Genomic DNA, 115,343 nt, shown 5'->3' on the forward strand with positions numbered 1-115,343 from the left:
CCGGCAGACTGTTCCTTCGGCATACCTGCATCCTCGTTTCCAAGGTCAGGAGCCTCCAACATTTCCAGGGCGATTCAGACTACATCTTCCTGCTGGCCCGGACGAACCCCGACAAACCGAAGCACAAGGGGCTCACAATGTTTCTCGTGCCGACGAGCTCAGAGGGCTTCGAAGCGCAAGCGGTGTGGACGCTGTCGGGCGAGCGCACCAACATCACCTTCTACAGCGACGTGCGCATCGGCGACGAGTGGCGCATCGGTGACGTCGACGCCGGCTGGCAGGTGCTGGGGTTGTCGCTACAGGACGAGCACGCGTCAGGATGGGGACCGCACATCGCGCGTCTCCTGCACCACGCCGAGGAGTGGGCGACCACCACGCGCGCGCCCGATGGATCACCTGCGATCGCGAAAACCGATGTGCGGCGGCGGATCGCGCGGGTAGCGATGGAACTCGAAGTGGCGATGCTCCTACAGCGTCGATGTGTGTGGATGACCGAGAACGGTCGTACGCCCGTCGCCGAGGGGCCGATGGCGAAAGTGTTCTCCACCGAGGCGCTCGTGCGCGCGAGCCAAGACATCGTCGAACTCGTCGGGCCCGATGCGACGCGGTCCGTCTTTGAGCCGACGGCGCCGGAGCGCGGCCGCTTCGAACACCTCATGCGCTTCGCGCTGGGCACCACGATCTATGCCGGAACCAGCGAGGTGCAGCGCACCATCATCGCTCAGAGAGGTCTGGGTCTACCCCGTTAGGTCCTTGGGTTTACGGGTGGGGCGCTTGCGTGGCGCGGCCTTGGCGGTGACAGCCTTCCTGGGGGCGTTCGCGGGCGGAGTCAGCGCCTGCAGGCACCATGCCCACAGCTGGTCCTCGGTGAGCTCAGCGCCCTTGACGCCCAAGTGGAACACCCCGATCTGGGCCAGGGCGATGAGGGTCGAGTTCAACAGCGTGGTGAGCTGAGCGGGCGTCAGATCCTTGCGGACCAGCCCCGCGCGTGAGCATGCGGTGAGGATCCTGGTGAGCAGCTTCTGATGCGGCTCCCAGATCTTCGCGAAATCGGCAGGGCGCTCGATCTCCAGGCTCAAGTTGTAGATCGTCATCACGCGCCCGCCGATTGCCTCCGACGACTCCGCACGCGAGAGGAATCCTCGGCAGAACGCCTCGAGTTGTTCCATCGGACCGTCCGCGGCCGCCACCTCGTGGCGGATCGCCTCGATGAACTGACTGGTGGCATTCTCATACAGGGCCAGAAGCAGTTCTTCCTTGCCGGCGAAATGCTGGTAGAAGGCGCGCAGGCTGAGGTTCGAGCGATCGATGAGGGTTTGAATGGTGAAGTCGGCACGACCGGACTCCTCGACCAGTTCGAGGGCCGTCGCCAAGAACCTCGAACTACGCGCGAGTGCACGCGCGCGCGCTTGGCTGAGTCGCCGCTCGATCGTTCTTTCCTGCCAGCTACCCGGCATCTCGACGTCGGTCTCGACGAGTTCCAGATCGGCTTCCGAGTCGCGGGCACTCCGCTTCTTAGCAGTCATGATTACCTGAGAATACGCGTTCCGCCGCCGATCCACCTCGGCTACCTACACGCACACGTTGGCCAAAACAGCGTGACCCCGCCGGACTTCGCGCCCCGTCGAGCGGTCCGACGGTCCCGGCGTGCCGAGCGGGGCCTGTACGGTATTGTGGAAATATCGATTCTCGATTGCGAAAACAAGGGTTTCGCGATTGTGTCGCAAGCCGTTCCTAAGGAGTGCAGCGTTGACCGCAGACATCCTGATCGTCTCACCCGACGACCATCTGGTGGAACCGGCCGATCTGTGGACCAGCCGGTTACCCGAGCGCTATCGCGATATCGGACCGCGGATCGTCCGGCACCGGGGACGCATGGACCCGTCGGTCACCTCCGACGTCGCGTTCATCGAGGATGACGACGGCCGCGACGCCGACATCTGGCACTACGAGGATTCGATCATCCCGATTCCGCTCATCAGCGCCGCTGCCGGTTACGAACTCGACGAACTCTCCACCGACCCGATCACCTACGACGAGATGCGCCCCGGCTGCTATCGACCGGCCGACCGGCTCGCGGACATGGACCTCGCCGGCATCGAGGCCTCGGCTTGCTTCCCCAACACGCTGGTCCGGTTCTGCGGTCAGCGATTCCTCTACGCCAAGGACAAAGAGCTCGCGTTGCTCTGCGTGCAGGCCTACAACGACTTCCAGATCGACGAGTGGGGCGGCGGCTCGAACGGCAGGCTCATTCCGCTGGGCATCATCCCGCTGTGGGACGTCGATCTCGCCGTCAAGGAGGTCGAACGGGTAGCGGCCAAGGGCATGCCTGCGGTGTGCTTCTCGGAGCTGCCTGCGCGACTGGACCTGCCGTCCATCCACAGCGGTTACTGGGACCCGTTCTTCGCCGCCTGCGAGAGCAACAACGTCGGAATCATGCTGCACATCGGGTCGAGTTCGTCGCTGACGAAGTCCTCCCCCGACTCGCCGCACGTCGTCACCAGCGCACTGATGGCGGTCAACTGCACCATCGCCCTGGTCGACTGGCTGTTCTCCGGCAAGCTGCGGCAGTTCCCCAAGCTCAAGCTCGCGTTCGCCGAGGCGCAGGCCGGGTGGATCCCCTACTACCTGCAGCGCGTCGACGAGGTCTGGGAGGACCGTCGGGCGTGGGGCGGCATCCATCCGCTGCTGACCGAGCCGCCGAGCACGCAGGTCCCCGGCCGCGTGTGGTTCTCCACCTTTGGCGACCCGGTCGCGTTCCGCATCCTCGATCTGGTCGGACCTGACCAGCTGATGTTCGAGACCGACTACCCGCACAACGACACGAATTGGCCCAACAGCATGGACGTCGCCAACAAGGCGACGGAGGGCCTCGATGCGGAGACCAAGCGGAAGGTGTTGTCCACCAACGCGAAGAACTTCTTCGGTTTGGCCTAGGCTTAACCGCCGAGACTACGGTTTCTGACGTATTCCGGGCCGATTCCGTCATAAAGCGTAGTCTCGCGTAGCTTTAGCGTGCTTGCCAGTCGGGCTTGCGCTTCTCCAGGAATGCGCGCGGGCCCTCGATCGCGTCTTTGGTCAGAGCCACCTTCATCCGATAATTCTCGGCGAGCAGCTCCGCTTCGTATATCGGCAGCGTCAGCCCCTTGCGCACCGCCATCCGCGAACCGCGCACCGCGAGAGGCGCATTGGAATTCACGATCTCGGCGACCTCCCACGCCCGGTCCATGAGCGTCTCGTGGGCCACCACCTCGGTGAACACGCCGAGGTCGTAGGCGCGCTGGGCGTCGAGCTGCTCGTGCCTACCCATCAGGATCAACCGCATCGCCACGGGAAGCGGCAGGATCCGAGCCAGGCGGACCCCTTCACGCCCGGACGTGACACCGATGCTGACATGCGGGTCCATCAACGTCGCGCGTTCAGACGCAATCGTGATGTCGGCCGTCGTGACGAGATCCATGCCCGCACCACATGCAATGCCGTTGACAGCACAGATGATCGGCTTGGTCATCTGCAGCCACGGGGGTGTGGCCTCCTGCGGCGCATCCCATTGGCGCATGGAGCTGAGGATGGGCTCGCCTTGGTTGTCGATCCCGGCCGCGTTCTCCATGTCGTGGTCGGCCGCCTTGTTGACGTCGGCCCCGACGCACAGTGCGCGGCCGGCACCGGTGATGATGACGGTCCAGATGTCCTGCGACCGTTCGATTTCGGCGTACACCTCGGCAAGTTCGGCGATCATCTCGTCGTTGATCGCGTTGAGCACCTCGGGCCGGTTCAGCGTCACACACGCGGTGTGACCGGAGACCTCGAACGTGACGGTGTCGTAATTGCTCATCTCACTCCGCAGCTGCCGTGTCGCGGGCGGTCGGCCGGACCCCCAGGATTTCTTCGAACCGGTCGCAGTAACGCGGCCACACCTCCGGGTTGAGTAACCGCGGCGGTATGGCGCCCGCGAAAATCGTCTGCCACTGGCTGGCGGTGGCGACCGCGATGTCGCGAGCCGCCTCGACCGTGATGCCCGCGACATGTGGTGTCGCGACGACGTTGTCGAGCCTCAGCAGCGGGTTGTCGTGTCTCGGCGGCTCCTCGTGGAACACGTCGAGGCCCGCGCCGGCGATACTCCCGCTCACCAGGGCGTCGTAGAGCGCCTCTTCGTCGTGCACCGGGCCACGCGCGGTGGTGATGAAGTACGCGGTCGGTTTCATCGCGGCGAATTGCGCAGGCCCGAAAAGCCCCCGCGTCTCGGCGGTCAGCGGGCATGTGACCTGAACGAAGTCCGATCGCTCGACCAACTCGGAAAGCCCGACCCGGACCGCGCCCCTGCCGCGGGCGGTCGCGTCGTCGACGTAGGGATCGAAGACCAGGACCTCCATCCCGAACGGAGCGCACAACTCGACGAGTCGTCCACCGATGGCGCCCAATCCGACGACTCCGATCGTCTTTCCGAACAGCTGAGTGCCCCGCAACACCAATCGATCTCCGAGGGGACCGCTGCGCAGCGCCCGGTCGGCGGCGGTGATCTTCTTGGCCAGATCGAGCATGAGTCCGAGTGCATGTTCGGCGACGGCTTCGGCGCCGGGACCGGAGTTGTTGCACACCGCCACCCCCGCTCGGGTACACGCCGCGACGTCGATCACGTCATAACCCGCTCCCGCCGAACACACGGCAAGCAACTGTGGGCAACGATCCACCAGCTCCGGCCCCGCCAGCCACTGCACGCCATCCTCGATCGAGGCGACGTCAGTTCTGGTGGCGACCTGATATCCGTGCGCCGATTCCAATGCTGCCCAACCCCGTTCGACGGAAGCTCGCAGGTCGAGCTTGACGAGCTCGATGTCGGCCCCCGCCAGTATGTCTCCTGCGACCTGATCGGTCCATCTCTCGTAGACCAGTCGCGGACGGGTTGTCATCGCTTGATTTTGGGCTTCGCTTGAGCCGCCTTGAACATGTCGGCCAGTGCGGGGTCGACGTTCTTGTAGTCATTGCGTGCGATCGCGCCGTCGCGTCCGGCAACGGGGTCATAGCCCAGGCGCAGATCCTTGTTCTCCATGTGGAAGTACTCCCGCCCGAGGGGGAGGCGGCGATCCTCGCGCGGAACTTCCATCCACGCCCGCAGGAAGCAGCGTGCCTTCTTCGGGTCGGTGCTGCTGACGAAGTCCGAGCGCGAGTGGCACATTGCGAAGTTGTTGGCCACGGCGGCTTCACCGGACTCCAACCGGAACTCGACCTGCTGTTCGACCAGGACGGTGCGCAAGAACTCGATGGCGTCGTTCTGTTCGGCGGTGAACTCGCGGCCAAGGGTGTGCATGGCAGGCAGGATGCTGCTGTAGGTGAAGTTGATGCAGATACGACCGCCGATCTGGGAGAAGACCGGAACGTCGTATGGGGTCACGTCCGGTTGATCGTCGGGTTGCTCGCTGCGCCGATGGTGCGGAAACCCCTGGTACAGCGCGGGGAGCAGGTCGGGCCGTTCGTTGAGAATCCGGTTGTGCGCGGCGGGGCCGCTGGCGAACTGGCTCTCGCCACCTTCTGCGGCCGGGTACACGCAGAGCAGCGAAAGGATGTCCGCCGCATCGTTGTGCATCGCGAGCTCGGCCCTCGACTTGGTGCCGCGTGCCGGTTGTACGCCGTTGGGCAGCACCTCTTCCTGCACGCGCACCATCCGGTGACCGAAGGAGTTGTTCGACACCAGGTAGCCGAGGTGGGTACAGAATGCCCAGTAGATGCGTTCCAGGTCCTCGATCGAATGCTGTTCGACGGGGAAACCGCGCACACACGCCAGGCCCCTGCCGAACATCAACTCCCGGTATAGCCGCGCGAGATCCTCGTCGAGATCCGGATGCCGGGCGTCCTCCGGCGTGATGTCGTCGCGATCCTTTCGGGCGGTCTTGGCCAGTATGGATTCCAGCGCGGCCACATTGCTCGACGACAGGTCGAAGGCGAAGTCCTCCTTGCTGCTGAAGTCGGCACCGGTCCATGCCATGGGATCGGTGACTTGCTCGGTGTAGATCGCGGTGGGCATCCGTCCTCCTGTTGTCGTGACGAGGCTCTCGGCTATCGGCTCGCCGCGCGCCTCTCGAGCTCACGCAAGGCGTGCGCACGGGCAGTGGCGGCTTCGGTCATCATCCCGACGTCGGTTCCCGCCGAAATGAATCGCAGCCCCAGCCCTGCAAAGCGTTCCAGCAGGTCAACGGACTTGATCCCGGCCACTCCCAGCGCCACGCCGTGTGCACGACAGGCCGCTGCGACAGAGTCTACTGCACGGTGGAAATGCTCATTCTCATATTGCCCGTGGATCCCCATCTCGGCCGTCAGATCGCTGGGCCCAAGCAGCACCATGTCAACCCCCTCGATGGCTGCGATCTCCTCGGATCCCGCCACCGCGTCGGGCGTTTCGATCATCACCGCCACCACGGTATGGCGCTCGAGTTCCCCCGTGAGTTCGGCGGTTGGACGGGGTGCGTATCCGCTCACCGCGTTGGGTCCGGAGATGGACCGATGGCCGAAGGGCGGGAAGCGAGCGGCGTCGACGACCGCCTGTGCCTCGCGTGCCGAGTTCACGTGCGGCACAATCACTCCGACCGCGCCAGCGTCGAGTACGCGCGCGATCAAGGTGGGGTCGTGCGACGGTACCCGCACGAGACCGGAGATGCCGGCACCGAGCGCGGCCACACAGAGCATCCCCGCCGTTTCGAGCGAGCACGAGGTGTGCTCGAGGTCAACATAGACAGCGTCGTATCCGCAGGCCGCCGCGATTGCCGGGACGTCGGGCGTGCGGGCGTTGAGCAAAGCGAGGCACAACACCAGGCGGTCGCCCTTCAAGGCATCCCGCAGCGGTCCCGGCACCCACCCACGGTAACCGAGCGAGAACGATGATTCCACTACAGCGTTAATGACATTATCGCCTGTGGTAACCATTACTCATGTCCGAGAACCGGGTCGCGGTGGTCGGCGCCGCGCTGTCCGATTGCGGGCGGGTGCCCGACAAAACGGCGATGGCGCTGATGGCGCAGGCCGCGCGGCGGGCCGTCGCAGACGCCGGCCTCACCAAGGACGACATCGACGGCTTCGGCGGCCACGGGACACTGTTGCCACCCGTCGAGGTGAGCGAGTACCTGGGCCTGCGACCGACGTGGGTCGACGCCACCAACGTAGGTGGATCATCGTGGGAGGTCATGGGACGGCACGCCGCCGCGGCCATCGCGGCGGGCGAGATCGACGTGGCCCTGTTGACCTACGGTTCGACCGCACGCTCCGATGTCAAGCGCCGCGTGCGGGCATCGGCCGCGGCGTTGAGCACCGGCGGTGTGATGCAGTTCGAAGCACCATACGGCGCCACGCTGATTGCCAAGTACGCCATGGCGGCCAGGCGCCACATGATCGAGTACGGGACAACCGAGGAACAGCTGGCCGAGGTTGCCGTCGCCGCGCATGAATGGGCTGCCATGAACGAGAACGCCTTTGAGCGCGATCAAATCACCGCAGAGGATGTCGCCGCGGCGCCGATGCTCGCTGATCCGTTCACGTCCAAGCATGTGTGTTTGCGAACCGACGGAGGCGGGGCGGTCGTGCTCGCCAGCGAGCGGGTGGCGAAGGACTGCGCGAAGGAACCGATCTGGATCGTCGGCGCGGCCGACGCCGCATCGCACGTGAGCATGAGTGAATGGCCCGACTTCACGACATCGGCCGCCGCAGAATCGGGTCCGCGTGCGTTCGCGCAAGCGGGTGTCACCCCGGACGACATCGACGTCTGTCAGCTCTACGACTCGTTCACCTCGACCGTCCTGCTGACGGTCGAGGATCTCGGGTTCTGCGCCAAGGGTGAGGGTGGTCCGTTCATCGGCTCCGGCGCGCTCCGTCCGGGCGGTGCGCTGCCCACCAACACCGACGGCGGCGGGCTGGCGTCGTGTCATCCCGGGATGCGCGGGATGTTCCTGATGGTCGAAGCGGTTCGGCAACTGCGCGGCGAATGCGGCGAACGACAGGTCGAGGGTGCGCGCCTGGCGTGCGTGCACGCGATGGGCGGCTTCTTCACCCACAGCGCGACGATGATCCTCGGGAGGCAGTGATGCAGTCGCCGAGCGGTCCGAACCGCCCGACCATCGACAGCGACAGTGAAAGTTGGTGGGCGGCGGTCCAGGATCGCACGCTGCTGATCAACGAATGCGGCTCCTGCGGCCGAAATTCGTTGTACGCCCGCCCCTTCTGCCCTTACTGCTGGAGCGAGGACGTGCGCCTCGCGCCGGCGTCCGGACGGTCGCGCCTCTACACCTGGAGCGTCATCCACCAGAACGCCGCACCGTTCGACGCCGTGCCCTACGTCGTCGCGATGGTCGACCTCGAGGAGGGTCCCCGCCTCATGACTCAGATCGTCGACTGCCCGGTCGATCAACTCTGCGCCGGAATGGAGCTCGAGATCGCGTTCCGCGAGGACGACGACGGATTCGTCGTACCGGTTTTTCGGCCGTAATTTTCCGCGAAATTGCATTCCAGCAGGGAAGTTCGAGGGAGCGCCTGCTGGAATGCCATTTCGCGAAACGGGTGCTACACAAGGCGGTCGGCGAGTACCCGCGGCCGACCCTTCGAACGCGCCTCGAGCGTGTTGCGCTGCACTTTGCCATTGGGGTTAAGCGGCAGGGGCTCATCCCAGAACACCAGCTCCTCGGGCAGCTTGTACTTCGGCATTCCCTCCCCGACGAGAGCGTCCACCACGTCGACGAGCGACATCTCGACGCCGTCGTCGAGCACCATGGCCATCGCCAGCCGTTCGCCGGTGGTCGCGTCGGCAACCGAGAAAGCGGCGCACTCTCGCACACCGGCAATCCGCGCTACCGCCTCCTCGACCTCCGCCGCGGGGATCTTCATGCCGTTGCGGATGACGATGTCCTTGATCCGCCCCACGATGCGCACGCGGTTTTCGTTGACCTCGGCGACGTCACCGGTGCGGAACCACTCCCCGTCGAACGCGTTGATGTCGTCCTCGGTGTCCGTGTAACCAAGAAATGCATGCGGACCCTTGATGCAGCACTCGCGCGTGTCCGCTGCCGACCCCACCCGCACGTCGACGTCCTGCAGCGCCACGCCGTCATCCGCGTGACGCACCGCCCTGCTCTCGGTGCGCAGCCCCGACGTGCTGACCGGCACCTCCGACGATCCGTACGCCCGCATCACGACGATGCCGAAGTCGTCCTCGACCCGTTCGACGATGCGCCTGTCGAGCATGGTGCCACCGAGATAGACCGCCCGCAGCGGCACGACGCTCCCCCTGGCGACCGCTTCGTCGAGCAGCCGGTCGAGCAACCGATCCGGACCGCCGTACCACGTTGCGCCGGAGGACAACAGAAGATCACACGTCGCGGCGGGCTCCCAGCGATCCTCGAGCACCACCGGCACGGCGAGCATGGGTCCGATGAACAGCGCCTGCAGCACCCCGGTCACCGAGGCGAGCGGGCTGAGGAGGAAGATGCGGTCGTCCGCGCCAAGCCCGGCGGCGGCAACGTAGTTGGCAGATGCCTTGGCAAGCGTGCTCAGCGAATGGATGACGCCCTTGGGCCGAGACGTCGTACCGGAGGTGTAGAGGACAAAAGACGGCTCGTCGGCGGGCCGCATGGGCCCCTCGCTCACCGACATGTCCGAGGTGTGGAAGATGTCGATCCAGGCACACGCCTCACGCAAGGCTCCGTCGACGACGGGAGACCAATTCGGGGCCAGGCCGAACCCGGCCCCGGTGCGGGCCACGATGTCGGCGACCTGTGTCGCGCCCGCGCTGCGCGGCACGAGCAGTACCACCGCGTCGACACGGATGGCGGCGTGTACGGCGACGACCGAACCGATGTCGTTGCCGACCACGACCACGACAGATGTCGACGGGCCGACACCGCCGTCACGAAGCGCACCGACCGCCTGATCGACCTGTCCATCCAGTGCTGCGTAGGTGATTTCGGCACCGCGATCGATCAGCGCCGGTCGTGTCGGATACCGCAGGGCGGCCGACCGCACGACGTCGAGCGGCCGGTCCGACCAGACGCCGGCGGCACGATACTGGTTCCTGAGACCGCTCGCTCGTTCCCGCGCGTGTCGCAGCAGCTCGGTGGCCGCACTCATGGTGTCCTCCGATGCAAATACCGATTCTCGTCTACGTAAATGTAACCTCTCAGGCATGTCACCTTTGACCTTCGATGATCAGGTTGCCGTTGTCACCGGTGCGGGCGGAGGGCTCGGGCGCTGTCACGCACTCGAACTCGCCCGTCGCGGTGCCCGCGTCGTGGTCAACGATCTCGGCACCGCCGTCGACGGAGAAGGCGCCTCGATTACGGCGGCGCAGGCGGTGGTCGACGAGATCACCGCCGGGGGCGGCACCGCGATCGCCAACGGCGACTCCGTCGCGACGGAGGAGGGTGGTGCGGTGATCGTCGCAGCGGCGATGGACGCCTTCGGACGACTCGACATCCTCGTCAACAACGCGGGCATTCTCCGCGATGCAGCGTTCAAGAACATGACCGCCGAGCAGGTGGACGCGGTGATCTCGGTCCACCTGGCCGGCGCCTTCAACGTGACGCGCGCCGCGTGGCCCATCATGCGCGAGCAGAATTACGGGCGGATTGTTCAAACCACCTCTGGCACAGGTCTGTTCGGGAACTTCGGGCAAGCTAATTACGGTGCCGCGAAGATGGGGCTGGTCGGGATGATGCACGTGTTGGCGATCGAGGGCGCGCGAAACGGCATCGCCATCAATGCCATCGCGCCGATCGCTCGAACCCGGATGACCGAGGACATCATGGGCGAGGCCGGCAAGGCGATGGACCCGGAGTTGGTGACACCCGTGGTGGTCTATCTGTCGCACCGGGACTGCGATCGCACCGCTCGCATCTACTCCGTGGGTGCCGGCAAGGTGTCGCGGGTGTTCATCGGTGTCACCAAGGGAATCGAGAATCATTCACTTACAGCTGAATCGGTGGCAGAGACGATCGACGAAATCGACGACAGCACGACCTTCACCATTCGCGGCGGTCCTGCGACCGGGTAATCGTCAGCGGCCCTGAAAGTTCGGCGGGCGGCGCTCTGCGAACGACCGCAGACCCTCCTGCAGGTCGGCGGTCCACGACACCACCTCCTGCGCCCAGGCCTCCTGCTCAAAGGCCCGGTCCCGCCCCGATTCCGACGACACCGACAGCAGGCGCTTGGTCAGTGCCAACATGACGGTGGGACCCGCGGCCAGGCGGCGGGCCAGTTCCTCGGCGACCGCATCGGTCTCCTCGGGTGCCACGACACGGTTGACCAAGGTGAGCCGCTCGCAGGTCGCGGCGTCGACGGGTTCTCCGAGCATCAGGAGTTCGGTGGCCTTGCGCAGTCCGACGATCCTGGTCAGCAGATGTATCGCGCCCGCGTCCGGCAGGATTCCGCGATGCACGAATGCCTCCACCAGGCGCGCCTCGGTGGACATGACGACCAGATCGCAGGCGAGCATCAGGCTCGCGCCGGCACCCGCCGCCACACCCTTGACCGCGGCGACCACCGGCTTGTCACAATCGAGCACTGCGGAGATCAGTCGTTGATAACCCTTCTGCAGCATCAGAGCGACGTCCCCGGGCTTCTTCTCCTCGGCGGGTCGCGCCGATTGCGGGCCCAAACCCGCACCCGAGCAGAAGTGCCGATCCCCCGTCGCTCGCAATAACACGCTTCGCACCGAAGGATCGTCATCGGCCTTCTCGAATGCCTCCGTGAGAGCTTCACGTGCCAACGGGGACAACGAGTTCGCAGCATCCGCGCGGTCGATGGTGATCCGGCAGACACCATCGGATCCAACCGCGCTCTCGATGCCCGACTGCTCTTGAGTCAACTCGATCACCCCTGCGTTAACGACGTTTCCGTTTTTCGGGTATCTTAATTTCCGCCGACGTTCCCCACTGACGTTATGTGCCGAACTGAGGAGGCCCAAACTGAGGAGGCATGCGTGACCCAGTCCTCGGCAACGGGCCAAATCACGGAGGAGGGTTTGGCCAAGTTGCGCGCCCGCATCGGCGTCGCCGTCCCGCACACTCAACCCCCGCATTACCGTCGGCCCAACGAGGACACGTTCCGGATCGTGGCGGAAAGCTACGGCGACGCGAACCCACTGTGGTCGGATCCCGAATACGCGACGAAGTCGGTCTGGGGTGAACCGATCGCGCCGCCCGCGCTGGTCGGTGGCGACACCTTGATCGGCGAGGACGAGGTCTCCGAACTCACCGAGGAGGACCGGCAGCTGACCGCCGGTGACCCGTTGCGCGGCGTTCACGCGTTCTATGGCGGATCGTCGCGCGAGTGGTGGGCGCCGCTGCGCGCGAACCGCCGGGTCTTCCGGCGCAACGCCCTTGTCGCCGCGCTGGACAAGAGCAGTGAGTTCGCCGCCCGGGCTGTGCACGAATGGTCGGCGCAGGTGTTCTGCGACGAGGACGGCGTCATCCTCGGCGGCCAGTACCGGAACATGATCCGCACCGAGCGCAGCAAGGCAAGGGGACGCAAGAAGTACGAGTCCGTCGACCTCGGAACGTGGAGCTCCGACGAGATCGCCGAGATCGACGCGCGGTACACCCGCGAGGCACCCCGAGGCGCCGAACCGCGTTGGTGGGAGGACGTCGCGGAAGGAGACCAGATCGGCCCGCTCACCAAGGGTCCGCTCACCGTCACCGACATGGTGTGCTGGCACGTCGGAATGGGCATGGGCATGTACGGCGTGCGGCCCCTGAGGCTGGCCTGGCAGAACAGGCAACGTATTCCGCGCTTCTACACACTCAACGAGCGCGGTGTCCCCGACGTACAGCAGCGGGTGCACTGGGACCCGAGCGCCGCGCGCGACGCGGGCAACCCGACGACATTCGACTACGGCCGCATGCGCGAGACGTGGCTCATCCATTTGTGCACCGACTGGATGGGTGACGATGCCTGGCTGTGGAAACTGGACTGTGAATTCCGGTTGTTCAACTACGTCGGCGATCTGCACACCATCACCGGCACCGTCACCCGCAAATACCTGGCCGACGGGGCCCGTCCGGCGGTCGACCTGGACCTCGCGGCGACCAATCACCGCGGCCAGATCACCACGCCCGGACACGCCACGATCCTCTTGCCCAGCAGGCAGCGGGGCCCCGTCCGCCTGCCGGAACCGCCCGGCGGGGCGACCGACCTCGCCCGTCTGCTGGCGGTCATCTCCGACCGGTTCGCCGAACATTGAGCCAGCCGTGACCTATCCGAGCGTTCCCGGACTCCGAGCCGAACAACAGGGCCCGGTTCTGTGGCTGACCCTGGACCGGGCCGAACGCCGCAACGCGGTCGACGACACCATGCTCGACGCGATGATCGGGCACCTGTCCCGGTGCGGCACCGACGAATCGGTTCGCGTCATCCGTATCGACGCCGAAGGTCCGGACTTCTGCGCCGGGGCCGATCTGGTGGCCAACAACGCCAAGTCGGAACGCAAACCGCGCGTGGGGAGCACGCAGCGGCGACTGCCCAACAAGGCCAACAGGCTGATTCCCTTGCTGCTCGGGACTCAGGTGCCCGTCGTCACTGTGGTTCGCGGCTGGGCGGCCGGCCTGGGTTTCCACCTCGCCTTGGCGTCGGACTTCTGTCTTGCAGCCTCGGACGCGGTGTTCTGGGAACCTTTCATGGCGCGCGGCTTCACGCCCGACAGCGGTGCGGCCTGGCTGCTGCCGCGACTCGTCGGGATGGTTCGCACGCGCCAACTGTTGATGCTCGGTGAGGAACTGTCCGGGACCACCGCGGCGCAATGGGGCATCATCCACGGCGCCTGCCCCGAGGATGAACTCGAGGGTGCGGCAACGGATCTCGTCAGCCGGCTCGCCGCCGCACCCACGGTGGCCCTCGGCCTCACCAAATGGCTGCTGCACAGCGGCAACGGTCTGGATCTCGATCGCCACCTTCAGAACGAGGCGATGGCGCTCGAATTATCCAGTCGCAGCGAAGACTTCAAGGAGGGCCTGGCCGCCTTCCGGGACAAGCGGCCCGCGGAATTCAAGGGTCGTTGAGCCGAACATGACAGCGCTACCGATCACCGCCGACACCACCACCGAAGACGCCGTCGGGGTGGTGCGGCGGTGGGTCGAGGCGGAGGTGCCTGCGGAATGGCGCGTCGCGGCGGCCGAGGGCCCTGCCGCGCTGAGAGCGGCGCGGAGCCCGGCCGATTATCGGCGGTGGTATCCGACCTTCGCCCGAACCGGCCTGGTGGCGCCGACCTGGGCACCCGAACACGGTGGCCTCGGCATCGGCAACGACGTCGCCCGCACCATCGAGAGCGTGCTCGCGCCGCTGCGGCTGACCCGGCTTAATCCGCTGGGCCTCAACAACACCGCGGCGGCCCTGTTCAGCCACGGCACCGAAGAGCAACGGCGGCGCTTCCTGCCGCCCATCGTCCGAAACGAAGAGAAGTGGTGTCAGCTCTTCAGCGAGCCCGGCGCGGGCTCAGACCTCGCGTCGCTGGCGACCCGGGCGGTGCGCGACGGTGACCAATGGGTGATCTCCGGACAGAAGGTGTGGACGACCTGGGCGGATGAGGCGGACTTCGCGATCCTGCTCGCCCGCACCGATCCCGATCAGCCGAAACACAAGGGCATCACCTACTTCCTGCTCGACATGCACCAACCAGGCGTCGAGGTGCTGCCGCTGCGCCAGATCACCGGTGAGGCCGAATTCAATGAGGTCTTCATCGACGGCGCGCGGGTGCCGGACGCCCACCGGGTCGGAGAAGTCAACGACGGGTGGCGCGTCAGCGCGTCGACCTTGTCGAGTGAGCGCCAGATGGTTTCGGGCTCCGGATCCGGCGGTATGGGCAGGCTCGGTGGGTCGAGTGCTGAACGACTGATCACCCTGGCCAAGGAAACCGGCCGATGGGACGACGCGGTGATTCGCGACAAGGTCATGCGGCTCTGGGCTCAGGAACAGATCCGCGGATGGACCAATGCCCGTGTGCGCGCGGCACTCTCGGCCGGCCAATCCCCCGGTGCTGCTTCCTCGATCGGCAAGGTCCACCAGGCCACGCTCAACCAGCAGATCCAGGATCTCATGGTCGACCTGCTGGGCACCGCCGCAGTGGCGTGGCCCGCCACCGACGACCCGGACGCGATGCCCCGCGAGGTGCAGGGCATGATGCGCAGCCTCGCCAACGGCACCGAGGGCGGTACGACCGACATCAACAAGAACATCCTCGGCGAGCGCGTACTCGGGTTACCCAAGGAGCCGGATCCGTGGAAAGGGAAACCCTGGAAGGAGATTCCGCGCTCTTGACCGAATACGAGCGGTTGATCGTCGACAAATCGCATCACATCGGGTGGCTTGTGCTGAATCGGCCCGAGGCAGGCAATGCATTCGATGCGTTGATGCTGGACGAACTCGAGGCCGCGTGGGCACAGCTGGATGCCGACCCCGACGTTCACGTGATCGTCAACACCGCCAACGGCAAAGCGTTCTGCACCGGGATGGACGTCGTTCAGGTGGCCCGGGACAAACAGGCGATGCGTAAACATTCCCGGCGCACCCGCGACGCCGAGCTGAAGATCTCCTCGTGGCATTGCGGTGTGTGGAAGCCGGTGATCGCCGCGGTGAACGGGGTGTGCGCGGGAGGTGGCCTGCATCTGGTCGCCGACGCCGACATCGTCATCGCCGCAGAGGAGGCAACGTTCGTCGACCCGCATGTCTCGGTGGGCCAGGCGGTCGCGTACGAGGCCATCACCCTGCTGCGCAAGTCACCGATGGAGGGGATAACTCGAATGACGTTGAGCGGTAAGGGTGAGCGGATCTCGGCCCAACGCGCATACGAGCTGGGTATCGTCTCGCAGGTCGTGGCGGCCGGTGAGCTACGGGCGGCGGCCGGGCAGCTCGCGGCCGCGATCGCGACCAACTCGCCCACTGCCATGCGAGCGACCAAGAAGGCGTTGTGGCGTTCCCTGGAAGTAGGACTGTCGGAGGCCAAGGCGGCGGCCACAGAGACGATCTGGCGACTGCGGAACCACCCCGACCATGCCGAGGGAGTACGGGCGTGGCGGGAAAAGCGGCCGGCCGACTGGCAACCGCTGGCACCGGTGGAGGCTTCGTGAGCTATCAGAGGTTGATCGTCGATCGTCGCGGCCCCGTCGGCTGGATCATCAACAACCGGCCCGATCGCCTCAACGCGTACGACGCGCTGATGCGCACGGAATTTCCCGCTGCCTGGGCCGAGTTGGACGCCGACCCCGAGGTGCGGGTGATCGTGCACACCGGCAACGGCAGGGCCTTTCAGGTCGGCGCCGACGTCGACGATCTCGACGGTGAGGGGATCAAGCAGTACCAGGAGACCATGCAAACGCTGGACCTGAAGCTGACGGGCTGGCATTGCAATGTCGGCAAGCCCGTCATCACCGCGGTCAACGGGGTGTGCGCGGGGGGCGGACTGCACTGGGTCGCCGACGCCGACATCGTCATCGCGGCATCAGATGCCACGTTCGTCGACCCGCACGTATCCATCGGTCAGGTCAGCGCCCTCGAGACGATCGCGCTGATGCGCAAGATGCCCGCCGAGGCGGTCTTACGGATGGCACTGGTCGGCAGCCACGAACGACTCACCGCGCAGCGCGCATATGAGCTCGGCATGATCAGCCAGATCGTCGATCCCCCCGACATGCTTCGCGATGTCGCACAAGAGCTCGCCGAGAAGATCGCGAGAAACTCACCCGCCGCGATGCGGGCCACCAAACGCGCACTCTGGGGAGCGCTCGAGCACGGCCTGACCGACGCTTGCCGTGAGGGGGCCAAGCACCTGACGTCGATGTGGGGCCATCCCGACCAGGACGAAGGTCCGAAAGCGTTCGCCGACAAGCGAACACCAGCGTGGCTTCCTCTGGGGCCGGATTCGTGAGTCTCGCTGAGCTGCTGGACGATCTGCCGGAGGTCGCGGTACACACTCTGGCCGTCGACGTGTCCCGGAAAGACCTGATCGCGAGTGCAGACCGCCTCGCCGCGGTTCTCACCGAAACCGGGCTGATGACCGGTCAGGTGGTCGCGGCGATGCTGCCCAACGACGCCACCACGGTCGCGGCGCTGTTCGGTGTCTGGCGTTCCGGTGGTGTCTACACACCGCTCAACCCCAGGGCTGCCGACGCCGAGGTGGCCGCTCAGCTCAAGACCCTCGAGCCGGTCGCGGTGATCACGACGCCCGAACTGGCCCATCGCTTCTCGGGGTTCGCGTTGCCGGTCGCCACGGGGTCGAGCTTGGCGTGGTCGCTCACGCCGCACTCCAACTCGGCCGACGAGGCTCGGCGGTACGACGCCGATGTGGCGCTTCTGCAGTTCACCTCGGGGACGACGGGTCCGCCGAAGCCGGTGCCGCTGCGTCACTCCACCGTCCTGGACCTGATCGACCGGCTACTGGAGAAACTTCGCGGCTCGAGGCGGGCCACCCGGAGCGGGCCGCCGATGCCTAACCTGGTGCCGCTCTCACTGTCGTTGTGGGCCGGTATCTACCAGGTGCTGTTCGCCTTTCGCGCGGGCTCCGGCGTCGTGTTGATGGACAAGTTCTCGGCCGCGGACTTCGCAGCCTTGGTGAAGCGCCACCAACTGCGGTCCACGGTCTTGCCGCCGGCCGCGTTGACGATGGTGCTCCACGACGACTCGGTCACCGACCTGTCGCCCCTGAAGATCGTCCGTTCCATCACCGCTCCCCTGTCCCCCGTCCACGCGGCCCGGTTCCGCGACAAGTTCGGTGTGCTCGTGCTGAACTCCTACGGCCAAACGGAACTCGGCGGCGAGGTCGTCGGCTGGTCGGCCGCCGATGCCCGCGAATGGGGCGAGACGAAGCTCGGCTCTGTCGGACGCCCACTTCCCGGCATCGACGTCATGATCGCCGACGACGAGGTGATGGTTCGCACGCCGACGACGGCTGCCCGCAAGATCGACCCCGCGTTCCTGGACAGGCTCACCGACGATGGGTGGTTCCACACCGGCGACCTCGGTTGGTTCGACGAGGACGGTTTCCTGTGGCTCGACGGGCGCGTCTCGGACATGATCAACCGCGGCGGACTCAAGGTGTTCCCCGGCACCGTCGAAGAGGTGCTGCTAGCCGCGGCCCACGTGCGGGAGGCCGCGGTGGTGGGCGCCCCCGACGAGCGCCTGGGCGAGGTGCCGTGGGCTTTCGTCGTGCGCGCCGACGACAGCGTCAACGAGGATGAACTGATCACGTGGTGTCGCGACCGCCTGACCCCCTACCGGGTGCCCGTCCGGGTGGTGTTCGTCGAGCGCCTGCCGCGTAACGATGTCGGCAAGGTCGTCAAGCGCGAACTTCTCACCCTCACCGACGCATAGCCCTCCGGCGGCGACGTCGTCAATGATCCCTACGCGAGCACCAGGTTCAGTCGCTCGAGGCGGCGCACCAGCAAGCTCGGTAGCCAGCGGCCGATGTCTATGGCATCGACATTCGAGGTGCGCTGGATCAGTTGGCCGATAACAATTCTGGCCTCCAACCGCGCCAATGACGCCCCCACGCAGAAGTGGGCGCCCTTGCCGAATGCGATGTGTCCCTTGCCGCCCAGCCGATCGAGCCGGAAGGTGTCGGGTTCCTCGAAATGCGCCGGATCGCGATTGGCCGCACCCCACAACAGCAATAGCCGCGATCCGGCGGGGAGCATTACACCGCACAGCTCGGTGTCGTTCGTGACATGCCGGTAGTGGCCGCGGAATGGGGGCTCGAAGCGAAGGACTTCCTCGAGAAATGCCCCCAGCAGTTCGGGGCGGTCCCGCAGTTGTCGCTGAATGTTCTTCTGGGTGGCAAGGATCCAGGCGGCAGAGCCGATCAGTGACGCCGTTGATTCCCCGCCGGCGCTGAAGAGAGTGATCATCATGGCCAGGGCCCCGGTCTGGTCCACGATTCCTTCGGAGCACGCCGCGGCCAGATCACCGAGTAGGTTGTCCTGGCCGTCGGCTGTCGCCTGGGCGAACTGCTCTGCGACGTAGGCGCCGAGTTCCATGACGTCCTTACCCGCTGCCGCCAACTGCTCCTCGGTCACCAGTCCCTCGACGAACTGGGTGGCGGAGTAGCCCCACCGGGTGAGCATGTCCACATCAGCGTCGGGGACGCCGATGATTCGGCAGACGACCCTCATCGGCAGCCGGTTCGCCATCGCGGTCATCCACTCGATCTCGCACCCTCGGACGGAGGAGTCGAAGATCCCGTCCGACGTATCGGTGATGAAGGGCTCGAAATCGCGAATTCGTTTGGCGGCCAATTGGGGCAATAGCAACCTGCGGTGAATGGCGTGTGAGGGTTCGTCGGCGGTCGCCAGGACCTGCGTGGCCCCGCCGAGTTCACCCATCGGGAATGCCGATACCGAACCATCCTGAAACGTCATCGTGGCTGTTAGATTCGACGAGAAGTCATCGCATCGCGCAATCGCCTCATTCACCGCATCCCAGCCGCTCACGGCGAAGAACCCGCTGTCGCCAATGCGGTGCACGGGTCCGGTCTGGTGCATCCGCGCGTACAGCGGTTGAGGGTCTTGGATGAACCGATCGTCGAACAGCGCGATCCCGAGCTCGCCGTCCACAACATTCATGCCCCAACGCTGAGCGACGACCTCGCACCGCGTCAACGGATGCAACCGAAGTCGAAATGCGCTGTCGGTGATTTCGCCTGCTTATGTCTCACCGAGTCGGTGCAAGCTGCGGGAATGCTGAAACGACCCCTTTGGCTTGTCTCAGATCTGAGATCATGGTCGTTCAGGGACGAGGAGGCTGATGCCGGTGCCCGACGATTGGGTTATGGGCCGCGACCGCCGCACCGCGGCTGCGGACCGGATCTACGCCGCCGCGACCGAGCTGATCATCTCCGACGGGCTCGATGCCCTCGACATCGACAAGCTCGCCGCACGGCTGCACTGCTCGAGAGCGACTGTCTACCGGTATGCGGGGGGAAAGGCGCAGATTCGGGACGCGGTTCTGATGCGGCTCGCAGCCGGCGTGATCGAGACGGTCCGGCACGCAGTCGACGGAGCCAGCGGTGCGGACCGCGTCATCACCGCCATCGATGTCGCCCTCGAACAGATCAGAACCGACCCCATTCGCAAACTGGCCCTTCACACACCGAAGGCGCCGGGATTGACCGACCTTCACTCGTCACCGGTGCTCAGCCACCTCGCGGCCGACCTCACCGGCATCACCGGCGAGGATCCGCTGGCGGCGCAGTGGATCGTGCGCATCGTCGTGTCGTTGGCATTCTGGCCTCCCCCAGACCCTGGTACGGAACGGGAGATGCTTCGGCGGTTCGTGGCTCCGGCCTTCAGCTAGAGTCGGCGATTTCCGTAGCCGGAACCAGCCCGGCGAGAATCTCTCTTCTCCTTTTGCGATAACATCGTTCCCGTTGCTGAATGCATGGTCCGAGAGGAATCAACGATGACCGAGCCCAAGGCGTTTGAGGTGTGGGATGCCGACAACCACATGTACGAAACGATCGACGCCTACACGCGCTACCTGCCTGATAAGTATTCGGAAGCCCTGAAGTTCGTCGACGTCAAAGGCCGCAAGAAGCTGCAGATTCTCGGTGTCATCACCGAGACCATCCCCAACCCGACCTACGAGGTGATCCCCACTCCCGGCGCGTGGGCCGACTACTTTCGGGGCATAAATCCAGAAGGCAAGACACTCCGGGAGCTAGCCGAGCCCATCCGGTGTCCCGACGAGTTTCGCCGCCCCGACCTGCGTCTGGCATTGATGGACCGTCAGGGCGTCGACGGGGCGGTGATGTTCCCGACTACGGCGGGCATGCTCGAGGAGCGCACGAAGTCGGACACCGAGCTCACCCACGCGGTCACGCATGCGTTCAACCGCTGGCTGCTCGAGGACTGGACGTTCAACTACCAGAACCGGATCTTCCCCGTCCCGGCCATCTCGCTGAACGACCCCGCGCTCGGCGTGAAGGAGCTCGAGTGGTGCTTGGAGAACGGTGCCAGGACGGTGCTAATCCGTCCGGCGCCGGTCCCGCGCGAAGACGGCACTTCGCGTTCGGCGGCGCTGCCGGAATTCGACGACTTCTGGCGACTGGTCGAGTCTTCGGGCATCTCGGTGCAAATGCACAATTCGGACTCCGGCTACGAGCGCTACGTCGACGACTGGGAGGACCCGGCGGAGTTCAACGGATTTGCGCTGAGCAAGCTACGGGGCTTCATCTACGAGGAGAGCCGGAACATCTTCGACACCCTCGCCGCCTTCATCGCTCACGGCGTGTTCGAGCGCTTTCCCGGGGTACGCATCGGGGTGGTCGAGAACGGCGGCTCCTGGGCGCACCGCTTGTTGGACGTCTTCGACCGCGTGTACCACAAGCGGCCGTACGACTTCAGCGAGCATCCCAGCGACGTCTTCCGCAGGCACGTCTGGGTCAACCCGTTCCATGAGGAAGACATGTCGCGCCTCGTCGAGATCCTCGGCGCCGACCGCGTGATGTTCGGTTCGGACTACCCGCATCCAGAGGGCCTCGCCGAGCCAGCGGATTTCGTCAAGGAACTCCAGAACCTGCCCGCCGACACCACCACACGGATCATGGGCCGAAATCTCAAGGAACTGATCGGTATCTAGACCGGCCGTCGCCGCGGCGGACGCTTAACGGGTTGATGACACGCATCTGGTGCGTGCAATCAACCGGTTAATGGATGCCGATGCGGCTCGGATGCAGTCTCCCGGCGGCGAAGTGGGTCCGAGTCAACGCGGCTATCCGAAGCGTGCGCGCAACTCGTTCTTCAAGACCTTGCCGGTGAGGTTGCGCGGCAACGCCTCCACCAGCTGCACGCTCTCCGGACATTTGTGCATGCTCAGACCCTGTACCCGGCAGTGCTCGGCCAGCATGCACAGCGTCACCTCGGCGCCGGTTCGAGCCACGACGACGGCGCACACCCGTTCGCCGGTGCGCGGATCCGGCACCCCGATGACCGCGACGTCGTCGACAGCTGGGTGGCTGGCCAAGACGCCCTCAATCTCGAGCGCTGAGATGTTCTCGGCGTTGCGGATGATGGCGTCCTTGATGCGCCCAGTGATCACGACGTTCCCGTCATCGTCGATGCGGCCTCGGTCACCGCTGCGAAACCAGCCGCCGCCGTCGAAGGCATCGGCGTCCAGCGACGCATCGACGTAGCCGAGGAAGCACTGAGGCCCCTTGAGGCGCAGTTCTCCTTCCTCGCCCACACCTACCTCGCGCTCGTTCTCGTCGACCACACGTATGGAAACCCCCGGCACCGGCCGTCCAACGGTGTGGTCGAGAACGTCCGGTTCGCCGTCCGGCGGCGGCGAGGTCACCACCGGAAACTCGGTCAGACCCCACGAGTTCGCGATCCCCGCCACCGAAAGCGTCTCGCGCGCTTGGCGTCCCAACTCGGGCGTGATCGGCGCGCCTCCCCCGACACACCCGCGTAGATCGGGAAAGAGCGGTTCGGGACCATGTTCCCGCTGCGCCGCCATGTAGGCGACGAAGAACGGGGTCGCCGAACCGAGCATCGTCGGACCGTGCGCGGCGACTGCCTTCGGAGTGTGGACCGGATCGAAGGTGTCGAACAGGACCAGGCGCATACCGGTCAATAGGCTGGCGGCCAGCATCGCGGCGCCGCCGATATGCGAGACCGGAAACGCGATCGGGTTGATGTCGCTGTTCGAGGCGCCGAACATGCCCACCACCCCGGCCGACCCGGCGATCACCGAGCGGTCACAGTGCCGGATACCCTTCGGGGCCGCGGTCGTGCCCGACGAGTAGTACACCCACCGCGCCTCCTCGGCATCCGTCGGCGGCGCCGGCAGAAGCGCCGGATCACCCGACGGCAGCCGGAGTTTCCCGGTGATCGGCGCGCTGTGGTCGACCACCACGATCGTCATCGGCCGCTCGCGGATCAGCTCATCGGCGAGCGCGACGTGATCGAACCCGCGCCACACACCGGGAACGATAAAGACCTCGGAACCGAGCTGCGCAGTGACGAAACGGACTTCACTCTCGCGCCAGATCGGCAACACAGGGTTCTGGACCGCGCCGAGACGGGCCAGGGACACCATCACGACCATCGTCTCGAGGGTGGTCGGCAACTGCCACGTCACCACGGTGCCTCTGGTGACTCCACATTCGGACAGTGCGGCGGCGGTGCACTCCGCCGCATCGTGCAACTGGCTGTTCGTCAGGCTGCGACCGTAGTCGTCGACGAGTACGACGCGGTCGGGATGGTCCTGGGCCGCCGCTTGGATCAAACCCCAATAGGTTTGCGCCATCAGCGAGTCGGCAGCAGCAGGCGTCGCTTGGCCAGGATGTTGCGCATCATCTCAGAGCTGCCACCGGACACGGTGTATGCACGGGACCATAGCCAGCATTCTTTCAGACGCTCTTTGGCAAGCGCCACATCCGAATCGGCGGAGACGGTGCAGACCATTGTCGACAGCTGCGCGCCGTAGGCCGAAACACGGTGATACGTCTCTGCGAAACTGAGCTTGGCGATCGAACCGTCGCCCGTCTGCTCGGCGCCAGCCACCAGACGTTCGACATGGTCGTCGATGAAGGCTTTCGCGACCTCGACCTCGACGGCCAACTCCGCGACCTGATGCCGGATGTCGGCGTATTGCAGTGCCGGCTTTTCGTCGATGCGACCGTGACGGGCCACTGTGACCAGATCGTCGATCAGAAGTTCCAGCAGGATGACGTTGCCACCGATGCCGAACCGTTCGAAGTCCAGGCCCGCCATGATGATCGACCAGCCCTGGCCAGGCTCTCCGATCAGGCTGTCGGGAGGGATGGTCACATCATCGAGGAAGACCTCGTTGACCTCGATCGCCTCGTTGATCGTGCGGATCGGGCGGATCTCGATGCCCGGTGAGTTCAACGGCACGATGAATGCGGACAGTCCGTGATGACGCGACGACGACGGGTCGGTACGGATCAGGGCCAGGCCCATGTCGGCCCAGTGCCCGTCGGTGATCCACGTTTTCTGCCCGTCGATCACCCATGACCCGTCGGGCTGTTGCGCGCCCTTGCAGCGCACCGCGGCGATATCGCTGCCGGCATCGGGCTCGCTCAGCAGCTGGCACCAGACGTGCTCGCTTCTCCGGATCCGCGGCAGCAGAGCGGATTTCTGCTCATCGGATCCGAAATGCAGCAGCACATGAGCCGCCAGGTTGACCTGATCGACGGGGCGCGGGGCGCGGGCACGCAGGATCTCCTCGGAGACGATCCGATCGTGCAGTGGGTGGTGATCGGCACGGCCGCCGTATTCGACGGGCCAGTCCGCACCGATGAATCCAGCGTCGAACAGCGAGGCGAACCAGGTGCGCAGCAGGGCTTCCTGCTCGGCCGTCTCCGGTGCCCGGCGCCCCTCTCGGGCCTCGAACGGTGGTGCATGTTCAGCGATATGTGCCCTGACGCGGTCGCGGAACCCGGCGAATTCGGCCTCTGTGGGCCGAACCTGCGGGGCGCTCACCAGCCGGCCCTATCGGCGAACAAAGCGCGGCTGGACCGCGCGGTGCCGAGTAGACACGCATTCGTGAAAACCCGGCGCAATTCATGGTGCAGCGGGTATTCCCAGGTGAATCCGATACCCCCCGAAAGTTGCATGCACTCGTCGACCGCCGCCGTGGCGTTCGCCGCGATGAAGGAATGCGCCGCGACGGACAGGGTGACCGCCTCGCTCGTGGTGGTATCGGAGGACAGCGCGCGCGCGGCCTTGGTGAGGACCGCGCGGGCCTTGGCCTCGAACACCGACAATTCCGCCAAACGGTGTTGTACCGCTTGAAAACTCGCGATCGGTGCACCGAAGGCGATCCGGTCCTTGAGGTAGGCGACCAGCCGGTCGAAGGTGGCCGATAGTGCACCGAGCGAATCCGCGCTCAGCAGGATTCTGGCCAGTGCGAGTAGTTGCTCCGCTCGTTCGGGTCCGCCGATGGGCACGCCCTCTGCTCCGGAGAGGTCGACACGCCACACCGGTCGGTTGACGTCCAACAACTCTTCGTCGGCTTCCCGCGGCAAGGTGTTCGCCCCCTCGAACAGATGAATCCCGTTGCCACCGAATGTGACGATGATGTCCGCCGAATCGGCGCCCGAGACACGCGTGACATCAGCTGCGAGGGCGCAGGCCGCCGCACCGGTGCCGTCGAGCATGGCGGGCAACCACTGATCACGTATCTGCGGCGGCGCCGAACTCAGCGCCGCAGCGGCCGTGACGCTGCCGAGCCAGTGTGTCGAGTTTCCCGAGCGTCCGAGTTCCTCGGCGATGACCGTGGTCTCAACCGGACGCCACCCACTGCCGCCAAGATCCTCGTTGACCAGCAGCCCTGTCCAGTCCATCGCCGCGAGGTCTTTGAGGGATTCGTGCGTTCCGCACCCTGCCAGGAAGTCGCGCGCCGCGCCTCGTACCAGTTCGATGTCGGCCGCATCGTCGAGGGCGGCATCTCCCTCGGTGCCCACCGGTGGTCAGCTCCGCAGCAGCAGATGTTCGGCGTTGTCGCGCATGATGCGCCGCTTCGCCGCGTCATCGAGCGGGTCGAGGAGTTTGAGGAAGTCCGCCGGTTCGGCCAGCCCCTCGGCGTGCGGGAAGTCCGAACCCATCACCAACACATCGTCGTACCCCAGGCTGGAGACGATGCCCGGGATGTCGTCCTCGGGGTATGGCACGACGCGGACGTGCTGTCGGAAGATCCTGGACGGCCGCTCGGTCAGCTTGCCTCCGATCCATGGGCCGTTGCGGCCCATGCCGCGACTCTTGTCCATGTGCTTGAGAAAGAACGGCACCCACTCGGCGCCGTGCTCGGCGACCAACGCGTTGAGTTTCGGGAAGCGGCCGAACAGATTGTCGAAGATCAACGCTGAGAGCGTGTCTTCGATCGGGCGCTGACCGTAAATGTTCATCCACTGCCATGCCGACATGTGCCAGGACGCCGGGTCGGGGTTGTGCCCCCAGGCAGGCGAGATCGCGTTGAAGTACCAGAACGGCATGATGTGGTACACGAGCACGCAGCCGGCCTCCTGCAGCCGCGCGTAGACCGGGTCGAAATACGGATCGCCCGGCGACCGCCCGTAGGCGGGCCCGGTCGGCAGCATCACGAATTTCGCACCTTCAGCGATGATCGCCTCGGTCTCGGCGATCGCGGAGTCGAGATCCCGCAGAGACAACAGCGCGGTCGCATAGATGCGGCCCTCGAAGTCGAAGCCCCATTCGTCGTCGATCCAGCGGTTGAACGACCGCAGGTTCGCGTACAGCGCCGCTGTGTCGTCGACGTAGTGTTCGGCGGCCAGTGCCATTCCGCTCGGATAGATCACCATTCGTTCGACGTTCTGCTTGGCCATCACCGCGAGCCGCGCCGAACGTTCGACGTACTCCGGCTGCATGGGTTGCGGCTCGTAGGACTCCTCGGGGTTACCCGACCCCATCTGGCGGAGCATCTCCTTCAGCGAACCGGGGCGGTACGCCACATCCAGACCGAGGCCGCCCTCGCTGTTGAACGTCGCGACGCGGTGACCGGCGAGAATCACCTCAACGCCGTCGGCCCCCCGCACGGTCGTGATGGCACGGTCCTTGAACTCCGCGGGAAGGTACCTGGTGAAAGCATCGCGCGTCTCATAGCAGTGCGTGTCGCAGTCGAAAATGCCGTAATCAATAGTGGTCACCGCGCCGCCCCTTCGTGCGAGAATGATTATTCTCTCTTTCAGGAAAAGATACTATCCTCGATCGGTAATGCCTATCCGGGGTTGTCTCGATCTGATGTCGTCTCCGTGGGACCATTCGCCCCAGGAGAGGTTCACCGCGTCAGTGCGGAAGGAAAAGATGACTGCAGCAACGGTATTCGCCGTCGCCGCGGCGGGAGGTATCTATGTCCACCGCTGAGGTGGTCGATCACCGCGACCTGCGCGAGGCAGTCCGCGATTTCCTCACCGCCAGGTCGCCGAGCAGCGCCGTTCGAGCCGCGATGGATTCTCAGCCCGGCTACGACGAGCGGGTCTGGCGTGAGTTGACCGCCGACCTCGGCCTGGCAGCGATCGCCGTGCCCGAGGAGTTCGGGGGCGCGGGCGCGGGCCTGCCCGAACTCGCGGTCGTCTTCGAGGAGATGGGCGCGGCCCTGCTGTGCGCCCCGTTCTTCTCCACCGTCGCGCTCGCGATCCCGACGCTTCTCGCCAGCGGTGACGCGGCCGCAATGCGGGAGTATCTACCCGAACTTGTCGTCGGATCGAGGACCGCCACCGTCGTTCTGAACGGAACCCTCGATGCGTGGGAGCCGAACGCCGTCACGCTGACGGCACGCACTGACGGCGGCCACGACCGGATCGACGGAGTCGCCGAACGGGTCCTCGACGGTTACACGGCGAATACCGTTCTCGTTGCGGCAAATACGTCCGCAGGCATCTCGCTGTTCGCGGTGGACGGGAACGCCGACGGACTGGCCCGCGAACCGTTGACGACGCTCGACCGGACACGCAAGATCGCCAAGCTGAGCTTCGACGGCGTCGCCGCGCGGCTCATCCGCACCGACGGCGCCGTCGCGGCCGCCCTCGAGAGCGCACACCGGGTCGCCGTCATCGCCCTGGCCTCAGAACAACTCGGAGCGGCGCAGCGCTGCCTCGACATGGCCGTGGGCTACGCGAAAGAACGCATCCAGTTCGGCCGTGCCATCGGCAGCTTCCAGGCCGTCAAACATCGGTGCGCGGACATGCTCGTGCTGGTCGAGGGGGCGCGATCGGCCGTGCGGCACGCCGCCGGACTGCCCGAGGGTGAGGAGCAGGCGGTGGCGGCTTCGGTGGCCAAGATGGCCTGTTCGGAAGCGTTTCTTCAGGTCGCGCTGGACAACATGCGGATTCATGGCGGCATCGGATTCACCTGGGAGCACGACGCACACCTCTATGTCCGTCGCGCGAAAGCCACCCAACTGATTTTCGGTACTCCCGACTACCACGCACAACGCCTGGCGGACCTCGTCACATCATCAAGCCACTAGCCGGAAGGACGACCGTGACCGTTTCATATTCGCTTGAACTCCCCACTCAGCGGGTGGAGGAGGCATCGGAGTTCGTCAATGCCGAAGCGATCGCCGAGATTGCGCGCGCCGCCGAGTCCAGCGGATTCGCCGCTGTACACGTCACCGACCACCCGGCACCCGATGCCAAGTGGCTCGACCACGGCGGGCACCACGCCCTTGATCCGTTCGTCGCGCTTTCGTTCGCCGCCGCGGCCACCACCGATGTGAAACTGCTGACCAACGTCTACATCGCCGCCTATCGCAACCCGTTCCTGGGTGCGAAGTCGATTCAGAGCCTCGCCGTCCTGTCCGGCGGCCGCCTCATCCTCGGCACGGCCGCCGGCTATCTGAAGCCGGAGTTCAGAGCGCTCGGAATCGATTTCGACGCCCGAGGTGCGCTGCTGGATGAGGCGCTCGACGTACTGAGCCAGGTGATGACCGGCGATGACGTCGCCTACGAAGGGACATCGTTCGCCGCGCGCGGTGTCCGCCTGCGCCCGGTGCCTGCGGCCCCGCCCGTCTGGGTGGGCGGGAACAGCAAGCCTGCCGTGCGTCGCGCGGTGTCTCGCGCCCAGGGTTGGGCGCCGTTCAACACGTTCGGCTACGCGGCGGCGTCACGAACCGCGGAGATCTCCTCCATCGAGGACCTGGAAGCCGCGATCGTGTGGGCGAAGAAATACGCTGCTGAGGTCGGTCGAACCGAGCCGCTGGACATCTGTTTCTCTGCGGGCAACCTGCTCGACGACAGCAAGTCCTCCGACGAACGGCACGCCACCATCGCCAAGCTCGAAGCCATGGGCGTGACGTGGCTGACCATCGCCCCTCAGGGTGCCGATCGCGCCGAGGTGATCGATCACGCGCGGGCGTTCGCCAAGGAATTCATCGCATGAGGCTTCCCGTTGCAAACCCGTCGACACTGATGCGCCTGTGCGCGAACAGCCATCGGGCGTCGCGGGGCACCAGGACGTCTCGGTACCGGCCCCAATGGTCGAGTCCGATGTCTGTGTGCACCGCGAAATAGCTGCTCACTTCGACGCGATCGCGCGCCACCTGCCCGAACCGGATACTCGATACGTGGTGGCGGACGTGAGACACCGCTGGGCGCGCGGTATCCGGCTCCCCGGCGATGGCTGCGCCGAGACCCGCTTCGATCGCCTCTGGGCCCTTCAGCGGCTCGTCACCACCGCTGAACTCGAGGACGCCGTCGGGCTCGAAGCACTGTGCCAGCGCACGGAGATCGAACCGATCGGTGGCCGCGGTGTAGTCGGATAGCGTCTGCCGAACCGACTCTCGAACCTCGAGCTCCCAGGTGTCCATTTCTCCTCCGATGTAAACACAGTTGCCGCTGCACGATAACGTGTGTTCTCATGCCGCAACCACGCCTGCAAGACCTCCTCAATCCCGCCACGACCGCGCTGGTCACCCAGGAGTGCCAGGGCGGAGTGATCGGCCCGCAAGCCGGTCTACCGATGCTCGCAGAAGAGGCACGCCGCGAGGCGATCCCGAACATTGCGAGACTGCTCGATGCTGCCCGCGCGGCCGGGGCGACAGTGGTGCATTGCCTGATTCAGAAGCGCCCGGACAACCGCGGTTCCAACACCAACGCCAGGCTGTTCATGGCGGGTAAGTCTTTCGCTGCAGACCTGACCCCCGGAAGCCCGGGCGCCTCCGTGCTGCCCGAACTGGGTCAGGCGCCCAGTGACATCGTCCTCACCCGCCTGCATGGCGTCGGGCCCATGACCGGCACGGACCTCGACTCAGTTCTCCGGAATTTGAACATCAAAACTATTGTGGGCGTCGGCGTCTCGGTCAACATCGCCATCCCGAACTTCGTCATGGATGCGGTCAACCGCAGCTACCAGTTCGTGCTGCCCCGCGATGCGGTGAGTGGGTATCCACGCGAGTACGCGGAGTCGGTCATCGACAACACGCTGGCGCTGCTCGCGACGGTGACGACGACGGACGACGTCGTGCAGGCCTGGAAGGAGATCGGCACCTGAGCCGATATGGATGTCGCGAACGCATGGTGATAACGTCGTTCTCACTAGACGTAAATGCTCATATTCGCTGCTCTTAGGAGGTCGGCCACATGCCTACCCGGTCCCTGCCGTACCCGGTCTTCGACATCGACAACCACATGTACGAGACCACCGACGCGCTCACCAAGTACCTGCCGAAGGAGCACCGCGGCAAGGTCGGCTACGTCGAGGTCAACGGACGGTCCAAGTTGGTCGTCAAGGACCACATCAGCCACATGATCCCGAACCCGACGTTCGAGCGGGTGGCCAGGCCCGGCAGTGCAGAGGACTACTTCCTCGGCAACAACCCCGAGGGGCTGAACTTCCGCGAATTCATCGGGGAGCCAATGGATGTCATCCCAGCGTTCCAGGCGCCCGCACCTCGGCTGGAGCTGATGGACGAACTCGGCATCGACCAGTGCGTCATGTACCCCACGCTGGCGAGCCTCATCGAGGAACGCACCACCGACGACGTCGTCCTGACCCATGCGATCATCCACGCCCTCAACGAGTGGATGCACGAACACTGGACGTTCAATTACCGCGACCGGATCTTCGCCACGCCGGTGATCTGTCTGCCGCTGGTCGACGAGGCCATCAAGGAGTTCCGCTGGTGCCTCGAGCGCGGCATGAAGACCTTCCTCGTGCGGCCTGCGCCGGTCCCGAACCGGTTCGGGGGTTCGCGATCGATGGGCCTGCCGGAGTTCGACCCGTTCTGGCAGGAGGTCGTCGACGCCGGCATTCCCGTGACGTTCCACGCGGCAGACAGCGGCTACCAAAAGCACCTCATGGAATGGGAGGGCGGCGATGAGTACCTGTCGTTCAAGCCCAGCGCGCTGCGCGAGGTGGTGATGGGCTTCCGGGCGATGGAAGACACCCTGGCCGCCCTGATCTGCCACGGTGCGCTCTCGCGCTTTCCCGACCTGAAGGTACTCGTGGTAGAGAACGGCAGCGGCTGGGTGCGAAACCTTCTGCGCCTGTTGGACAAGGCCTACCGGACGATGCCCAAGGAGTTCGACGAGCATCCTGTCGAGGTGTTCAAACGCAACGTCTACATCCACCCGTTCCTCGAGGACGACATCAAGGGAATCATCGAGATCATGGGTGAGGACCACGTGATGTTCGGCTCGGACTTCCCGCATCCGGAGGGCATCGGCGACCCGCTGAGTTTCGTCGACCGCCTCGACGGCATTTCCGACACCGCCAAGGCAAAGATCATGGGCGGCAACGCTATCGAGCAATTGGGCCTCCAAACGGTCTCGGCGTGAATCAGGCCACCGGTTCGCCGACGGAGTACGACGGGATCGCCGCCTTCGAAGAGCACGTGGGCGAGCATCTGGGGTACAGCGAATGGCGCCAGGTCACCCAGAAAGAGATCGACCTGTTCGCCGAGGCGACGGGGGACCACCAGTGGATTCACGTGGACGCCGAGAGGGCGGCGAAAGGGCCCTACGGCAGGACGATTGCCCATGGCTATCTCACATTGTCGCTGGTGCCCGTTCTCGTCCAACAGATCTATAAGGTGACCGGCTTGTCGATGCAGGTCAATTACGGCGTGGACAAACTGCGATTCCCGGCACCCGTGCCGGTCGACTCACGCATCCGCGGAGGCGCCGAGTTGATCAAGGTGGAGCGCACCAACAACGGCGCCAGGGCCACGGTGCGGGTCACCGTCGAGGTCGAAGGCTCCGAACGCCCGGCCTGCGTCGTCGACACCATCGCCGCGATGGTCGACTAGGTCGTCATTGCGCCCAGCTGGGCAGCCGCGATTGTGCGGTTTCATACGGCGGGCCCGGCGCGTCGCGTATGAAACCGCACAACCGGCAGAAGCAGTTGCTCGCGCAGGGAAGTCAGGCGTTCAGGATCCGTTCGCCGATGACGCGCCGATCGCGCAGGGACGAGATCTCCTCGCCGGTAAGGCCCAGTGCGCCGAGTACCTCGTCGTTGTGTTGCCCGAGAGTCGGTGACGGGGTGCGGTGGTGGCGCGACGGCCCCGGCGTGATCCGAAAAGGCCATCCGGGGTACCGCTGCCGACCGGCGATCCGATGGTCCAGGTCTTCATAGAACCCGCGCGCGTCGAGTTGGTCGATGTCGTACATCCGGTCGGCCGTCATCAGCCGCTGCGCAGGCACGCCGCGTTGAAGCAAGGCTTCGGCGAGATCGTCGGCCTGCCGTGCGGCCGCGCACTCGGCGATCACCTCGTCGAACTCGTCGTGGTGGCGCAACCGTGCCTCCGCTGACGCGAATCTTGGATCCTCGCGCAATTCGGGGCGGCCGATCACGTCGGTCACGGCTGCCCAGTCAGCGTCGTCGCGCACCGAAATTGCGATCCAATCATCCTCTCCCGCAACGGCGTAGACGCCTTGTGTATAACGGCGGTGCCGGTTGCCCTCGCGTTCGCGCACACGCCCCGTCAACGAATACTCGATCACGGGCTCGGCCGTCACCGCCGCGCCGACCTCGATCTGCGCCACCTCGATCAGCTGGCCCTCACCGGTTCGGCGCCGGTGTTCGAGCGCTGCGAGGAGCGCCACCGTGGCATGGACACCGGCGATCGGGTCGGCCGGACCCTGCAGGTTGCACGGGGGACCGTCGGCGTAGCCGGTCACCGCCGACATCCCGGCGAGCTGTTCGATGTTCAGGGCCCAGCCGACGTAGTCCCGCCACGGGCCGTCGAGCCCGAACCCGGGCATGCGCACCATGACCACACCCGGGTTGATCTGGACCAGGGAGTTGTAGTCCAACCCGAACTGTTCGACCACCCGCGGCGAGAAGTTCTCGATCACCACGTCGGCATCGGCCGCAAGGCGCAATGCCAACTCCCGGCCGGCGTCGGTCCCGAGGTCGAGGGTGATGTCGCGCTTGTTGAGGTTCGTGCCCTGCCACAGCGGCCCGATCTCGTACCAGTCGTCGTTGTTGCGCAGTAACGAACCCGAATACCGATGCCCATCGGGCCGCTGAATCGACTCGACCTTGACGACGTCGGCGCCGAACGCGCCGAGATAGCAGGTGAGATACGCCCCGGCCCAGAACGTGCTGAGGTCAAAGACTTTCAATCCGGAGAACGGGCTTGTCGCGTCGCCGACATTCGCAGTGTCTCGTTCCCCGCGGGTCTCCCACTGCACGGTGGCCTCCGCGCCGAGACGCGGCGCGGGCCGCGACGCACCCACTGGCGTCCTCGACAACCGAAACGGCGCCCCTGGCCGTCGAAACCGTGCGTCCTCGGGTCCGCCGTCGACGAAGAAGCCGCGGTCGCGGTACTGCGGGCAGTCCTGGATCGATGAGCCGTCGTTGATGGGGGCGGCCGGAATCCGCATGGCCTGACTCAGCTCGACGAGATCGCCAACCGAGATCGAGTCCAGCCAGGGCTGCGCCTTCGCGAAGAACTCATCGCGCTCGGGCCCGCCCAACATGATCGCGAGCTGGTGTTCGCCGAATTCGGGGAGCCCCATCATCGCGCAGACGTCCAGCCAGTGCTGTCCGGTCAGACAGTTGATGCCGATCCAGCCGTCAGCCGCGCGGACGATGCCCAACATCGGTGCGGCCTTCGAGTTGGTCGGCAGCCCCATGCTTTTCAGCCGCTCGGCCAGCAGCATCGGATAGGGCAGCGTGCACAACAACGACTCGAACGCCGAGACGTCGACCTCCACGAGCCGACCCGGTTCGACGTCCGCGATGCGTAGAGCGGTCAACGCCGCGAGTGCCGCGTAGCCTCCCGCGATGTATTCGGGTATGCGCGCTCCGGCCTGCACGGGCGGTCGGCCGAACTCCCTGACGTTCACCCACCCCGACGCCGCCTGCAGGGTCAGCGATGTCGACGGCCGGTCACGCCGGGGACCGTCTTGCCCGTAGTCCGAGATCCTCACGACGGCGAGGCCGGGGTTGATCCGTTGCAACGAATCGCGATCCAGCCCCCAGTCGAAACGCTCGGCTGACCCAGCGGCCAGATCCTCGACCAGGAGGTCAGCCTGGGTGATTAGCTCGTGAGCTTGTTCGATACCCGCTGCGGTACTGAAATCCAGCGTCAGACCGTACTTTCCGGCGTTGAGGTACTCGAATAGTCCGCCGCCGGGCCCCCAGGCGCGCAGCGGATCACCCGTCGGCGGCTCGATCTTGCACACATCGGCACCGAGATCGGTCAGGAGCTTGGCGCAGTACGGCGCCGCGATGTCGCTGCCCAGTTCGACGACCCGCAGTCCGGCCAGGGCTTCGCTCACGCCGGAACCCCGATCGCCTTGGGCTCCATATACGCACGCAATCCCATGACCCCGCCCTCACGACCGATGCCGCTCTGTTTGAAACCGCCGAACGGAGCGTCGCCGGGGATCGTGCCGTTGATCGAGACCTGGCCCGTCCTGATGCGTCGTGCGATGCCGACGGCGCGTTCGATATCGGCGCCCCACACCGCACCGCCGAGCCCGTACGCCGAGTTGTTCGCCACGGCCACCGCCTCGTCGTCGCCGTCATAGCGCAGAACGGTCAGCACCGGCCCGAACACCTCCTCCTGCGCAATGTACGAATCGGGGCTGGTGTCGGTGAGAATAGTCGGCTCGAAATAGAATCCCTGCGAGTGGTTTTCGGCGCGCCCTCCGCCCGCCACCACCTTCGCGCCATCGGACTCCGCCCGTCGGACGAAACCCTCCACGCGCTCGAGATGCTCCCTGCTGATCAGTGGCCCCATGTCCACCCCGTCGTCGGCGGGATTGCCGACCGTCACCGCACGCGCCAGATCGGCAAGCCGGGTGACGACGTCGTCGTGCAGTGCAGCGGGCACCACGAGCCGGCTGGTGAGGATGCACGCCTGACCCGCATGGAGCGTGCACCCTTCGAACAACAGCCGTTCCAGGAGCTCGTCGGTGACCTCGACATCGTCGAGCAGAACCGAGGCCGACTTGCCGCCGCATTCGAGCAGGATCCGTTTCATCGTCCTCGCCGCGTCTGCCATCACGTCGCGGCCGACCGCGGAGCTGCCGGTGAAGCTCACCATGTCTACCCGCGGGTCCAGGGTCAGCGCCTTGCTCGCGTCGATGCCGGTGGGAGTGACGACGTTGACGACACCGGCCGGGATATCGGTCTCGTCGTCGATGAGCCGCGCCAGGGCCAAGCCGGCGAGCGGCGTCAGCGGTGACGGCTTCAACACGACAGTGTTGCCCGCGGCCAGCGCCGCACCCACTTTCATCACGTTGAGGGTGTGGGGAAAGTTCCACGGCGTCATGATCGCCACCACGCCGAGAGGTTCGTACCGCAACAGCGTGGTACCCGCCGCCCCCCATGCGTCCATCGGCGCCTCGGCCGGCTCGAGCGCGAGTTCCGCGGAGTGCCCCGCCATGAATGCGGGGCCGTCAACGTGGATCAGCCGTTCGTTTGCTGTGCAACCCCACTCAGCACGCGCGAGCGCGTAGATGTCGTCGCCATGGGCGAGCAGCGCGTCACTCAATTGCTGCAGGCACCGAGACCGCTCCTGCGGTGTGGTCGTCGCCCAGGGCCCGGTGTCGAATGCGGTTCGCGCGGCGGCGATCGCCTCTCCGACCTGCGCAACCCCGGCATCGGGCGCCGACGCGATGACAGCCTCCGTGGCCGGATCGACGACCGCATACCTGCCGCCTTCCGGTTTCACCCAACTGCCGTTGATGTAGAGGTCGTAGTCGTCGACGAGGGTGGATGCGGCCATCAGATCACTCGACCTTCCTGCTTACGGCTGCGGGCTGTCGAGTCGTCCCCCCGGGGGTCGAATGCCCGACATCTGCGCCTTGTGTGTACACCGGCGAGGCCTGCCGAGTCAACGTCTGGGGCGGTTGTCCTGCGGTGATGTGCATTGACACGGTGATCTTATGTGCTGTAGACACAGTTTGACCGGACATTTGCGTTTAATCTGTCCGATGACCGATGTGTTGAGGAGAGCCTGCGTGCCCACGGAATCGACGCCCCGACCCACCTCCGCTCACCCTCTGCACTCTCCGGACTTCTACGCCGGCGACCCGTACCCGGCCTACCGGGAATTGCGCGAGACGACTCCGGTGGTGTGGAACGACGTCACAAACTTCTGGGCGCTGACCAAATACGAAGACGTGCGCTTCGTCTCCGGCCATCCGATGTTGTTCTCGTCTACGCGCGGCATCACGATTCCGGATCCCAGCCAGCCCGAGCCCGTCCAAGAGGGCAACCTGATCTTCACCGATCCGCCGCGACATCGGCAGCTGCGCAAGCTCATCAACGCGGGGTTCACCCGGCGTCAAGTGTCGTTGCTGGAGCCCACGATCCGCAGCATCGTCGACGGCATAGTCGACGGCATCGACCCCTCCCGCGAGTATGAGTTCGCCGAAGAGATCGCGGCCCCCCTACCCACCCGGATGATCGCCGAAATGCTCGGCGCCGCACCGGAAGACTGGGAGAAGTTCCGCACCTGGTCCGATGCCGCCGTCGGCACCGCCGACCCCGACATCGAGCTGGACCACCTGGTGGCGCTAGGTGAGCTGTACGAATACTTCACCAAACTGATCGAGGCCCGGCGCTCCGGCGAGGTAACCGGACAGGACGATCTGTTGAGCATCCTGGCCGCCGCCGAAGTCGACGGGGAACGCCTCACCGACGCCGATCTGCTCAACTTCGCATTCCTTCTCCTGGTGGCAGGCAACGAGACCACCCGCAACCTGATTGCGCTCGGTACGGCGATGCTGCTGAATCATCCCGATCAGTTCGCACTGCTTCGTTCGGATCCGACACTGCTGACATGCGCGGTCGAGGAGATGCTGCGCTTCACCAGCCCGGTGACCCACATGGCACGCAGAGCCACCGCCGACGTCGAAATCCGAGGACAGAAGATCCGGGCCGGCGACACGGTGGTGATGCTGTACGGCGCGGCCAACCGAGATGAGGAGGTTTTCGGAGCCACGAGCGAGGAGTTCGACATCACCCGGAACCCGAACCCGCACATCGCCTTCGGCGCCGGTGAGCATGCGTGTCTCGGCGCTCAACTGGCGAGGCTCGAAGCCAGGATTATGTTCGAGGTGCTCTTCGGTACCTATCCGAGCATCGAGCTCACCGGGGACGTGACCCGCCTGCGCGCCACGATGGTGCCGGGCGTCAAACGCATGCCGGTACGCCTGAAAGCGAGCGTGTGATGGACTTCGACTACACCCCCGAACAAGAACGACTTCGCGCCGAGTTCCGGGAGCGCCTCGAGGCGGTCATGACCCCCGAGCGGCGTGCGGCGGTCTCCGGCCTGATGGAGGGCGGCGCGGGGATGACCGAGTGCAGGCGCGCGCTCGGCGAGGCCGGTCTGCTCGGTGTCGCTTGGCCGGTGGAGTACGGCGGACGAGGGCTGACCGCGCTGGAGCAGTACATCTTCAGCGAGGAGGCGCGCCGCGCGCATGCGCCGTTGCCGATGATCACGCTCAACACCGTCGGCCCCACCCTCATTCAATACGGCACCGAGGAACAGAAGCAGAAGTTCCTTCCCGCGATACTCAAGGGCACCGTTGACTTCGCGATCGGCTACTCCGAGCCAGGGGCGGGAAGCGATCTCGCCTCATTGCGAACGACCGCGGTGCGTGACGGCAATGAGTTCGTCATCAACGGTTCGAAGATGTTCACCAGTGGAGCGGAGTTCGCCGACTACATCTGGCTGGCGGCGCGAACCGATCCAGAAGCCAAGAAGCACAAGGGCATCACCGTGTTCATCGTGCCCACCGACTCGCCGGGGTTCTCGTGGAAACCCCTGCACACCATGCCGGGTGTGTCGACCTACTACACGTTCTACGACGATGTGCGGGTACCCGAGAGCGCGATCGTGCTCGGCGAGAACCAGGGCTGGAAGCTGGTGACCAACCAGCTGAACTTGGAGCGCGCCGCGCTCGGCAACCTCGGCGCGCTGGAACCGTTGTTCGCCAAGACCGTGGAATGGGCCAGGACCACGCCGCTCGACGACGGACGCGTCATCGACCAGCCGTGGGTCCAACAGGCCCTCGCGCGTGTCGAGGCGCAGGTCGCTGCCTACCGATTGTTGAACCTTCGGGTCAACAGCAACATGAGCTCCGGCGCACTCGGTATGGGAGAAGCCTCTGCGGCAAAGGTTTTCGGAACTGAACTCACTCAGCAGGTAGCCCGTGAGCTCCTCGACGTCGTCGGGCAGACCGGAACCCGGAAGGGCCCCGACGCGCCTCTGAAGGGTGAACTCGAAAGCGCTTACCGTCTCGCCGTCATCAACACCTTCGGTGGCGGCGCAAACGAACTGCAACGAGACATCATCGCCATGGCGGGTCTCGGAATGCCACGCGCACCCCGCGACATGCGAGCGTCCTGAGAAAGGAATCCTGCAGTGACCGACACAACGAAAGACGATTTGCGCGAGCGCCTCGACGCGCTCATCGGCAAGCCCACCGACGGTGTCGGCAAGCCGGTACGCGCGCCGGATCCGGTGAACGCCGCGATGATCCGGCACTGGGCGTACGCCCTGGGCGACATGAACCCGGCCTACCTCGACCCCGAGTTCGCGAAGAATTCCCGCTACGACGACATCGTGTCACCGCCGGTGATGCTGCAGACCTGGACGATGCCGCCACCAAAGCTGCAGGGCATCCACGAGCGCGGCGGTGTGCCGATCGAAATGAAGGGCGAGAATCCCCTGCAGTTTCTCGCCGACGCCGGCTACACCGGCATCATCGCGACGAACTCCGAGTTCGAGATCGAGCGCTATCCGCGAGTCGGCGATGAGATCACCTCCGAGACGGTCTTCGACTCGATCTCCGATGAGAAGAAGACGGCCATGGGCAACGGGTTCTTCGTCACATGGGTGACCACATACCGCGATCAGAACGGCGAAGTCGTCGGTCGCCAATGGTTTCGCACCCTGCGGTTCAAGACGGGCGGCGAGTGATCGATGGCCAGCAGACTCGCTCCCAGCATCAGTCCGTACACGGAATTCTTCTGGTCAGGGCTCAAGGAGCAGGAGCTCCGCATCCAGCGCTGTACCGACTGCAAGACCTTCCGTGTTCCGCCGCGACCGATGTGCGGTAGCTGCCAGTCACTCAACTGGGACTACGTCGTTTCCAGCGGACGGGGCACGGTCTACAGCTTCGTGATGCCGAAATACCCGCCGCTGCCTTTCCTCGAGTATCCCTACGTCGTCGCGCTGATCGAACTCGACGAAGGCGTTCGCATCGTGTCGAACCTGTGCGACATAGAGCCAGAGGCGATCGAGGTCGGAATGCCCGTCGAGGTCTTCTACGAGACCTTCGAGGCACTGCCAAGCGGCGAAGAGCTGGTGTTGCACCAGTTTCGACCGGCGCGCTGAACTAGAGGAAGCCACACATGGATTTCACCTTCACCGAGGAGCAGGAGACCGTCGCCAAGCTCGCCCGACAGCTCTTCGAGCACCGCGCCACACCAGAGCATTTGACCGAGCTCGAAGCGGGCGAGGTGCGGTACGACGCTGCACTGTGGGCCGAGTTGGCGTCGGCCGACCTGCTCGGAATCGCGCTGCCCGAATCCGTCGGCGGTACCGGCGGTGGTTTCCTCGAGTTGGGTGTGCTGCTCAGCGAGGTCGGGTACAGCGTTGCGCCAGTCCCGGTGTACGCGACGCTCGTCCTCGGCGCCGATACCATTGCCCGGCACGGCGATTCGGAGCTCCAACGGCGGTGGCTGTCCAGGGTGGTCGACGGCAGCGCCCTGTTGACCGCGGCGCTGGCCGAACCGGGCAGCTCGGATCCGGCCGTACCGCGAACCACCGCACGGGCTGACGGGCAGGGCTGGCGGCTCACCGGCGTCAAAGAGTTGGTGCCCGCGGCGCAGATCGCTTCGGCCATCGTCGTATCGGCCACGACGGACGACGGACCCGGCTTGTTCGTCATCGAAACCGATGGCAGCGGCGTGGATGTGACGCCTGTCTCCACGACCAACGGCGAGCCGTTCGCCGACATCGAGTTGACCGATGCCATCGGGTCGCGGCTGACTGAGAATGCCGATGCCGACATCGTCCGCGCGTTGTACAGCAGAGCCCTGGTGGGTTTGTGCGCGATGCAGGTCGGGGTCACCGAACGAGCACTGAAGCTGGCCGCGTCCTACACCAGTGAGCGTGAGCAGTTCGGCCGCCCGATCGGGTCGTTCCAGGCCGTACAACAACGTCTGGCCGACGCGTTCATCGACACCGAAGCGATCCGCTGGACCGCGTGGCACGCGGCCTGGCTGATCGCCCAAGGCAGGCCCGCCGAGCGCGAAGCGGCCATCGCCAAGTTTTGGGCCGCCGAGGCCGGCGCGCGGGTCGCCGCGTCCGCTCAGCAGGTACACGGTGGCATGGGGATCGACGTCACCTACCCCCTGTCCCGCTATTTCCTGTGGGCCAAGCAGATTGAACTCGCGCTCGGATCGGCGTCACAACAGCTGGCCCGCCTCGGCAATGCATACGCGGAAGGACCAAACCGATGACCTCTACCCTGAATCGCACCACCACGCTCGCGTGGAACGACGTCAACGTCGGCGACCAGGTGACGCCGCTGGACGTTCCCGTCACCACCACGCTGATCGTCGCCGGCGCCATCGCATCGCGTGACTACATGCCGGTACACCACGACCGTGACTTCGCCAATTCTCAAGGCTCCAAAGACATCTTCCTCAACATCCTGACGACCAACGGGCTGTGCGTGAAGTTTCTGCATGACTGGGCAGGGCCCGAAGCCATGGTCAAGAAGCTGTCCATCCGGCTCGGCGTGCCCGCCTATCCGAACGACCCGCTGCGGTTCGAGGGCAGCGTCACCGACAAGTCGTCGGCGGACGGCGAGGGGCTCATCGAGGTCACCTTCAAGGGCACCAACAGCCTGGGTGATCACGTCAAGGGCACGGCTGTGTTGAGCCTGCTCGAGGGTGTCTCGTGACCCGAAGACGACGACGAGCGAGGATCGCTGGGCCCACGCCCGAAGGGCAGGGGACGAAGCGAGGACCGGAACGAGGAGGAGTCGAGGCATGACTACAGACGGCATCGGCGGCAGCGCTGCGCTCGTCGGCATCGGACAGACCGAGTTCTCCAAGGAGTCCGGCCGGACCGAAATGCAACTGGCCTGCGAAGCGGTCAAGGCGGCCATCGAGGATGCGGGCCTGAGCCCCAAGGACATCGACGGCATGGTGACCTTCACCGTCGACGAGAACGAAGAGATCGAGGTCGCCCGCAACGTCGGCATCGAGAATCTCACCTTCTTCACCCGCGTACCGCACGGCGGGGGCGCCGCGGCGGGCACCGTGATGCAGGCCGCGATGGCGGTCGCGACGGGTGCGGCCGAGGCCGTGGTCTGTTACCGGGCTTTCAACGAGCGCTCCGGGTTTCGGTTCGGCGGCGCCGGACGTCAACCCGGCGTCACCCCGCTGTGGATGGCCCCGTATGCCCCGTTCGGATTCATGACGCCGGCGGCCTGGGTGGCCCTACACGCGCAGCGGTACATGACGACGTATGGCGTCACCAACGCCGACTTCGGCAAGATCTCCGTCATCGACCGCAAGCATGCGGCCAAGAACCCCGACGCCTGGTTCTACGAGAAACCGATCACCCTCGAACAGCACCAGGAGTCACGCTGGATCATCGAGCCGGTGTTGCGTCTGCTCGACTGCTGTCAGGAGAGCGATGGCGGGGTGGCGATGGTCGTGACCAGTGTCGAGCGGGCACGCGATCTCGCCAAGCCGCCAGCCGTGATCACGGCCGCGGCCCAGGGCGCCGCGTACGACGGCGAGGTCATGACAAGTTACTACCGTGACGACATCACCGGCCTCCCCGAGATGGGCGTGGTCGGCGACAAGCTCTGGCGCAACTCCGGATTGAAGCCCGACGACATCTCGACCGCGTTCCTCTACGACCACTTCACCCCGTTCGTGTTCACGCAGCTCGAGGAGCTCGGGTTCTGCGGACGCGGTGAGGCCAAGGACTTCGTGTCCGTCGACGAGCTTTCGCTGGGCGGCAGGATGCCCATCAACACCAACGGCGGCCTGCTGGGCGAGGCTTATATCCACGGGATGAACGGCATCACCGAGGGCGTCCGTCAGGTCCGTGGCACCTCCTACAATCAGGTCGACGATGTCGAACATGTGTTGGTGACCTCGGGCACCGGTGTACCGACCAGCGGCCTCATTCTGGCACCGGACCGCTGAGCGGTTAATGTCATGCGGTGGCGTCGGACATGACCCAATCGGTGGAGGTCGACACCCGGGATGTCATCATCTCGGCCGCCTTCTCCTGCTTCCGCACGCGGGGGTTGGCCAAGACGACCATCGTCGACATCGCCCGCACCGCCGACGTGTCGCGCAGCACCTTCTACGAGTACTTCCGGGACAAGGAGACGATCGTCGAAGCGTGCGCCGAAGCGGCGTCGCAACGGTTCTACCGCAACATGGCCAAGGCCATCGACCGGCACGGGGGCAGCACGCTGGAGGGGCGGTTGGTCCGCGCCGCGGTCTTCGTCGCCCAGGCGCGTCGGGTGGTCGAACCCGAGGCGTACTTCGACGCAGCGGAAGTCAGCCTCATGATGACCAAGAACGCCGCCACCCTCCTGAAGGAATGCGCCGATTTTCTGACCCCTTACGTGACCGCAGCCAAGCTGACCGGCGAGGTTCGTTCGGACCTTGATGTGGCATCTGCATGTGAGTGGTTCGCCCGAATGTTGTTCTCACTGTTCACGACTCCATCAGCGGTGATCGACATGCGCAGCGACGATGCCGTGGCCGAATTTGTGCGCGCATACGCCGTGAACGGATTTGTCGACAGCGGTCGACGCCGGCGCTAGCAGAATTCGCTCATGGACAAGCCGGACAGGTGCGACCCGCTGGAAATCTGTATTCTCAATTCTGAGTATTTCTGCTTCCGCCAGTACGCACCAGGAGGGTCAAGGTGAAACCCACCGTGGCGACCGCAACGCCGATGCCGACCTCGAAACGGACGGGACACCCGCCGGACCGGGACCACGCAGCGCCCTACAGGCTCGTCGTCCTCGCGCCTGATACGGCGGACGCGGTATCGGCGGCAGGCGGACTCATCGTCGACGCCCTACGCGCGGGCTGGCGCGTCGCGATCTACCTCGAGACGCAAACCCATGCACAGGCACTGCAAATCCTCGGTGCCACAGGCCATGCCCTGCCGCCCACCTTCGATATCGAATCGCATCGCCCGGACGCAGTCGTGTTTGCCGCCGCGATGTACCACCAGCATCGCGGAGTGCGCCGCTTCATCGCCGATGCCACGCGGCGGTACGGCGCCGACATGGCGTCATGGGGCGGAACCTGGCCTGCCGCACCCGCTTCCGCGGCCGACTTCAAACACCGCCTCAGCTCCGCCGCGTACGCCTTCAAGCACCATGCGCTCAAAGCGGTGGGTACAGACGCACCTTCCTCGGACAACGAAGCGTTCAGGGGTCGGCTCAACCGTCTCACCGCAGTCGAAATCGCGCTTCCGGATTGATGAACGCCTCAGCGCGTCCTGCGCACAGGGACATTCGAATAGCCGCATACGTTTGACATCGCCACCCGCCGGAGACCGTCGCGGTCAACCTCATACTCGGGGAGCAGGTCGAGCAGCGCCTCGAACGCGATCCGGCTTTCCATGCGCGCCAATGCCGCTCCCAGACAGCTGTGTATGCCGTAACCGAAGGCGAGGTTGAAGCCCATCTTGCGTTCGCGGTCGATGTCCACTCGGTCCGGATCGGCGAACATCCGCTCGTCGCGCAGGGCAGACCCCGTCACGAGCAACACGGCTGCATCTCTCGGGATCGTGGTGCCGTAATAGTCGATATCGCGTGTCGCCGTGCGAACCTGGTACTGCGATGGCGCTTCGTAACGCAGTAGTTCCTCGACCGCCGCGGGAATCCTGCTGCGGTGTACGCGAAGCTTCCGCCACTGATCGGGAAAGTCGGCGAATGCGACCATCGCATTTCCCACCAGCTTGGTGACCGTTTCCGCGCCGGCGCCGCCGAGCATCGTGGCGAATCCCGTGATGTCGACGTCGGTGAGCTTTTCGACCACTCCGTCGCGCTCGATCTCCGTCTCGATGAGACGGCTGATCATGTCGTCCTGTGGTGTTGCCCGACGCTGCTGTACGAGGTCGTAATAGTAGAGCCCGGTGTTCATCGAGGCTTCGTAGCCCTCTCTGGGAACGGCGATCTCACCGGGACGGCGTTCGAGAAGGAGATCCAGCCACCGGCGGATCTGGTCGCGGTCTTCCTTTGGCACGCCGAGCATGGTCGTGATGACCTCGTTCGGAAACAGCGCCGAGAAGTCGGCTACGACGTCGAACTGCTCCGGGTCCAGCGCTTCGATGCGTTCGTAAACCTTCTCGCGGACCATGTCTTCCAGCGCGGCGATCGCACGGGGGGTGAAGACGTTGCTGACCAGTCGCCGCATCTTTTGATGCTCCGGTGGATCCATCGAGATGATCACCTTCGGCACCGGGATGGCGTCGTCGTGAGCCTTGACCATGTCGAGCGTGGCGCCCTTGGCCGACGAAAAGGTCTCGTGGTCCTTCGTGGCGGGTGCCACGTCGTCGTAGCGCGTCAGCGCCCAGAAGTCCCACTTCTTGCTGTAGTAGACCGGCGCCTCGTCGCGCAGGCGGCGGTAGGTGCCGTACGCGCCGTCGAAGAAGTCCTGCGAGAACGGGTCGAATTCGACGGGCCGTCTATCGACCTCGCTCGAGGGCGAATTCACAGGATCGCTCCGGATTCCTTGAGTTCTTCGATGGTGTCCCACTCAATTCCGGCGTCCATGAGGATTTCCTCGGTGTGCTGACCGTGCTCGGGCGCGCCACCGGGAGTAACCGAGCGCTCGTTGAACTGAACGGGATTGGTGGGGAGCGCGAACGGCACGCCGTTGACCGTCTGGGTATGGGCCACATATCCGTTGGCTGTGACGGCGGGGTCCTCGCAGAGTTCGCCAGGGGTCTGCACAATGCCCCACGCGCCCGAGAGCGCTGCCAGAGTCTCCCGCCATTGCGCAAGCGTGCGCTCGGCGAACGCCTCGTCGAGCAGGGCGATGAGGCTGACCCGGTTCTCGAACCTTGATGCGGGGTCGGCGAATCGCGGGTCATCGATCAGTTCCGGAAGCCCGATCACGCGCATCGCTTCGGCGTAGAACTTGTCGAGTTGCAGCATCATCAGCTGGACGTAGCGGCCGTCCTTGGTGCGGTACGTCCCCACCAGCGGGTTGGGGGCATCCGCGTGCCCGAACTTGGGAATCGCGCTGCCGCCGTGAATCTGACTCACCGCCACGTCCGGGCTGAGGTTCCAGGCCGCAAGCCCGAGTAGCGATACGTCCACCACCGATCCCTCGCCGGTCGTCGCCTTCTTGTACAGCGCAGCGGCGATACCGCCGGCGATGGTCATTCCGCCGAGAAGATCGCCGAATGCGGGGCGTGAGCGTACGAGCTCATCGGCGTCCTCGGTCAGGACGGTGGCGATGCCACCGCGCGCCCAGTAGGAGACACCGTCGTAACCCGGCTTGTCGGCGTCCGGCCCCTTGGGGCCGTGACCCGATCCCCGCACGTACACGATGCTCGGATTGACGCGCCGGATGTCGTCGACATCGATGCCGAACTTCCGGCGGCGATCCGGCAGATAGCTGGTCAGAAACACATCGCAGGTCTTCGCCAGTGCGTGCACCACATCCCGGCCGCCCGGCGTGCTCAGATCTACACCGATCGATTTCTTGCCGCGATTCGGGATCTCGATCATGTAGTTGACCGCGCCACCACCTTCGTCGACGATCCCCATGGTGACGAGGCCACGCTGCGGATCACCACCGTCACGCGGCTCGACCTTGATGACTTCGGCACCCCACTCGGCGAGCACCGCACCTGCCGACGGCACGAATGTCCATGCGGCGACCTCGAGCACCCGAACTCCGCTGAGCACGTTGTCGACGGAAATGTCGTCCTCCTATTAGCGTTAACGGACATTTTCAGATTTGAGAATCACACTATCGTGGGGCCTCCATGAGCGCTACGGCCGCCGGGACAGGCGCTCGGGAAGCGTCGGGTCACCGCTGTCCCAGAATGCGCGCCAAGTCGGCATCCGGTGTGGCATCTGTGCGCGGAGCGGTACGTCAGCGGGCCACCGGATGAATTCCGGTCCGGGCCGCTCGGTCACGTCGACGGAGTACCAGGGATGTTCGCGCCGCCTGACGAAGTACCAGGCACCGTCGCGACGCTCGTAGACATCGTCGTATCGCATCGTGATCACGTACCAGCCGTCACCGTCCTCGTGCTCGGCCCGACAGTAGGTCGACCCGGTCGCGTGGTCGGCATCAATGAAATCGACCATATGTCCGCAGATCAGGTGGATGCTTCGATAGAACCTGCGCAGCACCTCGTCGTACCACCGTTTCAGGGCCGCCCTGCCGATGCCTTCCGTCCCGGCGGCAACGTCATCGACGAACAACCCCACCAGCGCATCGAGATCTCGCGCATCGAGCGCCATGGCGTAGCGACTGGGCAGTTGGGCGATCTCGATGCTGGACTCGAGCCGATCCACCCGGTCGGACATCGACATGGCTGGAGTCTAATCCCGTGGACTAAACAGCGAGAACCAATATTCTCGTTTTGGGTGAGGATGGCTATCCTGTTGAGGCTAGCCCGTTCGAGCGCAGGATTGCTAAGGACTTCACCTCGTGCCCTTCCCGACACTCACGCCAACGATTCCCGCCCTTGTCAGGTCGTCTGCGGCGCAGTTCGGAGACAAGCCGTTTCTCATCTCGGATGGTCACACGCTGACCTACACCGACCTGGACCAGCAGTCCGCGCGGTTGGCGATGGCGCTGCTCGACGAAGGCTTCGGAAAGGGCGACCACGTCGGCATCCTGATGCCCAACAGCGTCGAGTGGGCGATCGCCTGGTTCGCGACCACCCGTATCGGCGCGGTCGCGGTGCCGCTCAATACGTTCTACAAATCGTCTGAGCTGGCGTGGACCGCCCGTCATGCCGATCTACGCGCGATCCTCGCCCTCTCGAGCTTCCGGCACCACAGTTTCCTCGACCGCCTCGAGGAGGCGCTGCCCGGCCTCGCCGACCAGGGCAGTCCCGGCAGGCTGGCCGTGTCGAACGCGCCGTTTCTACGCACGATCGCGGTGTGGGGACGCTGCGACCGCCCGTGGGCGACGGCGCTACCGGTCAGCACCGCTGGGAGATATGACGACGACTTCCTAGGAGAGGTCGAGTCGTGCGTGACGCCGGCCGACGACGCGATGATCATCTACACCTCGGGCAGCACCGGAGATCCGAAAGGCCCTGTGCACACGCACGGCACGTTGGTGCGCCACACCTACAACCTGACCTTCGACTACGGCGTCACCAACACCACGGTGATGTTCACGGCGATGCCGTTCTTCTGGGTCGGCGGTCTGATCACCGGCATCCACGCGGTGATCCACCACGGCGCGACCCTTGTCACCCAACCGGCGTTCGACGCCGCTGACGCGCTGGAGTTGATCGAGCGTCATCGCGCGACCATCACGCTGGGTTGGCCGCAGCAAGGGAAATCGCTGGCCGAACACCCTGACTTCGCGCGGCGCGACCTCAGCTCGGTGCAGCGGACCAGCATGCCCGCCATGGTGCCCCCCGAACGACGCCCTGAGGGCCCAAATGCGCTGGGGATGACCGAACTGTGCGGTAACCACATCGGCGTCGACCCGTATCCACCGCAGCCAGCCGATCGCTCGGTGACGGGCGGATACTCGATCGAAGGGTTGACGCATGTTCTCGTCGATCCCGCGACGGGAGAGCCCGTGCCCCCGGGTCGTGATGGTGAAATCTGGGTACGCGGTTACTCGTTGATGCAGCGGCTGTACAAGCGTGAGCGCGAGGACGTGTTCACTCCGGACGGCTACTACCGCACGGGTGACTGTGGAGTCCAGTACGACGACGGCTGGATCAAGTTCACCGGGCGGTTGGGCGACCTGATCAAAACGAGCGGCGGAACCAACGTCACTCCGGGAGAAGTGGAATCGGCCCTGTCCGATTGTGACGGCGTTCTCGAGGCATACGTCGTCGGCGCCGAGGATGGCCACAACGGAACGATCGTGGCCGCGGCGGTGGTTCCGCGCGGCGACGCGCAGCTGGATGCCGAGGCTTTGCGGGCAGACATCCGCAGTCGCCTTTCGGCATATAAAGTTCCGAAGTTCATTTGGGTGACAGACAAAGAGTCGCTGCCGTTCACTGCCACGGGAAAGGTCAAGAAGTCGGACCTCGCAAAGCGGCTCAGTGATCGCTTGTCAGGGAGGTGAGCGCGGCAGGCGTCAGCGGTCAAGCAGCTAAGCGCTGGACTGCCGGGTGACGACCGACGGCCCAGACAGGGGGCTGGTGATCACGCCAGGTGGGGCTTTGACCACGCTCGGGATGGCGTTCACCGCCGCGAACGCCGTGGCCGCGACACCGGGATTCACTCGGTCGTCGTGCGACTGCTCCAGGTGCAGTTCGAGGTTCATGTTGGGATTGCCGTTGACGCGGAAGACCATTCCACCTTGGCCTTCACGCGCCGGTTTGGGCCAACGATCGGGCCACGGCGTGCTACTGACCGTCGCGAAATACTGAACCGCGACGGCGGGGCGACCGCCCACGATGCCGGCGAGCTGCCACCGATGCGCACAGATCGTCCCCTCGGGGATGGCACCGAGTGCGGTCGGGAGGTCGGCCGGCGCGAGCAGCGTCTCCCAATCCAGTTCTATTCCATCGAGTTCGAATCCGAGGATGTCGGCGATGTAGGTCACCACCGTGCCCCAGTCCTTGTTGACCTTCCCCGACGCGATCCTCACCGGCACATGGCCGTCGGGCTTACCGAATCCCATCGACTCATGCAGGACGTCCCATATCGGGTATGACTTGTCGAGGTCGACCGCGTATTCGTCCATCCGGTACGAGTCGACCCGCCCCGCTCCGGCCAGCAGCGCTGTGGGGATGTTCAGGCTGATGAACCCCGGTTCGCTGCCGGTGGCATAGAACGTTGAATTACCCTGAGCGGCCGCCTTTTCCAGGGCTTCCCGCCATGGCGCGGGAGCGGCTCGGGGATAGATCATCGGGATCAGCGAGAACGTGACCACATTGACCCCGGCGTCGAGGTACGTGGCGATGTCGGAAATCACCTCTTCTTCGCGTCGAACGGCGGTCGCGCAATAGGTCACGCAGTCGGGTTGCAGCGCGAGAACGGCCGAGAGGTCATCGGTCGCACGTACTCCGACCGACGGTGCCCCGCACAGTTCGCCTGCGTCCATCCCGGCCTTTTCCGGTGTCGACACCTTCACCCCGACGAGATCGAGCGAGGGGTCCCCGATGACGGCGCGCAACGCCTCCCTACCGGTCAACCCGGTGCCGACGTGGACAACTCGATAGCGACGGCCGGAGAAGTCGGTCATGGTTGTCTCCCTCCTCACCCCTGCGGGGCAACAGTTCTCGTTATCGTGGGACTGACCTGGGATGGACCATGTCAGCGGTAGAACGGTCCCGGCTTGCCGGCTTTCTCGAGATGACCGTATGGGTCGTACAGGTTCACATCCGGATACGGGTTCTGACCGAAGGAGGGTCGCGACAGACCTGCCTCCCTCAGCCCGGACAACACGGCCAGCGGCACAGCGAACGACACCAGGCCCACAGTCACAGATATCACCAACTGCCGAGTCAGCGTCACCTTTGGGCGTCCCCGCCTCGCGGGCAACCAGCGCGCGAGTCGATTGATCAACACCAGTTCGCCACTCTCGTCCCGCACGCACATCACGGCGACCATGGCGAAGATCGGGGCGTCGTACACCGCCATGATCACGGGAAAGTGGATATGTCCGATGTGCAGTACCGGCCCGACGGCCTCTGTGTAGTAGAAGATTCCGGCTCTCATCCAGGTGAACTGGATGAGCCCATTGATCGGGATGGCGATGATCGTCGCACCGATGAACACCCGAAGCAGCCTGCGGGGCGCCAACCAGCCGGCGCGACGCATCAGCGAATCCAAGAGGCTGTCGTGCAGCTTCAAGAAGCCCAAGCCGTTCAGCAGGTAGTAAGCGGCGTAGCCCCCCAGGAACGCCAGCGCCGGTTCAAGGTTCGGTGAGATGTTCACGTACGGCCAGGACAGCGGGAAGTGCAACATGCGCGGATCGAATATCGCGAACGTCGCCCAGTTCGCCAATGGGTCCAACGCCCCGGTGATCAGACCGGCGAACGCAATGATGACCGCCCAGTGCACCTTCCGTTGCCGCCACGACAACCACGTCAGGACGGCGATCAGGCCGATCGCCAACGGGATCGAGCTGATGGATACGGCCAGCGGCCAGTTGTCGAAGCCGAGAAACGGCGGATACGGATCGGGGCCGGGATTCGGGTTCGCTCTCTTCGGGTCCCCGTGCAGACCTGTCTGAATGTTCGCGACCGTCACGATGGCGAAGGTGAGGTAGGCGATGAAGAACAGCGACCACCCGATCCTGGCAGGCCACGGCGAGATACGGGCCTCGGCCGGTTCTCCGTGAGCGGAGTTCGGCGTGCGGTCAACGGTATTGGTCACCTCAGACCACCACCGGAAGCGTGGCCCACCCTCTGACGCTGGTGGTGTGAGCGCGTTTGGCCGCCGCGTAATCGACTTCCCATTCCGGCCATCGGCTCAGAACCTCCTCGAGCGCGACGCGCGCTTGCATCCGCGCGAGCGCGGCGCCAAGGCAGAAGTGGATTCCGCGGCCGAATGACAAATGAGTGGCCCGCCGGTGGATGTCGAAACCGTCTGCGTCCGGGTACTGCCGCTCGTCCCGATTCGCCGATCCGTTGATCAGCAGCATCACCGAGCCCTCGGCGACCGTCTGGCCATAGAATTCAACATCATGAGCTACGTGTCGCGCCTGTACAGGCGACGGTGCCTCGTAGCGCAGCACCTCCTCGATCGCCGCGGGGATGAGACTGAAATCCGCCGCCAGTTCGCGGCGTTGGTCCGGATGATCCGAGAGCAGTTGTCCGGCAAAGCCGATCAGCCGCGTTGTCGTTTCGTTTCCCGCGCCGACGAGGGTGCCGGTATAGGTCAACACCTCTCCGCGGGTCAATCGCCTGCGGCTACCGTCGCGTTCCTCGATCTCGGCGTTGACCAGTTCGGTCATCAGATCATCTGATGGGTGGTCGTAACGCCAATCGATGAACTCCTCGAGCATCGAACCTTGTCGCGTCAGCATGTCGTCGGCCACATCGACCAGTTCGCCGTCTTTGAGTTCGAGAAGCCGGTCGGTGTTCTGGCGGATGGCGATCTGCCTGTCCTCCGGTATGCCCAACAGGTATCCGATGGTTCGCATCGGCATCCATGCTCCGAGGTCGGCGATGAAGTCGAAGGTCTCGGCGTTCTCCAGCGGTTCCAATGCGTGCCGGCAGAACTCTCGCGCCAGCGGTTCGATGGCAGCCATGCGCCGTGGCGTGAACACACCCGACAACAGACGACGGTGGAAGTCGTGGATCGGGGGGTCCTCGAACAGAATGATGCCCGGCGGTACCTCGACGCCGTTGAGAATGATGTCGATGGTGGTGCCCTTACCCGAGCGGTAAACCTCCCAGTTGGCCAGCTCGCGGGCGACGTCGGTGTGCCTGCTCAGCGCGTAGAAACCGTACTTGTCGTTGCGGTAGAGCGGCGCTTCGTTGCGCAGCCTCTTCCACACGGGGTAAGGATCGTCGTCGATGTCGAAGTCGAACGGGTCGTAGTACGGCTCAACCTTCACCCTGTAGGTCACACCGCGAGAATAGGCGTTATCGAAGACCGTCACGGTGGATTTCTCACCGGCCACCCTCCAGATACGTGCCCAGGTTCGCCAATGTCACGGCCGTCTACCGCGACCCACTCACGTATGAGAATATGGATTCTCGCATCGCAGAAAGGTCGGGTGCACCTAGGTAGAAACGGAATCGAAGGAGGCGGGAATGGCTCCAGCCGCCGTTCGCAGCTTCATCTTCGCCGTCGAGTTCCGCATCGCCGAATCCGAGCGCGTGGGACCGGTACTCGCGCAGCACGAGGAAAGTCTTCGCGATCTCGGTGCCCGATACGCGTTCGTGTACGAGTCGGTGGTCGAACCTGGGAAGGTCCTGGTCGTCATCGGTATCCGAACCGAACGGCCGCTGCTCGACCTCCTCCGTTCGCCGTATTTCTTCGACTGGTTCGACGCGGTCGGCATCGAGGATCTTCCCGCCGTCTTCGCAGGCGAAGTCGTCGAGCGCTTCGACCTCGGCGAACCACCCGCGCCGGGTACCGAGGTGTTGGTTGCCGCCGTCACCCGGATCCAGAACGTCGAGGTCTTCATGGCTCGCGTGCGCGAATCACTCGCCGAATTCGCCCGCTCAGGAATTCGCCGGACACTCGTGTACCGCGCCTTCGACACCCCTCGCGAAGTGCTCTTTCTCCATCAGCTTGCGACGGCTCGTACCGCGCTGCAGTGGGTCGCGAATTCCGACATCGCTTCTGAGTGGCTGACATCCGCCGGCGTCGGCGCGTATCCGCCCGTCTTCGTCGGGCGGTTCGTCCACGCGATGCGACTGGCCGAGACGGCCGGGACGGATCTGCACTGATGTACGTCTGCCTGTGTCTCGGCATAACGATCGAGGCGGTCTCAGATGCCGTCGCCTCAGGCGCCAAGACGTCGCGGCAGGTGTCCGACGCGTGCGGCACCGGATCGGACTGCGGTAGGTGCCGACGAACGATCCGCTCGATCATCAAATCCGCGGAAGCGGGCACGGAATCAGGTAGGAGAAGCACGGCATGAGCGATCGACACTCCAATATCGAGGGCGCGCGGATGCTCGTGATCGGCGCATCGTCGGGTATCGGCCACGCACTCGCGCGCGCGGCTCACACCAGGGGCGCCCGAGTCGCGCTCGCGGCCAGACGGGTCGAGCTCCTGTCCGGACTCGCGGAGCAACTCGACGGTTCCGCACACGAGCTCGACGTCTCCGATCCACGCGCCATCGAGCGGGTCGTCGACGAGGTGGCCATGATGTTCGGTCAGCTCGATGCGGTGGTATTCACCAGCGCTGTAGTGCCATTCGCGTTGATCGAGGAGACCGACGTCACGACGTGGCTACACGCCTACGCCGTCAACGCGGTAGGCGCGTCGCATGCGCTGCGTGCGGCCCTCCCCCACCTCACCGACGACGCGGTTGTGCTCGTCGCGTCGAGCCATGATGTCGGTAGGCCACGCGCGGGCGTCGCCGCCTACCATGCGAGCAAGGCCGCTCTGGACGAAATCCTGCGATCATGGCGGGCCGAGCATCCGGAACTGGCCGTCATCCGTGTCAGCGTCGGCCCGACGGAGGGCACTGAGATCCTCCGCGGGGCGGACCGCGACTTACTGGCCGATCTGTACCGGGCCTGGGCACAGGAGGGTCAGATTCCGGCGAAAATGTCCGGCGTCAATGACGTAGCCAACGCCATGCTGTCGTTGATCGCCATGTCTCGCGCCAACCCCACGGTCGTGAGCGACATCGTGCATCTGGCCCCCCGCCTGAGCACAGGCCGATAGAAGGGCTCCGTCAATGGATTTGGGCTTCGAAGGGGCGACCGCAGTCGTCACCGGCGGCAGTAAGGGGATGGGACTGGCGATCGCCGAAACGCTGGGCGCCGAAGGAGCGTCGGTGGCGATCATGGCGCGCGGACGACAGGGCCTCGACGCGGCGACCGAGCGGATCCGCGACGCCGGGGCGCCTGAGGTGCTCGCACTGAGCGTCGACATGGCCGACGCCGAGTCAATCGCGGCCGGGTACGCCGCAGTCAGCGAAGCCTGGGGCCGGCTCAATGCGTTGGTTCACACGGTCGGGCCGGGTGCCGGCACCTTCGACGAACTCGATGACGACGACTGGTATGCCGCCTTCGACCTGGGCACCATGGCGGCAGTCCGGTCGGTACGCGTGGCGCTGCCACTGCTGCGCGCCGCCGAGTGGGCACGCATCGTCACCCTGTCCGCACACTCGATCCAGCGTCAGAGCCCGCGGCTCGTCGCCTATACCGCGACGAAGGCGGCACTGTCGAGCTTCACCAAGAATCTATCGAAGAGCCTTGGGCCCGAAGGCATCCTCGTCAACTGCGTATGCCCGGGCACCATCGTGACCGCGAGCTTCACCGAGATCCTCAAGGACGTGCTGGCCGCCGAAGGACTGGACTCCGCGGACCCGCATGATGTGATGACATGGGTGGAGCGGACCTACGGGCACCCGTGTGACATCGGCCGGGCCGGGCTTCCCGAGGAGATCGCCTCAGCCATTGCGTATCTTGCATCACGACGGAACGGCTACGTCACGGGAGCCACGCTGAACGTCGACGGCGGCTCGGACTTCGTCTGACGGACCGATCAGCTGTTCCTCGACATCTCTGCGGCGGCCGTGTCGGCCCACTGCGCCTGGTGCCGGCCCATCGTCATGGCGCCGTTCCAACCGCCGTCGGTCCACAGCACCTCACCGCCGACATAACTGAACCGCGGGCTGCCGAGACAGACCAGCGGCCAGGCTTGTTCCTCGGCAGTCGAATACCGTCCGATCGGCCCGATGGCCTGATCGACGGTGTCCTTACCCATCAAGTCCTGGAAGGCCGGCATCATCGCCGTTTCGGTCGGGCCTGGGTTGATGCAGTTGATCCGGATACCGCGGCGACCGAGCTCGGGATACCACCAGCCCACCCAGGCGTCGATGATGTACTTCGAGTAGGCGTAACCGCTCCAGGACCACTTCTTCTCGTTCGCCCTCAGCCAATCGACGGCAGCATCGAACCCTTTGGTCTCGAGCAGCCCGGTGATGACCTTGATGTGGTCCTGCCAGCCGATCGCGGCCGACGACGAAATGACGCTGATGGCCGATCCTTTGGACATCTTCGGAACGAGCTGCTCGGCCAAGTGACGCGCCCCGACGAAGTTGACCAGAATCGTGTCCCATTCGCTGAACGGGGGGCCGGGCAGCCCCGCACAGCTGAAGAGCCCGTCGACGGGACCATCGATGGACGCCGCGACCTCTTCGATGCTCTTCGGGTCGCGCAGATCGATCTGTAGCGCGCGGGCGACGGAAACGGTCGTGGGTTTGATGTCCAGGGCGGTGACCGTCGCACCAAGCTCGACGAGGATTTGCGCGGTCGCCTGGCCCATGCCCGACGCCGCACCCGTCACGACCACCGACTTGCCCCGGTACCTCAGCACATCGTCCATGGCACGCTCCTGTCGAGAATTTCATTTACCGATTGTGAGAACCTACGTTATCACCGGTGTACTGTCGCACCGTGACGGTTTCGAAGGGGGCCGCCCCATGACCGCCGGCAGCCGCCCATTGCGCATCATTCAGTGGGCCACCGGCTCCGTCGGCTCCGAGATGATCACCACCATCCTCGATCACCGCCCCGACCTCGAGTTGGTCGGAGCCCGCGTGTATTCCGACGCCAAGAACGGGGTCGACATCGGGACGCTCGTCAACAGAGCTCCCATCGGCGTGACCGCCACCACCGATGTCGCCGCCATCCTCGCGCTGGACGCCGACCTCGTGTTGTACGCGCCGTCTTTCACCGATCTCGACGATGTCTGTGCGCTGCTCGAGAGCGGCAAGAACGTGGCAACGCCGTCATTTCTGTTCCATCCTCGGCGCATTCCCGAGGCCGACAGGGACAAGCTTCTGGCGGCGTGCGAGAAGGGCAACAGCACCATCCACGGCAGTGGCCTCAACCCGGGCAATCTGTCGGGTGTGCTGCCGCTGGCGCTGTCGGGCATGAGCCGCACAATCGAGCGCCTGACCCTGCAGGAGAGAGCTGATTGGACGCTGTGGGAGAGCACCGAAATCACTTTCGATGGAATGTGGTTCGGCCGACCGGTTGATGAGGTGACCCCCACCGCCAACAGTTACCTGAGTTTTCTGACGAAGCTGTTCGTCGAGCAGACCTGGTTCATCTCCGACAGCTTGAATGCCGACATCGACGGCGTCTCGGTGTCCCTGGAAACGGTGCCGGCGACCAAGGACCTCCATGTCTTCGATCACGTGGTGCGGCAGGGCAGCACGGCCGGACAGCGCTGGAATTTCATCGGTCATCGCCGCGGTGAGCCGCTGATCGAATTCGAAACGCTCTGGACCGTCGGCGGTGAATATCCCGACCACTGGCCGCAACCGCTCGATGGCTGGACACTGACCATCGAGGGTGACCCGTCCATGCGTACGCACTTCTTTCCGCTGGCCAGCTTCTCGCGCGAGGCATCGATCTCCGAGCACGTCCGCGCCGGTCTCATCACGGTGGCGATGCAGGTCGTCAACGCCATCCCGGCGGTCTGCGCGGCCCCCGCAGGATTCGCGACGATGGCGGACCTGCCCCTCATCCGTAGCTACACAGGATTCGGAAACAAGCCCTGACGTCGCTGGCCCAGCTAGCCCCTGCGGTTCGTCCAATGCGCGACGAACGGCGCGATGTCCGACAGGTCATAAAGCCCCGGCTCAGCCGCGACGACCGTGGGTATGGCGTTGATCGCATGCATCGCGGTGGCCAAGCACCCCTGTTCGGCGTGGTCTTCACCGGGAGAACCGATTTCGAGGTGTATTCGCATGTTCGGCTCGCCTTCGAACGCGAGATCGTATCCGGTCTCGTTCGGCCAGTGCGGGGCCAGATCATCAGCCATGCGGGTGAGATGCTCGACCGATAGGGTGGTCTCGCCGCAGTCGACGACCACGCCGAACCGCATCGCACCGACGGTGCCCGAGGGGATCTCGCCCGCGGCGACGGTCAACGCGCGCGGCGTCGTCACGACCTCACGGAAGCCATCGACCGCGCGGATTCGCAGTCCGAGCGCCTGAGCAAGAACCGTCGCACTACCGATCCAAGCGCTCGCCGCATACTCGGTGTTGGCGAGCAGTGGGGTGGTGTCGTCGGGTGCGTGCCCGAAACCCATGGCATTGAAGATCAAGTCGTGACTGGCGTAGGTGGAGTAATTGAGCACCTCGCGGACGCTGATCCGGTTCGTCTGCTGTGTGAGCCGCGACAGTAGAGGCGCGATCGACTCGCCGAAGAAGCCCGGGTACAGGCCCACCCCGAGGAATGATGATTTCCCTGCCTCGCAGGCATTTTCGATGTCGTCGGCCAGCGATTCGTGCAGTGACCGCGGATGGACGAACCTGCTACCCGTGGCGACAACATTCTTACCCGAAGCGAGCAGGTCACAGACATCGGCGAAGCAGCCCGGGGTGTTGGTCTCGACCTTGCCCATGTAGAGCACGACGTCAGCATCGGTGGCGATGAGGGCGTCGCGGTCGTCGCTGGTGACCACTCCGGCCTCACCGGCACCGCACAACGTGCCCGCGTCGACACCGGCTTTCGCCGGATCGTAGACCCGAACACCGACGACAGAGAGATCCGGCCGGCCGAGGATGTGGCGAAGCGCCATCATTCCGGTGACGCCGGTCGCCCATTGAATCACTCGCGTCATACGGGTGCTCCCTCAATTCCACACGACGTCGAGGCGAGGGGGCGACCGGAACATCGTTCCGGTGATGTAGGGCGCCGGCGCGTCGGGATCGAGCCGCAAGCCGGGCAATTCGTCGAACAAGGCGTTGAAGATTTTCGTGGTCTCGAGCCGAGCCAGATGCATGCCCAGGCAGACGTGGGCTCCGTGCGCGAACCCGATGTGCGGCTTGCGTTCCCGGAAGATGTCGAACTTCTCCGGTTCGGTCCACCGCGTTTCGTCGTGGTTCGCGCTGCCGAGACTGAGCATCATCGTCGCGCCCCTTGGTACGTGAACCCCGCCGATCTCGGTGTCGCAGGTGACCTCGCGCATGAAATTGAGCAGCGGGGTTTCCCAGCGAATGCCTTCCTCGATGGCCTGCGGCAGCAGGCTACGGTCGGCGCGAACCGCATCGAGCTGGTCGGGATGGGTGAGCAATGCGTAGGCCAGGCTGGCGGTCGAGCGTGACGTGGTTTCGGCGCCCGCGGGCAGTAGGTTGCGCATGAAACCGTAGATCTGTTCGTCGGACATCTTGACGCCGTTGATCTCCGCACCCGCGAGGATCGACACCATGTCGTCCGTGGGCGCTTTCCGCTTCTCGGCCAGAATCCCGACGAAGTACTCCTTCATCGTCGCCGACGCCCGCATCGCGCGGTCCATGTCGGCGCGGAAGCCCAGCAGGTCGATCGCGAGTCGGTGGAAATGCAGCACATCGGAATCGGGCAGACCCAATAGGGCAGCGATCACACGTACCGGAATCGGCATGAACACTGCGTCAACCAGGTCGGCCCGCTTGGCGGCCTTGATCTTCGCGATGGTCTGGTCGACGAGTGGACCGACCAGTTCGGTGTCCCACCGCTTCATCGACGAGCGAGCGAACGCGAACTCGTGCAACTTGCGATAGACCGCGTGTTCTGGCTCCTGCATCTCGAGGATGGTGGGACCCTGCAGTGGCCGCACGACGTCTTCGTAGCAGCGCGTGCTGAAGGTGATGTTGTCGGTGAAGATCGCCTTGACGGTGTCGAACGTGTACGCCGTGAAGGTCGACGGGCCGTCTCCCGAATTGCCGATCATGCCCATCTCGGGCCACCCCGCATGCACCGGCGCCTGTGCCCGCAGCTCCTTGAGGAGGGGGTACGGGGTGGCGTCACCGTCCGCGCCCATCCCGGCACTGAATTTGTCCTGAGCGTCTCGAATGCTCTGCTCGAGATCCTCGACGCTCGCCGGCTCGAACATGCGACGACTCCTCACTGCGGATCGGCCGCTCTCAACATACACCCTGGTGGTTGCGGACCTCCATCATGTACGTTTGGCCGAAGTCAAGCCATAGTCTCAGCGAAAAGCACACCGGGAGCGTTCGATTGGTAACTCGAGTCGTCCAATGGGCCACGGGCGCCGTCGGTCGCGCTGCACTGGCCGAACTGATCGAGAACCCTGATTTTCAATTGGCCGGCGTGCTGGTGTACGACCCGGCGAAGGCTGGACAGGACGCCGGCGCACTGTGCGGCCTCCCGCCGACCACGGGCGTGCTCGCCACCACCGACAAAGACGAGATCTTCGGACTCGGTGCTGACGTCGTCATCCACACCGCCAGCAAGGCCCATGCCGTCGACACCAACGCCGACGACATCTGCCGACTGCTCGCGGCGGGCACCGACGTCATCACGACGACGTCCTACAACCACCTGCCCACCTACGGCGCCGAGACCGAGGAGGCATTCGTCAAAGCATGTCGCGCTGGACAGTCCCGCTTCCACGCCGCGGGAGAGAATCCGGGGTTCATGTTCGAACGCCTGGTGGCGACCGTGACGGGACTGAGCAAGTCGATCGATCGAATCGACCTTTACGAAGCGACCGACGTCTCGGCGGTCGACAGCCGACCGATGCTCGTCGATCTCATGGGTATGGGTAGACCGCCCGAAGACGTCAGCGTCGACTCGCCGATCATCCAGAAGCTCGACATGGCCTACCGTCAGGCGCTCAACGCCACCGCCGACGTTCTCGGCGTCACACTGTCGCACGTCGAGGTTTCCGTCGATGCCACGACGCTTCCGCACGACCTCGAGGTGCCGGCAGGCACTATCGAGGCGGGAACGGTTGTCGGTCAACGGTTCTCATGGGTCGGGCACTGGGCAGGCCGCCCGCTGTTGGCGATCCACGAGGAATGGGTGCTTACCCGTGATCTGCCGCAGTGGGGACTCGAACCGCTCGCGCCAGGCGAGAAGGCGCCGCTGATCCGCGCCGTCATCAAGGGCGAACCGAGTTTCGAGCTCGCGCTCGACGTCGGCTGGGACGGCAAGGTGCCCAACGGGCAGCACGCGCAACCGGGGCATCTGATGATCGCGATGGGCGCAGTCAGGGCGATCCCTTACGTGAGGGCCCAGCCGCCGGGGATCGTCACGGCGCCGGTGTTCGGCGCGATCCAGCTGGGGAGCCGGCGCCGAAACTGAAGAAATACACGAAGTTCCGCTCGATTTTGCTACAAAAGCTCAGTTTCGGCGGGTGTCCGAACCGACCGCGCGTGAGATGTTGTCGCTCGGCGCCGCGTGGAACACGTGTCGGCTTCCATCCGGTAGCACTCGCCGCGCGATCAGGTAGTCGGAGCCCAGCCAACCCTGCCTGATGTAACGGCCGAACCGGAGGAACGTCCCTGGGGCTCCACTCGCCGACGGCACGAGCTTCACCTGCTCGATTCCGTGTTTGACCCCTTCACCGGTCAGCGGCCTCGCCGCCGCCAGACCCCGGGCGATCACGGTCGCGATGTCGTGGCACAGTCCCGGCATCGAGTGTGCCGGTCGGCGGCCGTAGCGTGCCTCGAACCGGTCCAGGAACGCCTGACCGACACGGTTGCGCTCGTCGTAGCTATCGAGACCGATCCAGCCGCGCAGGTGATGCATCCACTCGGCGTTGATGTGCGCCATCTCGAACGCCGTCGTGGTGTAGCGCGGCGGATCCCAGCCGGCACTCTCCAGGGCGTCCGAGAAGCCCCACAACCCGTGGCCGAATCCGACGTGAACAAGCGCATCGGGACGGGTGGCTCGGAGTTCGGCGACCACCGCCGTCTTGTCCGCTTCGACCTGAGGGATGGCCACCGTGGCGACGACCTTCAATCCCGCTGCGGAATACGCCTTCTCGGCGAACGCCAGATACTCCTTGCCGATTAGAGAGGCCTCATACGCGATGGCGATACGCGACCTTCCATCGCCGAGCATCACCGCGGCGAGCATGACCGGCTCCTCGGGCATCGATCCGTTGTTGAGCGCGAACGTCCACTCCCCCAGCGCCTCCTCCGATCCCGACAGGATGAGATTCGGAACCTTGGCAACGCGGGCGGCGTGCGCGGACAGCGGCACCGCGTTATCGGAGACGTACGGACCGAAGATCACCAGGCAGCCTTCGGCGACCAGCTCGTCGTAACCGCGTTCGACGGCGTGGTATGTGCCATTGGGCAGGCCGATGACGTCGCGCCGCACCACCTCGATCGGCCGGTCGACAAGCCCGGCGGACCCCGCTTCCTCGAACACCAGCCGCAACGTGTCCAGCGTGTCGTCCTCGGTGCTGGACCTGGTCGGATAGTCGTTGAGCAGGCCGACTTTCAGCGGGGCCACCGAACCGTATGCGCGGGCCCGTTCCTCTGCCATCCCCGCAACATACACAATGAATGTCGCTAGGATGCCCCTATGGCCAAGCGTGGTGGCACGGAATCCGAACGACGCGCTCGCGGAGATCAAACCCGTCGCCACCTCGTCGACGCCGGTCGCGTCCTGTTCGTGGAGAAGGGCTACTTCAACACCAGCATCGGCGACTTGGTCACGACTTCTGGCGTCGGCACCCGCGGCGCTTTCTATCACCACTTCAAGGACAAGGCCGAACTGTTCCGCGCGGTGTTCGAGGAGGTCGAGCGAGACCTCACATTGCGTTCGCTGTCCTCCCCGCCGCGCGGCGCGGACTCGTGGGAGCGACTCTGCGCAGGCCTTCACGGCTTTCTCGAGTCGGCACTCGAACCCGAAGTGCAGCGCATCATGTTGGTCGACGGGCCTGTCGTCTTGGGCTGGCGGACACTTCGCGCGATCCAGGAGGACAACAGCATCGCGTTGATCAACGAGATGGTGCACAACGCCATCGCCGAAGGCAGCATCGACGATCTGCCCGTCGCCGAGCTCACGCACATGCTCGTCGCATCGCTCGAGGAGGGCGCGCTTCTGGTGGCGCACGCCAAGAGCCCCGGCCGAGCACGCAGTCGTGCGGCACGGATTCTCGACCGGCTTCTGCTCAGCTTCGCGACGGAGCCGCGCAAAGTGGTCAGGCGGTAGTGGTGGTTGATTCGCGACTCGGGATGATGGCTTACCGTATGGAAATGAGCGTTTCCATTTTTGATTATTGTTCTTCTACCGAACTGATAATGTGGCTTCGCCCATGTCTGAAGGAGACCTGATGCCAGACGCGCCGCCACTGCGAGTCGCCGTAGTCGGAGCGTCTGCGGGTCTGGGCCGGTGCATCGGTATGGGCCTCGCGAAGAAGGGCGTCAGGGTTGCGTTCCTCGCTCGGCGTCGTGACCGCCTGGAGAACGCCGCCAAGGAGGCGGGCAGCGGTGCGGTGGCCGTCGCGTGTGACGTCACGGACGCGGATGCCTGTCAACGCGCCATGACAGCCGTCGTCGAAGAATTCGGCGGTCTCGACGCGCTGGTCTACACGACCGGCGTCGGTGTTCTCGCCCCGCTGACCGAGGTGACGGCCGAGCAGTGGGCAAATCTCTTCGCCACCAACGTCACCGGCGCCTCACTCATCACCGCGGCGGCTGCACCTCACCTGGCCGCCAACGCCGGTTCGGCGGTCTACCTTTCGTCGCTCAGCGCCTCCTACTCAGCCCCATGGCCCCTCCTGGGGGCCTACGCGGTATCAAAGGCAGCGCTGGACAAATTGGTCGAGGCCTGGCGGATCGAACACCCCAACATCGGCTTCACCCGCCTGGCGGTCGGCGACTGCTTCGGCGGCGAAGGCGATTCGCAGACCGAGTTCAACAAGACCTGGGATCCCGAAGCAATGGAGAAGGCGATCCGGTTGTGGATGGATCGCGGCGAGATGCAGGGCGGTCTTGTGGAGGCCGATCACCTCGTTGACGTCGTGCACAACGTACTTCGTTGCGGAAAAAGCAGTTTCATCCCATACCTGACATTGGCTCCCAGACCGTCGGGCGCGGTGGCCGAACTTCGACAGTGGTGAAGGACACTCGGTGACACACGAATCGCGCATGCTCATCGACGGCAAGCTCGTCGAATCAGAAACAGGCCGGCAGTTCGACAACATCAACCCCGCGACCGAGGAGGTCCTCGGCGGCACCGCCGACGGCACCCGCGCCGACATGGAACGAGCGGTGGCGGCCGCCCGCCACGCGTTCGACCACACCGACTGGTCGCGAGACGGACAGGCCCGTGCCGCCGGACTGCGTCAACTGCAGGCGGCGCTCGAGGCCGAGCGCGAGGAGATCCGCAGCGAACTCATCGCGGAGGCCGGCTGCCCGCTGCTGAGCACGTTCGGACCACAGCTCGACGTGCCACTCAAAGAAGCCCTGGGGTGGCCGGCCGATATGATCAGCCAGTTCCCTTGGAAGCGAACGCTTCCCGACAAGGATGCGTTCGGCATGGGCATCCTCGCCGCCCGTGAGGTGTGGAAGGAACCCGTCGGAGTCGTCGGCGTCGTCACGCCGTGGAACTTTCCGCTCGAGATCATCCTCAACAAGATCGGGCCGATTCTCGCCATGGGCAACACGATGGTGCTCAAGCCCGCTCCCGATACGCCGTGGAACGCCACCCGCATCGGCCGGATCATCGCCGAGCAGACCGACATTCCGCCTGGGGTGATCAATATCGTCACCTCGTCGGATCATCTGGTCGGCGAGGTGCTCTCGACCTCTCCCCTCGTCGACATGGTGGCCTTCACCGGATCGACGGCGACCGGCCGACGCATCATGAAGGCCGCCGCCGACACCGTCAAACCGACGTTCCTCGAACTCGGCGGCAAGTCGGTGTATCTGGTGCTCGACGACGACGGCGACATCAGTGCATCGGTCGGCGGCAGCGCGTTCATATCCATGCATGCCGGACAAGGCTGCGCCATGCCGACGCGGTTGCTGGTGCCCAACAGTCGCTACGCCGAGGCGGTCGAGATCGTCAAGGTCGCCATGGAGAAGAACAAGTACGGTGACCCGACCGACCCCTCCGTGCTGCAAGGCCCTCAGGTTTCGAAGCGCCAGCAGGACCGGGTGATGGGCTATATCGCCAAGGGTAAGCAGGAAGGGGCAAGGGTCGTCACCGGCGGCAACGTTCCTTCGCACCTCGAGAAGGGTTTCTTCGTCGAGCCAACGGTTTTCGCCGACGTCGACAACCGGATGACGATCGCCCAGGAGGAGATCTTCGGCCCGGTGCTGTCGGTCATCGGATTCGACGACGACGACGATGCGGTGCGCATCGCCAACGACTCCATCTACGGCTTGTCTGGTGTGGTGTTCGCCAACGATCTGGACCGGGCAAAGTCGGTCGCGAGCCGGATCCGCACGGGAACCCTCGGAATCAACGGCGGCCTCTGGTATGGCGCAGACGCCCCTTTCGGCGGCTACAAGCAATCCGGCATCGGACGGCAGTGCGGCATCGAAGGCCTCGAAATCTTCACCGAAACCAAGACTGTCGGCTGGCCGAAGGAGGCGTAGATGAAATCACGTGCGGCCGTGTTGCGCGGCGTGGGCATCGATTGGGAAGTCACCGACATCGAACTGGACCCGCCCCGCGCCGGCGAGGTTCTGGTCAAGATGGCCTACGCCGGGATCTGCCATTCCGACGAACACTTCTACACCGGCGACAGCGTGCCCAGTCCAGAGATGGAAGAACTGATGCGGGCCTCCGGCGTGCCGGTGCCCGAATGGTTCCCGATGCTCGGCGGGCACGAGGGAGCCGGCATCGTCGAAGACGTCGGTCCTGAGGTGAAGACGCTCAAACCCGGTGACCACGTGGCGGTCTCGTTCTTCCCCTCATGTGGCACCTGCCGCTGGTGCGTGACCGGGCACACCTATCTGTGCGACGTCGGCGCCGACATCTACAGCAAGGCCATGACCACCGACGGCACGTGCAGGCGCCACCTCGGCGACGAGGACCTGATGGCAATGATGCAGGTCGGCACCTTCTCCGAGTACGTGGTGGCGTCCGAACGCTCGCTGGTCAAGATCAACGACTGGGTACCGTTGGAAGCGGCCTCACTCGTATCCTGCGGCGTCACAACCGGTTTCGGTTCCGGCTCGGTGGCGGCAGGAACCGAACCCGGCGACACCGTCGTGGTGGTGGGTGTGGGCGGCATCGGTATGAACGCCGTGCAGGGCGCGAAGGTCGCCGGCGCCAAGCACATCGTCGCCGTCGACCCCAACGAGTTCAAACGCGAGATCGCTCCCACCTTCGGCGCCACTCACACCGCCGTCGACGCCGTTTCCGCTCTGGAACTGGTCAAGGAGATCACCTGGGGCGTCATGGCCGACCGCGTCGTACTGACGCCGGGAGTTGTGCCGGCCGACCTCGTGATGGTGGCGCTGATGCTGTTGCGCAAGGGCGGCACCTGCGTCCTCACCGGCATGGCGAAAGTCAGCGACTTGATGGTCCCGCTGAGCCTGCCCGACATGGTGAGTTCCTGTAAGACCCTCAAAGGGGTCCTCTACGGCGAGATGAACCCCCGCGAAGCCATGCCGAGACTGCTGTCGATGTACGAGGCGGGCACCCTCAAGCTCGACGAACTGATAACGCAGAAGTACAAGCTGGACGACATCAACGAGGCGATGAAGGATCTGAGATCCGGAAGCAACATCCGCGGGGTCATCGCCTTTTAGCACGCGGGCCGCGACGGCGTTTCGGAACGACTCGCAGCCATGCAGGGTAGAGTCGGTTTCATTCAGGGGCTGAGCCCACGCCTCACAGTGAATGTGCGTGAGTGCAGGGGTGTGATGGTTTCCATTTCCGACGTGGCTTTCCACGGTGACCGATGACCAGCGACAGGACCGTGAGAACTGAGGCGCCCGGCGAAGCAGCCGGCTGGCAGTCCGTTCCTCACCCCGTGGTCATGGTCGACCGCGACGGTGTCATACGGGGACTGAGCGACTCTGCGCGCTCCCTCTTGCCAGATGCCGAGGTCGGGGTCGGGTTCGCGGACACGGCACCGCCGTGGTTGACGTGCGCCCATGACCGATTTCTGCGAGACGCGTCGGCCGACGTCGCGCAGGCGTCGGCCATCGGGGAGCTCACAGGGCGCGATTTCGAGGCACGCCCGTCGGCGCTGGCCGGCGGCGAGGTCGCGTGGTGGCTGGTCGAAGACACCCACCGGACTCTGCAGGACGCGCACGAGGAGCTCGCCAGGGAACGCGGGCGCGCCGCGCTGCTCGACGACGTCTCTGCGGTTCTGATGGCATCGCTGAATTTCGAACGCTGCATGGAGGCGACCGCGCAGATGGCGGAGCGTCATCTGGCGGACGCCGCGGTGGTCGTCGCACCTGTCAGGGGTGAGCGGATGCCTGTCGTCTGCAGCGGAGCCGACGGTGCCGCAGAACACCGCAGCGTCGAGGCCGACCCCGCCGAGGTGTCGGGCCTGCGCGAGGCCCTTCGCGGGTTCCCGCCGGTCCCGTCGCGCTGGATCGACCCCGCGTCGGTGCCCGCATGGTTGATTCCATCGCACTTCGTCGGGCAGGTCGGGTCGGTCCTGATCACACCGCTGCCCGGCCACGGTGTTCCGGCAGGCGCACTCGTGTTGTTGCGCCGCGACTCGCACACGGCATTCAGCGAGAACGAGGAACGGTTCGCGCGGCTGTTCGCATCACGTGCGGGTGCGGCGCTCTCCGCGGCGCGGTTGTATGCCGAACAGTCGGCGATCACCCGCACCCTGATGCGCGAACTGCTGCCCCCTCCGTTGACACCGAACGGGGATTTCGAGCTCGCAGGCGGCTACCGCGCGTCGGCAGACCACGAGCTGGTCGGCGGCGACTTCTACGACGTCCATCCCGCCGTGGACGCCGACGGCGAAACCCTTGTCGTTCTCGGTGACGTCTGCGGCAAGGGCCTGGAGGCCGCTGTACTCAGCGGCAAGATCCGCAACACGCTGCAAGCGCTCGCGCCACTGGCCGATCAGCACGAAGCGGTGCTCAAACTCCTCAACAGTGCGCTGTTGACCCCCGACAACAGCCGTTTCGCCACGGTGGTGCTCGCCTCCGTCGCGCACCGCGACGGTCAGTTGAAGCTGCGGCTGACCTGCGCCGGGCACCCACCCCCGCTGATCGTGCGGAACGACGGGACGGTGGAGCAGACGGACACCCGCGGCATGTTGGTCGGCGCGCTGCCGCAGTTCAAAGCGCGCTCGACCGAGGTCTCGCTCGCCCCCGGCGAGACGTGCCTGCTCTACACCGACGGCCTGTCCGAAGCCCGGGGCGGCCCACTCGGCCAGGAGGCCTTCGGCGAGGAACGCCTGATCGGTGCGTTGGCGCAATGCGCGGCGCTGCCCGCCGAAGCGGTTGTCGAGCGGATGATGATGCTTGCCTCGCAGTGGGTAACCGATCGGGAACACGACGACATGGCCGTCGTGGCCATCACGGCGCCGCGCCGGACACATCTCAGTGCGGTCGACGGCCACACTGCAGGCAGGTATATAGCGTGAGCAGACCGGACATCGGCGCGGGAACAGCCGCGACCGATCCCGCAGCGGTGCGCGAGCGACTGTGGAAGGCGGCGCTCGACGGTGACGAACAGGCCGCGGTTGCAGTCCTCTTCGCGGCGGTGGACGCAGGACTGACGCCCGAGGATGCGCTACTCGAGGTGATCGCGCCCGTCCAACGCAGGGTCGGCGCGGAATGGGCGGCCAACCGGATCACCGTCGCCCAGGAGCACGCGGCCACCGCGATCAACGACCGCGTCATCGCGGCTCTGTCGCAGCACCCCTCCGGCGGATCCACCGACGAGGCCGGGCGGGTCACCGTGGCCTGCGTGGACGGGGAATGGCACGCGCTACCCGCCCGGCTGCTCGCGGAAGTTCTGCGCCTGCGCGGCTGGCGGGTGGACTTTCTCGGCGCCCAGGTGCCGACGCCGCACCTGATCGCGCATCTGCATCAGCACGCGCCCGACGCGGTCGCGCTGTCGTGCTCGATCCCGACCCGCCTGCCCACCGCGCACGCCGCGATCACGGCGTGCCAGGCGGCGGGCGTCTCGGTGCTCGTCGGCGGCGCCGCGTTCGGCCCCGACGGCCGCTACGCACGGCTTCTCGGTGCCGACGCGTGGGCCCCGGATGCCCGGGCCGCCGCGCAATGCCTGCGCGCCGACATCGGTCGACTACGCCTCACCCCGAACCGGCAGGCGGCGGAGCAGCTACCGCACCTGGCCGACCAGGAGTATTCGATGGTCAGCACCGCCAAACCGCAACTGGTCAAGTCCACCGTCGCCGAGTTGGAGAACCGCTTCCCCGCGATGCGGGACTACAGCGAGGCGCAACGCGAACACACCACCGAGGACATCGCGCACATCGTCGACTTCCTCGCGACCGCCCTCTACATCGACGACCACGAGTTGTTCACCGGGTTCATCATGTGGACGGCCGAGGTGCTCAGTTCCCGTGACGTACCCGCGGCTTCGCTGATCCCCGCACTGGAGCTGCTGTCCGCTCAGCTGCAAGACTTTCCCCGAGCTCAGCGCCACCTGGCCGCTGCGCGCACCGCCCTGGCCCCCGACACCACATCGATCGCATGAAACTCACCTTGAAGTCTGACGTCACGACTCCCTCGGCACGCATCCACGTCGCCGGCGACCTCGACTACGGACACACCGCTCCCCTGGTCGATGCCGTCTCCGAGCTCCTCACCACCAACACCGGCGTGAAAGATCTGCACCTCGACTTCACCGAGCTGGCGTTCCTGGATTCCACCGGGCTGTCGGCGCTGCTGGTGATCCACCGGGAGGTAGCACGCTCCGGTGTCCTGCTGCACCTCGACAACCGGCCACGACAGCTCGACCGCGTCCTCGAGATCACCGGCCTGCTCGAACATCTGACGTCGGGTGAGGCCACCGCTTCCCCACGTCCGGACGAAATCGAGATCGGTTGAGCGACATGGTCGGTCGGGTGTCCGCGCTACAGCGCTACCCCGTGAAATCGATGCTCGGAGAGGTACGCGACCGGGTCCGGATCGGGCCGCTGGGCGTCGACGGCGACCGCCGGTACGCCCTCATCGACGAGGAGACCGGACGTGTCGCCACCGCCAAGCACCCGCGGCGATGGAGCACCCTGTTGCAGTGCGCGTCGACGACCGGCGAGGACGGAAGCGTCACGGTTACCCTGCCCGACGGGCGAAGTATGCCGGTCACCGAGGCGGCCGAGCCGCTGTCCGACCTGCTCGGGCGCACAGTGCATGTCGCCGACGAGCGGGCTGCCGGCGTGGTTCTCGAGCGGTCCGACCCGCTGGAGGTGCTCGCACACGGCATCGACGCCGAGTTCGATCCGGTGCTGCTCGAACTCGGGCAGGGTGCACCCGGCGGCGCGTTCGTCGACCACTCGCCGGTGCATCTGATCACCACTGCCACGCTCGACGCGATCGGCGTGGGCGCGGCTGAGGCGCTGCGGTACCGACCCAACGTCGTCATCGACGTCGGGTCCGAGCCCTTCGTCGAGAACGAATGGGTGGGAGCCCAAATCGAGCTCGGTGAGGCCACGCTACGCGTCACCCTGCCCACCCCACGCTGCGCCGTTCCGACACTGCGACATGGTGCGACCGAACGACTTCCGGATGCCGTGCGGTACCTGCTGGACCACAATCGCGTCGAGGTGCCGGGCTTCGGTAAGGCGCCGTGTGCGGGGGTCTACGCCGAGGTGGTCGCCGTCGGCACCGTCAGTACCGGCGACAAGGTGCGCGTCGAATAGCTCCTTATGCGGCGAGCGCTCACCTTGGCTTGTCACCACCGTCCTGATGTCAGGGTCGCGGAAGCGGGTATGAAGAGGTGATGACGAGACCCTCCCCCTCAGGTAAGACCGTTTTCATCACCGGGGCCGGCGCCGGTATCGGGCGAGCCACGGCGCTGACGTTCGCCCGCAACGGATTCGTCGTCGGCGGCTACGACATCGACGAAGTCGGGCTCAAGTCGCTGGCCGACGACATCGAGCAGCTGGGCGGTGTCGTGCACACCGGCCACCTCGACGTCACCGACCCCGACGAGATGGCCGCGCGGGTGCGGGAGTTCGCCGAGGCCGCCGGCGACCGGCTCGACGTGATGATCAACAACGCGGGGATCCTGCGCGCCGGTCGCTTCGAGGAAATGGACATCGCCGGCCACCACAAGGAGATCGACATCAACGCCAAGGGTGTGGTCAACGGTCTTTATGCGGCGTTCCCCTTCCTGCGTAAGACCCCGAACTCGGTCGTGGTGAACCTGTCCTCCGCGTCGGCGATCTACGGTCAGGCCGAGCTGGCCAACTACAGCGCCACGAAGTTCTTCGTCCGCGGGATCACCGAGGCGCTCGACATCGAGTGGAACCACTACGGCATCCGGGTCATCGCGATGTGGCCCCTATATGTGCAGACGGCGATGACCCAGGACGTCAAGACCGGAACGACGGACTCGCTCGGCATCCGGCTGACCGCACAGGACATCGCCGACGCGATCCTCGAGGCCATCGAACCGTCGCGGCTGCGGCGCGCCATGCACCAGGTGCACTTCCCCGTCGGAAAGCAGACCAAGGTGATGACCATCGCCTCCCGGTTCTCGCCGGGTTGGCTGACCCGTTACGCGAACAAGAAGCTGTCACGATCCTGACGCCCACCGGCATCTGTTGAGGTTCAAATCGGGCTGATCGCAACGGATGTCCCCTACGCGGCGGCCGACGTACGGTCCGCGCATGAATGAGGACTGGCTCGCGGTCATTGTCGGCCTTTCGCTGCTCGTGCTCGTCCTGGTGGGCGCGATCCCGGGAAGCGTGATCCCGTGACCGAACAGACGACCGCGACGAAGCCGCAGACCTCACCCTCGGGGGTCGGCTACCCCGTCGCCGGGGTACTCGTGGTGCTCGCGCTGGGGGCCGTCACGCGCTACCTGGAAGCGCACGTGCCGCAGTGGGCCGACGGCACCGCGTTCGAACGCGTCGCGAAATCGATCGAATTTCCGGTCTACGCCATCGCTTTGGGCCTACTGGGCAACGTCGTGCTGTCACGCCTGGCCCTACGCGACGCACTGTCGCGCGGTTTCCGCACCGAGTTCTTCATCAAGACCGGTCTGGTGCTGCTCGGCGCATCGATCAACCTCAAGGTGCTCGTCACCGCGGCGGGACCGGCCATCGTCCAGGCGCTGCTGTTGATCTCGATCGTCTTCGGCTTCACCTGGTGGCTGGGCGGAGTGCTGCGACTCGAGGACAAACTGCGCGCGCTGCTCGCGTCGGCGGTGTCGATCTGCGGGGTGAGCGCGGCCATCGCAGCGGCAGGTGCCGTGCAGGCCAAACGCGAGCAACTCGCCTACGCGGCATCTCTGGTCATCGCGTTCGCGCTACCGTCGATCTTCCTGTTGCCTTGGCTGGCAGACGTTTTCAACCTCTCCGACGCGGTGGCCGGCGCCTGGATCGGCGGAAACATCGACACCACCGCCGCCGTCGCGGCATCCGGCGCCATCGCCGGTGAGGACGCGCTGCAGATCGCGACGATCGTCAAGACCACCCAGAATGCGCTGATCGGGGTCGTCGCAATCGCACTGACCGCCTACTTCGCGCTGAAGGTGGAGCGCAAATCGGGCGCCGAGGCGCGGCCGTCGATCGGGCAGTTCTGGGAGCGCTTCCCCAAATTCGTGCTCGGCTTCGTCGCCGCGTCGATCGTGGGCACGCTGTATCTGGCGTGGGGCGGGGACAAGTCGGTGATCAGCACGGTCAACGACCTGCGGACGTGGTTCCTGATCTTCGCGTTCGTCGCGATCGGTCTCGAGTTCTCTCTGAGGGGACTCAGGGAGGCCGGTTGGCGACCGGTCGCGTTGTTCGCCTCGGCAACCGTGGTGAACATCGTCGTGGCACTGGGTCTGGCCGTCGTGTTGTTCGGGAACTTCCAGGTCGGTTAGCTACGCTCGCCGGGTGGCCACGGGGCTGAATCGACGAGGCTTCCTGACGACGACCGCCGGCGCGGCGCTCGTCACCGCGGGATTCACGGCCGGCTGCGGTTCGGACAAACCCGGCGCCGTGGCCAAGGACGGCTCCGTCACCGTCAAGCACGCCTTCGGCGAGACCAAGATCCCCGCGCCGCCCAAGCGGGTGGTCAGCGCCGGTTTGACCGAGCAGGACGACCTGCTCGCGCTCGGCGTCGTACCGGTCGCGGTGACCGACTGGTTCGGAGGTGAACCGTTCGCGGTATGGCCCTGGGCGCGAGCCAAACTCGGCTCTGCACAACCAGCCGTGCTCAGCCTCGCCGAGGGCATTCAGGTCGACCAGATCGCAGGGCTGAACCCCGACCTCATCGTCGCCACCAACGCCGGACTCGATTCGGACACCTACTCGAGGCTGTCGGAGATCGCGCCGACCGTCGCGCAGGCCGGTGCCGAGGCGTTCTTCGAGCCGTGGAAACAACAGGCCACCACCATCGGGCAGGCGGTGTTCAAACACGACGAGATGCAGGCGCTGCTCGTCGCCGTCGGCGACAAGTTCATCGCGGTCGCCGAGAGCAATCCCGGTTTCGCGGGCAAGACGGCGGCGCTGTTGCACGGCCGCCTGGACAACGGAGAACCGCAAGCCCTGACGCCCGCATGGCGCACCGAGTTCCTCACCGCCATGGGCCTGAACGTCACCGACGGACTCGGCGCCGACGTGCTGATCTGGGCCACCGAGTCCGACGAGGAACAGTCCGCGTTGCTGGCCGAGCCGAGGGTCGCCGAGCGCGGCACGGCGAACGTCTTCACGGGCAAGGAACTCGCGGGCGCGATCGCCTTCGCCTCACCGCTGTCCTATCCCCTGGTAGCCGACCAACTGCCGGCGCGCATCGCCCAAGCCCTCGCCTGAGAAGATTGCGCGGTGACCGCCGACATTGAGGCCGAACACCGCGGGTTCGCGACCACGGGATCGGCTTACTACCCGACGCTGGTCGCGGTCTTCACCGGCCTGGTGCTGATCTCCAATATCGCCGCCACCAAAGGCGTCGCGTTCGGCCCGCTGCTCACCGACGGTGGATTCCTCGTCTTCCCGCTCACCTACGTCATCGGCGATGTGTTGAGCGAGGTATACGGGTTCAAAGCCGCCCGGCGCGCCGTGATCATCGGCTTTTGCATGCAGGCGTTGGCGGTACTCGTGTTGTGGGCGACCGTGCACCTCCCTGCTGCGCCCGACTACACCAACCAGGAGGCGCTTGCCAGCACCGTCGCGTCCATCACTGGGTTGGCGGCCGCCGGGCTGGCCGGCTTCCTGGTGGGACAGTTGGTCAACGCCTGGGTGGTGGTGCGTATCAAGGCACGCACCAAAGAGAAGCACCTGTGGGCCAGATTGCTTGGCTCGACAGTCGTCGGCCAGTTCGCGGACACGCTGGTGTTCTGTGCCATCGCCGCACCGATCATCGGATTCGGCGACATGCGCTCGTTCGGGGTGTACGCCGCGTTGGGATGGGTCTACAAGACCGCGGTGGAAGTGGTCGTGCTGCCCGTGACGTACCGGGTGATCGCCTTCATCAAGCGCCGCGAGCCGACGTATCGGCCCGCCGCTTGAGGCATCGCTAAAACTCCTCTGGCAAGGCTCATAGAGCAGGCGTATTGCAAGCTACTCGCGGGTAATTTCGCAGGTATGACCGTGACAGCCGAAATGGAACGTGACGTGCCGGGCGCCGGCGCGATGCCGATCCGCGACTACGGGGATCGGGCGCTGTTGCTCGAGTTCGGCACCACCGCCGAGGTGCTGGCGTGGAACGAGGCGATCCGACGGGCCGACCTGCCCGGAGTAGTCGACATCGTGCCCGCCGCGCGAACCGTGTTGGTCAAGCTCGCCGAGCCCAGATATCAGGCGCCGACGCGACAGCGTCTCGGCGGGTTGCGCATCGACGCCGATCCGGAGGCCGAGCTGACACCGCCCGCCGGCGGCCGCGCCGACCTCACCATCGACGTCGTCTACGACGGTCCCGATCTCGACGAGGTGGCCCGACTGACGGGGCTGACCCGTGACGACGTCGTTGCCGCACACACCGGCAGCATGTGGCGGGTCGCGTTCGGCGGGTTCGCACCGGGCTTCGCCTATCTCGTCGGCGGTGACCGCAGGCTCGAGGTGCCGCGGCGATCCGAGCCGAGGACCAAGGTGCCTGCCGGCGCCGTGGGTCTGGCGGGCGAGTTCAGCGGTGTCTATCCGCGCGAGTCGCCCGGCGGCTGGCAGCTGATCGGCCGCACCTCAGCGGTGCTGTGGGACATCGACCGAGACAACCCGGCGCTGCTGACGTCCGGCATGTGGGTCCAGTTCCGGGCGGTCGAGTCATGACGACGACGCTGGAGATCCTGCGCTCGGGTCCGTTGGCTCTGGTCGAGGACCTGGGCCGGCCCGGGTGGGCGCACATGGGCGTCGGCCGCTCCGGGGCCGCCGACCGCAGCTCGCACACACTGGCCAACCGGCTGGTCGCCAACCCCGGCGATCGGGCCACCATCGAGGTGACGTTCGGCGGACTGGCGGCGCGGGTGCACGGTGACGATATCGCGATCGCGGTCACCGGCGCCGACACCGATCCCTCGGTCGACGGAGTGTTGTTCGGCACCAACAGCATTCACTACGCCCGCGACGGTGAGGTGATCTCGCTCGGCGCGCCGCGCGCCGGCCTTCGGACATATCTGGCGGTGCGCGGCGGCATCGACGTCGAACCGGTGCTGGGCTCGCGGTCGTATGACGTGATGTCGGCGATCGGTCCGCAGCCGCTGCGGGCGGGCGATGTGCTGCCCGTCGGCGAGCACACCGAGGACTTCCCCGAGCTCGACCAGGCTCCCGTCGCGGCCATCGAGGACGACGTGCTCGAGTTGACGGTGGTGCCCGGCCCGCGCGACGACTGGTTCGTCGATCCGGATGTATTGATTCGCACGAACTGGCAGGCGACCAACAAGAGCGACCGCGTGGGCATGCGGTTGGTCGGCGGGCCACTCGAGTACCGCTGGCCGGACCGGCAACTGTCGAGCGAGGGTGCCACGAGGGGCGCAATTCAGGTGCCGCCGAACGGTTTTCCCGTCATTCTCGGGCCGGATCACCCGGTCACGGGCGGGTACCCGGTGATCGGTGTGGTCGCCGACGAGGACATCGACAAGGTCGCTCAGGTGCGGCCCGGGCAAACGGTGCGGATGCATTGGTCGCGGCCGCGCCGACCGTTCGGGGACCGTTAGTCACACCGCGCTGGTAGAAAAGCAGTGTGCATGTTCAGGATCCGTATGCTCCCGTCGTGCGCATCCACAGCGCACGGCTGATCCATACCTCCGACCTCGACCCGGAGACGCGCGCGGACGCCAAGCGCATGGTGATCGACGCCTTCGAAGGCTCGTTCACCGACGTCGACTGGGAGCACTCGCTCGGCGGCATGCACGCGATGATCTTCGACCACGGTGCGCTGATCGCGCATGCGGCAGTGGTGCAGCGGCGGCTGCTGTACCGCAAAACCGCGCTGCGGTGCGGTTACGTCGAAGCGGTCGCGGTCCGTGAGGACTGGCGTGGGCAGAGCCTGGCTCGCGCGGTGATGGACGCCGCAGAGCAGGTGATCCGCGGGGCGTATCAGCTCGGGGCCCTCAGCGCGACGGAAGCCGGCAGGCCCATTTACACCGCCCGCGGTTGGCTGCCGTGGCAGGGACCGACGTCGGTGTTGGCACCGGCCGGGTTGACTCGCACTCCCGACGACGACAACGCACTGTTCGTGCTGCCGGTCAGTGTGGAACTCGACACCAGCGCCGAGATCACCTGCGACTGGCGCGACGGCGACGTCTGGTGAGACTCACACCCGCACCGGGTGTCGGGTGAGGGGAATTTCACGGCGGGGTCACCGCGCGGCACGTTGAGGCAATAACGCCTCGTTAACGTCGGGTTTCATGACGTTCTGCAGGCTGCGGGCGGTGCCGACACGCCTCGGAAATGGCCAAGTAATCACTTGGAAACATGCGCTGCTTACACAGGTTCCATGACTGAGCCGGACTGGGCGCCGCTGACCGGATTCCGGGTGGCCGTCACATCCGCTCGGCGCGCCGACGAGCTGAGTGCACTGCTGCGCCGCCGCGGTGCGACGGTGACCAGCGCGGCGGCGATCCAGATGGTGCCGTTGCCCGACGACGACGAGCTGCGTGCCCACACCGAGGGCCTGATCGACGTCCCGCCCGACATCGTGATCGCCACCACCGGCATCGGGTTCCGCGGCTGGGTCGCCGCGGCCGACGGCTGGGGGCTGGCCAACGATCTGACCGCCGCGCTCGCGAAGGCGCGCGTCGTGTCGCGCGGCCCCAAGGCGACCGGTGCGCTGCGCGCCGCCGGGCTGCCCGAGGAGTGGTCCCCCGACTCGGAGTCGTCACGCGAATTGCTGCACTACCTCGTCGAGGGCGGTATCGCCGGGCAGCGGATCGCGGTGCAGTTGCACGGAGCCACCGATGACTGGGACCCGTTTCCCGAGTTCCTCGACGAGTTGCGCGCCGCGGGTGCCGAGGTCGTGCCGATCCGGGTGTACCGGTGGCATCCGGCGCCACACAACGGTGACTTCGACCAACTGGTGGCCGGCATCGCCGACGAGAAGTTCGATGCGGTCAGCTTCACGTCGGCGCCCGCTGTCGCGTCGGTGTTGCTGCGGGCCAAGGAGATGGGCCTGGAGAACCAGGTGATCGCCGCCTTCCGCCGAGACGTGCACGCCATGTGTGTCGGCCCCGTGACCGCCCGCCCGCTGGTTCGGTTGGGTGTACCGACGTCGGCTCCGGAGCGAATGCGGCTGGGGGCGTTGGCCCGTCACATCACCGATGAACTGCCGCTGTTGTGCTCGCGCACCATTCGGGTGGCCGGACACGTGCTCGAGATCCGCGGCACGTGCGTCTTGGTCGACGGTGTCGTCAAGCCGGTGTCGCCGGCGGGCATGGCGACGATCCGCGCGCTCGCCCACCGGCCGGGAGCGGTGGTGTCGCGTGCGGACCTGCTGCGGGCTCTGCCCGGCACTGGCACCGACACCCACGCCGTCGAAACCGCCGTCTTGCGGCTGCGAACGGCATTGGGCGACAAGAACATCGTGTCGACCGTCGTCAAGCGCGGCTACCGCCTGGCCGTCGAGGACAACCTGGTGAGTGCGCCGTGAGCTATCTGCTGGTAGCGCACGGCACGCGAAAACAGAGCGGTGTCGCGCTGATCGGAAACCTCGCCGACCGGGTGTCGACGGTGCTCGGCGCCCCGGTCCACGTCGCGTTCGTCGATGTTCTCGGCCCGACACCGAGCGAAGTGCTGCAGACGTTGTCCGTTCGGACGATCCTCGTGCCGGCATTTCTGGCGCGCGGATATCACGTCAACGTCGACATCCCCGCACACGTCGCGGCCAGTGGACATCCCGACGTGACCGTGTCCGAGGCGCTCGGACCCAGCCCCGCGTTGACGCGGGTACTCATGGATCGCTTGATCGAGTGCGGCTGGCGGCCGGGCGATTCGGTGGTGTTAGCCGCGGCGGGAACGTCCGATCCCGGTGCATTATCTGATTTGCGCCAGACGTCGGCGTTGTTGTCGGCGGTGATCGGCGAGCGGGTCGAACTCGCGTACGCCGCCACCGGTGAGCCGCGCGTTGCCGACGCGGTGGCACGACTGCGTCGCGACGGTGCGCGGCGGGTGGTCGTGGCCTCGTACCTGTTGGCCGAGGGCCTGTTTCAGGACCGGCTGCGGGCCAGCGGTGCCGATGCGGTGGCCGACCCGTTGGGCACCCATCCCGCGATGGTGCGGCTGATCGCCAACCGGTTCCGCCGCGCCCGCGTTCCGCTGGCAGCCTGACTCACCGCCGGCAAAATGGCATTCCAGCAGGTGTTCACTCGAACTTTCGCTGCTGGAATGCAATTTCGCGCAAGACGGGTAGGGGTCAGCCGCGGACCTCGACGTGACCGTCGGCGGTGAGGCGCGTCGGGTAGACCGGCAGCGAGAACTCGGGATCGTCGAGGCACACGCCGTCATCGAGCGCGAAGGCCTGCTTCTTGATCGGTGACTGCACGGTCGGTCGGCCGCCGCGATCGCCGACGAGGCCGCGCGACATCACCGCCGCGCCTGAGAACGGATCGATGTTGCCGACCGCATGCAGCGACCCGTCGTCCAGCCGGAACAGCGCCGCCTGGCTGCCGTCGGCGAGTAACACGCCGACCCCGCGATTCGGGATCAGGAAGTCGTAGCGGCAGGCTGTCGTCCAGACCTGGATGTCGTTGAGGGTTGTCATCTTTGGGGCACCTTCGGCATTCCGATGGGGACGGGCACCTTGCGGCCGGACCGCTCGGTGAACTCGACTGTGGGGTCAGCGACGTCGGGGGCGTTCACGAAAGACACGAACCGCGACAGCTTGTTCGGGTCGTCGAGCACGCCTTTCCATTCGCAGGCGTAGCCCTCGACGTGGCGGGCCATCGCATCCTCGAATTCGGTTGCCAGGCCCAGGGAGTCGTTGCAGACGACATCGCGGAGATGGTCCAGTCCTCCGTCCATCGCCTCCAGCCACGGCGCAGTGCGCTGCAGCCGGTCGGCGGTGCGGATGTAGAACATCAGGAACCGGTCGATGTAGCGGATCAACGTCTCGTCGTCGAGGTCGCCGGCCAGCAGCTGCGCGTGCCGGGGCGACATGCCGCCGTTGCCGCAGACGTAAAGATTCCAACCCTGTTCGGTGGCGATGACGCCGACATCTTTGCTCTGCGCCTCCGCGCATTCGCGCGCGCATCCCGACACCGCCATCTTGATCTTGTGTGGTGCACGAAGCCCGCGGTAGCGCTTCTCGATTTCGACGGCCATGTCGACGGAGTCCTGTTGGCCATAGCGGCACCATGTGGAGCCGACGCAGCTCTTGACGGTGCGCAACGACTTACCGTAGGCGTGCCCGGATTCCATCCCGCCGTCGACGAGGCGGCGCCAGATCTCGGGAAGCTGGTCGACGCGGGCGCCGAACATGTCGATGCGCTGTCCGCCGGTGATCTTGGTGTACAGGCCGAAGTCCCTGGCGATCTCGCCGATCAGGATCAGCTGCTCCGGTGTGATCTCACCGCCCGGCGACCGTGGCACCACCGAGTAGCTGCCGTTGCGCTGGATGTTGGCCAGGAAGTGGTCGTTGGAGTCCTGCAGCGAGGCCTGCTCCCCGTCGAGGATGTGCTCGCTGCTCGTCGAGGCCAGGATCGACGCCACCACCGGTTTGCAGATGTCGCAACCTTTTCCGGTGCCGAACCTCTCGATCAAACCGGAGAAGGTGCGGATCTCGGTGGCGCTGATGATCTCGAACAACTCGGCACGCGACTGCGAGAAGTGTTCGCACAGCGCCTTGGACTGTTCGACGCCCTCGGCTTCCAGCAGCTGCTTGAGCAGCGGCACGCACGAACCGCAGGAGGTGCCCGCGAGCGTGCACTTCTTCAGGCCGGGCACGTCGGCGCATCCGCCGCTGATCGCCTCCTTCAGGTCACCCTTGGTGACGTTGTTGCAGGAGCAGATCTGCGCGATGTCGGGCAGCGCGCCGACGCCCAAACCCGGTGCGTCACCGTCGGAGGCGGGTGCGATCAGCGACAGCGGGTCACCGGGCAGCTCGCTGGCGACCATCGGACGCAGCACACCGTAGGCCGACGCGTCACCGACGAGGATCCCGCCCAACAGGGTCTTGGCGTCATCGGAGAGCACCAGCTTCGCGTAGGTCTGCTTGACCGGGTCGTTGACCACGACGTTCAAGCAGTTGGGCGTGTGGCCCTGGGCATCGCCGAAGCTCGCCACGTCGACGCCGAGCAGTTTGAGCTTGGTCGACATGTCGGCTTCCGGGAACTCGGCGGCGCCACCGAGCAGGCGATCGGCCACCACCTCCGCGCTCGTGTAGCCGGGGCCGACGAGCCCGTAGCAGCGGCCCTCGATCGCGGCCACCTCGCCGATGGCGTAGATGTCGGGATCGCTTGTGACGCAGGATAGGTCGGTCAGCACACCACCGCGCTGGGCAATGTCGAGGCCCGCTTCGCGAGCGAGTTCGTCGCGCGGGCGCACGCCGGCGGCGAACACGATCAGGCCGGTGTCGATATGGCTTCCGTCGTTGAGGGACAACCGCACTGAGTCGTCCTGGTCGGATTTGCGCAGCGGCCGGTTGCGCTGTGCCGGCGCGATGGTTTCGGTGCCCACACCGGTGTGCACGTCGATGCCCAGGCTCTTGACCATCCTGCTCAGCAGCGCGCCGCCTGCCTCGTCGAGCTGTGCGGCCATCAGATGGGGCGCCATCTCGACGACGTGGGTCTTTAACCCGAACGCGCGCAGCGCATTCGCCGCTTCCAGGCCGAGCAGGCCACCGCCGATCACCACGCCGACGGGCGCCTTGGACGCGAGTGCCGTTTCGGCGCCTGCCCGGATCGCGTCGAGGTCGTCGAGGGTGCGATAGACGTGGCAGGCCGGCAGATCGCGGCCCGGCACCGGCGGCACGAACGCATACGAGCCGGTCGCCAACACCAAGGCGTCGTACGGAATCCGGGAACCGTCGGCGGTCAGCACCGCCTTGTCCGTCCGGTCGATCCCGGTGACCCGCGTGCCCAGCCGCAGCTCCACCAGCTCGTCATCCGGGTAGTCGTTGCCCGCGAGCGCCAACCGGCTGCGGTCCCAGTGTTCGGTGTACCCGGTGAGCCCGACCCGGTCGTAGGCGGCGTCGGCCTCCTCGGCGAGGATCGTCACCCGCCACTGGCCGTCGGCGTCACGGGACCGCAACGCCTCGACGAATCGGTGCCCGACCATGCCGTGGCCGACCACGACCACGTTTCTTGTTGACCGCATGCCGCCGACGCTAAGCAGCCGATATTGCCGCAATGTCGCCTCGTGTGAAGCAGCGATCACGGTGTGCTCACATCGACCGGCGGCCGCTGTGAGCCCGATGCTGCGGCTTCGCTCGCGGCGAACGAGCTGGTGGAATATGAGCGTGGATGACTCAAGTTTTACTGGTTGAGAAACCGGCACAGTGCCGGTTCGACAGCGAGGAGGGCAGACATGAGCACTTTGGCATTACGCACTCGTCCCACGTGGGATCTGGACCGTTGGGTACGCGACTTCTTCGGTCCCGCGACCCCTGAAAGCTGGGCCGCGGGGGCGTTCACCCCCGCCGCCGAAATCGTCAGGGAGGGCGACGACGCGCTCGTCCGCGTCGAGCTCCCGGGCCTTGACGTCGAGAAGGATGTGAACGTCGAGGTCGACCGGGGCTACCTCGTGATCCACGGCGAACGTCGCGACGAGCGGTCCGAAGAGACAGATGGCCGCACGCTTCGCGAGGTGCGGTACGGGTCGTTCCGTCGATCGTTCAAGCTTCCCGAGCACGTCACCGGCCAGGACATCAAGGCCGAGTACGACACCGGTGTGCTGACGGTGCGGATCCCCGACGCCCACAAGGGCCGCCAGACGCAGCGCATCGCGATCGAAAACAAGTAAGCACCCTCGATACGGCAGCCGGTGGAACTTCGGTTCCACCGGCTTCGTCGTCTCAACCCTCGGTCGTCGTGGGGGCCGCGGCGGTGGTGGTCGGCGGTGGCTCCGGTGCCCTGATCTCGGTCGTCTCCACGCTCGGCATCGTGTAGCTGGGGGTGGTCGTCGTCGTGGTGGTGTACGACAGCGGAATCGACGTCGCCGCCGGCGGCGGCACCGAAGCGGGCACCCTGGCCGCGTCCGAGGTGCGGACCACCGCGTAGATCAGGATCGCCACCAGGACCGCCGCGGCCACGCCTGCAGCCATCACCAGCGACTGGTCGTCCTGCCAGTTCAAATCGTCGTCGGGCATGTCTTTCGTCCTAGACCCAGCGCTGCAACAGTTCCTTGGCCTGTGCCGACAGCGCGCGCTGCAGAAACGGTCCGAAGCTGACGCGCGCCACACCGAGCGGCCCGAACGACGCGGGGTCGTCCTGATCGGGCAGCCCGATCGCGTTGACCGGCAGAGGTAACTCGGATGTCAAGCGCCGCAACGTGTCCGGATCATGCCGGCCGACGGGGTAGAGCACGTCGGCTCCTGCGGCGGCGGCGTCGGTCAACCGCGCGATCGCGCGATCGACCCGGTCGGACTCGTCGCCGTCCTGGCGCAGGAACAAGTCCGTGCGCGCGTTGATCACCACGTGCACGCCGGTCGCGTCCGCCGCCTCACGCAGCGCGCCGACGAGTTCCGCGTGCTCGGTCGCCGAGCGCAACCGGCCATCCTCGCTGTGCACGGTGTCTTCGATGTTGAACCCGACCCCGCCCGCCTCCAGCAGGCCGTCGATGAGCCGCGCGGGCGGCTGGGCATAGCCGGACTCGAGGTCGACCGAGACCGGCACGTCGACGGCAGCGGTGATCTGCTTGACGCGGGCGATCACGTCGTCGAACGACATGCCCTCCTGGTCCGGTTTACCGACGGAATCGGCCAGCGGATGGCTTCCGACGGTGAGCGCAGCAAATCCTTCGTCGACCGCCAGCCGGGCCGACCAGGCGTCCCAGACGGTTGGCAGGATCACCGGGTTCCCCGGTACGTGTAAGGCCAGCAGGGCCTCGGCTCGCTCTTTGAGGACTTGGTCGGGCATCGGGCCGTCTCCTTTTAGTTTGACGTGATCTGTCTCACGGTGCACTGCATGATGGAGCTAGCATCGGGTGTCGTACTGTGATGCCTGACACCCTTCAGCCCAAGGAGGTCAATTGTCCAGCACTACCGAACTTGCCGAGCTGCACGAGCTAATCGGAAGCCTGCGGCGGTGCGTGACATCGTTGGCGTCGAGGTACGGGGACACCCCCGCGACGCGTCGGATCGTCAACGACGCCGAACGCATCCTCAACGACATCGACCGTCTCGACATTGACGCCGAAGAGCTGGAGCTGGCCCGAGGCGTGGTGCACCACCACGCCGGAGACCGCATCCCGATCCCGGACACCCAGTACGACACCGATTTCTGGCGCGGCGTCGATGACGAAGGGCTCGGCGGCGTCCGCTGACGCGGACCCCCGGGCACCGGGACAACTCAACACCGAAAGGCAACAGTGAGCGCACCCACCGCCGACCGCAAGGCGACCGGCGTCTTTTCGCCGAGCCGTGCCGAGATTCCGCAACGCACGCTGCGCACCGACCGGTGGTGGCAGTCACCGCTGATCGTGAACCTGGGCTTCGCGGCCTTCCTGATCTACGCCACGGTGCGGGCGTTCATGCAGAAGTGGTACTACGTAGCCGACTACCACTACTTGACGCCGTTCTACTCGCCGTGTCTGGCGAAGTGGAACGAAGCCGAGCAGTCCGGGTGTATCCCGGAGTCCAGCCACTTCGGCCAGTTCCTCCCCGATGTGTGGTGGCTGCCGTACGCGGCGGTGTCGCTGCCGTTCCTGCTTCTGTTCCGCTTGACCTGCTACTACTACCGCGGCGCCTACTACCGGTCGGTGTGGCAGTCGCCGACGGCTTGTGCGGTGCCGGAACCTCGGGCGCACTACACGGGCGAGACGCGGCTGCCGCTGATCATCCAGAACACCCACCGCTACTTCTTCTACATCGCCGTGCTCATCTCGCTGATCAACACCTACGACGCGATCGCGGCGTTCCACTCGCCCTCGGGCTTTGGATTCGGCTTGGGCAACGTGATTCTCGTCGGAAACGTGATCCTGCTGTGGACGTACACGGTGTCGTGCCACTCCTGCCGTCACGTCGCCGGCGGCCGCCTCAAGCACTTCTCCAAACATCCTGTGCGGTACTGGATGTGGACCCAGATCAGCAGGCTCAACGTGCGCCACAAGCAGTATGCGTGGATCACCCTCGGCACGCTGATGCTGACCGACTTCTACATCATGTTGGTGGCCAGCGGTGCCATCTCTGACCTGAGATTCATTGGCTGAGCGCCTAATTCAATCGGTAGTGAGGTTTTCTTAATGGCGGAACTGGAACGGCACTCCTACGACGTCGTCGTGATCGGCGCCGGCGGTGCGGGTTTACGCGCGGTCATCGAGGCCCGCGAACGCGGCCTGAAGGTCGCGGTGATCACGAAGTCGTTGTTCGGCAAGGCCCATACGGTGATGGCCGAGGGCGGCTGCGCCGCGGCGATGGGCAACGCGAACCCGAAGGACAACTGGCAGGTCCACTTCAAGGACACCATGCGCGGCGGGAAGTTCCTCAACAACTGGCGCATGGCCGAGTTGCACGCCAAGGAAGCCCCGGACCGGGTGTGGGAGCTGGAGACCTACGGCGCGCTCTTCGACCGCACCAAGGACGGAAAGATCAGCCAGCGCAACTTCGGTGGGCACACCTATCCGCGGCTGGCGCACGTCGGTGACCGCACCGGCCTGGAGATCATCCGCACCCTGCAGCAGAAGATCGTTTCGTTGCAGCAGGAAGACAAAGAGGAGTTCGGCGACTACGAGGCGCGCATTCGGGTCTTCCACGAGTGCACGGTCACCGACCTCATCAAGGACGGCGATCGGATCGCGGGCGCGTTCGGCTACTACCGCGAAGGCGGCAATTTCGTCCTGTTCGAGACGCCGGCAGTGGTGTTGGCGACCGGTGGAATCGGCAAGTCCTACAAGGTGACGTCGAACTCATGGGAGTACACCGGCGACGGCCACGCGCTGGCACTGCGGGCGGGCGCGACTCTGATCAACATGGAGTTCGTCCAGTTCCACCCCACCGGCATGGTCTGGCCGCCCAGCGTCAAGGGCATCCTCGTCACCGAGGGTGTGCGCGGCGACGGCGGAGTGCTGAAGAACTCCGATGGCAAGCGCTTCATGTTCGACTACATCCCGGCGGTGTTCAAAGGCCAGTACGCCGAGAGCATGGAGGAAGCCGACCAGTGGCTCAAGGACAACGACTCCGCGCGGCGCACCCCTGACCTGCTGCCCCGCGACGAGGTGGCCCGTGCGATCAACTCCGAGGTGAAGGCCGAGCGCGGCACCCCGCACGGCGGCGTCTACCTCGACATCGCGTCGCGGCTGCCGGCCGAGGAGATCAAGCGGCGGCTGCCGTCGATGTACCACCAGTTCATGGAGCTGGCCGAGGTCGACATCACCAAAGAGCCCATGGAAGTCGGGCCGACGTGCCACTACGTCATGGGCGGCATCGAGGTCGACCCGGACACGGGTGCGGCCAAGACGCCGGGACTGTTCGCCGCGGGTGAGTGTTCGGGCGGCATGCACGGCTCGAACCGGCTGGGTGGCAACTCGCTGTCGGACCTGTTGGTGTTCGGCAGGCGCGCCGGCATGGGCGCGGCCGACTACGTGCGCGCGCTCGGTGAGCGCCCGACGGTATCCGACGCGGCGGTCGAGGAATCGACCAAGTTGGCGCTGCATCCGTTCGAGGGCCCGTCCAACGGTGACAACGCCGAGAACCCGTACACCCTGCAGCTGGACCTGCAGGACACGATGAACAGCCTGGTCGGCATCATCCGTAAATCCGACGAGATCACCGAGGCCATCGACAAGCTCAAGGAGCTGCGCGAGCGGTACAAGCGGGTCCGGGTCGAGGGTGGCCGACATTTCAACCCGGGTTGGCACCTGGCCATCGACCTGCGCAACATGATCCTGGTCAGCGAGTGCATCGCCAAGGCCGCGCTGGAGCGCACCGAAAGCCGCGGCGGGCACACCCGCGACGACTATCCGTCGATGGAATCCGAGTGGCGCAAGACGCTGCTGGTGTGCCGCGCCGAAGGTGAGACCGTGGTTCCCGACATCGACATCACCAGGCAGGACCAGGTGCCGATGCGCGACGACCTGCTGGAGCTGATCGACATCGAAGAGTTGGAGAAGTACTTCACCCCCGAAGAACTCGCCAACCACTCGTCTAGGAGAGACGCATGAGCTACCAGGCAAAGATGCGAGTGTGGCGTGGCGACGACAACGCCGGCGCGCTGCAGGACTACTCGGTTGAGGTCAACGAGGGTGAGGTCGTGCTCGACATCATCCACCGGCTGCAGCAGACCCAGACCGGCGACCTGGCCGTGCGCTGGAACTGCAAGGCAGGCAAGTGCGGATCCTGCTCGGCGGAGATCAACGGCAGGCCCCGTCTGCTGTGCATGACGCGGATGTCGACCTTCGCCGAGAACGAGGTCATCACCGTGACTCCCCTGCGCACCTTTCCGGTGATCCGCGATCTGGTGACCGACGTGTCGTTCAACTATCAGAAGGCCAGGGAGATCCCGGCGTTCACGCCGCCGAAGGACCTGCAGCCCGGCGAATACCGAATGGCGCAGGAGGACGTCAACCGGTCACAGGAGTTCCGCAAGTGCATCGAGTGCTTCCTGTGCCAGAACGTCTGCCACGTGATCCGCGATCACGAGGAGAACAAAGAGGCGTTCGCCGGCCCGCGGTACCTGATGCGCCAGGCCGAACTCGACATGCATCCGCTCGACGTGCACGAGCGGCGCGCCGAGGACGCACAGGAAGTGCATGGTCTGGGCTATTGCAACATCACCAAGTGCTGCACCGAGGTCTGCCCCGAACACATCAAGATCACCGACAATGCGCTGATCCCGATGAAGGAGCGGGCCGCCGACCGCAAGTACGACCCGGTGGTGTGGCTCGGCGACAAGCTTTTCCGGCGACGGTAGGAGCCGGAACGAACAGCTTGAGCCGGCGACGGTAGGAGCCGGGAACTTCACTGACGGGTTGATCGCATGCACGAGGTGCGTGCGATCAACCTGTTAAGGCTCTCCGCCGTGCGGCGGGGCGTCGGCAGGAGCCGTTGACGGGCACGATTCCGCAGGTACCCTGCGGGTAGCGGCCAATCAACGACGAAAGGTTGCATCGTGGCACTTCGACACCCGCATAGCATCAACGACATTCGCACCGCGATCCGCGAGCTCAGCACCCGCGCGGTCCTCGCCCGCAAGGAAGGCCGAGCCGCCGACGCCGACGAGCTGGAGCGACGGGTGGCCGGGTATCGCGAGGAGCTCAGCGCGCGGCCCTGATCCGACGGCTTTGGTGCATCACCGATCGCTGAGCGACCGGTAGTGCACCCAGATCAGCCGTTGCCGAGGCGACGGAACGTACTGCGGTGGAACACGATCGGCGCGATGTCGGCATGCACCGTGATGTCGCAGACCCGAAGGATCACGATCGTGTGATCGCCGGCAGGGACGAGTTGCTCGATCACGCTTTCCATCCATACCGCGGTGCCGTCGATGAAGACCGCGCCGGATTGTCGCGACACGGTGTGCAGGCCGGCGAAACGATCACCGGTCTTGGCGGCCAGCGTCCGCGCGGCTTCGTCGTGTGCCTCGCCGAGCACACTGATCCCCAGTGACGGGACTTCCTTGAGCCTGGGCCAGGTCTCCGAGGTGTTCTGGACGCAGAACGACACCAGCGGCGGGTCGAGCGAGACCGGAACGAACGTGCTCGCGGCCAGTCCGATACGGGTGCCTTCCATCTCCGCGGCGATCGCGATGACACCGGACGGGAAGTGCCCGAACGCTTCGCGAAGCGTCGCCGGGCTCAGATCAGTTGCGCTCATAACCCGTCCATCTTCACACGCGACCGCACGCGGCGGCCACGTCCGGCCCGCTGACCGGACCGCGATACGTCGTGGACGCGGCACCCGGTGAGGGTCGGAATCGTCGTGAACACAACCGGTAACGTGACGCCCATGCTCGAGCCGCCCGCGGATGACCGGTAGGCCCGGGGACCGACGAAACATATGTGGATTCCGCTTCTGGTGATGGCCGTTGCGGTCAGCCTGGAGCCGTTTCGGGTCGGCATGACGGTCCTGATGCTCAACCGCCCGCACCCGACCCGCCAGTTACTGGCCTTCCTCGCCGGGGGTTTCGCGATGGGCACGGCCGTGGGCGTCGTCGTGTTGTTCGTGCTGCGCCCCGCGCTGGGGTCGGCTCGCTTCACCTTGCCCATGGTGCAGATCGTGGTCGGCGCGGTCCTGCTGCTGAACGCGGCGCTGGTGGTCACGGGTGTGTGGGCACGCGGCCGCGACGTGGCGGCGCTTGCCGAGGCCAGGGCCGGACCGCTCGCCGGCCGGGCGCGCCGAGTGCTCGAGGGCCGGTCGCTGTGGACGGCGGGAGTCGCCGGTCTTGGCATCGCGCTGCCGTCCGTCGACTACCTCGCCGCGCTGGCGCTGATCGTCGCTTCCGGCGCAGCCACCGCGATTCAGTTGGGCGCCCTGATGCTGTTCAACCTGGTGGCGTTCGCGCTCGTCGAGATCCCGCTGCTGTGCTACCTGGTGGCTCCGGACCGCACCCGCGCCGCATTGTCAACGCTGTACGACTGGCTGCGCTCACAAGGCCGTCGCGGAGTCGGCGCACTGCTCGCCGTGATCGGCTGCGCGCTGCTTGCGGTCGGGTTCGCCGGCCTCTGAGACACCAGCGCCGTCAGCCCTGGGGCGGGTTGTTCAACACGTACTGCATCCCGGCCAGCAGCTGCGAGACCGGGTCGGCACCGCCACCGAACGCGGCCTGGGTCGCGGGTGCGGTGACCTCGGCGGGGTCGTAGCCGTTGACCGGGTCGACGGTGATCGGCGCGGTGAGCGGGTTGTCATGACGCGAGTAACCCGCGTCGACGTAGGGCTTGAGCACCGCGTCGAGTTTGATCAGCGTCTCCTGGTCAACACCGAGGTACTTGAACGGAAGCACCAGCGGCAGATGCTCCTCCGGGATCATGAACGTCGTGGTCTTCGCGCCGCGGGAGTTGACGGTCGTCCGGATGTTCTGCGGCGGCACCATGCTCGGATCGGTGAACGCGACCGCGGTGTGACCGGTGGCCAATCCGACGATCGCGTTGGCCACGGAGATCCAGTTGTCCGGGCGATCGGGCCAGTCGGCGATGCTGTCGTACGCGGAGATGAACTGATAAGTGTCGTATTGGCTTTCGACCGGCGGCGGGATGCGGTAGTCGAGCGACGGCACAACGCTGCCGACGGGGAACATCTGGGTCAGAAAGCTTTCGCCGAAGGCGTGCCGAGCCACCGGGTCCCCGTACATCGCGAAGCTCAGCTCGTTCGGCGGCGGGGCGGCGGGGTCGTATGCCAACCTCGCCTGCACGTCGTTGAGCACCATCGCACCCTCAGACAGACCGATCGCGGTTCCGCGCCCGCCCGCCTTGATGGCGTCGATGAGGTTCGGCGCGCCGACGTCGACCGATTCGCCGACGCTGGGCCCGTCGAGCCCGAGTCCGGGCACGTAGCGATCCCCCAACGCGCCGATACCGGGGAACAACCGCTCCAGTGTGTGCCCCTGCACCTGTCCGGCGGGGTAGTCGACGATCTGCCTGTCCAATCCCGGGAACCAGTCGGCGCCGGTACGCATGATGTATTCGTCGTACGGGATACCCAGCACATGAGCACCGCCCATCGCGTACGCGCGACCGGGCGTGCCCAGAGGCGGTGCACCGTCGCCCGACGGGCCGGGCCGCGGAGGCGGCTCGTCGGCCACCGCGATCCCCACACCCAAACAGCTTGCGCCACCGAGTGTTGCCACGGCGGCGCCGATTGCGAGAAACCGCTTCATCTCACGTCCAATCGTGTGAACCGGCCCTGTTGATATCGCTCGACGCAGGCGGCGCGCCGGATCTTGCCGCTCGTCGTCGTGGGAATCGAACCGGCGGAAACCAGCACCACATCCTCGACGCTGAGGCCGTGCGCATTGGAAATCGCCGCCGTGACATCGCTTTTCAGCGTCTCGAACCGCTCCTCCACACCTTCGGCCGAACCGGTCGGCTCCTTCAGTTCGATGACGGTGACCAGCCTCTCGCCACCGTCCGCCGACACCGCGATCGCCGCGACCCGACCGCGGGTGATCTCCTGCACCGTCGCCTCGATGTCCTCGGGGTAGTGGTTACGGCCGCGGATGATCAGCAGATCTTTGATGCGGCCGACGATGAACAACTCGCCACCGTAGACGAATCCGAGGTCGCCGGTGGCCAGCCACGGCCCCTCCGGAGTACCGGCGGACGGATCGACAAGCGTTGCACCGAAACAACTCTGGTCGTCCGGCGGCCTTCGCCAGTAGCCGGCCGCGACGTTCTCGCCGTGCACCCAGATCTCGCCGACCGTGTCGGGCGTGCACTCTCGGCGGGTTCCGCTGTCGACGATGCGCACCAACGGTGACTGCGGCACCCGATACCTGACCAGTTTCGCGCCCTTCCCGGCCGCGCAGGGCCGGACGCGGCGGGCGCCCAGTTCCTCAGCGTCGAAGCCGACCGCGGCCGACGACTCGTCCCAGGTTCCCGCTGCGACGAAGACCGTCGCCTCGGCCAAACCGTACGCGGGGCGCAGCATATGGTCGCGAAAATTGAAGTGCGCGAACCGGTCGACGAAACGTTCCAAGGTGGCCGGCTCAACACGTTCAGCGCCGTTGATGATGCCCAGTACCCCGCCGAGGTCGAGTCCCGCCAGGTCGGCATCGGTGGTCTTGCGGGCGGCCAGGTCGAACGCGAAGTTGGGTGCCCCCGAGAACGCGTGCGGGTTCTCGGCCAACGCCCGTACCCACCGGGACGGCTTCTCCAGGAACGCGGTCGGGTGCGTCAGTGCGGCGGAACGGCCGCTGAGGATCGGCAAGCCGACGCCCAGCATCAGTCCCATGTCGTGGTAAAAGGGCAGCCACGACACGAATGTGGCGTCCGGCGGCAGGGGCGACTGCGCGAAGAACTCGCGCATCAGCTGCTCGAAGTTGACCGTCAGGTTGCGGTGCGAGATCTCTGCTCCCGTAGGCGATCTCGTCGATCCGGAACTGTATTGCAGGTACGCGATGTTCGGCAGCTCACCCGGTTCCAGCCCGCTGGGCCCCTCGGCGTCGAGGTCCAGCGAGTCGACCTCGACCAGCTTCGGCACCATGTCCAGCGGCGATCGATCGATGAAGTCACCGACGTCACTCGCAGCGACCGACGTCGTGAGGACGACGGCGGGCGCAGTGTCAGCGAGCACCGCACTCACCCGGTCATGCCCAGAACCGGGGTGCGGCAGCGGCAGCGGGACCGCGATGAACCCCGCCTGCATCGATCCCAGGAACGCCAGGATGTACTCCAGGCCCTGTGGGGCAAGGATCACCGCCCTGTCGCCGACCGACCCGTGCCGCCGCAGTTCGTGCGCGACGTTCACGACGCGCCGCGTCAGTTGCGACCAGGTGAGGGTTTCACGCACACCTGCGGGGTCGCGCGAGTATTCGGTGAAGGTGAAGGCGACGTCGTCGGGACGCAGGCTCGCACGCCCGTGCAGCATCGACAGAATCGAGGAATCGGACGGTGTCACGAGATATCCGTATCAGCTCGGGGGGACGACAACGCGAGGGTGCGCGGCGGCGGGGGTTGTGTCGGCCACCAGTTCGCCCGCCCTATAAGCGTGGCGACGGCCGGGACGGTGATGGTGCGAACCACGAACGTGTCCAACAGGATTCCGACTCCGATGACGAATCCGCCTTGGATCACGATACCGATGCTGGAGAACAGCAGGCCGGCCATCGAGGCGGCGAAGATCAGCCCGGCCGCGGTGATGACGCCGCCCGTCGAGCCCAGGGTCCGGATCACGCCGTACCGCACGCTGCTCGGCGACTCGTCGCGCAACCGGGATACGAACAACATGTTGTAGTCGGCGCCCACCGCGACCAGCACCACGAACGCCAACGGCGGCACGCTCCAATGCAATTCCTGCCCGAGGAGCACCTGGAACGCGAGCACCCCGATACCGATCGCCGCGAAGTACGACACCACCACCGACCCGACCAGGTATAGCGGCGCGATGACCGCGCGCAGCAACACCATCAACGTCAACAGCACGACGATCACGGTCGCGGCGATGATGAACCGGATGTCCTGCTGGTAGTAGTCGCGCGTATCGCGCAGCGCGGCGGGAAAACCGCCCATCGAGATCGTGGCGTCGGCCAACGCCGTGTTCGGTTGGGCTCCGCGGGCGATGTCGTGGATCTGGTTCACCTGGTCCATCGCCTCGGGGCTGAACGGGTTGAGCTCGGTCTGGACCAGGTATCGCACGGACCGTCCGTCCGGCGAAATGTAGGCGGCGGCCGCCTTTTTGAAATCGGGCAGGTTGAGCACTTCCGGCGGGATGTTGAACCCGGCCTGTGACGGGTCGGCGGCGTTGCTGCGCATCGTCAACAGGAAGGTCGACGCCTCGTTCAGTCCGGCCGCGATCACCTTGACCTGTTTGACGAGTTCGTCCACGCCGCCCGCGACTTCCCGGCTCCCGGTGGCGAGGCGGTTCGCGCCGCGCTGCAGTTCGGTCATGCTGCGCTGCGCGCCGCCGGGTTGGTCCAATCCCATCGTGTTGACCGCCTTGGCGACGTTGGCCATCGCGGCGTTGAGCTTGCTGACCGCCTCGTTCAGGGTCTGGCGGTCCTCGACACCCTGGAGTTCCTGGGCCAGGCCGTTGATTTCGTCGAGGCTCCCGTCGTCTCGTGCGGCGACGAGCCGTTGGAACTGCATGCGGGTGTCGACACAGGAGGGGTTGGCGTCGCACACCGCGTTGCCCTGCAGCGCGGTCAGTACCGGGCCGATCCAGGCGAACAGGTCCTTGACCGCCCGGAAGTTCACACCCATGGAGTTGCCGAGCGCGTTGATGCTCGCGACCAACTTGGCCGTGGTTTCGACGTCGCGCACCAACTTGTCGCCGCCGTATTCGGTGCGCACCGAGGAGAACGTGTCGACGAGATTCTGGATGCTCGGCGCGATCGCGTTGATCTGGGTTCGCACGTCGGCCAGGCTGTCGGCGAGCGTGTCGGCCCCGTCGGTGAGCCGGTTGAGATCACCGGTGCGCTGACCGATCTGAGCCGACCCGTCCGCCAGCCGGTCGCCCACGATGCCCGCCTGGAAAGTCGCCCGGAACTCCATCGGCACTTCACCGAGCGGACGGGTGATACCGCTGACGAGCCCCACGTCGGGCAATTGCGCAATGCGCGACGCCATCTGCTCGAGGTCGGCAAGCGCCCGCGGCGACCGAAGATCGTGTGGCGACTGGATCAGAATGTATTCGGGGATGGACTGGTTGATCGGGAAGTGCCGTTCCAGCGCGGCGTACCCGACCGAACTCGGCGCCGAGGCGGGAACCACCTTGCGGTCGTCGTAGTTGTAGTCGGCGAATACCGCGATGCCTGCCAGCAGGCCCAGCACGAGCAGGCTGGCGACCAGGTGGGGCACCGGCCGGCGCACGATGCGGACACCGGAGCGCCGCCAGAACGGGGCGGTCAGTTCGCTCCGGGGCTTGACCCAGCCGCGGGGCCCGGCCAGCACGAGGATCGCCGGGAGCAGAGTCACGCCCGCGAGGTAGGCGATGCCGATCCCGATCGCCGCCGACACTCCGACGGTCTTGAAGACGCCCATCTGCGCGAAGCTCAGCATCAAAAACGTCAGGCCCACCGTCGCAGCCGACGCGGTGATGACCTTGCCGATCGAGGCCATCGCCGCCCTAACCGCCTGCTCGTAATCGCCGCCCGAACGCAGGTAGTCGTGGTAGCGGCTGATCAGGAACACCGCGTAATCCGTTCCGGCGCCCGCCATGATCGCGCTGAGGAACACGATGGACTGGTTGGAGACGCCGGCCCCGGTCAGCTCCGAGAAACCCGCGACGACGGCTTGGGCCAGCAACAGCGACGATCCGATCGTCACCAGAGGCAGCAGCATCGTGACCACGTTGCGGTACACGAGCAGCAGCACACCCAGAACCAGGACGGCGATCGCGATCTCGATCGGCAGGCGATCCTGTTCGCCCTCGACGGTGAGGTCGGCGACGGTGGCGGCCGGCCCGGTCACATATGCGGTGACGGCGCTGCCCGCGACGTTCTGCTCGATCAGGTCCGCCACCCGGTTGAAGGAGTCGAACGCCCGCGGCGTGCCCAACTCCCCCTCGAGGCTGACCGGCAGCACCCACGTCGTCTTGTCTTCACTGGTCAGGAATGGCCGAAGCTGTGGCGTGGCGACGAAGTCCTGCACCGACACCACGTCGGTGACGTTGTCGCGCAACGCGTCGACGAGCTTGCGGTAGGTGGCCTCGTCCGCGGGCGTCAGCCCGTTCTCGTTGATGAGCGCCACCAACAGGAGGTCGTCGTTGGCGGTCTCGCCGAACGCCTCGGCCATCTTCGCAGCGGTGACGGCCGACGGCGCGTCGGCGGGCAGGATTGCCAGCGGATGCTTCTGGGCCATCTCGCCCAGCGACGGGACCGTCAGCGGCAGCGCGATGACCATCGCGGCCCAGATGCCGATGACCATCCAGGGCCACCGCACCACGAAATCGGCTAGCCGCCGCATACAGTCCTCATCTCGACCCGCCCCACGCTATGCGACGCGCCCCCACTGCCCGGTGTCGGCGACCAGCGCGGACACCGACCTCATCGTGTTCATGTACCGGGCCACGGATTTTTTGGCCACGGCATTGTCGGGATGCATGATCGCCATCACCGTGCCCTCGCCGTAGCGGAAAATGTAGACGGTCAGCTGATAGGAGAATCTGCCGTCGGGGTAAATCCCGATGTTGTCGGCGAGCCCCATATCCGCGGCCGCCAGAACGGCATTCAGTGGTGCGGCGCCGGCGTGAAAGAAATTCGAGACGGGGAAATTCGGTTGCGGCCAATTCAGCCACGGCGCCAATTCCAGCACGCGGTAGAACGGCACCTTGGCCATGTTCAGATTCGCATCGAATGAGTTCTGCGCGGACCACGCCGCCTCGGCGAACGAGGCGGCCCCGACCGGCACCGTGATGGGGATCAGCCCGGTGAACCAGCCCTGTGTCATGAAGTTGTCGGTGGCCGCGCGGGAGTCCCGCGGGGTGAGGCCGTAGTAGGTCAGCGCACCGGTCAACTCGTGCTCGACCTGGGCGAGGCAGGCGAACAGTCCGCCGACAAAGCGCGCGCCCGCCGCCGCGCATGCGGCTTCGAAGCGTTCGGTCTGCGCGGGGTTCATCAGGACTTCCGACGTCATGTCGCTGCTGGTGGCCTCCCGCGGATTGCCCAGCGGCAACGGGAATTCGGGAAAACCGCCGTCGTTGCTTTCTGCGAATTCGACCCATGCCCGCACTTCGGGTGAATCCACGGTCAGTGCCGATGTGCGCTCACGCTCGCGGATGCAGAATTCGTCGAAGCTCCCCGGCTCGGGCAACGCCAGAGGCGCCCCGCCTCCGCTCAGCGCCGAATACATTCCGTTGGCTTCCAACATGGTCGTGCCGATCAATGTGGCGTCGCCGTGGATATGGTCCATCGCCGCGAAAAACGTGAAGTGGTCTTCGTGCTGGATGATCCCGAAGGTGAAACATGCCCATTCCAACGGGCTCGGTATGTCGACGACGTGAGCGCGGATGTCGTCGACCGTCATCACGCCGTGGTCGATCGGCACGAACTCGATGACGGCCGGATCGTCGAGGGCATGGCGGACGAACTCGCCGTCGGGGGTGTGTTCGAACCAGCTGCGGAACGTGTCGTGGCGGCGCAGGTAGGCGTTCACCGCCTGATCCATGGCGGCGATGTCGCAGTGGCCTGCTACCTCGCAGCTCGCGATGATCTGTCGCGAGAAGTTGAGCCCCGCCGATGTCCGCTCGCAGTAGTTCCGGAGGTGCTGGCGCTGCATGTAACTGACCGGCACCGCGCTGACCGGCGCTTGCCGCGCCGTCTCGACGGCCGCTGGGGTTGGGCGCCATGAGGTGACGGAGCCGGATTTGAGCGACCATTCATCGAGTGCGCCAACCGTGATCTTGCCGATGCGCAAACCGAATTCCTCCAAGCCCTGCCGACTTCGGGCGGCACCACTCCTGCGGATCCCGGGAGCGAGACCCGCACGCAATAGTTGCACGTGCAATAGTGTTCGTCGAAGCCGATCTTGAGGCGCTACAGATGCAGCGCAGAGTGTAAATGAGACCGTCGATGCAGGAAGGACGGTATGGGACCCGCCGAACCGCGAATCGAGCCGACGCCCCGCTTCGCGATCATCGGGTATGCGGCGAGATTCCCCGGCGCGCGGGACGCCGATGAGTACTGGGACCTGCTGCGCGAAGGCCGTGACGCGATCTCCGACGTGCCCGTCGACCGCTGGGACGCCGACGACTTCTTCGATCCCGAGCCCGGGTCGCCGGGCAAGGTAATCACCCGCCGTGCGGGATTCCTCGACGACGCGACCGGGTTCGACGCGCCCTTCTTCGGGATGTCGGCGCGCGAGGCCAGGATGGTGGACCCGCAGCACCGGCTCCTGCTCGAGACGGCCTGGTGCGCCGTGGAGCACTCGGGTATCGCGCCGACGACGCTGGCCGGCACCGACACGGGCGTCTTCGTGGGGCTGGCCACCCACGACTACCTGGGCATGGTCTCCGACGAGCTGACGTACCCCGAGATCGAGGCCTATATGGCGATCGGGACGTCGAGCGCCGCGGCCGCGGGCCGCATCAGCTACCGGCTGGGGCTGCAGGGTCCGGCCGTCGCGGTCGACACCGCGTGCAGTTCGTCGCTGGTGGCCATCCATCAGGCGTGTCAGGCGCTGCACCTGGGTGAATGCGACCTCGCGTTGGCCGGTGGGGCGAACGTGCTGCTCACCCCGGCCACCATGATCACGTTTTCCAATGCCCGCATGCTCGCGCCGGACGGCCGGTGCAAGACCTTCGACGCGGCCGCCGACGGCTATGTGCGCGGTGAGGGCTGCGGCGTCATCGTCGTCAAGCGCCTGGAGGACGCGGTGCGCGACGGCGACCGGATCCGGGCCGTGATCCGCGGCAGCGCCGTCAATCAGGACGGCGCATCGGGCGGGTTGACGGTGCCCAACGGTGTCGCGCAGCAGCGTGTCATCGCCGATGCGTTGAAGCGGGCCGGCCTTCGCCCCGGCGACGTCGGATATCTGGAAGCGCACGGCACGGGGACGTCGCTGGGCGACCCGATCGAGGCGCAGGCCGCGGGTGCGGCGTTCGGCGAGGGGCGCGAACCCGGGCGGCCGCTGCTGATCGGGTCGGCCAAGACCAACATCGGTCATCTCGAGGCGGCCGCCGGAATCGCCGGCGTACTGAAGGTCGTCCTGGCCCTCGAGCACGAGGTCCTGCCCAAGCACCTCAACTTCGAGAACCCGTCGCCGCACATCCCGTGGGACCGGCTCCCGGTCGAGGTCGTCACCGACACCATCCCGTGGAAACGCGACGACAGGCCGCGGATCGCCGGGGTGAGCTCGTTCGGGTTCGCGGGCACTAACGCGCACGTGATCCTCGAGGAGGCTCCCGAGGCGCCTGCTGTCGTACCGGAGCAGGCGCCGACCGCACCGCGATTCGGCATCCTTCCGCTGTCGGCGCGCACCCCCGCCGCGCTCAGGCAGACCGCCGACCGCGCTCGCGCCTGGATGAGCGAGCACCCCGACGCCACGCTGGCCGACGTGTGCTTCACGGCCGGTACGGCCCGCGCGCACTTGGAACATCGTGCCGCGCTGGTGGTCAACTCGACCGGCTCGGCCACCGATCTTCTCGCGGCGATCGCCGAGGACCGTCCGGCGCCCGGTCTGGTTCGCGGAGAATCTCACGAGGCGCTGAAAACAGCTTGGCTGTTCACCGGCCAGGGCAGCCAGTACCCCGGGATGGCCCGCGAGCTGTACGACACCGAGCCGGTGTTCGCCGACACGATGCGCCGGTGCGCGGCGGCGGTCGCCGACGTGCTCGAAAGGCCGTTGCTGGACGTCATTTTCGATGTCGCGAGTCCGCAGGCCGACGAAACGCTGCGCCGGACGTCGTACGCACAGCCGGCGTTGTTCGCGGTCGAGATGGGCCTGGCCCGCCTCTGGCAGTCGTGGGGTCTTGAGCCCGACGTCGTGCTGGGCCACAGCGTCGGCCAATACGCGGCGGCCTGCGTCGCGGGCGTGTTCAGCCTCGAGGACGGCGCTCGGCTGATGGCCGAACGGGGACGGCTCTTCGGCAGCCTGCCCGACGGCGGCCGAATGGTCGCGGTGTTCGCGGCGGCCGAGCGGGTCGAGAAGCTGACCGACAACTTCCCTGCCCTGTCGGTGGCGGCCTACAACGGCGCCAACACCGTGCTGTCCGGACCCGCGGCGGACCTGGACGAGGCCGTCGCCCGTCTGGCGACCGACGGGGTCCGCTGCGACTGGCTCGACACCAGCCATGCATTCCACTCGGCGCTGTTGGATCCGATTCTCGACGAGTTCGAGTCATCTGCGCAGCGGTTCACTTTCGCTGCTCCGCAACGGATTCTGATCGACAACCGCACCGGTGCAGCGCTTGGCAGGAGCGTCCAGCTCGACGGCGCCTACTGGCGCAGACACGCACGTCAGCCGGTCGAGTTCGCCAAGAGCGTGCGCACGCTCGCCGAGCTGAACTGCAAGATGCTGATCGAGATCGGACCGCGGCCCGTGCTCGCCGCCGCCGCTTTGGCGGCATGGCCAGACGCCGCCACGGCGCCGAGGGTGATCGCGTCCCTGCGGCCCAACACCGCCGACCAGCGGCAGATCACCGAAGCGCTCGCCGACGCCTATGTCCTGGGCCACCTGCCCGATTTCGACGCGCTTCGGCAACCGAATGCGCGCAAGCTCGATCTGCCGACCTATCCGTTCGAGCACCGCGAGTACTGGTTCAGCGACGACCGGCGACCCGTCGCCTGGCACCACAAGAACGAACGACCGGCCGCGGCACCGGAACGCACGCAGGACCAGCCCACAGACGATCGCTACGAGATCCGTTGGGAGCCAGCGGCTCCGCCGTCGGCCCCCGAGCGCCAGGAGTGCGCGTGGATCGTCGTCACCGACGACGCGGACGCCGCCCGCCCGCTGGTCGACGCCCTGACGAGCCGCGGCGAGAGCCATCGGATCGTCGGCTTGCCGATGACCGACGCCGACGAGACGGAATTCGCGGCCACGGTGCGCGCCGCAAGTCACGACGCCGCGGCGTTGCGCATCGTGCAGGCCGCCGCCCTGGACTCCCCGCGGGCACCGTCCATGCGGTCGCTGCTGCGCATACAGCACCGCGTGCTCGGCGGTACGCGGCGACTCCTCCGCGCTGCGGCCGACGCCGAACCGCGGCCGTCGGTCTGGATCGCCACCCGCGGGGCACAACGAGTCGCCGAATCCGACACCGTGGCTCCCGAACAGACTTGCCTGTGGGGCTTCGGACGAGCCGCGTCGTTGGAACTGCCGCAGGTGTGGGGCGGCTTGGCCGACCTGGCGGAAGACACGGCCGCCGAATGGTCAACGCTGCTGGAGCGCATCGCCGCGTCCGCCGGTTCGGGTGCCAGGGACGATCAGCTCGCGATCCGCGGCTCAGAGGTCTACGTACCGCGACTTACTCGACGCGCGGCGCACGGTGCATCCCTGTCTATCCGTTCTGATGCAACGTATCTGGTGACGGGCGGCCTGGGCGCGATCGGGCTGGAGGTCGCCGCATACCTCGCCGGACAGGGCGCCAAGCACCTGGTGTTGACCAGTCGACGCACCCCCGACGACGCCACGCAGCACACCATCGACACACTGGCCGCACGACACAACGCCGATGTCCGTGTCATCGCCGCCGATGTCGCCGACGCGCACGATGTGGCACGCCTGTTGGCCACCGTGGACGCCGAGCTACCGCCGTTGGCGGGCATCGTGCACGCCGCAGGTGAGATCGGCACCACGCCACTGACCGGCCTCGACGATGCCGAGGTCGACCGCGTCTTCGCTGGAAAGGTCTGGGGCGCCTGGCATCTGAGTGAGGCGGCGGTCGATCTGCGCCTCGACTTCTTCATCACCACCTCCTCCATCGCCTCGGTGTGGGGTGGGTTCGGTCAGACCGCGTACGGCGCGGCCAATGCGTTCCTCGACGGGTTGGCGTGGCGGCTGCGCGAGCAGGGTGTCCCGGGATGCAGCGTGAACTTCGGCCCGTGGTCGTCTGGTATGGCCGATGCGGAGTCGCGTGCACGCCTGGAACAGCGCGGGGTGCGCACACTTTCGCCTACCGAGGCGCTGGCGGGCATGGCCGATGTGGTGGGGTCGTCCTCGGCGCAGGGAGTCGTGGCCAGGATCGACTGGGACCGTTTCCTGCCGCTCTACCAGCAGGCCGGCCGACGCGGCTTCCTGGCGGAGATGGAGCGCGAGGCACCCGCCGCGGTGCCGGCGGTGCCGTCGTCGGGTACGACCGAGCTGGTCGAGCGGCTGACCAAAGCGCCTGTGCAGCAGCGTAAGCGGCTGCTGACTGATTACCTGCGTCACGCGGTCGCGGAGGTCACGCGCGTCGATGCCGCCGAGGTCCGCGAGGAGGCGGGCTTCTTCGACCTGGGCCTGGACTCGCTGATGGCCGTCGAACTGCGCCGCCGCCTCGAACAGGGCGTCGGTAAGGAGATTCCGGTCACGCTGGTGATGGACCACCCGCGGATCTCCGACGCCGCTGACTACCTGCTCGGTGACGTGCTCGCGTTGAGCCGACAGGCCGGTCCGGAGCCTCGACCGGCGTCGGTCGTGCCGTCACGCACCGACGAGCCGATCGCGATCGTCGCGGTGTCGTGCCGTTTTCCCGGGGCGCCGAACCCGGAGGCGTTCTGGGAACTGCTTGCCGGCGGGGTGGATGCGATCCGAGAGGTCCCCGATGACCGGTTCGACATCGACGAGTTCTACGACCCCGACCCCGAGGCCGCCGGCAAGACGTACACGCGCTTCGGCGGGTTCCTCGACGGGATAGACGGATTCGACCCCGAGTTCTTCGGCATTTCACCGCGTGAGGCTCTCTGGATCGAGCCGCAGCAGCGGCTGATGCTCGAAACGGTGTGGGAGGGCCTCGAACGAGCGGGGTATGCCCCCGCCGACCTGCGCGGCAGCCGGACCGGTGTCTTCGCGGGTGTTGCCGCCAACGAGTACGCGCATCTGCTGTCCTCGGAGTCGGTCGACAAGATCGAGCCGTACTTCATCACGGGCAACGCGCTCAATGCGATCTCCGGCCGCGTCGCCTTCGCCCTCGGGCTCGAGGGACCGGCGGTGGCCGTCGACACCGCATGCAGTTCTGCGTTGGTCGCTGTTCACCAGGCCGTGCAGGCACTGCGCTCCGGCGACTGCGACATGGCACTGGCCGGCGGGGTGAACGTCCTGCTGAGTCCGGTCACGGTGATCGCCGCCTCACGCGCGCGGATGCTCTCCCCCGTCGGACGGTGCAAGACTTTCGACGCCTCCGCCGACGGGTATGTGCGCAGCGAGGGCTGCGGCATTCTCGTGCTCAAAAGGCTGAGTGACGCCGAGCGAGACGGCGACCGCATCTGTGCGATCATCCCCACCAGCACGGTCAACCAGGACGGTGCCTCGAGCGGTCTGACGGTGCCCAACGGTGGTGCGCAGCAACGGCTTATCAGCTCGGCGTTGGCCCGTGCGGGCCTGACGGGCGGGGACGTCGACTATCTCGAGGCACACGGGACCGGCACCCCCCTGGGGGATCCGATCGAAGTGCAGGCGGCCGCTGCCGTATACGGGGCCTCGCGCGACCCGAACCGCCCGCTCCTGATGGGCTCGGTGAAGACCAACATCGGCCACCTCGAGTCGGCGTCGGGAGCGGCGGGCCTGATCAAGGTCGTGTTGTCGCTTCAGCACGAGGCGATCCCGAAGAGCCTGCACTTCCAGGAGCCTTCCCCGCACATCCCGTGGGACTCGCTGCCGGTCCAGGTCGTCGACGAGGCCAGGCCGTGGCAGACCAACGGCAGGCCGCGGCGCGCGGGCGTGAGCTCCTTCGGCTTCACCGGAACGAACGCCCATGTGATTGTCGAGGAGGCGCCGCCGTCGACGACCGAGGACGAATACTCGTCGGAAGGCGCTCCGGTCGAACCGGCCGATGTCAGACAGTCGCTCAACGTACTGCCGCTGTCCGCCCGCTCGCCCGAGGCGCTGGTCGCACTGGCCCAGCGGTACCGCGACTGGCTGGACGCGAATCCGAAGGTCGATGTCGCCGACGTCTGTTACACCGCAGGCGTCGGGCGTTCGCACTTCGAGCACCGCGGCGCGTTGGTCGTCGACTCGGTGCAGGGCGCCGGTGAACTCCTTACCGACCTGAGCGAGAACCGCGTCCGACCCGGGGTGGTGCGCGGCGAATGCACCGCCTGGCCGACCACCGCGTGGCTGTTCACCGGCCAGGGCAGCCAGTACCCGGGGATGGCACGCGAATTGTTCGAGTCCGAGCCGGTTTTCGCCGACACCCTGAAACGATGCGCGGAAGCGATCGACGGGATGCTGCCCCGTCCCCTCCTCGACATCCTGTTCACCGCGGACCGGCAGACCGGACTTGTCCTGCGGCACACGTCATACGCACAGCCGGCACTTTTCGCGGTCGAGATGGGACTGGCCCGGTTGTGGCAGTCGTGGGGCATCGAACCCGATGTGGTGCTGGGGCACAGCGTCGGCCAGTACGCGGCGGCCTGTGTGGCGGGAGTGTTCGGTCTCGAGGACGGCGCCAGGCTGATCGCCGAACGCGGCCGCTTGTTCGGCAGCCTGCCCGACGGCGGGCGCATGGCCGCGGTGTTCGCCGACGCCAAGCACGTCGAGGATGTGGTCGGCGAGTTCCCGCGGGTTTCAGTCGCCGCGTACAACGGCCCCAACACCGTCGTGTCGGGTCCCGGCGAGGACGTGGAACAGATCGTCGACCGGTTCACCGACGACGGCATCCGCTGCACCGCGCTGGAGACCAGCCACGCCTTCCACTCCGAGCTGCTGGATCCCGTACTCGACGAATTCGAGTCGTACGCGGCGCGTTTCGGGTTCGCCCCGCCGACGGTGCCGCTGGTCTGCAACCGCACCGGCGCCGTACTCACGGGTCACGCCAACCTCGACGCGCAGTACTGGCGGCGTCACTCGCGCCAGCCGGTCCAATTCGCCGAAAGCGTGCGCACCGTGGCCGCGCTGGGCTGCTCGGTGCTGATGGAGATCGGTCCGCAACCGGTGCTGACCGGCGCGGCGGTACAGGTGTGGCCCGAGCACCTGGCTGCCCCCCGCCCGATCGTCTCGCTGCGCAAGGGCGTCGGCGATCGCCGCCAGATCGCCGACGCGCTGGCCGCCGCGTACGTCGGCGGCCTGCGGCCCAATTTCGCAGCGCTGCACCCCAGGACCCGCCGCAGACTGGAACTGCCCACCTACCCGTTCCAGCGCCGCCGGTTCTGGCCCAAGACCGCGGGCAGCGCGATCGAGGGTGGGGGCAGCGCCGCGTCCGGAATATTGGGCAGTGCAAAGGATCTCGCCTCAGGTGACACCGTCTACACGAGCAGGTTGTCGGTGCGGTCGCAGCCGTGGTTGTCCGACCATGTCATCTACGGCACCGTCGTCGTGCCCGGCGCGACGTATGCCGCTATGGCGCTGACCGCGGTCGGCGCCCCGGCACGGGTCCGCGACGTCTTCTTCTACGAGCCGATCATCCTGCCCGAGAAGGCTTCTCGCGAGCTTCAGCTGACGCTGCGGCCCGGTGAAGGCTCCGGTGAGACCGGTGACGAGTGGCGATTCCAGGTCCACAGCCGGCCGTACGGTGAGCGCGGCGCCGAATGGTCGTTGAACGCCGACGGCACCGTCGCGAGCGGCCGGGGCGAGCACCCGGCGCCGGAAGCCGCAATCGACGAGGCGATCGAGCGCTGCAACCGCATGCGTCCGCAGGACCTGTTCGAGACCTTCGCGGACATGGAACTGGCATGGGGGCCGACCTGGTCGGGTTCGCTGAAGTCGGTGTGGCTCGGCGGCGGTGAGGCCATCGGGGACATCGTCGTCGGCGACGAACTGGCCGAGCATCTGGGCAGCGAACCGATGCACCCGGTGCTGATGGACCTGTGCACCGGCGTCGCCTTTCCCGCGTTCCCGGCGCTGCTCGCGGCCGAACAGGGCGTCAACGACCTGTTCTTGCCGCTTCGCTACGGGCAGGTGGTGCTGCACGAGAAGATGCCGCGACGGTTCTACTGCCGCGCCCGCTGGCACGCCAGTGAACTCGACAGCGAAACACAGGTCTTCGACCTCGATTTCGTCAGTCGCGACGGCCGCCCACTCGGCGGGATTCGCGAGTTCACGGTGAAACGCGCGCCCCGTGAGGCACTGCTGCGCGGACTCGGCGGCGATGCCACCCGACTGCTGTACACCCTCGGCTGGCATGAGGTGCCGCTACCGGTCACCGACATCGCAACACCCGAAGGCACGTGGCTGATCGCGGGATTCGACGAACTGGCCGCGGCCGTGCCCGGTTGCATCGCCCACGACCGGCGGACCAATGCGCAATCGCTGGGCCGACTGCTGGCCGACGCGCACGGGCGCGGACTTCCGTTCTCCGGTGCGGTGTGGCGCGCGACCGCGGCACCGCCCGACGAGGCGAGCGCCGATGCGGCCGCCCGGATCGAGCGCGACGTCGCCGATCTGCTCGACGCGGTGCACACCGTCCAGCGCGGTGAGGCGAAACTGCCGGGCGGAATGTGGATCGTCACCGAACGTGCCGTGGCCACCGAATCAGGCGAACCCGTCGACCCGGTACAGGCGGCGCTGTGGGGATTCGGCCGCACCGCGATCAACGAGGAACCGGCGCTGCGCTGCACACTGGTCGACTGCGACGGCTCACCCGAGGCTGTGCGCGCAGTCGCCGGCCTGCTGGCCTCCCCGGTCGGCGAGCCGGAACTCGCGCTGCGCCAGGGGAAGTTGTTGGCGTCGCGGCTGCTGCCCTGGGCCAGGAGCGGTCACCTCACGGTGCCGCGGTCGAGCGATTACGTCCTGGGGCCGACCGAGCGCGGCGCCATCGACAACTTGCGGCTGGTCCAGGCCGACGTATCGGCGCCGGCGGAGGGTTACGTGCAGGTCCGCGTGGAGGCGGCGGGCCTGAACTTCCGCGACGTGCTCAACGTTCTCGGCCTGTACCCCGGCGATCCCGGACCCATCGGCGGCGACTTCGCCGGTGTGATCACGCAATTGGGCGACGGCGTCTCAGGCCTGAAGGTAGGCCAACGCGTCTACGGCTTCATGCAGGGGGCGTTCGCCAGTCGGTTCAACGTCCCGGCCCAGTTGGTGGCGGCGGTTCCCGACGGGCTGGATCCCGTCGCCGCAGCCACCATCCCCGCCGCAGCGCTCACGGCGCGGCTGGCATTCGATTGGGCCAAGCTGCGGCCCGGTGACCGCGTGCTCATCCACGCCGCCAGCGGTGGCGTTGGCCTGGCCGCCATCCAGATGGCGCAGCAGCACGGCGCCGTCGTTTTCGCGACCGCCAGCACCTACAAGCGTGCTGCTCTGCGGGAGATGGGCGCCGAGTACGTCTACGACTCGCGCACAACCGATTTCGCTGACCAGATTCTGGCCGATACCGACGGTGCGGGCGTCGACGTGGTGCTCAACAGCCTGACCAACGACGGCTTCATCGAAGCGACGGTGCGGGCCACCGCCTCCAATGGCCGCTTCGCCGAGATCGCCAAACGCGACATCTGGACCCCTGAACAGATGGCGGCGATCCGACCGGACATCGCCTACGAGGTCGTCGCGCTGGACACGGTCACCTACCAGGAGCCCGAGCGCATCCGCACGCTGCTGACCGAGGTGTCGCACGGGCTGGCCAACGGGCAGTGGGCACCGCTGCCCGCCGAGATCTATCCGCTGACCGAAGCGAGGACCGCGTTCCGCCGCATGCAGCAGGCGCGCCACATCGGCAAAATCGTGCTGCAGATCCCGAACCCGTTGCAGCCGAAGCCCGATCGGAGTTATCTGATCACCGGGGGCCTCGGGGCGATCGGTCTGCACACCGCGGCGTACCTGGCGCAACTCGGGGCCGGCGACATCGTGCTGACCAGCCGTCGCAAACCCGACGCCGATGCGCAGCACGCGATCGATGAGATCACCGAACGCTACAAGTGCCGCGTCCACACCTTCGCGGCCGATGTCGGCGAGGAGGCCGAGGTCGTCGGGCTGCTCGACCGGATCCGCGCGGAGTTGCCGCCGCTGGCCGGGGTGGCGCACCTGGCGGGGGTTCTCGATGATGCCCTGCTCAGCCAGCAGGATGTCGATCGATTCCGGAAGACGCTGCGGCCCAAGGCTTTCGGCGCCTACCACCTGGACCGGTTGACGCGAGCCGACGAGCTGGACTTCTTCATCGTCTCCTCGTCGGTGTCCAGCGTCTTCGGATCGCCCGGACAGGCCAACTACGCGACGGCCAACGCGCTGCTCGACGGTCTGGTCGCGCGGCGCCGCGCCGAGGGTTTGCCCGCCACCGCCGTCAACTTCGGGCCGTGGGCCGAGGGCGGTATGGCGTCGTCGGAAGCCGTGCGCGCCAACCTCAACGCCCAAGGTCTGGCGCCGCTGCCCCCGTCGGCCGCACTCACCGCGCTCAGCGAGGTCGTGGCGAACGGCACCGGCCAGGCGACCGTCGTCAAGGCCAACTGGCAGCGGGCCGCGAAGCTGTTGGGTGCTGCCCGGCCGCCGATCCTGGACCTCGTGCTGCCTCGCCCCGAAGGCGAAACCACCGGCGACAGCGAGCTACTGCGCCAGTTGCAGGAGATCCCGGTGCCGCAACGCGCGGCGTTTGTCACCGAGTTCCTGCAGCGCGAGGTGCAGAGCTTCCTGCGGTTGGCACAGGCGCCCGCGGCAACCAGCCGCTTCTTGGACCTCGGGACCGACTCGCTGATGGCGATCGAACTGCGCAACCGGTTGCACAGTCAGTTCGGTGGCGCGTTCACCATCAACGCGACCGCGGTGTTCGACTATCCGACCATCGGCGGGCTGGCCGAGTACCTGGTCGGCCAGCTGCCGGATGCCGAGACTGCCGAACCGTCAGGGTCGCAACCCGAGTCGACGGAGCCGTCCGAACCTCAGTAGCCGAGCGCATCTGTCGCCGATTTCTGCAGCAGGGCTGCTGCAGGCGACGTTTTGCGACCATGGCGCAGAAATCGCGAGGCAAAGAGCGGGTAAGCGGGAGAGCTATGCCCAGCGCTGCGCCTGCACCTCGGGCGGCAGCGTCGTCTGCAGCGGCGCGTCGAGCCCGTCGTAGATGCCCGGCTTCTGTTCTACGAGCCAGGCAAGCGCGCCGAGCAGTCGATTGGCGGCCGTGGTGTTGCCGCCGTCGGCGCGGGTACCGCCGGGCACATCGGCGCGCGTGGTGATCGTCAATCGTGGATCGCCGTCGATGATCACGCGGTGGTCGCCGACGCCCTCATCGGGATACGGCCAGTCCGGCGCACACGACGAGTGGATGCGGGTGATGTGATCGATGACGATGCGTTCGCGTCCGCCCGACTTGCCGATCACCTTCAACCAGAACGCGCCTTGCGTGCCTTTCTCGAATCGGCCCATCACCGTCTCGACGGGCTCCTCCAGCGGGCGTCGTTCGATCTCCTCGGCGATCTCGTCGATCTCCATTCCGAGGGTGCGGCCCACCAGCCGAATGTTGCCGCCCCACACCATCGTCGGGATAGACGGAAGCAACATCATCGGGGTCTCGTCCATCGATCCCCCAAAACCACACGACACCTTCACCGCGAACGGCTGGTTGTAGGTGGAGTAGTCGAAGATCTCCTGGCAGTGGATGCTGTTGATCCTGGTGCACAGACCGGCGGCGATCACCGCGAGCGCGTCGTTGCCCCAGCCCGGGTCGACGCCGCTGACAAGCAGCGTGCAGTTGCCTTCCTCGGCGGCGCGGGTGAGCCGGTCGACCCATTCAGGTGGCGCCGAACGCGGGTCGTAGAGCGAGTACAGCGACGGCGTCACCACATGCCTGCCCGCCCGCAGGCAGCGTTCGATGTCGGCGACGGCGTCGTCCGGTCGAATGTCGCCGGAAGCCATGTAGGCGACGGCATCACAGTCGGCGAGCGCCGCGTCGACGTCGGTGGTGGCGGTGACGCCGGTCGACCCGTCGAGTGCGGCGAACGCGGCGGCGTCCTTGCCCGCTTTGTCCGGCGATGACGTGATGACGCCGGCCAGTGTCAGGCCCGGAAAGGCCACCGTCGAGCGGATGGCCGCCGCCCCCATGTTGCCCGTCCCCCAGACCGCGATACGAAGCATCGCAACACCCTATCCGGACCGGCGTGACGATTCTCACAATGGGCGTCAGCGCCTGGCCAGACACCTGTCAACTGCGGATTTCGGTTCCCCGACCAACCGGGCGGTTAGTTAGGTCCCGGAAATTGTTACGAGGTGGTTTGAGTTGAAGTTACTGATGGGTATAGTTCGGGCAGTTACTGGTGGGTAACTTAAGCAAGAAGTACCCAACCAACAGTGGCCGTCTCACCGAGGAGGAACCGTGAGCCACTATAAGAGCAACGTTCGTGACCAGGTATTCAACCTTTTCGAGGTCTTCGGCGTTGACAAGGCGCTTGGCGAGGGTGACTACGCCGAACTGGACGTGGACACCGCCCGCGAGATGCTCGGCGAGATCGCCCGGTTGGCTGAGGGCCCGATCGCCGAGTCGTTCGTCGACGCAGACCGCAACCCGCCGACGTTCGACCCCAACACCCACTCGGTGACGCTGCCCGACTCGTTCAAGAAGTCGATGCGCGCGCTGCTCGAGGGTGGCTGGGACAAGGTCGGCCTTTCCGAGGAACTCGGCGGCATGCCGATGCCCCGCGCGCTGCAGTGGGCGCTGATCGAGCACATTCTCGGCGCCAACCCCGCTGCCTACATGTACGCGATGGGCGCGGGCATGTGCGAGATCTTCTACAACAACGGCACCGACGAGCAGAAGAAGTGGGCCGTGCTGGCCGCCGAGCGCAACTGGGGCGCCACCATGGTGCTGACCGAGCCCGATGCGGGTTCCGACGTCGGCGCCGGCCGCACCAAGGCCGTGCAGCAGCCCGACGGCACCTGGCACATCGACGGCGTCAAGCGCTTCATCACCTCGGGCGACTCCGACGACCTGTTCGAGAACATCATGCACCTGGTGCTGGCCCGCCCCGAGGGCGCAGGCCCGGGCACCAAGGGCCTCTCGCTGTTCTTCGTGCCGAAGTTCCACTTCGACCCGGAGACCGGTGAGCCCGGCGAGCGCAACGGTGTCTTCGTCACCAACGTCGAGCACAAGATGGGCCTGAAGGTCTCGGCCACCTGTGAGCTGTCCCTGGGGCAGCACGGCACCCCGGCCGTCGGCTGGCTGGTCGGCGAGGTGCACGACGGCATCGCGCAGATGTTCGACGTCATCGAGCAGGCCCGAATGATGGTGGGCACCAAGGCGATTGCGACGCTGTCGACCGGCTACCTCAACGCGCTCGAGTACGCCAAGGAGCGTGTGCAGGGCGCCGACATGACGCAGATGACCGACAAGACGGCTCCGCGTGTGACCATCACGCACCACCCCGACGTGCGTCGTTCGCTGATGACCCAGAAGGCCTATGCCGAGGGACTGCGCGCGCTGTACCTCTACACGGCGACCTACCAGGATGCCGCGGTGGCCAAAGCCGTGCACGAGATCGACGCCGAGCTCGCCGCGCGGGTCAACGACCTGATGCTGCCGATCGTCAAGGGTGTCGGCTCCGAGCAGGCCTACGCCAAGCTGACCGAGAGCCTGCAGACCCTCGGCGGATCGGGCTTCCTACAGGACTACCCGATCGAGCAGTACATCCGTGACGCCAAGATCGACTCGCTCTACGAGGGCACCACGGCCATCCAGGCGCAGGACTTCTTCTTCCGCAAGATCGTCCGCGACAAGGGTGTGGCGCTGGCTCACGTGGCCGGCCAGATCGAGCAGTTCGTCAAGAACGAGTCGGGCAACGGCCGACTCAAGGCCGAGCGTGCGCTGCTGGCGACCGCGCTGGAGGACGTCCAGGCGATGGCGGCCTCGCTCACCGGCTATCTGATGGCGGCGCAGGAGAACTCGACCGAGCTGTACAAGGTCGGCCTGGGTTCGGTGCGCTTCCTGATGAGCGTCGGCGACCTGGTCATCGGCTGGCTCCTGCAGCAGCACGCCGCGGTGGCCGTCGACAAGCTCGACGCGGGTGTGGCCGGTGACGACCGCGCCTTCTACGAGGGCAAGGTCGCAGTGGCGTCGTTCTTCGCGAAGAACTTCCTGCCGATGCTCACCAGCACGCGTCAGATCATCGAGAACCTCGACAATGAGGTGATGGAACTCGACGAGGCGGCCTTCTAAGAGCCTTCAGTCGCTTCGCTGAAACAAAACGCCCCCGGTCTCTTCCCGGGGGCGTTTTGCATCGGAATCAAGTTCACATAAGGGCGGGTTCGGGAGGACACCAGGTGCGTCACATCAGTCTCGCGCGGTCGGCTTTCAACCCTTGCCGACTCTTCGGAAAAGTCACTCCCGAACCCGTCGTGCGACCGATCGTACGCCCGTGATCTCGATCACACCAGTGCGAATTTTCTTCGGTCAGGCGTCCCTGGACCGCAACAGCGCCCGGGTGCGCGCACGCGCCTCGGGGTCTGAGTCGAAGACGCTGGCGACGAACTCGTCGACACCGGCAGCGCCCAGTTCGTCGAGCCGCTGAGACACCGACTCCTCGTCGCCGATGATCGCGGCGTCGGCGGGTTCTGCGTAGCCCTCGCGGTCGAGCATGGCGCGGTACGACGGCAACTGTCCGTAGATGGCGAACTCCTCGGCGGCTTCAGCCCGGGCGCCATCGACGTCGTCGGTGACGCTGATCGGCAATGACGCCACCACCCGAACCGAGGCCTCGTCGCGGCCCGCCTCCACTGCGGCCGTGCGCAGGGTCGGGACGACGTGGTCGGCCAGCGTCCTGGGACCCGTCATCCACGTCATCGTCCCGGCACTGCGACGACCGGCCAGGCGCAGCATCTGCGGGCCGAGTGCTGCGAGGTAGACGTCGGGCCGCGGAGCGCCGGGCACCTTCAATGAGCCTCGGGTCGTCCAGATATCTCCGGAGGCGTCGGCGGGCTCGCCGGCCAGCAGGGGCAGCAGCGCGTCGAGGTACTCGCGCATCTGCCGCACCGGTTTGTCGTACGAGATGCCCCACACCCCTTCGGTCACCATGCGATGGCTCAACCCGATGCCCAGGGTGAAGCGGCCGCCGGCGATGGCATTCAGCGTCAGCGCGCGCTGCGCCAGTTGGGTGGGGTGCTGCACCTGAATCGGGATAACCCCTGAAGCCACCTCGATGGTGTCGATCTCGCGAAACGCGACGGCCAGAATCGTCAACAGGTCGGGGTCGTAGGGCAGCTGCGCCATCCACACCCGTCGAAATCCCTCGTCGTGCAACGACGTCAGCTTCGTCAAGACGCCGTCGAGCGGCGAGCGGCCGTCGGCATCGGTGATGAGTCCGGTGAGGGCGACACTGATCTGCACCCCTCCATCGAAGCACGACCGGCGGCGAGCCTTCCCGCGTGCTGGAGGCGGTCTGAACATACTGGGCCATGACGACCGAGTTGGCGCGGCTACAACACCTCGGACCCAACTGGTTCGCCTCGGTGATGGGCACCGGCATCGTCGCCACCGCCGGCGCCACGCTGCCCGTGCACGTCCCCGGACTGCACGTGTTCTCGCGCGTGGTGTGGGTCTTCGCGGCGCTTCTGCTCGTGGTGCTCGGCATCGCGGTCAGCGTGCAACGGATCCGGCACCCGGTGGCCGCGCGTGGACATGTCCGCAATCCGCAGATGACGCATTTCTACGGAGCGGCGCCGATGGCGTTGCTAACCGTGGGCTCGGGCGCGCTGCTGATCGGCAAGGATCTGATCGGCGAGAGAGCGGCTGTCGACCTGGCGTGGGTGTTGTGGACGGCAGGCACCGTCGGAGGGCTGTTCACCGCGGCGACCATCCCGTTTCTGATGTTCACGCAGCTCAACGTCGAGCCCGACGCCGCGTTCGGTGGCTGGTTGATGCCGGTGGTGCCGCCGATGGTGTCGGCCGCCTCGGGTGCGCTGCTGATCCCGCACATGGATCCGGGGACCGGGCGCGCGACGATGCTCTACGGGTGCTACGCGATGTTCGGCCTGTCGTTGTTCGCGGCCTTGATCATCATCACGATGATCTGGAGCAGGCTGGCGCTGTACGGCACCTCGGGCACGGCGCGGGTGCCCACACTGTGGATCGTGCTCGGCCCGCTCGGACAGGGCATCACCGCGGCCGGGCTGCTCGGTGCGCACGCCGGGGCGGCGGTGTCGACTGAGCTGGCCGACGCGATGAATGTGTTCGCGGTGCTGTTCGGCGTGCCGGTGTGGGGTTTCGCGGTGTTGTGGATCGTGCTGGCCACCGAACTGACCGTGCGCACGATGCGCCGTGGGATGCCGTTCGCGTTGACGTGGTGGAGCCTGACGTTCCCGGTCGGAACCTTCGTCACCGGAACCACGCAACTGGCGAACCACACCGGCCTGCCCGCGTTCCACGTGGCCGCCGCCGTCGCCTACGCCGGTCTGTTGGGCACGTGGGCGCTGGTCGCGGTCCGCACGATGGGCGGCAGTTTCCGCGGTGCCCTGTTCGCGCCGGCGGCTGCCGGGCCGATCAAGGCGAAAAAGGATCCTCCGCCGGCCTGAGGCCCGAAAAGTTAAGAGCCCCGTGCTGCCGTCGGGTCGGGGGGTCAGACGGCAGCACGGAGCTATCCGGTGTATCGGTGCGTTTCCGGGGGGCGTTACACGCTGCCGTCAGTATTTTTTGGCGGTCCTGCCGGGCTGGTCAGGCTTCCAGAATGGCCGCCACGCCCTGCCCGCCGGCGGCGCAGATCGAAATCAGCCCGCGCACCGATTGACCGGTCTCTTTCTTCTTCTCGGCCAGCTGCTTGGCCAACTGCGACACGATCCGCCCGCCGGTCGCGGCGAACGGATGGCCCGCCGCCAACGACGACCCGTTGACGTTGAGCTTCGACCGGTCGATCGACCCGAGCGCGGCATCCAAGCCGAGGCGTTCCTTGCAGTACTCCTCGGACTCCCACGCCTGCATGTGCGCGAGCACCACCGACGCGAACGCCTCGTGGATTTCGTAGAAGTCGAAGTCCTGCAGGGTCAGGCCGTTGCGGGCCAGCAGCCGCGGCACCGCATAGGTCGGCGCCATCAGCAATCCGTCCTTGCCGTTGACGTAGTCCACTGCGGCGGTCTCCGCGTCGACGAAGTAGGCGAGCGGTTCGATGCCATGCGCCGAGGCCCACTCGTCGGTCGCCAGCAAGGACACCGAGGCGCCGTCGGTCAGCGGCGTGGAGTTGCCCGCCGTCATCGTCGCGTCGCCGTTGCGGACACCGAAGACAGGCTTGAGCTTGGCCAGCTTCTCGGCCGAGGAGTCGGGACGCAGGTTGTTGTCGCGGTACACGCCGAGGAACGGCGTGACCAGGTCGTCGAAGAAGCCGCGGTCGTAGGCGGCGGTCATGTTGCGGTGACTGGCGGCGGCCAACTCGTCCTGGTCGACGCGCTTGATGCCCATTTCCTTGGCGGTGACGGCGGCGTGCTCGCCCATCGACATGCCGGTGCGGGGCTCGCTGTTGACCGGGATCTGGATGCCCACCGAGGCGGGTAGTTTGCCCACTAGCTTGAGCCGGTCGACGTTCGACTTCGCACGGCGCAGCCCGAGTAGCGTGCGGCGAAGGTCGTCGCCGAGCGCGATCGGCGCATCCGAAGCGGTGTCGACGCCGCCGGCCGCCGCGACCTCATAGCGACCCGCGGCGATGCCGTCGGCCGCGGAGATGGCCGCCTGCAGGCCCGTGCCGCACGCCTGCTGGATGTCGAACGCGGGCGTGTAGGAGGAGAGCGCGCTGCCGAGCACGCATTCGCGGATCAGGTTGAAGTCGCGGCTGTGCTTGAGCACGGCACCGCCGATCACCGCGCCGAGCGTCTCCCCGTCGAGGTTGAAGCGCTCGATCAGGCCGCCCAGGGCGGCGGTGAACATGTCCTGGTTCGACGCATTGGCGTACGCGCCATCGGAGCGGGCGAAAGGAATTCTGTTGCCACCGAGGATGGCGACGCGTCGGCGGGTATCACTAGGCATGCACCCATAGTACCCACCCTTCTTACTCTGGAGTAAGTTCGTCCTCATGGCATCGGATCTGTACTCGCAAATCGTCCACTCGACGCCCGGATCGTTCCTCGCCAAGCAACTGGGCATCCCCCAGCCCGAGACGCTGCGCCGCTACAAGCCAGGTGATCCGCCGCTGGCGGGCACGTTGCTGATCGGCGGCGAGGGCCGACTCGTCGAACCGCTGCGCACCGCGCTGGCCGACGACTACGACGTCGTCTCCGACAACCTGGGCGGTCGTTGGGCCGACTCCTTCGGCGCGCTGGTGTACGACGCAACGGGCATCACCGAGCCGACCGGCCTCAAGGGGCTCTACGAGTTCTTCACCCCGCTGTTGCGCAACCTCGGACCGTCCGGCCGCGTCGTCGTCATCGGCACAACCCCCGAGGACGCGGGCAGTGAACATGAGCGCATCGCGCAGCGCGCGCTCGAGGGCTTCACCCGCTCGCTCGGCAAGGAGATGCGCCGCGGCGCGACGGTGAACCTCGTCTACGTCTCCCCCGCCGCCAAGCCCGCCGCGACGGGTCTGGAGTCGACGATGCGGTTCCTGTTGTCGGGCAAGTCGGCCTACGTCGACGGGCAGGTGTTCCGGATCGGTGCGGACGACGCTTCTCCGCCCGCGGACTGGGACCGGCCGCTCGACGGCAAGGTCGCGATCGTGACCGGCGCCGCGCGCGGCATCGGCGCGACGATCGCCGAGGTGTTCAGCCGCGACGGCGCGAAGGTGATCTGCATCGACGTCGAGGGCGCGCAGGAAGCGCTCGGCGTGACCGCCACGAAGGTCGGCGGAACGGCGCTGGCCCTGGACGTGACCGCCGACGACGCGGTCGAGCGCATCACCGAGCATGTGCGCGACCACTACGACGGTCGCGTCGACATCCTGGTCAACAACGCCGGCATCACCCGCGACAAGCTGCTGGCCAACATGGACGAGGGGCGGTGGGATTCGGTCGTGGCGGTGAATCTCGTTGCGCCGCTTGCCCTTGCCGAGGGACTGGTGAACAACGGCGTGTTGGGCGAGGGCGGTCGGATCGTCGGCCTGTCGTCGATGGCCGGCATTGCGGGCAACCGCGGGCAGACCAACTACGCCGCGACCAAGGCAGGCATGATCGGGCTGACCGACAGCCTGTCGGAGGCGTACGCCGACAAGGGCGTCACGGTCAACGCGGTGGCCCCTGGCTTCATCGAGACCAAGATGACCGAGGCGATCCCGCTGGCCACCCGCGAGGTAGGCAGGCGGCTCAATTCGCTGTACCAGGGCGGCCAACCGGTCGATGTCGCCGAGACCATCGCCTACTTCGCCAGCCCCGCGTCCAACGCCGTCACCGGCAACACGGTGCGGGTGTGCGGCCAGGCCTGGCTGGGGGCGTGACATGAGCCAACCGTCGGGTCTGATGAATCTGGCGCGCGCGGCGGCGGGCGCCCTGCCGTTCGTGCCGCGCGGCGAGACGCTGCCCGATCGCACGCTGACCGTCGAGGACTTGAGCATCGACGCCGAGAACGTGGCTGCCTACGCGGCGGTCACCGGACTGCAGTTCGGGGACACGGTCCCGCTGACGTATCCGTTCGCGCTGACGTTCCCGACGTTGATGTCGTTGGTGACCGGGTTCGACTTCCCTTTCGCGGCAATGGGATCGGTTCACATCGAGAACCACATCACCCAGTACCGCCCGATCGGGGTCACCGACGCGGTCTCGGTGAAGGTGCACGCGGAGAATCTGCGAGAGCATCGCCGAGGTCTGCTGGTCGACATCGTGACCGACGTCAACGTCGGCAATGAGCAGGCGTGGCACCAGGTGACGACGTTCCTGCACCAGCAGCGGACGAGTTTGTCCGACGAGCCGAAACCGCCGCCGCAGAAGCCGCCGAAACTCGGGCCGCCGAATGCGATGCTGCGCATCACCCCGGGTCAGATCCGGCACTACGCCTCGGTGGGCGGCGACCACAACCCGATTCACACCAATGCGATCGCGGCCAAGCTGTTCGGCTTTCCGACCGTCATCGCGCACGGGATGTTCAGCGCGGCAGCAG

The 115,343-nt window shown here is 66.1% G+C and carries 100 protein-coding genes (1 of these 100 running past the window's edge); 63 read left to right on the forward strand and 37 right to left on the reverse strand.

Translation table 11 applies throughout. The features are described from left to right. A partial coding sequence (locus A5759_RS00815) for an acyl-CoA dehydrogenase family protein (protein ID WP_255390444.1) occupies positions 1–749 on the forward strand: 749 nt, incomplete at its 5' end. Here A5759_RS00815 and A5759_RS00820 read toward each other — a convergent pair. Continuing rightward, positions 738–1,526, reverse strand: a complete 789-nt coding sequence (locus tag A5759_RS00820; protein ID WP_066847806.1) for a TetR/AcrR family transcriptional regulator — start codon at positions 1,524–1,526, stop codon at positions 738–740. The two genes, A5759_RS00815 and A5759_RS00820, sit on opposite strands and share 12 nt — an antisense overlap. Before the next feature lie 223 nt (positions 1,527–1,749). Between A5759_RS00820 and A5759_RS00825 the strand changes: the two genes are divergently transcribed. Then, positions 1,750–2,937, forward strand: coding sequence for an amidohydrolase family protein (locus tag A5759_RS00825; protein ID WP_068192666.1), 1,188 nt, complete (start codon positions 1,750–1,752; stop codon positions 2,935–2,937). Positions 2,938–3,010: 73 nt separating this feature from the next. Here A5759_RS00825 and A5759_RS00830 read toward each other — a convergent pair whose 3' ends face one another. Genes A5759_RS00830 through A5759_RS00845 form a run of 4 tightly spaced genes read right to left on the reverse strand, consistent with a single transcriptional unit; the run spans position 3,011 to position 6,918 of the window. Continuing rightward, positions 3,011–3,835 carry an enoyl-CoA hydratase/isomerase family protein gene (locus A5759_RS00830; protein WP_066847812.1) on the reverse strand — a complete coding sequence of 275 codons (825 nt, stop codon included), beginning with the start codon at positions 3,833–3,835 and terminating at the stop codon, positions 3,011–3,013. Position 3,836: 1 nt separating this feature from the next. Beyond that, positions 3,837–4,910, reverse strand: a complete 1,074-nt coding sequence (locus A5759_RS00835) for a hydroxyacid dehydrogenase (RefSeq protein WP_068192669.1) — start codon at positions 4,908–4,910, stop codon at positions 3,837–3,839. Further along, a complete protein-coding gene (locus A5759_RS00840; protein ID WP_068192672.1) occupies positions 4,907–6,022 on the reverse strand; it encodes a TauD/TfdA family dioxygenase in 1,116 nt (371 codons plus the stop codon). The genes A5759_RS00835 and A5759_RS00840 overlap by 4 nt, the downstream gene beginning before the upstream one ends. A 32-nt stretch (positions 6,023–6,054) precedes the next feature. Beyond that, positions 6,055–6,918 (reverse strand): HpcH/HpaI aldolase/citrate lyase family protein, encoded by an 864-nt coding sequence (locus tag A5759_RS00845; protein WP_197505912.1) that lies wholly within the window; start codon positions 6,916–6,918, stop codon positions 6,055–6,057. Positions 6,919–6,923: 5 nt separating this feature from the next. Here A5759_RS00845 and A5759_RS00850 point away from each other — a divergent pair, with 5 nt between their 5' ends. Next, a complete protein-coding gene (locus A5759_RS00850) occupies positions 6,924–8,069 on the forward strand; it encodes an acetyl-CoA acetyltransferase (protein ID WP_068192678.1) in 1,146 nt (381 codons plus the stop codon). After that, complete coding sequence (locus A5759_RS00855; protein ID WP_068192681.1) at positions 8,069–8,470, forward strand: Zn-ribbon domain-containing OB-fold protein; 402 nt, start codon at positions 8,069–8,071, stop codon at positions 8,468–8,470. The genes A5759_RS00850 and A5759_RS00855 overlap by 1 nt, the downstream gene beginning before the upstream one ends. A 74-nt stretch (positions 8,471–8,544) precedes the next feature. Here A5759_RS00855 and A5759_RS00860 read toward each other — a convergent pair whose 3' ends face one another. Further along, positions 8,545–10,104 carry a class I adenylate-forming enzyme family protein gene (locus A5759_RS00860; protein WP_068192684.1) on the reverse strand — a complete coding sequence of 520 codons (1,560 nt, stop codon included), beginning with the start codon at positions 10,102–10,104 and terminating at the stop codon, positions 8,545–8,547. A 55-nt stretch (positions 10,105–10,159) separates the two neighbouring features. Here A5759_RS00860 and A5759_RS00865 point away from each other — a divergent pair, with 55 nt between their 5' ends. Then, entirely contained in the window at positions 10,160–11,026 is an 867-nt protein-coding gene (locus A5759_RS00865; protein WP_068192687.1) for an SDR family NAD(P)-dependent oxidoreductase, read from the forward strand. A 3-nt stretch (positions 11,027–11,029) separates the two neighbouring features. Here A5759_RS00865 and A5759_RS00870 read toward each other — a convergent pair whose 3' ends face one another. After that, positions 11,030–11,848 carry an enoyl-CoA hydratase/isomerase family protein gene (locus A5759_RS00870; RefSeq protein ID WP_068192690.1) on the reverse strand — a complete coding sequence of 273 codons (819 nt, stop codon included), beginning with the start codon at positions 11,846–11,848 and terminating at the stop codon, positions 11,030–11,032. Between the two features lie 105 nt (positions 11,849–11,953). Between A5759_RS00870 and A5759_RS00875 the strand changes: the two genes are divergently transcribed. The 6 genes from A5759_RS00875 to A5759_RS00900 are packed head-to-tail and all read left to right on the forward strand — an operon-like array spanning position 11,954 to position 18,330. Then, positions 11,954–13,213: a hypothetical protein gene (locus A5759_RS00875; protein WP_231984494.1), complete on the forward strand. Its 1,260-nt coding sequence runs from the start codon at positions 11,954–11,956 to the stop codon at positions 13,211–13,213. Positions 13,214–13,220: 7 nt separating this feature from the next. Beyond that, positions 13,221–14,027, forward strand: a complete 807-nt coding sequence (locus A5759_RS00880) for an enoyl-CoA hydratase/isomerase family protein (protein WP_068192696.1) — start codon at positions 13,221–13,223, stop codon at positions 14,025–14,027. A 7-nt stretch (positions 14,028–14,034) separates the two neighbouring features. Further along, entirely contained in the window at positions 14,035–15,282 is a 1,248-nt protein-coding gene (locus A5759_RS00885) for an acyl-CoA dehydrogenase family protein (RefSeq protein ID WP_068192698.1), read from the forward strand. Then, positions 15,279–16,091 (forward strand): enoyl-CoA hydratase/isomerase family protein, encoded by an 813-nt coding sequence (locus A5759_RS00890; protein ID WP_068192699.1) that lies wholly within the window; start codon positions 15,279–15,281, stop codon positions 16,089–16,091. The genes A5759_RS00885 and A5759_RS00890 overlap by 4 nt, the downstream gene beginning before the upstream one ends. Then, on the forward strand, positions 16,088–16,888 hold the full coding sequence (locus A5759_RS00895; protein WP_068192702.1) for an enoyl-CoA hydratase/isomerase family protein: 801 nt from the start codon (positions 16,088–16,090) through the stop codon (positions 16,886–16,888). Before A5759_RS00890 ends, A5759_RS00895 begins: the two co-directional genes overlap by 4 nt. Beyond that, a complete protein-coding gene (locus A5759_RS00900) occupies positions 16,885–18,330 on the forward strand; it encodes a class I adenylate-forming enzyme family protein (protein WP_068192705.1) in 1,446 nt (481 codons plus the stop codon). Before A5759_RS00895 ends, A5759_RS00900 begins: the two co-directional genes overlap by 4 nt. A gap of 29 nt (positions 18,331–18,359) precedes the next feature. On the opposite strand, the gene A5759_RS00905 is transcribed toward A5759_RS00900, so the two are convergent. Beyond that, positions 18,360–19,577 carry a cytochrome P450 gene (locus tag A5759_RS00905; protein WP_068192708.1) on the reverse strand — a complete coding sequence of 406 codons (1,218 nt, stop codon included), beginning with the start codon at positions 19,575–19,577 and terminating at the stop codon, positions 18,360–18,362. Positions 19,578–19,758: 181 nt separating this feature from the next. Here A5759_RS00905 and A5759_RS00910 point away from each other — a divergent pair, with 181 nt between their 5' ends. Both A5759_RS00910 and A5759_RS00915 read left to right on the forward strand, forming a co-directional pair. Then, on the forward strand, positions 19,759–20,307 hold the full coding sequence (locus A5759_RS00910) for a TetR/AcrR family transcriptional regulator (RefSeq protein WP_068192711.1): 549 nt from the start codon (positions 19,759–19,761) through the stop codon (positions 20,305–20,307). Between the two features lie 105 nt (positions 20,308–20,412). Beyond that, a complete protein-coding gene (locus A5759_RS00915; RefSeq protein WP_068192921.1) occupies positions 20,413–21,591 on the forward strand; it encodes an amidohydrolase family protein in 1,179 nt (392 codons plus the stop codon). A 132-nt stretch (positions 21,592–21,723) separates the two neighbouring features. Here A5759_RS00915 and A5759_RS00920 read toward each other — a convergent pair whose 3' ends face one another. Genes A5759_RS00920 through A5759_RS00935 form a run of 4 tightly spaced genes read right to left on the reverse strand, consistent with a single transcriptional unit; the run spans position 21,724 to position 26,641 of the window. Further along, on the reverse strand, positions 21,724–23,259 hold the full coding sequence (locus A5759_RS00920; RefSeq protein ID WP_068192714.1) for a class I adenylate-forming enzyme family protein: 1,536 nt from the start codon (positions 23,257–23,259) through the stop codon (positions 21,724–21,726). Beyond that, entirely contained in the window at positions 23,259–24,458 is a 1,200-nt protein-coding gene (locus A5759_RS00925; protein WP_068192717.1) for an acyl-CoA dehydrogenase family protein, read from the reverse strand. The genes A5759_RS00920 and A5759_RS00925 overlap by 1 nt, the downstream gene beginning before the upstream one ends. Beyond that, positions 24,455–25,441 carry an acyl-CoA dehydrogenase family protein gene (locus A5759_RS00930; RefSeq protein WP_068192719.1) on the reverse strand — a complete coding sequence of 329 codons (987 nt, stop codon included), beginning with the start codon at positions 25,439–25,441 and terminating at the stop codon, positions 24,455–24,457. The genes A5759_RS00925 and A5759_RS00930 overlap by 4 nt, the downstream gene beginning before the upstream one ends. Before the next feature lie 6 nt (positions 25,442–25,447). Then, positions 25,448–26,641, reverse strand: coding sequence for an amidohydrolase family protein (locus tag A5759_RS00935; RefSeq protein ID WP_066847891.1), 1,194 nt, complete (start codon positions 26,639–26,641; stop codon positions 25,448–25,450). A gap of 203 nt (positions 26,642–26,844) precedes the next feature. On the opposite strand from A5759_RS00935, the gene A5759_RS00940 reads away from it, so the two are divergent. Together A5759_RS00940 and A5759_RS00945 are read left to right on the forward strand one after the other, a co-directional pair. Further along, on the forward strand, positions 26,845–27,963 hold the full coding sequence (locus A5759_RS00940) for an acyl-CoA dehydrogenase family protein (protein ID WP_068192722.1): 1,119 nt from the start codon (positions 26,845–26,847) through the stop codon (positions 27,961–27,963). A gap of 14 nt (positions 27,964–27,977) precedes the next feature. Next, entirely contained in the window at positions 27,978–28,874 is an 897-nt protein-coding gene (locus tag A5759_RS00945) for a TIGR03619 family F420-dependent LLM class oxidoreductase (protein WP_068192725.1), read from the forward strand. Here the strand turns inward: A5759_RS00945 and A5759_RS00950 are convergent. After that, positions 28,864–29,301, reverse strand: coding sequence for a nuclear transport factor 2 family protein (locus A5759_RS00950; protein ID WP_068192727.1), 438 nt, complete (start codon positions 29,299–29,301; stop codon positions 28,864–28,866). The two genes, A5759_RS00945 and A5759_RS00950, sit on opposite strands and share 11 nt — an antisense overlap. A 50-nt stretch (positions 29,302–29,351) precedes the next feature. On the opposite strand from A5759_RS00950, the gene A5759_RS00955 reads away from it, so the two are divergent. From A5759_RS00955 to A5759_RS00965, 3 genes are all read left to right on the forward strand, one after another. Further along, positions 29,352–29,984, forward strand: coding sequence for a cysteine hydrolase (locus tag A5759_RS00955; RefSeq protein WP_068192729.1), 633 nt, complete (start codon positions 29,352–29,354; stop codon positions 29,982–29,984). Between the two features lie 89 nt (positions 29,985–30,073). Then, on the forward strand, positions 30,074–31,270 hold the full coding sequence (locus tag A5759_RS00960; RefSeq protein ID WP_068192733.1) for an amidohydrolase family protein: 1,197 nt from the start codon (positions 30,074–30,076) through the stop codon (positions 31,268–31,270). Further along, on the forward strand, positions 31,267–31,740 hold the full coding sequence (locus tag A5759_RS00965; protein WP_068192736.1) for a MaoC family dehydratase: 474 nt from the start codon (positions 31,267–31,269) through the stop codon (positions 31,738–31,740). The genes A5759_RS00960 and A5759_RS00965 overlap by 4 nt, the downstream gene beginning before the upstream one ends. A gap of 112 nt (positions 31,741–31,852) precedes the next feature. Here the strand turns inward: A5759_RS00965 and A5759_RS00970 are convergent, their stop codons facing one another. Continuing rightward, positions 31,853–34,219: a CaiB/BaiF CoA-transferase family protein gene (locus A5759_RS00970; protein WP_068192740.1), complete on the reverse strand. Its 2,367-nt coding sequence runs from the start codon at positions 34,217–34,219 to the stop codon at positions 31,853–31,855. Beyond that, entirely contained in the window at positions 34,216–35,673 is a 1,458-nt protein-coding gene (locus tag A5759_RS00975; protein ID WP_068192744.1) for an aldehyde dehydrogenase family protein, read from the reverse strand. The genes A5759_RS00970 and A5759_RS00975 overlap by 4 nt, the downstream gene beginning before the upstream one ends. Positions 35,674–35,950: 277 nt before the next feature. Between A5759_RS00975 and A5759_RS00980 the strand changes: the two genes are divergently transcribed. The 9 genes from A5759_RS00980 (at position 35,951) to A5759_RS01020 (ending at position 43,434) form a co-directional block, all read left to right on the forward strand. Then, positions 35,951–37,123, forward strand: coding sequence for a cytochrome P450 (locus A5759_RS00980; protein ID WP_068192924.1), 1,173 nt, complete (start codon positions 35,951–35,953; stop codon positions 37,121–37,123). Next, positions 37,123–38,304: an acyl-CoA dehydrogenase family protein gene (locus A5759_RS00985; protein ID WP_068192747.1), complete on the forward strand. Its 1,182-nt coding sequence runs from the start codon at positions 37,123–37,125 to the stop codon at positions 38,302–38,304. The genes A5759_RS00980 and A5759_RS00985 overlap by 1 nt, the downstream gene beginning before the upstream one ends. 15 nt (positions 38,305–38,319) lie before the next feature. Then, positions 38,320–38,877, forward strand: a complete 558-nt coding sequence (locus A5759_RS00990; protein ID WP_068192750.1) for a MaoC family dehydratase N-terminal domain-containing protein — start codon at positions 38,320–38,322, stop codon at positions 38,875–38,877. Between the two features lie 3 nt (positions 38,878–38,880). Next, positions 38,881–39,294 (forward strand): Zn-ribbon domain-containing OB-fold protein, encoded by a 414-nt coding sequence (locus A5759_RS00995; protein WP_068192753.1) that lies wholly within the window; start codon positions 38,881–38,883, stop codon positions 39,292–39,294. A gap of 17 nt (positions 39,295–39,311) precedes the next feature. After that, positions 39,312–40,424 (forward strand): acyl-CoA dehydrogenase family protein, encoded by a 1,113-nt coding sequence (locus tag A5759_RS01000; protein ID WP_068192756.1) that lies wholly within the window; start codon positions 39,312–39,314, stop codon positions 40,422–40,424. Then, positions 40,421–40,870 carry a MaoC family dehydratase gene (locus A5759_RS01005; protein WP_064349368.1) on the forward strand — a complete coding sequence of 150 codons (450 nt, stop codon included), beginning with the start codon at positions 40,421–40,423 and terminating at the stop codon, positions 40,868–40,870. The genes A5759_RS01000 and A5759_RS01005 overlap by 4 nt, the downstream gene beginning before the upstream one ends. Before the next feature lie 88 nt (positions 40,871–40,958). Further along, on the forward strand, positions 40,959–42,131 hold the full coding sequence (locus A5759_RS01010; RefSeq protein ID WP_068192759.1) for a lipid-transfer protein: 1,173 nt from the start codon (positions 40,959–40,961) through the stop codon (positions 42,129–42,131). Between the two features lie 29 nt (positions 42,132–42,160). Then, complete coding sequence (locus A5759_RS01015; protein ID WP_068192927.1) at positions 42,161–42,763, forward strand: TetR/AcrR family transcriptional regulator; 603 nt, start codon at positions 42,161–42,163, stop codon at positions 42,761–42,763. Between the two features lie 104 nt (positions 42,764–42,867). Continuing rightward, positions 42,868–43,434: a hypothetical protein gene (locus A5759_RS01020; protein ID WP_068192764.1), complete on the forward strand. Its 567-nt coding sequence runs from the start codon at positions 42,868–42,870 to the stop codon at positions 43,432–43,434. Between the two features lie 8 nt (positions 43,435–43,442). Here the strand turns inward: A5759_RS01020 and A5759_RS01025 are convergent, their stop codons facing one another. From A5759_RS01025 to A5759_RS01035, 3 genes are all read right to left on the reverse strand, one after another. After that, on the reverse strand, positions 43,443–44,672 hold the full coding sequence (locus A5759_RS01025) for a cytochrome P450 (protein ID WP_068192767.1): 1,230 nt from the start codon (positions 44,670–44,672) through the stop codon (positions 43,443–43,445). After that, the gene (locus tag A5759_RS01030) at positions 44,669–45,889 is read right to left on the reverse strand and encodes a CaiB/BaiF CoA-transferase family protein (protein WP_068192770.1); all 1,221 of its coding nucleotides are present in this window, start codon (positions 45,887–45,889) and stop codon (positions 44,669–44,671) included. Before A5759_RS01030 ends, A5759_RS01025 begins: the two co-directional genes overlap by 4 nt. A gap of 72 nt (positions 45,890–45,961) precedes the next feature. Next, a complete protein-coding gene (locus A5759_RS01035) occupies positions 45,962–46,492 on the reverse strand; it encodes a nuclear transport factor 2 family protein (protein WP_082961905.1) in 531 nt (176 codons plus the stop codon). Positions 46,493–46,628: 136 nt separating this feature from the next. On the opposite strand from A5759_RS01035, the gene A5759_RS01040 reads away from it, so the two are divergent. After that, complete coding sequence (locus tag A5759_RS01040) at positions 46,629–48,239, forward strand: class I adenylate-forming enzyme family protein (RefSeq protein WP_068192778.1); 1,611 nt, start codon at positions 46,629–46,631, stop codon at positions 48,237–48,239. A 27-nt stretch (positions 48,240–48,266) separates the two neighbouring features. Here the strand turns inward: A5759_RS01040 and A5759_RS01045 are convergent, their stop codons facing one another. From A5759_RS01045 to A5759_RS01055, 3 genes are all read right to left on the reverse strand, one after another. Then, positions 48,267–49,364, reverse strand: a complete 1,098-nt coding sequence (locus A5759_RS01045) for a dihydrodipicolinate reductase (protein ID WP_197505914.1) — start codon at positions 49,362–49,364, stop codon at positions 48,267–48,269. A gap of 71 nt (positions 49,365–49,435) precedes the next feature. Beyond that, positions 49,436–50,500 (reverse strand): spirocyclase AveC family protein, encoded by a 1,065-nt coding sequence (locus A5759_RS01050; protein WP_068192782.1) that lies wholly within the window; start codon positions 50,498–50,500, stop codon positions 49,436–49,438. 1 nt (position 50,501) lies between these two features. Beyond that, positions 50,502–51,698, reverse strand: a complete 1,197-nt coding sequence (locus A5759_RS01055; protein ID WP_068192933.1) for a cytochrome P450 — start codon at positions 51,696–51,698, stop codon at positions 50,502–50,504. A gap of 187 nt (positions 51,699–51,885) precedes the next feature. Between A5759_RS01055 and A5759_RS01060 the strand changes: the two genes are divergently transcribed. The 4 genes from A5759_RS01060 to A5759_RS01070 are packed head-to-tail and all read left to right on the forward strand — an operon-like array spanning position 51,886 to position 54,293. After that, positions 51,886–52,527, forward strand: a complete 642-nt coding sequence (locus tag A5759_RS01060) for a hypothetical protein (RefSeq protein ID WP_068192785.1) — start codon at positions 51,886–51,888, stop codon at positions 52,525–52,527. After that, positions 52,527–52,721, forward strand: a complete 195-nt coding sequence (locus A5759_RS25435) for a bacterioferritin-associated ferredoxin (protein ID WP_082961901.1) — start codon at positions 52,527–52,529, stop codon at positions 52,719–52,721. Before A5759_RS01060 ends, A5759_RS25435 begins: the two co-directional genes overlap by 1 nt. Further along, complete coding sequence (locus A5759_RS01065; protein WP_068192788.1) at positions 52,718–53,476, forward strand: SDR family oxidoreductase; 759 nt, start codon at positions 52,718–52,720, stop codon at positions 53,474–53,476. Before A5759_RS25435 ends, A5759_RS01065 begins: the two co-directional genes overlap by 4 nt. Positions 53,477–53,489: 13 nt before the next feature. Then, positions 53,490–54,293: an SDR family NAD(P)-dependent oxidoreductase gene (locus A5759_RS01070; protein ID WP_068192790.1), complete on the forward strand. Its 804-nt coding sequence runs from the start codon at positions 53,490–53,492 to the stop codon at positions 54,291–54,293. Between the two features lie 8 nt (positions 54,294–54,301). Here the strand turns inward: A5759_RS01070 and A5759_RS01075 are convergent, their stop codons facing one another. Beyond that, on the reverse strand, positions 54,302–55,144 hold the full coding sequence (locus A5759_RS01075; RefSeq protein WP_068192793.1) for an SDR family oxidoreductase: 843 nt from the start codon (positions 55,142–55,144) through the stop codon (positions 54,302–54,304). Between the two features lie 97 nt (positions 55,145–55,241). Between A5759_RS01075 and A5759_RS01080 the strand changes: the two genes are divergently transcribed. Beyond that, positions 55,242–56,327 (forward strand): dihydrodipicolinate reductase, encoded by a 1,086-nt coding sequence (locus A5759_RS01080; protein ID WP_068192796.1) that lies wholly within the window; start codon positions 55,242–55,244, stop codon positions 56,325–56,327. Positions 56,328–56,341: 14 nt separating this feature from the next. On the opposite strand, the gene A5759_RS01085 is transcribed toward A5759_RS01080, so the two are convergent. Both A5759_RS01085 and A5759_RS01090 read right to left on the reverse strand, forming a co-directional pair. Next, positions 56,342–57,394, reverse strand: a complete 1,053-nt coding sequence (locus A5759_RS01085) for a dihydrodipicolinate reductase (RefSeq protein ID WP_068192798.1) — start codon at positions 57,392–57,394, stop codon at positions 56,342–56,344. A 12-nt stretch (positions 57,395–57,406) separates the two neighbouring features. Beyond that, entirely contained in the window at positions 57,407–58,645 is a 1,239-nt protein-coding gene (locus A5759_RS01090) for a cytochrome P450 (RefSeq protein ID WP_068192801.1), read from the reverse strand. Between the two features lie 125 nt (positions 58,646–58,770). On the opposite strand from A5759_RS01090, the gene A5759_RS01095 reads away from it, so the two are divergent. Then, positions 58,771–59,859 carry a dihydrodipicolinate synthase gene (locus tag A5759_RS01095; protein ID WP_068192804.1) on the forward strand — a complete coding sequence of 363 codons (1,089 nt, stop codon included), beginning with the start codon at positions 58,771–58,773 and terminating at the stop codon, positions 59,857–59,859. A 39-nt stretch (positions 59,860–59,898) separates the two neighbouring features. Here the strand turns inward: A5759_RS01095 and A5759_RS01100 are convergent, their stop codons facing one another. Continuing rightward, positions 59,899–61,050 (reverse strand): ABC transporter substrate-binding protein, encoded by a 1,152-nt coding sequence (locus tag A5759_RS01100; protein WP_068192807.1) that lies wholly within the window; start codon positions 61,048–61,050, stop codon positions 59,899–59,901. Positions 61,051–61,089: 39 nt separating this feature from the next. Here A5759_RS01100 and A5759_RS01105 point away from each other — a divergent pair, with 39 nt between their 5' ends. The 17 genes from A5759_RS01105 (at position 61,090) to A5759_RS01185 (ending at position 77,380) form a co-directional block, all read left to right on the forward strand. After that, on the forward strand, positions 61,090–61,722 hold the full coding sequence (locus tag A5759_RS01105; protein ID WP_068192810.1) for a TetR/AcrR family transcriptional regulator: 633 nt from the start codon (positions 61,090–61,092) through the stop codon (positions 61,720–61,722). 121 nt (positions 61,723–61,843) lie between these two features. Then, positions 61,844–62,632, forward strand: a complete 789-nt coding sequence (locus A5759_RS01110) for an SDR family oxidoreductase (protein WP_156616762.1) — start codon at positions 61,844–61,846, stop codon at positions 62,630–62,632. 28 nt (positions 62,633–62,660) lie between these two features. Next, positions 62,661–64,115, forward strand: a complete 1,455-nt coding sequence (locus A5759_RS01115; RefSeq protein ID WP_068192936.1) for an aldehyde dehydrogenase family protein — start codon at positions 62,661–62,663, stop codon at positions 64,113–64,115. Continuing rightward, the gene (locus tag A5759_RS01120) at positions 64,116–65,276 is read left to right on the forward strand and encodes an NDMA-dependent alcohol dehydrogenase (RefSeq protein ID WP_068192816.1); all 1,161 of its coding nucleotides are present in this window, start codon (positions 64,116–64,118) and stop codon (positions 65,274–65,276) included. It begins immediately after the preceding gene. A gap of 152 nt (positions 65,277–65,428) precedes the next feature. Next, positions 65,429–67,087, forward strand: coding sequence for a PP2C family protein-serine/threonine phosphatase (locus A5759_RS01125; RefSeq protein WP_068192819.1), 1,659 nt, complete (start codon positions 65,429–65,431; stop codon positions 67,085–67,087). Continuing rightward, complete coding sequence (locus A5759_RS01130) at positions 67,084–68,169, forward strand: B12-binding domain-containing protein (RefSeq protein WP_068192822.1); 1,086 nt, start codon at positions 67,084–67,086, stop codon at positions 68,167–68,169. Before A5759_RS01125 ends, A5759_RS01130 begins: the two co-directional genes overlap by 4 nt. Beyond that, positions 68,166–68,522: an STAS domain-containing protein gene (locus A5759_RS01135; protein WP_068192825.1), complete on the forward strand. Its 357-nt coding sequence runs from the start codon at positions 68,166–68,168 to the stop codon at positions 68,520–68,522. The genes A5759_RS01130 and A5759_RS01135 overlap by 4 nt, the downstream gene beginning before the upstream one ends. 17 nt (positions 68,523–68,539) lie before the next feature. Further along, positions 68,540–69,334 carry an MOSC domain-containing protein gene (locus A5759_RS01140; RefSeq protein ID WP_231984496.1) on the forward strand — a complete coding sequence of 265 codons (795 nt, stop codon included), beginning with the start codon at positions 68,540–68,542 and terminating at the stop codon, positions 69,332–69,334. A gap of 80 nt (positions 69,335–69,414) precedes the next feature. Then, positions 69,415–70,224 (forward strand): SDR family oxidoreductase, encoded by an 810-nt coding sequence (locus A5759_RS01145; RefSeq protein ID WP_068192939.1) that lies wholly within the window; start codon positions 69,415–69,417, stop codon positions 70,222–70,224. Positions 70,225–70,392: 168 nt separating this feature from the next. Beyond that, a complete protein-coding gene (locus A5759_RS01150; RefSeq protein ID WP_068192831.1) occupies positions 70,393–71,505 on the forward strand; it encodes a YeiH family protein in 1,113 nt (370 codons plus the stop codon). A gap of 13 nt (positions 71,506–71,518) precedes the next feature. Continuing rightward, complete coding sequence (locus tag A5759_RS01155; RefSeq protein ID WP_068192833.1) at positions 71,519–72,436, forward strand: ABC transporter substrate-binding protein; 918 nt, start codon at positions 71,519–71,521, stop codon at positions 72,434–72,436. 12 nt (positions 72,437–72,448) lie between these two features. Continuing rightward, positions 72,449–73,132 (forward strand): queuosine precursor transporter, encoded by a 684-nt coding sequence (locus A5759_RS01160; protein WP_068192836.1) that lies wholly within the window; start codon positions 72,449–72,451, stop codon positions 73,130–73,132. 75 nt (positions 73,133–73,207) lie between these two features. Beyond that, positions 73,208–73,888 carry an allophanate hydrolase subunit 1 gene (locus A5759_RS01165; protein ID WP_068192839.1) on the forward strand — a complete coding sequence of 227 codons (681 nt, stop codon included), beginning with the start codon at positions 73,208–73,210 and terminating at the stop codon, positions 73,886–73,888. Then, positions 73,885–74,772 (forward strand): 5-oxoprolinase/urea amidolyase family protein, encoded by an 888-nt coding sequence (locus tag A5759_RS01170; RefSeq protein WP_068192840.1) that lies wholly within the window; start codon positions 73,885–73,887, stop codon positions 74,770–74,772. Before A5759_RS01165 ends, A5759_RS01170 begins: the two co-directional genes overlap by 4 nt. A gap of 26 nt (positions 74,773–74,798) precedes the next feature. Then, positions 74,799–75,368, forward strand: coding sequence for a GNAT family N-acetyltransferase (locus tag A5759_RS01175; RefSeq protein WP_068192843.1), 570 nt, complete (start codon positions 74,799–74,801; stop codon positions 75,366–75,368). A 186-nt stretch (positions 75,369–75,554) separates the two neighbouring features. Further along, positions 75,555–76,703 carry a uroporphyrinogen-III synthase gene (locus A5759_RS01180; protein WP_068192845.1) on the forward strand — a complete coding sequence of 383 codons (1,149 nt, stop codon included), beginning with the start codon at positions 75,555–75,557 and terminating at the stop codon, positions 76,701–76,703. Further along, entirely contained in the window at positions 76,700–77,380 is a 681-nt protein-coding gene (locus tag A5759_RS01185) for a sirohydrochlorin chelatase (RefSeq protein WP_068192848.1), read from the forward strand. Before A5759_RS01180 ends, A5759_RS01185 begins: the two co-directional genes overlap by 4 nt. Before the next feature lie 85 nt (positions 77,381–77,465). On the opposite strand, the gene nirD is transcribed toward A5759_RS01185, so the two are convergent. Further along, positions 77,466–77,813 (reverse strand): nitrite reductase small subunit NirD, encoded by a 348-nt coding sequence (nirD, locus tag A5759_RS01190; RefSeq protein WP_066848012.1) that lies wholly within the window; start codon positions 77,811–77,813, stop codon positions 77,466–77,468. Further along, a complete protein-coding gene (gene nirB, locus A5759_RS01195) occupies positions 77,810–80,365 on the reverse strand; it encodes a nitrite reductase large subunit NirB (RefSeq protein ID WP_068192942.1) in 2,556 nt (851 codons plus the stop codon). Before nirB ends, nirD begins: the two co-directional genes overlap by 4 nt. Before the next feature lie 210 nt (positions 80,366–80,575). Between nirB and A5759_RS01200 the strand changes: the two genes are divergently transcribed. Beyond that, positions 80,576–81,010, forward strand: coding sequence for an Hsp20/alpha crystallin family protein (locus A5759_RS01200; RefSeq protein WP_068192850.1), 435 nt, complete (start codon positions 80,576–80,578; stop codon positions 81,008–81,010). 52 nt (positions 81,011–81,062) lie between these two features. Here the strand turns inward: A5759_RS01200 and A5759_RS01205 are convergent, their stop codons facing one another. Together A5759_RS01205 and A5759_RS01210 are read right to left on the reverse strand one after the other, a co-directional pair. Then, positions 81,063–81,356, reverse strand: a complete 294-nt coding sequence (locus A5759_RS01205) for a hypothetical protein (RefSeq protein WP_068192853.1) — start codon at positions 81,354–81,356, stop codon at positions 81,063–81,065. Between the two features lie 10 nt (positions 81,357–81,366). Further along, positions 81,367–82,125 carry an isocitrate lyase/phosphoenolpyruvate mutase family protein gene (locus A5759_RS01210; RefSeq protein WP_068192855.1) on the reverse strand — a complete coding sequence of 253 codons (759 nt, stop codon included), beginning with the start codon at positions 82,123–82,125 and terminating at the stop codon, positions 81,367–81,369. A gap of 112 nt (positions 82,126–82,237) precedes the next feature. Here A5759_RS01210 and A5759_RS01215 point away from each other — a divergent pair, with 112 nt between their 5' ends. The 5 genes from A5759_RS01215 to A5759_RS26035 all read left to right on the forward strand — a co-directional run bounded on the left by A5759_RS01215 (position 82,238) and on the right by A5759_RS26035 (position 86,475). Further along, positions 82,238–82,531 carry a hypothetical protein gene (locus A5759_RS01215; protein WP_064349304.1) on the forward strand — a complete coding sequence of 98 codons (294 nt, stop codon included), beginning with the start codon at positions 82,238–82,240 and terminating at the stop codon, positions 82,529–82,531. Positions 82,532–82,576: 45 nt separating this feature from the next. Continuing rightward, complete coding sequence (locus A5759_RS01220; protein WP_068192858.1) at positions 82,577–83,416, forward strand: hypothetical protein; 840 nt, start codon at positions 82,577–82,579, stop codon at positions 83,414–83,416. A gap of 33 nt (positions 83,417–83,449) precedes the next feature. Next, positions 83,450–85,366 carry a fumarate reductase/succinate dehydrogenase flavoprotein subunit gene (locus tag A5759_RS01225; protein WP_066848025.1) on the forward strand — a complete coding sequence of 639 codons (1,917 nt, stop codon included), beginning with the start codon at positions 83,450–83,452 and terminating at the stop codon, positions 85,364–85,366. Beyond that, on the forward strand, positions 85,363–86,115 hold the full coding sequence (locus A5759_RS01230; RefSeq protein ID WP_066848028.1) for a succinate dehydrogenase/fumarate reductase iron-sulfur subunit: 753 nt from the start codon (positions 85,363–85,365) through the stop codon (positions 86,113–86,115). Before A5759_RS01225 ends, A5759_RS01230 begins: the two co-directional genes overlap by 4 nt. 198 nt (positions 86,116–86,313) lie before the next feature. Further along, the gene (locus A5759_RS26035) at positions 86,314–86,475 is read left to right on the forward strand and encodes a hypothetical protein (RefSeq protein WP_094292676.1); all 162 of its coding nucleotides are present in this window, start codon (positions 86,314–86,316) and stop codon (positions 86,473–86,475) included. Between the two features lie 53 nt (positions 86,476–86,528). On the opposite strand, the gene A5759_RS01235 is transcribed toward A5759_RS26035, so the two are convergent. Continuing rightward, positions 86,529–87,017: a flavin reductase family protein gene (locus tag A5759_RS01235; protein WP_068192861.1), complete on the reverse strand. Its 489-nt coding sequence runs from the start codon at positions 87,015–87,017 to the stop codon at positions 86,529–86,531. Between the two features lie 183 nt (positions 87,018–87,200). On the opposite strand from A5759_RS01235, the gene A5759_RS01240 reads away from it, so the two are divergent. Then, positions 87,201–87,869: a GAP family protein gene (locus tag A5759_RS01240; RefSeq protein WP_068192862.1), complete on the forward strand. Its 669-nt coding sequence runs from the start codon at positions 87,201–87,203 to the stop codon at positions 87,867–87,869. Between the two features lie 13 nt (positions 87,870–87,882). Here the strand turns inward: A5759_RS01240 and pe are convergent, their stop codons facing one another. From pe to A5759_RS01260, 4 genes are read right to left on the reverse strand one after another with little or no spacing between them, the layout of a single operon-like run. Next, positions 87,883–89,016, reverse strand: coding sequence for an acyltransferase PE (gene pe, locus A5759_RS01245; protein WP_068192865.1), 1,134 nt, complete (start codon positions 89,014–89,016; stop codon positions 87,883–87,885). Next, entirely contained in the window at positions 89,013–90,725 is a 1,713-nt protein-coding gene (locus A5759_RS01250; RefSeq protein WP_068192945.1) for an AMP-binding protein, read from the reverse strand. Before A5759_RS01250 ends, pe begins: the two co-directional genes overlap by 4 nt. 26 nt (positions 90,726–90,751) lie before the next feature. After that, positions 90,752–93,760: an RND family transporter gene (locus A5759_RS01255; RefSeq protein WP_068192868.1), complete on the reverse strand. Its 3,009-nt coding sequence runs from the start codon at positions 93,758–93,760 to the stop codon at positions 90,752–90,754. A 27-nt stretch (positions 93,761–93,787) separates the two neighbouring features. Next, positions 93,788–95,209: a condensation domain-containing protein gene (locus tag A5759_RS01260; protein ID WP_068192949.1), complete on the reverse strand. Its 1,422-nt coding sequence runs from the start codon at positions 95,207–95,209 to the stop codon at positions 93,788–93,790. A gap of 171 nt (positions 95,210–95,380) precedes the next feature. Between A5759_RS01260 and A5759_RS01265 the strand changes: the two genes are divergently transcribed. Then, on the forward strand, positions 95,381–106,240 hold the full coding sequence (locus A5759_RS01265) for a type I polyketide synthase (RefSeq protein ID WP_068192872.1): 10,860 nt from the start codon (positions 95,381–95,383) through the stop codon (positions 106,238–106,240). Positions 106,241–106,342: 102 nt separating this feature from the next. Here A5759_RS01265 and A5759_RS01270 read toward each other — a convergent pair whose 3' ends face one another. Then, the gene (locus tag A5759_RS01270; RefSeq protein WP_068192874.1) at positions 106,343–107,422 is read right to left on the reverse strand and encodes a dihydrodipicolinate reductase; all 1,080 of its coding nucleotides are present in this window, start codon (positions 107,420–107,422) and stop codon (positions 106,343–106,345) included. Between the two features lie 238 nt (positions 107,423–107,660). Between A5759_RS01270 and A5759_RS01275 the strand changes: the two genes are divergently transcribed. Then, positions 107,661–109,496 carry an acyl-CoA dehydrogenase gene (locus tag A5759_RS01275; RefSeq protein ID WP_068192878.1) on the forward strand — a complete coding sequence of 612 codons (1,836 nt, stop codon included), beginning with the start codon at positions 107,661–107,663 and terminating at the stop codon, positions 109,494–109,496. Positions 109,497–109,730: 234 nt separating this feature from the next. Here A5759_RS01275 and A5759_RS01280 read toward each other — a convergent pair whose 3' ends face one another. Beyond that, complete coding sequence (locus A5759_RS01280) at positions 109,731–110,663, reverse strand: TIGR03564 family F420-dependent LLM class oxidoreductase (RefSeq protein WP_231984497.1); 933 nt, start codon at positions 110,661–110,663, stop codon at positions 109,731–109,733. 68 nt (positions 110,664–110,731) lie between these two features. Between A5759_RS01280 and A5759_RS01285 the strand changes: the two genes are divergently transcribed. Further along, positions 110,732–111,847, forward strand: a complete 1,116-nt coding sequence (locus tag A5759_RS01285; protein WP_068192885.1) for a TDT family transporter — start codon at positions 110,732–110,734, stop codon at positions 111,845–111,847. A 139-nt stretch (positions 111,848–111,986) separates the two neighbouring features. On the opposite strand, the gene A5759_RS01290 is transcribed toward A5759_RS01285, so the two are convergent. After that, on the reverse strand, positions 111,987–113,285 hold the full coding sequence (locus A5759_RS01290) for an acetyl-CoA C-acetyltransferase (protein WP_068192887.1): 1,299 nt from the start codon (positions 113,283–113,285) through the stop codon (positions 111,987–111,989). Between the two features lie 46 nt (positions 113,286–113,331). On the opposite strand from A5759_RS01290, the gene A5759_RS01295 reads away from it, so the two are divergent. Beyond that, the gene (locus A5759_RS01295) at positions 113,332–114,684 is read left to right on the forward strand and encodes a 3-oxoacyl-ACP reductase (RefSeq protein WP_068192890.1); all 1,353 of its coding nucleotides are present in this window, start codon (positions 113,332–113,334) and stop codon (positions 114,682–114,684) included. A gap of 1 nt (position 114,685) precedes the next feature. Continuing rightward, a protein-coding gene (locus A5759_RS01300; protein ID WP_068192893.1) for a MaoC/PaaZ C-terminal domain-containing protein crosses the window boundary here: on the forward strand, positions 114,686–115,343 show its 5' portion. It continues 185 nt past the right edge of the window; 658 of the gene's 843 nt are visible here — the first part of the coding sequence; it begins with the start codon at positions 114,686–114,688; the stop codon falls past the right edge of the window.

This window comes from Mycobacterium sp. 852014-52144_SCH5372336 (genome assembly GCF_001665615.1).
In the GTDB taxonomy this organism is placed as follows: Bacteria; Actinomycetota; Actinomycetes; order Mycobacteriales; family Mycobacteriaceae; genus Mycobacterium; species Mycobacterium neumannii_A.

Coding starts and splice junctions, on each gene's coding strand:
- A5759_RS00820 (WP_066847806.1), bottom strand. CDS start 1,526: ATGACTGCTAAGAAGCGGAGTGCCCGCGACTCGGAAGCCGATCTGGAA.
- A5759_RS00830 (WP_066847812.1), bottom strand. CDS start 3,835: ATGAGCAATTACGACACCGTCACGTTCGAGGTCTCCGGTCACACCGCG.
- A5759_RS00835 (WP_068192669.1), bottom strand. CDS start 4,910: ATGACAACCCGTCCGCGACTGGTCTACGAGAGATGGACCGATCAGGTC.
- A5759_RS00840 (WP_068192672.1), bottom strand. CDS start 6,022: ATGCCCACCGCGATCTACACCGAGCAAGTCACCGATCCCATGGCATGG.
- A5759_RS00845 (WP_197505912.1), bottom strand. CDS start 6,918: ATGGTTACCACAGGCGATAATGTCATTAACGCTGTAGTGGAATCATCG.
- A5759_RS00850 (WP_068192678.1), top strand. CDS start 6,924: ATGTCCGAGAACCGGGTCGCGGTGGTCGGCGCCGCGCTGTCCGATTGC.
- A5759_RS00855 (WP_068192681.1), top strand. CDS start 8,069: ATGCAGTCGCCGAGCGGTCCGAACCGCCCGACCATCGACAGCGACAGT.
- A5759_RS00860 (WP_068192684.1), bottom strand. CDS start 10,104: ATGAGTGCGGCCACCGAGCTGCTGCGACACGCGCGGGAACGAGCGAGC.
- A5759_RS00865 (WP_068192687.1), top strand. CDS start 10,160: ATGTCACCTTTGACCTTCGATGATCAGGTTGCCGTTGTCACCGGTGCG.
- A5759_RS00885 (WP_068192698.1), top strand. CDS start 14,035: ATGACAGCGCTACCGATCACCGCCGACACCACCACCGAAGACGCCGTC.
- A5759_RS00905 (WP_068192708.1), bottom strand. CDS start 19,577: ATGAATGTTGTGGACGGCGAGCTCGGGATCGCGCTGTTCGACGATCGG.
- A5759_RS00910 (WP_068192711.1), top strand. CDS start 19,759: ATGCCGGTGCCCGACGATTGGGTTATGGGCCGCGACCGCCGCACCGCG.
- A5759_RS00915 (WP_068192921.1), top strand. CDS start 20,413: ATGACCGAGCCCAAGGCGTTTGAGGTGTGGGATGCCGACAACCACATG.
- A5759_RS00920 (WP_068192714.1), bottom strand. CDS start 23,259: ATGGCGCAAACCTATTGGGGTTTGATCCAAGCGGCGGCCCAGGACCAT.
- A5759_RS00940 (WP_068192722.1), top strand. CDS start 26,845: ATGTCCACCGCTGAGGTGGTCGATCACCGCGACCTGCGCGAGGCAGTC.
- A5759_RS00950 (WP_068192727.1), bottom strand. CDS start 29,301: ATGGACACCTGGGAGCTCGAGGTTCGAGAGTCGGTTCGGCAGACGCTA.
- A5759_RS00955 (WP_068192729.1), top strand. CDS start 29,352: ATGCCGCAACCACGCCTGCAAGACCTCCTCAATCCCGCCACGACCGCG.
- A5759_RS00960 (WP_068192733.1), top strand. CDS start 30,074: ATGCCTACCCGGTCCCTGCCGTACCCGGTCTTCGACATCGACAACCAC.
- A5759_RS00975 (WP_068192744.1), bottom strand. CDS start 35,673: ATGGCCGCATCCACCCTCGTCGACGACTACGACCTCTACATCAACGGC.
- A5759_RS00985 (WP_068192747.1), top strand. CDS start 37,123: ATGGACTTCGACTACACCCCCGAACAAGAACGACTTCGCGCCGAGTTC.
- A5759_RS00995 (WP_068192753.1), top strand. CDS start 38,881: ATGGCCAGCAGACTCGCTCCCAGCATCAGTCCGTACACGGAATTCTTC.
- A5759_RS01000 (WP_068192756.1), top strand. CDS start 39,312: ATGGATTTCACCTTCACCGAGGAGCAGGAGACCGTCGCCAAGCTCGCC.
- A5759_RS01005 (WP_064349368.1), top strand. CDS start 40,421: ATGACCTCTACCCTGAATCGCACCACCACGCTCGCGTGGAACGACGTC.
- A5759_RS01010 (WP_068192759.1), top strand. CDS start 40,959: ATGACTACAGACGGCATCGGCGGCAGCGCTGCGCTCGTCGGCATCGGA.
- A5759_RS01015 (WP_068192927.1), top strand. CDS start 42,161: ATGACCCAATCGGTGGAGGTCGACACCCGGGATGTCATCATCTCGGCC.
- A5759_RS01045 (WP_197505914.1), bottom strand. CDS start 49,364: ATGACCGACTTCTCCGGCCGTCGCTATCGAGTTGTCCACGTCGGCACC.
- A5759_RS01060 (WP_068192785.1), top strand. CDS start 51,886: ATGGCTCCAGCCGCCGTTCGCAGCTTCATCTTCGCCGTCGAGTTCCGC.
- A5759_RS25435 (WP_082961901.1), top strand. CDS start 52,527: ATGTACGTCTGCCTGTGTCTCGGCATAACGATCGAGGCGGTCTCAGAT.
- A5759_RS01065 (WP_068192788.1), top strand. CDS start 52,718: ATGAGCGATCGACACTCCAATATCGAGGGCGCGCGGATGCTCGTGATC.
- A5759_RS01070 (WP_068192790.1), top strand. CDS start 53,490: ATGGATTTGGGCTTCGAAGGGGCGACCGCAGTCGTCACCGGCGGCAGT.
- A5759_RS01075 (WP_068192793.1), bottom strand. CDS start 55,144: ATGGACGATGTGCTGAGGTACCGGGGCAAGTCGGTGGTCGTGACGGGT.
- A5759_RS01080 (WP_068192796.1), top strand. CDS start 55,242: ATGACCGCCGGCAGCCGCCCATTGCGCATCATTCAGTGGGCCACCGGC.
- A5759_RS01085 (WP_068192798.1), bottom strand. CDS start 57,394: ATGACGCGAGTGATTCAATGGGCGACCGGCGTCACCGGAATGATGGCG.
- A5759_RS01090 (WP_068192801.1), bottom strand. CDS start 58,645: ATGTTCGAGCCGGCGAGCGTCGAGGATCTCGAGCAGAGCATTCGAGAC.
- A5759_RS01100 (WP_068192807.1), bottom strand. CDS start 61,050: ATGGCAGAGGAACGGGCCCGCGCATACGGTTCGGTGGCCCCGCTGAAA.
- A5759_RS01105 (WP_068192810.1), top strand. CDS start 61,090: ATGGCCAAGCGTGGTGGCACGGAATCCGAACGACGCGCTCGCGGAGAT.
- A5759_RS01110 (WP_156616762.1), top strand. CDS start 61,844: ATGCCAGACGCGCCGCCACTGCGAGTCGCCGTAGTCGGAGCGTCTGCG.
- A5759_RS01115 (WP_068192936.1), top strand. CDS start 62,661: ATGCTCATCGACGGCAAGCTCGTCGAATCAGAAACAGGCCGGCAGTTC.
- A5759_RS01120 (WP_068192816.1), top strand. CDS start 64,116: ATGAAATCACGTGCGGCCGTGTTGCGCGGCGTGGGCATCGATTGGGAA.
- A5759_RS01125 (WP_068192819.1), top strand. CDS start 65,429: ATGACCAGCGACAGGACCGTGAGAACTGAGGCGCCCGGCGAAGCAGCC.
- A5759_RS01135 (WP_068192825.1), top strand. CDS start 68,166: ATGAAACTCACCTTGAAGTCTGACGTCACGACTCCCTCGGCACGCATC.
- A5759_RS01145 (WP_068192939.1), top strand. CDS start 69,415: ATGACGAGACCCTCCCCCTCAGGTAAGACCGTTTTCATCACCGGGGCC.
- A5759_RS01165 (WP_068192839.1), top strand. CDS start 73,208: ATGACCGTGACAGCCGAAATGGAACGTGACGTGCCGGGCGCCGGCGCG.
- A5759_RS01170 (WP_068192840.1), top strand. CDS start 73,885: ATGACGACGACGCTGGAGATCCTGCGCTCGGGTCCGTTGGCTCTGGTC.
- A5759_RS01180 (WP_068192845.1), top strand. CDS start 75,555: ATGACTGAGCCGGACTGGGCGCCGCTGACCGGATTCCGGGTGGCCGTC.
- nirD (WP_066848012.1), bottom strand. CDS start 77,813: ATGACAACCCTCAACGACATCCAGGTCTGGACGACAGCCTGCCGCTAC.
- nirB (WP_068192942.1), bottom strand. CDS start 80,365: ATGCGGTCAACAAGAAACGTGGTCGTGGTCGGCCACGGCATGGTCGGG.
- A5759_RS01200 (WP_068192850.1), top strand. CDS start 80,576: ATGAGCACTTTGGCATTACGCACTCGTCCCACGTGGGATCTGGACCGT.
- A5759_RS01205 (WP_068192853.1), bottom strand. CDS start 81,356: ATGCCCGACGACGATTTGAACTGGCAGGACGACCAGTCGCTGGTGATG.
- A5759_RS01210 (WP_068192855.1), bottom strand. CDS start 82,125: ATGCCCGACCAAGTCCTCAAAGAGCGAGCCGAGGCCCTGCTGGCCTTA.
- A5759_RS01225 (WP_066848025.1), top strand. CDS start 83,450: ATGGCGGAACTGGAACGGCACTCCTACGACGTCGTCGTGATCGGCGCC.
- A5759_RS01230 (WP_066848028.1), top strand. CDS start 85,363: ATGAGCTACCAGGCAAAGATGCGAGTGTGGCGTGGCGACGACAACGCC.
- A5759_RS01235 (WP_068192861.1), bottom strand. CDS start 87,017: ATGAGCGCAACTGATCTGAGCCCGGCGACGCTTCGCGAAGCGTTCGGG.
- A5759_RS01240 (WP_068192862.1), top strand. CDS start 87,201: ATGTGGATTCCGCTTCTGGTGATGGCCGTTGCGGTCAGCCTGGAGCCG.
- pe (WP_068192865.1), bottom strand. CDS start 89,016: ATGAAGCGGTTTCTCGCAATCGGCGCCGCCGTGGCAACACTCGGTGGC.
- A5759_RS01250 (WP_068192945.1), bottom strand. CDS start 90,725: ATGCTGCACGGGCGTGCGAGCCTGCGTCCCGACGACGTCGCCTTCACC.
- A5759_RS01255 (WP_068192868.1), bottom strand. CDS start 93,760: ATGCGGCGGCTAGCCGATTTCGTGGTGCGGTGGCCCTGGATGGTCATC.
- A5759_RS01265 (WP_068192872.1), top strand. CDS start 95,381: ATGGGACCCGCCGAACCGCGAATCGAGCCGACGCCCCGCTTCGCGATC.
- A5759_RS01270 (WP_068192874.1), bottom strand. CDS start 107,422: ATGCTTCGTATCGCGGTCTGGGGGACGGGCAACATGGGGGCGGCGGCC.
- A5759_RS01285 (WP_068192885.1), top strand. CDS start 110,732: ATGACGACCGAGTTGGCGCGGCTACAACACCTCGGACCCAACTGGTTC.
- A5759_RS01290 (WP_068192887.1), bottom strand. CDS start 113,285: ATGCCTAGTGATACCCGCCGACGCGTCGCCATCCTCGGTGGCAACAGA.
- A5759_RS01295 (WP_068192890.1), top strand. CDS start 113,332: ATGGCATCGGATCTGTACTCGCAAATCGTCCACTCGACGCCCGGATCG.